Source organism: Cupriavidus oxalaticus, assembly GCF_004768545.1.
GTDB classification, from domain to species: domain Bacteria; phylum Pseudomonadota; class Gammaproteobacteria; order Burkholderiales; family Burkholderiaceae; genus Cupriavidus; species Cupriavidus oxalaticus_A.
The window spans coordinates 1358049-1473391 of sequence record NZ_CP038635.1 but is presented as its reverse complement, the minus strand read 5'-3'; the positions used below and the strand labels follow the sequence as shown (position 1 = coordinate 1473391).

Below are 115343 nucleotides of genomic sequence, written 5' to 3'. Positions count from 1 at the left end.
GGATGCCGGCGGCGCGGGCCTTCTGGGCCAAACGCGCGATCAGTTCTTCGATCTTCTTGCCCGCGACCATCATCAGGTCGGCCAGCTCGTCGATCACCACCACGATCATCGGCAGCCGCGACAGCGGCTCGGGCGCGTCCGGCGTCAGCGAGAACGGGTTGGGCACCTTGCGCTCCGCCGCCTCGGCGGCGCGGATCTTCTGGTTGTAGCCGGCCAGGTTGCGCACGCCCAGCGCCGACATCAGCTTGTAGCGCTTTTCCATCTCGCCGACGCACCAGTTGAGCGCGTGCGCGGCCTGCTTCATGTCGGTGACCACCGGCGACAGCAGGTGCGGGATGCCCTCGTAGACCGAGAGCTCGAGCATCTTGGGGTCGATCATGATCAGGCGCACATCTTCCGGCGTGGCCTTGTACAGCATCGACAGGATCATGGCGTTGACCGCGACCGACTTGCCCGAACCCGTGGTGCCCGCCACCAGCAGGTGCGGCGCGCGCGCCAGGTCGGTGACCACCGGATTGCCGGTGATGTCCTTGCCCATCGCCAGCACCAGGCGCGAATGGTGTGCCTGGAACGAGGCCGCCTGGACGATCTCGGACAGCCGGATCATCTGCCGGCGCGCATTGGGCAGCTCCAGGCCCATGCAGGTCTTGCCGGGGATGGTCTCGACCACGCGGATCGAGGTCACGCCGAGCGCGCGGGCAAGATCCTTCATCAGACCCACGACTTGCGCGCCGCGCACGCCCATGGCGGGCTCTACCTCGAAGCGCGTGATGACCGGGCCGGCATCGGCGCCGACCACGGCGACGGGTACCTTGAACTCGGCCAGGCGCTGCGCGATCAGTTCACCGGTGTCGCGAAGGCGCTCTTCCGACACCTGCTCGCCGCTGTCGAGCTGGTTTTCCAGCAGGTCGGCGGGCGGCAGGCGGTAGTCGACCGGCGGGCGGGGCGCGGGCGGTTCGGGAACCGGTGCGGGTGCGGGAGCGGGCTGGCTCGAGCCCAGCGGCACCGTGCGGCCGACCACGGCCGGCAGGACGATGCGGGGCTTGGCCAGGGGCGCGGCGATCGGGGGCGGTGCCGGCTCGGGTGCGACGGTCGCTTCCGCAGGTTCCGCTGCCGCCTCGATCGCGGCAGCCGCTAGCTCTTGTTCCGGCTGGATAGCTTCGGTTGACTCGACTGCTTCAACAGTCTCAACTGCTTCAGCTGCCTCAACGACCTCAGCCGACTCAACGACCTCAGCCGACTCAACGACCTCAGCCGACTCAACGACCTCGGCCGATTCAGCAACCTCAACGGCCTCAGCGACCTCCGCCTCCGCATGAGGTTCGCCTGCCCCCCTATCAGCAACCGCTTCGCCGACCAGACCGTTACCGTCCATCAGCGTTTCCGTGTCCCGCTCGGCGGCAGGGTCGGCCGAGGCCGGTGCAGCCCCACTCTCCTCCTCCATCGCCGAGGTAGCGACGGCCTGTGCCACGGCACCGAGATCGTCAGTGTCGTCAGCCGGCACGGCGCCCACAGGCTGGCTTTCGACCTCAGTTTCGCCTGCCGGGACCAGGCCGTCTGCTTCATCCTTCGGCGCAGCATCGATTTCGTCCGCAGCATCCGTCGCGTCGGCAATGTCGGCCAGCGCCGCCGTGATTGCGGGACTTTCAGGAACTGCGGCGACTTCCGTTACGGACGCAGGCTGCCTGGCCTTGCCCGCCAGCGCCTGCAACTCGGCCAGCAGGTCCAGCGCTTCCTGCCGGATTGCTGCCAGCGTGACGGCGTCGATGTCGCCGGCAATGTCCTTGTCGATAGCCGGCTGCGCAGCCGGCTCTGCCGGCTCTGCCGGCTCTGCCGATTCTGCCGCCCCTGCCGGCGTGACCGGCGCCGCGTCGTCGGGCTCGATCACAACTGTGTCAGCGGCGACAGCCGTGTCGGCCTCGGCCACCGGCGTTTCCGGCACCGCCGGCTTGGCGATGGCAATCGCCGGCTCGACTGCTGCCTGGACAACGCCGGCCGCCGCGGCAGGCACAACCTCTGCGGCAGGCGAGAGCGCAGCCAATGGCACCGTTGCCGCCGCCTTCGCCTGCGCCTCCGGCAAAGTCGTGATCGACGAGCGCACCAATGGCTGCGGCTGTCGGAACGGGCTGCTGACGACGGTTGCGCGCGGGGGTTGCGCAGGACGTGCGGCCGCTGCTGCCTGTGCCGGCGCTGCAGCCACTGCGGCCGCTGCGGCCGCTGCGGGCTTGCGTGGCGCCGGCGCCGGCGCAGGCCGTGCTGCCGGCGCCGCCTGCGCAACGGCCTGGGCCGCGCCTGCCGCAGCGGAGGGTCCCGCGGCGCGCACGGTCTTGCCCGCGGCCGGCGCATCGGCAGCATGCAGCCAGATCTCGCCCGGCTGCGGCGGCGATTCACGGGTACGCCGCGGCGGCTGCCACGCGGGCTGGCGCCGCGCCGAAACCGCTTCGAAACTGCGGTGGCGCTGGGGCGGCGCGCTCCAGTTGCCCTGGGCGCCGGTGGCGGCCTCGCGGCGCTCGGCTTCGCGCGGCGCCTGCGGCGTGAAAGTATTGGCGAACGGGTTGGTGAAGGCCGGCGCCGGCTCGTCTGTCGGGGCATCAGGGTCCGCCGCGCGGCGCGGCTTGCGCGCGAACAGGCTGCGCCAGGTTTCGCCGAACACCATCGGTGCCGCCAGCGCCAGCACGCCCAGCATCAGCAGCAAGGCACCGGTCCAGCCGAACAGGTTGCCGAACATGCCGGCAAGCGCGCGTCCCGCGGAACCGCCCGCGCTGGACTCCGGGTCGGACCCGCCGGTGAGCGCCTCCAGGCTGGCGCTGGCACACAGCACCGCCAGCGTACCGAGCCAGGTACGCAGCGAGCCCGGCCCGGCCAGACGGCGATCGCCGGCAAGCCAGCGCCCGGCCATCCGCCAGACCAGCGGCAGCACCCAGAAAGTCGAGAATCCGAACCAGCCCAAACCCATTATCGACATGCCATGTTCAAAACTACGGGCAGCGATTGTAGCGGGTATGGCAGCGGGTCATTGAACCGGAAAGCGCAAATATTCGTAACGCAGCGCGTTTCACCGGCTATATCGCCAATTTCGCTGCGCCATGGCGACAGCCCCACTGCTGGCCGGCGCGCCGATGCCGCGCTACCATGCCCGGATGCGCTCGCCGCGCCCCCCTCCCATGCCGATCCGTTACGCTACCCTGCGCATCCTCGTTGTCGAAGACCACCCGTTCCAGCGGCTCGCGGCCGAGGGACTGCTGCGGCAATTGGGGGTGCAGACGGTGGTGTCGGCGCAGAGCGGCATGCAGGCCGCCGAGTTGCTTGGCCGCCAGCCGTTCGACGCCGTGCTGTGCGACATCGAGATGCCTGGCGGCAATGGCCCGGAACTGATCGCCGAACTGCATCGCCGCGGCGCGCAGGCGTTTGCCGCGGCACCGCCGGTCTGGGTCTGGGTTACCGCGCTGGCGGATGACATCCTGGAATCGAATCGCAGCCTGGCGCACGCCGCGGGCATTGCGCGCGTGCATGCCTTGCGCAAACCCCTCTCGCGCGATGCCGTAGAGGAAGTCCTGGCCGCCGTGCTGGCGCCCGGCCCGGAACACGACGCACAGATGCCCGCCTGCTTGCCCGACGATGCCGAGCTGACCGCCGCGGCGCGCTCGGGCAACGGCCTGCTGGTGATGCTGCAGCCGCAGCACGACCTTGCCAGCGGCCGGCTGGCCGGCGCCGAAGCGCTGGTGCGCTGGCGCCATCCGCGGCACGGACTACTGCGGCCCGATGCCTTTGTCCCGCGCCTGGAAGCGCTGGACGCCGCCCACCTGGTGTTTGAATTCGTCGTGCGCCAGTGCCTGGCGGCACAGCAGCGACTGCAGGCCGCAGGCATCGACATCACGCTGGGCATCAACGCGTCGGCGCAAACCCTGTGCCGGCCGGGCGTGCTGGAACAGCTCGATACGCTGGTGGCGGCCAGCGGCGTGTCGCCGCGCGCATTGACGGTGGAACTGACCGAAGGCTATCCCGTGCCCGACACGGTGGCGCTGTCGGTCGCGCTGAACCGGCTGCGGCTGATGGGCTACGGCGTGGCGATCGACGATTTCGGCATCGGCATCGCCACGCTCAAGCTGCTGGCGGACCTGCCCTTCACCCAGCTCAAGCTGGACCGCTATTTCGTCGCGCAGATCGACGGCCACGGCCAGCGCGAAGCCATTTGCCGCCACATGATCGCAATGGCGCGCGACCTGGGGCTGGAGTGCGTGGCCGAAGGGGTGGAAACGGAATCGCAGCGCGCAGCACTGCGCGCGCTGCGCTGCCCGCTTGGCCAGGGCTACCTGTGGTCGGCGCCCAAGCCCGTCGATGCCTTTATCGCCGAGGCGATCGAGCGCGCGCCGCGGCCCGGCTAGTGCAGGCTAGTGCGAGCTATTGCCCCGCGCGGAACGGGTACTTCGCAAAGATCTGCCCCACGACCTTGTCGATGCGCTGCTGCGCATCGGCCTTGTCGCCGGTATCGACGCTGCCCACCGCCACGCCTTCCCACACCAGCTTCTTCTGGCGGGCATCGACCAGGTCGATATTGAGCGTGCCTTCGGTGTAGGTATAGACGTCGTTGTAGAAGCCGTAGCCGGGCCACGGCGCATAGAGGCCGCCGCGATAGCCGTAATAGCCCATCATCGGCGCCGGCGCCGGGCTGACCTGGACCTTTTCCTGCAACCGCGTGTTGAAGTTGACCAGCAGGTCCGGGGACTGCTGCGCGTAGCGGTAGCCGCGCGCGGTCATCTCGCGCTGTACCGCGCCCTTCAGGTACTGGGTGGTCAGGCTCTCGTATCCCTGTCGGTCGGTGCCCGGATGCTCGACGAAGCCGAAGCTGCGGTAGGCGCTGAAGTCGGCCGAGCGATTGTAGTCGGTCTTGATGTCGGGCGCGCTGGCGCAGCCCGCCACGGTCAGCGCCACCGCCACCAGCGGAAAGGACAACCGGAAGGATTTCACGATACGTCTCCAGAGGCCACGGTCACGCGTTCACCCGGCACCCCTGCCCATCCGCGCGGCGCCGGAACGCCACGGTGCCGCGCGGCGCCAGACCCGCGGAAGCTAGTTGAGCTTCCCGTTGATGCCGCCCACGCTGAACCTGCCGGCGCCCAGCAACGCCACCGCCAGCGCCGCCCCCAGGAACATGCCCTGCAGCTCCAGCGCCCAGCCGCCGGTCTTGGATAGCGCGCCGAATTCGGCGCTGTGCACCAGGAACAGCGCAAACAGCATGTTGATGGCGACGATGATCGCCGCCAGCCGGCTCCACAACCCGATGATCAGCAGGATCGGCGCCACCAGCTCGCCGATATAGACACCATAGGCAACCCAGGCCGGCAACCCCGCATCCGCGACCACCTTCGACACGAAACCGATGCCGGATGCGCCGGTCACCTTGGCGATGCCGTGCATCAGGATCAGCACGCCAAGCACGATGCGCAACAGCGCCTTGCCCAAATCCTGAGAGCCACCCATGGCCATTCTCCTTGCCGAGTTTTTTGGGAACGGTCCGGCTTCCATGCGCCTTTACCCTCACGCGCAGGTGCCGCCCCTGTACCTTAGTGCGAGCCGGCGTGAAGGTAAAGCCGCAATTGCCAGACTTGCCCGTGGCGCGCCGATGACCCGCGCGGCCGAGATCCGTGCGACGTCCGCCCTCTCGCCGATCACACCACACGCTCCCGGACGGGGCGCGCGCTAGACCACCCTGTGCATGGCCGGCTGCCTCGGTTCGACCATGCCGACCTTGCGCGCGCACTCGGGCAGGATCTCGCCCAGGAAATCGAGAAAGCGCCGGGTCGCCGGCGTGACGCCCTTGCGCGACGGGAACACCGCGTGCAGCGTGCCGACCGGCATCTCATACTGGGGCAGCAGCAGTTCAAGCTGGCCGCTGTCGATGGCATCGCGGCAGTACATGCGCGGCAGCATGGCCACGCCCACGCCGGCGATCGCGGCCTCGCGCAGCAGCGCGAATTCATCGGTGACCAGGCGCGGGTCGTAGGCGATCTGGATGGTCTCGCCGGGCTGGCAGCGCAGCATCCAGACATGCTTGCCGTCATGCGGGTGCTGGCCCACGCCGGGCATGCCGTCGAGCGCCTGCGGCGTGCGCGGCCGGCCGATGCTGTCGAGCAGCGCGGGGCTGGCCACCAGCATCAGCTGGCTCTCGCCGAAGGTGCGCACGGCCAGGCTCGAGTCTTCCATCACCTCGCGCACACGCAGCGCCAGGTCGAAGCCCTCGGCGATCACGTCGACACGCCGGTTGGTCGCCTCCAGCTCGATCCGCACCGCCGGGTTGGCCCGCATGAAATGCCCGATGGCCGGCGCCAGCAGGATCTGCGCTATCGCCACCGGGCAGCTGACGCGCAGCGTGCCGCCAGGCTGCTCGCGCGCCTGCTCGATCACTTCGCGCGCGGCCTGGGCTTCGTTGAGCATGGCCCGGCAGCGTTCGTAGAACGACTCGCCAAGCGGCGTCACGCGCACCTGCCGTGTGGTCCGGCGCAGCAGCTGCACGCCCAGGTCGCGCTCCAGCTGGGCGATGCGCCGGCTCAGGCGCGACTTGGGGACGCCGGTGGCGCGGCTGGCCGCCGAAAAGCTGCCGTGTTCCACCACCTGCGCGAACAGGGACAGGTCGTTGAGGTCTTGCATGACGGTTTGGCTTGGCGTTGCATCGATAGAACAATCATTTGCATTTTGCCTCACTACCGATACCAATGGCCAGCCAGTATCTTTCCTCCATCGCAACCGCCCCTTCGTGGAGAAAGACATGAACATCCTGCAGATCGATTCCAGCGTCCTCGGCGACAACTCCGTTTCCCGCAACCTGACCGCCAGCGTGGTGGCCGACCTGGTCGCGGCCAACCCTGAAGCCAAGGTCACCGTGCGCGACCTGGACCGGGATGGCCCGGCGCACCTGTCGGGCAACCTGCTGCCGGTTCTGGGCGGTCCCAAGGATGGCCTGAACGCCGTGCAGCAAGCCGAGCTGGAGCGCACCGAGCAGTTCCTGGCCGAATTCCTCGCCGCCGACGTGCTGGTGCTGGGCGTGCCGCAGTACAACTTCGGCATCCCGAGCCAGCTCAAGGCCTGGATCGACCGCATCGCACAGGCTGGCCGCACCTTCAAGTACACCGAAAACGGCCCGGTCGGCCTGGCCGGCGGCAAGCGCGTGATCGTGGTGTCGTCGCGCGGCGGCGTGCGCCAGGATGCAAATTCGCTGGACCTGCACGAAGTCACCGTCGACGTGGTGCTGCGCTTCCTCGGCATCACCGACATTACCTACGTGCGCGCCCACGGCCTGGCCATGGGTCCGGAGTTCCGCGAAGCCGGCCTGGCCAACGCCCGCACCGAAGTCGCGGCGCTGAACGACGCCACCCGGCTGGCCGCCTGAACGGCTTGCTGGAATGGCTGACTGAAGCCAGCGGGCAGCCGCGCGCCGTGTAGGACGGCGCCTGCTCGCCCCGGCAACGGATCGGGTCTATGATGGATCGGGGCGCTACGGCGCCCCGCGTGCCATTGGCGGCACGCTGGCGCAGCCAGCAAGGACGCGCCCGCCGGCCGCCTGCAGTCATCGATCGATCCATTCCGGGAGCCCGCATGACTTCAGCCCTGTTGCCCGCCGCCGCCCTCCATCCTCCGCACGAACCCGCCCTGCTTTCGCAGTATCGCCACGTCCGCGCCAGCACCGAGACGCTGGTGGCCGACCTGTCCGATGCCGATGCCACCGTGCAGTCGATGGACGACGCCAGTCCGGCGAAATGGCACCTGGCGCACACCACCTGGTTCTTCGAGGAATTCGTGCTGGCCGCGCGCATCCCCGACTATGAGCCGGTGGACCCGGACTACCGCTACCTGTTCAACTCCTATTACGAGGCAGTCGGCCCGCGCTATCCGCGCCCGCAGCGCGGCCTGCTGACGCGCCCGTCGCTGGACGAGGTGCTGGCCTACCGCGAGGCCGTGGACGAGTCGATGATGGCGCTGCTCGGCAGCGCCCAGACCGACGCCGAGGCCGCGCTGATCATGCTCGGCCTGCAGCATGAGCAGCAGCACCAGGAACTGCTGCTGACCGACATCCTGCACCTGTTCGCGCAGAATCCGCTGCGGCCGGCCTTTGCGCCGGAACTGCCCGAGCCGGTGATTGCCGACCCGCGCCCGGCGCCCGACTGGATCGGCTTCGACGGCGGCGTGGTCGAGATCGGCCATGGCGGCGAGAGCTTTGCCTTTGACTGCGAGGCGCCGCGCCACAAGGTCTACCTGCAGCCGTTCACGCTGTGCTCGCACCCGGTCAGCAACCGCCAGTGGTTCGAGTTCATCGACGACGGCGGCTACCAGACCGCCGGCCTGTGGCTGTCCGACGGCTGGCGCTGGGTCGGCGAGCAAGGCATCCAGGCGCCGCTGTACTGGGAAGCGCGCGAAGGCACATGGTGGCAGATGACGCTGCGCGGCATGCATCCGGTCGATCCGGACAGCCCGGTCACCCATATCAGCTTCTACGAGGCCGACGCATTCGCGCGCTGGGCCGAGCGCCGGCTGCCGACCGAGGCGGAATGGGAGCACGCCGCGCGCAGCCTGCCGGCCACGGGGAATTTCGTCGAAGGCCGCGCGCTGCGGCCGCTGCCGGACCGGCAGAACACCTCGGGCGTGCTGCGCCAGATGTTCGGCGATGTGTGGGAATGGACCGGCAGCGCCTTCCTGCCCTACCCCGGCTTCCGCCCGAACGCCGGCGCGGTCGGCGAGTACAACGGCAAATTCATGAGCAGCCAGATGGTGTTGCGCGGCGGGTCGTGCGTCACGCCCGAATCGCATATCCGGGCAACCTACCGCAACTTCTTCTACCCGCACCAGCGCTGGCAGTTCACGGGCGTGCGGCTGGCGGACGACGTCTAGAGGCTGTGCCCGCTGTCAGCGCGCTGTCAGCGCGGCGCCAGCCAGCGCCAGGCCAGCCACGCCAGCACGCCCCACAGCAGCACGATCACCACGGCGGCCGCGCGAATGCGCGGCCGTTGCGCATGGGTGGCCTGCCAGGCCTCGGCGCGGCCGCGGCATTCCTCGGTGACCGCGGGCGGAATCATCCGCAAGGCGAGCCAGATGCCCACCGGCACCAGCACGACATCGTCGAGGTAGCCCAGCACCGGGATGAAATCGGGAATCAGGTCGATCGGGCTGAAGGCATAGCCGACCACCAGCACCGCCAGCAGCCGCGCGCCCAGCGGCGTGCCGGAGTGGCGGCTGCAGAACCACAGTGTCAGCAGGCTGGCCTTGAGCCGCCGTGCCCACTGGCGCAGCCGGCCCGGTGCGGTCGGGGCGGGGGTTGCATCCATGCCGGGGCGCGCCTTACCAGCCCTTGGTCTGCGGCGCAGCCGGCGCGGTGGCGGGACGCTGGCCGCCCGGCGTCCCGGTGGGCGCCTTCAGCGGCGGCGCCGGCACGATCGGCGTCTGCGGATACATCTTCTGCCAGCGCGACTTCAGCCCGTTGGCGATCTCGGCCTGGTTGTAGCGCTCGGCAAAGTCGATCACGGTCATGCCCTGCTGGTTCTTCAGGCGCATGTCGGCGCCTTCGTCCAGCAGCAGCTTGACGGTCTCGATATGGCCCGCGCGCGCGGCCATCATCAGTGGCGTGGTGCCGTTGGGCGACTCGGCGTCGATATACGCGGCATGGTCGACCAGGTACTTGACCACGTTGTTGTGGCCATTGGTGGCGGCGTAGTGCAGCGGGGTCCAGCCGGTCTTGTTGATCTCGGCCTCCATCTCGTCGACCATCAGCTTGACCATGTCGAGCTGGCCCTGCAGCGCCGCCATCATCAGCGGGGTCTCCCCGGCGGGGTTGGCCTTGTCGAAATCGATGTCCTTGGCGCGGATCAGCACCGTTGCCACCTTGAGCGACTTCTCGCGCAGCGCCAGCACCAGCGCCGGGTTGCCGCGGCTGTCGACGATATTGGGATCGACGCCCTTGGCCAGCAGCTTCCTGACGGTATTGGCATCGTCGAACTCGACCGCCTTGCGCATGTCGTCGGCCGGCGTGGCCTGCGCCAGCGTGGCCGCCGCCAGCACCACGGCGCCGGCGGCACGGCGGACAGACTTCAGGTCAAACATGAGCATTCCTGTCGATGTGCTTGAATAGGTTAAAGAAATTTTCCGTGGTCTGCTCAGCCACCTGCGCCACCGGCACCCCCCTCAGCTGCGCAATGAACTCGCCTACGTGGCGCACCCAGGCCGGCTCGTTGGTCTTGCCGCGGTATGGCACGGGTGCCAGGTAGGGTGAATCGGTCTCGATCAGCATGCGGTCGAGCGGCACCTTGCGCGCGGTCTCCTGCAGGTCGGCGGCGCTTTTGAAGGTGACGATGCCGGAAAACGAGATATGGAAGCCCTGGTCCAGCGCCTGCCGGGCGACGTCCCAGGTCTCGGTAAAGCAGTGCATCACGCCCCCCGCTTCGCCCGCGTTCTCTTCGCGCATCAGCCGCAGCGTGTCGTCGGCGGACGAACGGGTATGGATGATCAGCGGCTTGCCGGTCTGGCGCGCGGCACGGATATGGTTGCGGAAGCGTTCGCGCTGCCACTCCATGTCGGCGATGCTGCGCCCGTTGAGGCGGTAGTAGTCCAGCCCGGTCTCGCCGGTGCCGATCACGCGCGGATGCGCCGACAGCTCGACCAGGCGCTCGACGGACGGGTCCTCCCCCTCTTCATAATCGGGATGCACGCCGACCGAGGCATACAGGTTGGGATGCTGCTCGGCCAGCGCCAGCACGCGCGGGAAGTCCTCCAGCGTCACCGAGATGCACAGCGCATGCGTGACCTGGTTGGCGCGCATGTTTTCCAGCAGTTCGGGCAGGCGCGCGGCCAGCTCGGGGAAATCGATATGGCAATGGGAATCGACAAACATGGGAATTCTCTTGTCTTCGGCCGCTCAGGCCGGCTGCCCGCCATCCACGCGGAGGCCGAGGATGATCAGGTCGCGCTCGACGCCGTCGAGCACGGCCACGCGCGGCAGGTCGCCCCAGCGGGTAAAGCCCATCGCGGCGAACAGGCCCAGGCTGGGGGCATTGTGCCCAAAGATGAAGCCGAGCAGCGTATTCACGCCGACCGCGGGCGCATGGTCGATGGCCTGCTGCAGCAAGTACCGGCCCAGCCCCTGGCCCCGGCGCTCGGCGTCCAGGTAGATCGAGACCTCGGCGGTGCCGCCATAGGCCGGGCGGCCATAGAAATCCGAGAAGCTCATCCAGCCGGCCATGCGGCCGTCGGCATCCTCGCACACCCATAGCGGGCGGCGTCCGGGCTGGTGGGCGTCGAACCAGGCCTGGCGCGAGTCCACGGTGACCGGCTCGGTGTCGGCGGTGACCATGCGCGACGGCACGGTGCTGTTATAGATCGCCACGATGCCCGGCAGGTCGCGGGGCTCGGCAATGCGCAGGGAAAAACGGGAAGAATTCATTAACTATCAATGGATTGCGAAGCAATCTTCGCAATCTTCATATGGTTTGCGTGGGGCGCCCGGATTCCAGCATCTTGCCCAGGATCTCCTCCACTGCGCGGCGCAGGTTGCGCCCGTTGTCGTCGTCGGGGAAGTGTACGCCGACGCCGGGGGTCTTCATCGGCGTGCCCGCCGGGGTGATCCAGGCCACCTGGCCCGCGATCTGGTACTTCTGCGGCCGGTCCAGCAGGGACAGCACCAGAAACACCTGCTCGCCCAGCCGGAACGGGCGGTTCGACGGCACGAAAATGCCGCCGCGCGCCAGGAATGGCATATAGGCCGCGTACAGCCCGGCCTGATCCTTGATCGACAACGACAGCACGTTGGGACGCGATGCCGCACCGCTGCCGGTCGGCGCGCCCAGCGGGGCGCCCGGCGGTGCCCCGGTGACTGCAGTGTTCATGGTTGACCCCCTGAATGACGATGCTGCTTGTTACTGCTTGTTGTTATGGTGTTGCCCCGAAACGGCACTGCGTAGCGGCACTGCGTAGGGGCGCTGCCTTATCGGAACAGCTGCCGGTACTCCAGGAATACTGCCTCCATCACCAGCCTTGCCGCTAGCGGATGGTTCTCGCTGCGGCGATGCGCGGTCAGCCGCGTCGCGTAGGCCTGCAGCCGGTGCGCGTCGGTGGCCCCGGCGCAGCGCGCCAGCGCGGCGCGCTCCTTGGGGAAGTAGCGCGGCGCGGTGCCGCCGGCGCCATCCAGCCGCAGCTTCAGCAGATCGTACGTCCAGCGCTGCAGGATGCCAAGCACGGCGGGCACCGGCAGCTTCTGCAGTTGTTCGGCGGCTGCAGAGGCGTCGAACGCGGCGCCCGCGCCCAGCTGGCTGACCAGCAGGCGTTGCAGCGGCTGCTCCTCGGCCTCGGCCGCGTGCAGCGCGGTCAGCGGCGAACCGCCGGCCTGCGCCAGCTGGGCCTCGGCATCGGCAACCCCCTGGCCCTGCAGCCACGCGAGCGCGGCCTCCGGCGTCGGGCGTTGGGCCGAGAACTGGCGGCAGCGCGACAGGATGGTCGGCAGGATACGGTCGAGCCGGTCGGTCACCAGCAGGAATACGGTCGACGGGGGCGGTTCCTCCAGCGTCTTCAGCAGCGCGTTGGCGCCCTCGGTCTGCAACGCATCGAGCGGATACACGACCACCACGCGCAGGCCTGCACGGTGCGTGCCGACGCCCACCGCCTCGATCAGCGCGCGCACCTGCTCCATGCGGATGATCTTGCTCGGCGCCTTTTTCTTGCCGCCTTCGTCGGTATCAGGCTCGGCCGAGGCATCCAGCGCCTCGGGGCGCACCACGGTGAAATCAGGGTGATTGCCCTGGCTGAACCAGTGGCACGCGGAACACTGGCCGCAGGGCTGGCCGTCGGGCCGCGGCGCTTCGCAAAGCAGGCCTTGCGCGAAATGCAGCGCCAGGTCGCGCTTGCCGATGCCTTGCTGGCCATGGATCAGCAAGGCATGCGGGAGCCGTTCGCGCAGGATGCCGAGCCGTTGCCAGTCTTCCTTCTGCCAGGGATAGAGCATGTGAATCAGGGAGTATAGTGCCGTCAGATCAAAGGGTTGCGATAATCTGATCGAGTTCTTCTCGAATTGCGTCGATGCTGCGCGTGGCGTCGATCACGCGGAAGCGCCCCGGTGCCGCCGCGGCCCGGCGCAGGTATTCGTCGCGGGTGCGCTGGAAGAACGCACGCGATTCCGCCTCGAACTTGTCCGGCGCCCGGGCTCCGGCCAGCCGCTCGCTGGCGGTTTCCAGCGGCACGTCGAATAGCAGCGTCAGGTCCGGCTGCAGGCCGTCCTGCACCCAGTCTTCCAGCACTTCGAGCCGCTGCGTCGGCAGGCCCCTGCCCCCGCCCTGGTAGGCAAAGGTGGCATCCGTGAAGCGGTCGGAGATCACCCATTCGCCACGTGCCAGCGCGGGGTCGATGACCTCGGCGATATGCTCGCGGCGCGCCGCGAACATCAGCAGCGCCTCGGTCTCGAGGTGCATTTTCCGGTGCAGCAGCAGCTGGCGCAGGTCTTCGCCCAGCGGCGTGCCGCCCGGCTCGCGGGTGGTGACCACGGCGGGAATGCCGGCGCGCGCCCGCAGCCGGGCCGCCACCCAGTCGATATGGGTGCTCTTGCCGGCGCCGTCGATGCCTTCGAAAGTGATGAATTTTCCGCGCATGGAATGCCTATTTGCCGCGCTGGTACTTGTCGACCGCGCGGTTGTGTTCGGGTAGCGAGTTGGAGAAATGGCTGCTGCCGTCGCCGCGGGCGACGAAGTACAGCGCATCGGACGGCGCCGGTGCGGTGGCCGCCGCCAGCGAGGCCAGGCCCGGCAGCGCGATCGGCGTGGGCGGCAGGCCGGTGCGGGTGTACGTATTGTACGGGGTGTCGGCCTGCAGGTCGCGCTTGCGCAGGTCTCCGTCGAAGGCCTGGCCCAGGCCGTAGATCACGGTCGGGTCGGTCTGCAGCATCATGTTCTTGCGCAGCCGGTTGATGAACACCGCGGCGATCATCGGGCGCTCCGACGCCTGCCCGGTCTCCTTCTCCACGATCGACGCCATCACCAGCGCCTCGTACGGGGACTTGTACGGCAGGTCGGGCGCGCGTGCGTTCCAGGCTTCATTGAGCCGGCGCTGCATGGCGCGATAGGCGTGCTTGTACAGGTCGATATCGCTGCTGCCGCGCGCGAACAGGTAGGTGTCCGGGAAGAACAGCCCCTCGGGCGAGGCCTCGGCGGCGCCGATTGCCTTCATCAGCTGCGCGTCGGACATGTCGCGCGTATCGTGGCTCAGCGCCGGGCTGGCATCGACCGCCGCGCGCATCTTGCGGAACTCCCAGCCCTCGATCACGGTAACCACGTAGTGCGTGACTTCGCCGCGCACCAGCTTGCCCATCACCGACAGCGGCGTGGCGCCGGTCTCGAATTCATAGCCGCCGGCCTTCAGGTCGGGCCCGTGGCCGGTCAGGCGCACCAGCAGCGTGAACAGCCGCGGGTCCATGCCGACGCCGCCGCGCTGGATCTGGCGGCCGACGCTGGCTACGCCCGAATTGGGCTTGATCACCACTTCGACCGGCGAACGGTTCAGCGCCAGCGGGTGATTGGCCCACCACGCAAAGCCGCCGGCTGCCGCCAGCGCGAGTAGCAGGAACGCCAGGCCCAGGCGAAGGAAAAAACGTTTCATGTATCAGGATCGGGGTGAGACTGCGGCGCATCGGCCGAAAATCTCGTAGCCCCATATAATAACCGGCAGCCTCGCACCGACCATGCGCGGCGGCTCCGGCGCCTCTTGCGCACCTGGCCGCGCGCGCCGCCACCGGTGCCTTTCCAACCCGATCTGTCTCGGACGATCGCCACGATTTCGCAATGCCAGTGATGAATGCCAAAGCCCCGGAACTCGCCGCCAGCCTCGAATCCTTGCAGGCAAGCGGAATCGTCTGTGCCCCCGCCGGGCTCGGACTGATCCGCGTGGCCGGCGACGATGCCGCCAGCTTCCTGCACACCCAGCTCACCAATGCGGTCGAGGACCTGACGCCGGGCTCCGCGCGCCTGGCCGGCTACTGTTCGCCCAAGGGTCGCCTGCTCGCCACCTTTCTGATGTGGCGCGATGCTGAAGGCATCGTGCTGCAGCTGTCCGCCGATATCCAGGCCGCGGTGCAGAAGCGGCTGTCGATGTTCGTGCTGCGCTCCAAGGCAAAACTGGCCGATATCACGCCCGCCAGCGCCATCGTCGGCGTCGCCGGTGCCGGTGCCGCCGATGCGTTGGCGGCCGCGAACCTGCCGGCGCCGGAAGCGGCCTTTGCCGTTGCCGAGGCCGACGGCGTTGCCGTGATCCGCCTGCCGGACGCCGCCGGGCAGCCGCGCTGGCAACTGTTGCTGCCCGCCGGGCGCGCCGAGGCCGTGCGCGCGGCGCTGGCCGGCAAGCTGCAGGACGCGCCGCCGGCGCTGTGGGACTGGCAGGAAGTGCAGTCCGGCCTGCCCCGCATCGTCGCCGCGACGCAGGAACAGTTCGTGCCGCAGATGATCAATTTCGAGCTGGTCGGCGGCGTGAATTTCCGCAAGGGCTGCTACCCGGGCCAGGAAATCGTCGCGCGCAGCCAGTACCGCGGCACGCTCAAGCGCCGCATGTGGCTGGTGCAGGGCGATGGCGAGGTGCCGGCGCCCGCGGCGGAGATCTACCGGCCGGAAGACCCCGGCCAGCCGTGCGGCATGATCGTCAACGCCGCGCCCGCGCCGCAGGGCGGCTGGGCCGGGCTGGCCGAGCTGAAGATCGACGCCGCCGGCAGCGCGCTGCGGCTGGGCAGCGCCGAAGGCCCTGCGCTGGCGACCGCCACCCTGCCCTACGACGTGCCGCTGGGCGAAGCGGCCCAGGCGGCGGGCTGACATTTCGGAACCGGGACCCTGCCATGAGCGACCACCTGTTCGTCTATTTCCGCGTGCCCGAGGCCGTTGCCGCCGAAGCGCTGCCGCTCTGGCACCGCTGGATGGAGACGGTTGCCGAGGCGACCGGAATTGGTGGTACGCTGATGCGCAGGCCCGAGACCCGAGCCGGCGTGCAGACCTGGATGGAATGCTACGCCGACGTGCCGCCCGCCTTCGATGTCACGCTGGCCGGCCTGTGGCGCCAGAGCGGGCTGGACCAGTGGGTGGACGGCGAGCGGCAGGCCGAACACTTTATCGACCTGGACGTGCTGTAGCGTCCCGGAACTGCAGAAACGCGAAGTACGCCGGAACGCCCGCGCGCCCAGCGTCCCCGGCGGCAAAGGAAGCCGAACGATGTGCCTGATCCTGGTTGCCTGGCAATCCCACCCGGACTATGCCCTGGTCGTTGCCGGCAACCGCGATGAATTCTATGTCCGCCCCGCGGCGGCCGTGCACTGGTGGCAGGATGCGCCTCAGGTGCTGGCCGGACGCGACCTGGCGGAAGTGATCGGCGAGCCCGGCACCTGGATGGGCGTCAACGCCGACGGGCGTTTTGCCGCGCTGACCAATTACCGCGCCCCTTCCGAGAAACGCACCGACGCGCGCTCGCGCGGCGAGCTGGTGGCCGGCTTCCTGCGCGGCCATGATGCGCCGTTCGATTATCTCGACGGGCTGGCCGGCGAGGATGGCTGCTACAACGGCTTCAACCTGCTTGCCTGCGACCTGCGCGAACTCTGGTGGTACAGCAACCGCTCGGCCACGCGCCAGCCGCAGAAGCTGCGCCCGGGACTGTACGGGTTGTCCAATGCACTGCTCGACACCCCCTGGCCCAAGGTGCGCAGCCGCGTGGGCGCGCTTGCCGAGGTGCTGGCGGCCGACAGCGGGCGAGCCGATGCCAGCGCCGAGCCCTACCTGCAGATGCTGGCCGACGAGCGCCAGGCGGCGGATTTCGAGCTGCCCTCGACCGGCGTCGCGCCGGAGTGGGAGAAGCTGCTGTCATCGGCATTTATCCGCTCGGCGTCATACGGCACCCGCGCCAGCACGGTGCTGCGCGTGCGGCACGATGGCCGCTTCGACCTGAGCGAACGCAGCTTCGACGCCAGTGGCCGCATCGGCGAGGTGTCCTACCACGGCAAGCTGAACCTGCCGCGCGATACGGGCATCGTGCAGGCGCCGCGGTAATGGCGGCAGCGGGCGCTTAGCCCGCCAGCCGCTTGCGCATCTCGATATGCGGGATGCCGGCCTCTTCGAACTCCTCCCCCGACTGGGCAAACCCCGCGCGCAGGTAAAACGGCGCGGCATGGGTCTGGGCATTGAGCACCAGTTCCGGGTAGCCGAGTTGCGCGGCCTTCTCCATCAGCGCCCGCAGCACCTGCGCGCCGACGCCGGTGCCGCGCGCCGCCTTCAGCACGGCCATGCGGCCGATATGGCCGTCGGGCAGCAGCCGGCCCGTGGCCACCGGGGTGCCATCCCCGGCCAGCGCCAGCGCGTGCCAGCTGGGCTCGTCCCATTCGTCCCATTCCAGTTCCACCGGCACGTTTTGCTCTTCGACAAACACGGTGTAGCGGATGGCGCGGGCACGTTCGCGCGCTTCGGACCAGGGGCAGATCAGGACGGTGACTGGCATGGCGGTTGGGTCTGGCGTGGGTAGCAATAGGTGTCCCGGCCTTCCAGGCTCGGGCGGGCGCCCATGATACGCCAGCCCGGGGCAGGCGGCGAAGCACCAAAGTGGAGCATTGGTAACTACCAACGCACCATCCTAGGGTTTTCCCGGGATCGCATGGTCCTAGCAAATTTGTATGATGACCTGATTACCGAATAACCCGGCGAATCCGCATGTTCCAGAAAGTCCCTGCCCGAGCGCTGACCGACAACGTCGCCGAACAGCTGCTGGACAAGATCCAGAGCGGCGCCTTTGCCCGCGGCGACAAGCTGCCCACCGAGGCGGTGCTGTCCGAAGAGTTCGGCGTCAGCCGCACCGTGGTGCGCGAGGCGATTTCCCGGCTGAAGTACGAAGGCGTCGTCGAATCGCGCCAGGGCAGCGGCGTGTTCGTGACGCTGCAGGCCGGCATCCGGCCGCTGCGCATCGACTACACCGACACCGGCACGCTGGAATCGGTGCTGCAGATCGTCGAGCTGCGCCGCGCGATCGAAGCCGAGGTGGCCGCGCAGGCCGCGCGCCGCCGCACCGACGCATCGATGGCCGCCATCGATGCCGCGCTGGCCCGCATCGACGAGGAAGTCGGGCAAGGCGGCGACGGCGTGGCCGCGGACGTGGCCTTCCATCGCGCCATCGCCGGCGCCACCGGCAACCCCTACTTCCTGAAGACACTGGAATTCCTCAGCCAGTACCTCGAAGCGGCCACCCGCGTGACCCGGACCAACGAGGCACGCCGCGCCGACTTCTCGCGCCAGGTGCGCGAGGAACACCAGGCCATCGTCGCGGCGATCCGCGCCGGCGACCCGCTGGCCGCGCGCAATGCCGCGCAGAACCACATGTACAACGCCGCCCGCCGGCTGGCCCAGCTGGGCGCCGACGAGAACGGCGCCGGTGACGATGAAGCCGCCGCCACGCGGGGCGCGTCGAACTGACGCCAGCCGCACCTTTCAAGCTTTCCCCGTATCAGATTCAGGAGTCCTCTATGTCCAGGAATATCGGCGTCATCGGCCTTGGTGCCATGGGCTTTGGTGTCGCGCAGTCGCTGCTGCGTGCCGGTTTCAAGGTGCACGCCTGCGACCTGCGTCCCGAAGTACTGCAGCGCTTTGCCGATGAAGGCGGCGTGCCGTGCGCGTCGCCCGCCGAGCTGGGCAGCCGCTGCGACGTGGTGCTGACGCTGGTCGTCAACGCGCAGCAGACCGAGGCCGTGCTGTTCGGCGCCAACGGCGCCGTGGCCGAGATGCAGCCGGGCAAGCTGGTGATCGCCAGCGCCACGGTGCCGCCGGGCTTTGCCGAGACGCTGGGACAGCGCCTCGCCGAAAAGGGCCTGCTGATGCTTGACGCGCCGGTCTCCGGCGGTGCCGCGCGCGCCGCCAGCGGCGAGATGACCATGATGACCTCGGGCCCCGCCGAAGCCTACGCGCTGGCAGAGGACGTGCTGGCCGCCATCGCCGGCAAGGTATACCGCCTGGGCGCCGCCCACGGCGCGGGCTCCAAGGTCAAGATCATCAACCAGTTGCTGGCCGGCGTGCATATCGCCGCCGCGGCCGAGGCGATGGCGCTTGGCATGCGCGAAGGCGTGGACCCGGACGCGCTCTATGACGTGATCACGCACAGCGCCGGCAATTCGTGGATGTTCGAGAACCGCGTGCCGCATATCCTGAAGGGCGACTACACGCCGCTGTCGGCGGTCGACATCTTCGTCAAGGACCTTGGCATGGTGCTCGACACCGCGCGCACCAGCAAATTCCCGCTGCCGCTGTCGGCCGCCGCGCACCAGATGTTCATGATGGCCTCCACCGCCGGCCACGGCGGCGAAGACGATTCGGCCGTGATCAAGATCTTCCCGGGCATCGAACTGCCGGGCACGGCCGAATAAGGAGCACCAACGATGACCGCGCTCCTTGGCTGTATCGCCGACGACTTTACCGGCGCCACCGACCTCGCCAACACTCTGGTGCGCAATGGCATGCGCACCGTGCAGACCATCGGCGTGCCTGAATCCGTGGCCGATACCGGCGCGGCCGATGCGCTGGTGGTCGCGCTGAAATCGCGCACCATCCCCGCCGCCGAGGCCGTGGCGCAGTCGCTGGCCGCGCTGGAATGGCTGCGCGCGCAGGGCTGCCGCCAGTTCGTGTTCAAGTACTGCTCGACCTTCGATTCGACCGATGCCGGCAATATCGGCCCGGTCGCCGAAGCGCTGCTGAACGCGCTGGACAGCGATTTCACCATCGCCTGCCCCGCCTTCCCCGAGAACGGCCGCACCATCTTCCGCGGCCACCTGTTCGTGGGCGATGCGCTGCTCAACGAATCGGGCATGGAGCACCACCCGCTGACGCCGATGACCGATGCCAGCCTGGTGCGCGTGCTGCAGCGCCAAAGCCAGAGCAAGGTCGGCCTGCTGCGCTATGACGCGGTCGCGCGCGGCGCGCAGGCCACGGCCGACCGCATCGCGTCGCTGCGCCACGACGGCGTGCGGCTGGCGGTCGCCGATGCGGTGTCTGACGCCGACCTGCTCACGCTGGGCGAAGCCTGCGCCGGCCTGCCGCTGATCACCGGCGGCTCCGGCATCGCGCTGGGCCTGCCCGGGAATTTCCGCCGCGCCGGCCTGCTGCCGCAGCGTGGCGATGCCGACGCGGTCCCGGCCGTCGACGGCCCGGGCGTGGTGCTGGCCGGCAGCGCCTCGCGCGCGACCAACGGGCAAGTGGCCCGCTGGCTGGAGCAAGGTCGCCCGGCGCTGCGCATCGACCCGCTCGCGCTGGCGCGCGGCGAAGCCGTGGCCGACGCCGCGCTGGACTTCGCCGCCTCGCACGACGAGCCGGTGCTGGTCTACGCCACTTCCAGCCCCGACGAGGTCAAGGCCGTGCAGGCCGAACTGGGCGTCGAGCGCGCCGGCCACCTGGTCGAGCAATGCCTGGCCACCGTCGCGGCCGGCCTGCTCGCACGCGGCACGCGCCGCTTTGTCGTCGCCGGCGGCGAGACCTCCGGCGCCGTGGTGCAGGCGCTGAACGTCCGCGCGCTGCGCATTGGCACGCAGATCGCACCCGGCGTGCCGGCCACGGTCACGCTCGGCGCCACGCCGCTGGCCCTGGCGCTCAAGTCGGGCAATTTCGGCGGCCCGGACTTCTTTGACGAAGCGCTGCGCCAGCTCGGAGGCCAATGATGAGCACCGAAAGCAAGCTGCGCGAAGAGATCTGCCGCATCGGCGCCAGCCTCTACCAGCGCGGCTATACCGTCGGCTCGGCCGGCAACATCAGCGCGCGGCTGGACGATGGCTGGCTGATCACCCCGACCGACGCCTGCCTGGGCATGATGGATCCGGCCGCGGTAGCCAAGGTCGCCGCCGACGGCACCTGGGTGTCGGGCGACAAGCCGTCCAAGACGCTCACGCTGCATCGCGCGATCTACGACAATAACCCCGGGGCGCACGCCGTGGTGCACACGCACTCGACGCACCTCGTGGCCCTGACGCTGGCCGGTGCCTGGCAACCGGACGACGTACTGCCGCCGCTCACGCCGTATTACGTGATGAAGGTCGGCCATATCCCGCTGATTCCCTATCACCGGCCCGGTGATCCCGCGGTCGCCGCGCGCGTGGCCACGCTGGCCGCGCAGGTGCGCGGCGTGCTGCTGGAGCGCCTCGGTCCGGTGGTGTGGGAGTCCAGCGTCTCGCGCGCCGCGTTCGCGCTGGAAGAACTGGAGGAGACCGCCAAGCTATGGATGATGATGAAAGACACGCCGGGCTTCGCCGCCCGCGCGGCGCTGCCTGACGGCGCACTGGCTGAATTGCGTGACGCCTTCCGGGCGCGCTGGTAGCACGGCCACCCGTTTTTCCGACTGACACGGCCATACGAATCTGACCGGCGCGGTTGCCTTGTGGCCACCGTGCGGGACACGCGCATGCCTGCAATTCGCGCGGCCGCCACCCATTACTAGACCAGACTGACTCTACCCGGAGACCACCAATGCCATCCAACCAACCGGCGGCCAGCGTGCCAGCCTTCGACAGCCTGGGCGGCAACGCCCGGCTCGACACCGACACCCAGATCGAGAAACGCGCCTACAACAAGGTGTTCTGGCGCATCATGCCGTTCCTGATGCTGTGCTACGTGGTCGCCTACCTCGACCGCGTCAACGTCGGCTTTGCCAAGCTGCAGATGGGCCAGGACCTGGCCTTTTCCGAGACCGTGTTCGGCTTGGGCGCCGGCCTGTTCTTCATCGGCTATTTCCTGTTCGAAGTGCCCAGCAACCTGCTGATGCACAAGATCGGCGCGCGCATCTGGATCGCGCGCATCATGATCACGTGGGGCATCATCTCGGCGCTGTTCCTGTTCGTGAAGACGCCGACACAGTTCTACGTGATGCGCTTCCTGCTCGGCCTGGCCGAGGCGGGCTTCTACCCCGGCGTGATCCTGTACCTGACCTACTGGTACCCGGCCAACCGCCGCGCCAAGATGATCGCGCTGTTCATGTCGGGCATCCCGGTCGCCGGCATGTTCGGCAACCCGCTGTCGGGCTGGATCATGGACGCCTTCAACGGCACGCATGGCATGAGCGGCTGGCAGTGGATGTTCCTGCTGGAAGCCCTGCCCGCGCTGGTCATCGGCGTGGTGACGATCTTCGTGCTGCGCGACGGCATCGACAAGGCACCGTGGCTCAGCGCCGATGAAAAGCGCGTGCTCAAGCGCAATGTCGAGGAAGACCAGAAGAAGGCCGGCGCCGCCGCCGGCCAGGCCCACGGCCATTCGCTGGGCGCCGTGTTCAGCGACCGCCGCGTGTGGTGGATGTGCCTGATCTACTTCTGCTTCGTCACCGGCCAGTATGCGCTGACGTTCTGGATGCCCACGCTGGTCAAGGCCAGCGGCGTCACCGGCAACCTGAAGATCGGCCTGCTGTCGGCGATCCCGTTCATCTGCGCCATCATCGTCATGAACATCCTCGGCCACAGCGCCGATGCGCGCCAGGAACGCCGCTGGCACCTGATCGTGCCGGCGCTGATGGGTGCGGTGGGCTTCGCCATTGCCGCCTCGTTCACCAACAATACGACCGTGTCCATCGCCGCGCTGTCGCTGGCCGCCGCCGGGGTGCTGACCTGCGCGCCGCTGTTCTGGTCGCTGCCCACCGCGTTCCTGTCCGGCATTGCCGCCGCCTCCGGCATCGCCGTGGTGAACTCGGTCGGCAACCTGGCCGGTTTCGTGTCGCCATACATGGTTGGCGCGCTGAAGGACCTGACGCACAGCACGCAGCTGCCGATGTACGTGCTGTCCGCGATCCTGGTGGTGGGCGCCGTGCTGGTGTGGCTGACGCCGGCTAAACTGGTCAACCGCTGAAATCCGGCCGGGCCGGTCGCGCTGGCCGCGACCGGCCCGGCTTCGTCCTACGCTCTGGAGTTCCCATGCCGCGCTTCGCCGCAAATCTCTCGATGATGTACAACGAGCACGCTTTCCTGGATCGCTTCGCCGCTGCGGCGGCGGACGGCTTCCAGGCGGTGGAGTACCTGTTCCCGTACGAGCACCCCGCCGCCGAGCTGCGCGCACGCCTCGACGCGAACGGCCTCACCCAGGCGCTGTTCAACGCCCCGCCGGGTGACTGGGCAGCGGGCGAGCGTGGACTGGCCTCGCTGCCGGGGCGCGAGGCGGAATTCCGCGACGCCGTCGGCCGCGCGCTGGAATACGCCGGCGTGATCGGCAATGACCGCGTGCACGTGATGGCGGGCCTGGTGCCGGCCGATGCCGACCGCGCGCGCTACCGCGCCACCTACCTGGAAAACGTCGCTTTTGCCGCGAAGGCGGCTGCCGCGCAGGGTGTGACCATCGTGCTGGAGCCGATCAACACGCGCGACATGCCGGGCTATTTCCTGAACCGCCAGGACGACGCGCAGGCGATCTGCAAGGAAGTCGGCGCGGCCAACCTGAAGGTGCAGTTCGACTGCTACCACTGCCAGATCGTCGAGGGCGATATCGCGATGAAGCTCAGGCGCGACATGGCCGGCATCGGCCATATCCAGATCGCCGGCGTGCCCGAGCGCCATGAGCCGGACCTGGGCGAGCTGAACTACCCGTACCTGTTCGACCTGATCGACTCGCTCGGCTACAAGGGCTGGATCGGTTGCGAATACCGTCCGCGTGCCGGCACGTCCGAAGGACTGGGCTGGCTCAAGCCCTACCTCGGCCGCTGATTACAGAACAACCACAGATCTCTTGCCATGAACGTACTGATTACCGGCGGCGCCGGCTTCCTCGGCCTGCAACTCGCCCGCCTGCTGCTGCAACGCGGCACCCTGAACCTGGACGGCCAGGCCGTCGCCTTCGACCGCCTGACGCTGCTCGACGTGGTCGCGCCGCAAGGTCTTGACGATGCGCGCGTGCGCGTGGTGACCGGCGACCTGTCCGACCCGGCGGTGCTGCGCCAGGCCATCGACCAGGACACCGGCGCGGTGTTCCACCTGGCGGCCGTGGTCAGCGGCCAGGCCGAGGCGGATTTCGAACTGGGCATGCGCGTCAACCTCGACGCCTCGCGCGCGCTGCTCGAAACCTGCCGCGAGCTGGGCCACAAGCCGCGCGTGCTGTTCACCAGCTCCGTCGCGGTCTATGGCGGCGAGCTGCCGGCGGTGGTGCAGGACGACACCGCACTGAACCCGCAATCGTCGTACGGCGTGCAAAAGGCGATCGGCGAACTGCTGCTGTCCGACTACAGCCGCCGCGGCTTCGTCGACGGCCGCGTGCTGCGCCTGCCGACCATCAGCGTGCGCCCGGGCAAGCCCAATGCGGCGGCCTCGTCGTTTGCCAGCGGCATCATCCGCGAGCCGCTGTCCGGCGTGGCAGCGAACTGCCCGGTGGCGCCGGAGACCAAACTGTGGCTGCTGTCGCCGCGCGCGGCGGTGGCCGCGCTGATCAATGGCATCGAACTGGCCGGCGAACGGCTGGGCAACCGCCGCGTGATCAACCTGCCGGGGCTGTCGGTGACGGCCGCGGGCATGGTCGATGCGCTGCGCCGCGTGGCCGGCGATGCGGTGGCGGATCGGGTGACCTGGGAACGCGAAGAGCGCGTCGAGAAGATCGTCGGCACCTGGCCGGCGGCATGGAATGCGGAACGGGCCTTGTCGCTGGGATTCGAGAGCGATGCCAGCTTTGATGCGGTGATCCGGGCTTATATGGAAGATGCGGGTGTGGGCAAGTAAAAATTTGCCGCCTTCGCTATGACGACGGCCTCCTCAGCTACTGAGAGCCTGTTCCCTCTCCCGCTAGCGGGAGAGGGGAGCAAACATGCGGGATTCAAGGCTCAGTGGCACGCCATCACCCCGCCGGCTTCACCACTTCATACCCCTCGATAATCTCCCGCACCACCCCCGGGATCGCCGCCGACTTCTGCGTCGCCGGATCCGCGCACACATAGACGATTTCACCGGTGATCAGGTGCTCGTCGCCCCGGTACATCTCCACCCGGAACAACATGCTGGATCGCCCCAGCCGCGCCATGCGCCCGCGCAGTTCCAGCTCGTCGTCAAAGCGCGCCGATGCGTGATACTCCAGCGTGGACTTGACCACAAAGATATCGACGCCATGCGCATGCAATACGTCCTCGGGATAGCGGATCCCCAGCGCGCGCCAGTACTCCGTCACGCAGATATCGCAATAGGTCAGGTAATGCGCATTGAAGACGATCGATTGCGGATCGACTTCGGACCAGCGCACGCGCAGCGGGATGGTGTGGCGGAACTCCTCTTTGGCCATTGACGTGGCCTCCCTGTTTGTTTGTCGGAGCAATGCAAAGCATCAGGCCGCCGCCCCGCCGGCACGGGTCCGGCAGGCGCGGCGGCCTGGTTGAACGCAACTGGTGCTGGCTTACTGCGGCTTGGCCAGGCCCAGCTTCTCGATGATCGCCTTTTCCTTCTTGACGGTTTCGGCGGCGAACTGCGCGTACTGCTGGCTGTTCATGTAGAACGGCTCCATGTCGAACTTGGCCAGCGATTCGCGGTAGTTGGGCATTTCCATCGCCTTCTTGAAGGCGTCATGCAGCTTCTGCACGATCTTCGGATCCGTGCCCTTGGGCGCGACCAGGCCGAACGGCGAGGTCTGCACGATGCCCATGCCCAGTTCCTTCAGCGTCGGCACGTTGGGGAAGCGCGCCGAGCGCTTCTCGCCCCAGGTCGACAGCAGGCGCAGCTTGCCCTGCTCCACGTACGGAGCCCACGCCGGCGTGTCGGCCACCGACATCACATGGCCGCCCAGCAGCGCCTGCATCGATTCCGCATTGCCCTTGTATGGGATATGCGAGAACTGCACGCCCTGCTTCAGCGCCAGTTCTTCCATGGTCAGGTGCAGCGTGGTCATGCTGCCCGGCGACCCATAGGTGAGCTTGCCCGGATTGGCCTTGGCGTAGGCGACGTAATCCTGCATGGTCTTGATCGGCGAATCGGCCGGCACCACCAGGCCGAACGAATAGCCGGCCAGGTTGATGATGTAGCTCAGGTCCTTGACCGGGTCCCAGTTGATCTTGGTGGTGTACGGCAGGCGGTAGACCGGCATGGCGACCTGCGCCAGCGTGTAGCCGTCGGGCGCGGTGGTCTGCATCAGCTGCGCGGGCAGCACGCCGCCAGCGCCGGGCTTGTTCTCGACGATCACCGGCTGGCCCAGGATCTTGGAGGCGTTGTCAGCCAGGACGCGGAACGGGATGTCGGTGGAGCCGCCGGCGGTATAGCCGATCACCAGGCGGATCGGGCGCTGCGGGAACTTGTCGGCCTGTGCCTGGGCAGGCATGGCGGACAGGCCGATGGCTGCGGTAGCGGCGGCGAGGCCCGCGCGGGCGATAAATTGGCGGCGTTGCATTTGACTAGGTCTCCTTGTGCTGCAAGTCACTGCTGAAAAATGTCGGTGCTGCTTTTTTTTGTTCAGGGCTGGGCGAAGGCGGTCCGCAGCGCGGCGACGGCATCGGCATGCGCCTGCGCCACCGCCGGCACGAACCGGCCCAGCTTGAAGAAATCATGGATCATGCCGGGGTAGTTCGCCAGCGTGGCCGGCACGCCGGCGGCGCGCAGCTTGGCCGCGTAGGCGACGCCTTCGTCATGCAGCGGGTCGTAGCCCGCCACGGCGACCCAGGCGGGGCACACGTTGCGCACGTCGGCACCGTTGCCGCCACCGTCCAGCGGGGCGAAGCGCCAGTCGTCGCGGCTGGCTTCCTGGTCCAGGTACTGCGCGAAGAACCAGCGGATCATTTCAGCGGTCAGCAGGTACCCCTCGGCCAGTGCACGGTGCGACGGCGTGTCCTGGCGCGCGCAGGTGCCGGGGTACAACAGCATCTGCAGCACGGGCGCGAACCCGGCGTTGCGCGCCTCTACCGCGCTGGCCGCGGCCAGCGTGCCGCCGGCGCTGTCGCCGCCCAGCGCGATGCGGGCGGGGTCGGCGCCCAGCCGCCCGGCCTCGGCAAAGATCCAGTGCAGCGCGTCGAACGCGTCGTTGACCGCGGCTGGAAAGCGCCATTCTGGCCCGAGGCGGTAATCCACCGACAGCACCATGCAATCGGCCTCGCCGCACAGCAGCCGGCACAGCGCATCATGCGAATTGACGCTGCCGACCGTAAAGCCGCCGCCGTGGTAGTACACCAGCAGTGGCAGCGGCTCGGCCCAGCTGGCCTCGCGCGGCGTGTACAGCCGCGCCGGGATGGCATGGCCGTCACGCGCGGGCACGTGCAGGTCTTCGGTTGCGTGCACGGCGGGCGGGCTGATGTCGAGGATCGGCGCGCTCTTCTCGTAGGCGATCTTGGCGTCCTCCGGGTCCAGTGCGTTGATCGGCGGCCGCTTGGCGCGGGCGATCAGTTCCAGCAGCTGTGCCACCTGCGGGTCGAGCTGCGCCGACGGCAAGCCGGGCATTTGGTTGACGGAGGATGGTACGGCGGACATGAGAAATCAGTTAAATCCGAGCTTCCGCTGCGACGGCCAGCGTGTCGTGCACGCCGCCCGGGTGGAAGTTCGAATAGTGAACGATCGTTCGATTTTAGTATGATGCCAGATGTTTCTGAAACGAGGCAGTACGAGATAACCCCGAAAGCTCTCGCCAGCCCCTGCCACGCGGCCACTTTTTGCGCGATGATCGGCTGACGCGCGGCGCGGGTCACAACAACTCATTGAAACCGAAGGCAGCGCGCCTGGCCAGTGCCTTACCCTGACCCCGGTTCGCGGCAGATCCCTGCAGGAGGCAAGCAAATATGGCGTTTATCTACTATCTGACCCACATCCACCTGGATTTCGGCGCGGTAAGCCTGCTCAAGTCGGAATGCGAGCGCATCGGCATCCGCCGCCCGCTGCTGGTCACCGACAAGGGCGTGGTTGCGGCCGGCGTGGCGCAGCGCGCCATCGACGCCATGCAGGGCCTGCCGGTCGCGGTATTTGATGAAACCCCGTCGAACCCGACCGAGGCGATGGTGCGCAAGGCAGCCGCGCAATACCGCGAAGCCAACTGCGACGGGCTGGTGGCGGTGGGCGGCGGATCGTCGATCGACCTGGCCAAGGGCATCGCCATCCTCGCCACGCACCCGGGCGAGCTGACCACCTATGCCACCATCGAAGGCGGCAGCGCCAGGATCACCGATCAGGCCGCGCCGCTGATCGCCGTGCCGACCACCTCGGGCACCGGCAGCGAAGTGGCGCGCGGCGCCATCATCATTCTCGACGATGGGCGCAAGCTGGGCTTCCACTCGTGGCACCTGCTGCCCAAGTCGGCCATCTGCGATCCGGAGCTGACGCTGGGCCTGCCGGCCGGGTTGACCGCGGCCACCGGCATGGACGCGATCGCGCACTGCATCGAGACCTACCTCGCCCCCGCCTTCAACCCGCCCGCCGACGGTATCGCGCTCGACGGGCTGGAGCGCGGCTGGACCCATATCGAGCGCGCCACCCGCGACGGCCAGGACCGCGATGCGCGGCTGAACATGATGAGCGCATCGATGCAGGGCGCGATGGCCTTCCAGAAAGGGCTGGGCTGCGTGCATTCGCTATCGCACCCGCTGGGCGGCCTGAAGATCGACGGCCGCACCGGCCTGCATCACGGCACGCTTAACGCGGTGGTGATGCCGGCGGTGCTGCGCTTCAACGCCGACGCGCCCACGGTGGTGCGCGACAACCGCTACGCGCGCCTGCGCCGCGCCATGCATCTGCCCGACGGCGCCGATCTCGCGCAGGCCGTGCACGACATGACCGCACGCCTTGGCCTGCCCACCGGACTGCGCCAGATGGGCGTCACCGAGGACATGTTCGACAAGGTGATTGCCGGCGCGCTGGCCGACCATTGCCACAAGACCAACCCGAAAGAAGCCAGCGCGGCGGATTATCGGCGTATGCTTGAGCAATCCATGTAGTGCATAGCAGCAAGGTGGCCCGCCGGCACCGCGGCGGGCGCGCTCTCAAACCAGGAGACGACATGACCGGCGAGCACCTGCAGGTAGTCCATGGCGACATCACCCGGATGGAAGTCGATGCCATCGTCAACGCGGCCAACAGCGGGCTGCTGGGCGGCGGCGGCGTCGACGGCGCCATCCACGGGGCCGGCGGCCCCGCCATCATGGAGGCCTGCCGCGCGATCCGCGACGCGCAGGGCGGCTGCCCCACCGGCGAGGCGGTCATCACCACGGGCGGGCGCCTGCCCGCGCCGTACGTGATCCACGCGGTCGGCCCGGTCTGGCATGGCGGCGGCCAGGGCGAGGACGAACAGCTCGCCGACGCCTACCGCAACAGCATCCGCGTGGCCACGCAGCACCACCTGCGCACGCTCGCCTTCCCCAACATCAGCACCGGCATCTACGGCTTTCCGCGCGAGCGCGCGGCGGATATCGCCATCGCCGCGGTGCGCGAAGCGCTGGCGGCAGCGCCCGAGATCGAGCAGGTGACCTTCGTCTGCTTCGACGACGAGAACTACCGCCTGTACCGCGAGCGCCTGACCTGACGCTGGCCGCCGGGCCTGCGTCAGAACCTGTAGCGCAGGCCTTCCGGATGCCGCAGGGCGCAGCTAAACCGCAGGCAATGCGCTGCGGATCAGCAGGTTGACGTGCTCCGGCTGCTCGTGCACGACCCAGTGGGTGCCGTCCGGGATGCGCTCCAGGCGCAGGTCCGTGACAAAGTCCTCCAGGCCATTGAGCAGGGATTTCGGCAAGGCGCGGTCGCGTTCGCCCCAGATCACCAGCGTCGGCACGCGGATGACGAACCTGGCCGGATCGAGCTTTGACAGATCCGGCCCCGCGTCGCCGTCGGCCGGCGGCCGCATCGGCGACGCGCGGTAGAAATTGACGCCGCCGGTCAGCGGATGCACGCCCCCTTCACCCTCTCCACCCTCTTCGCCAGGCTGCGACCACGCGGCGTGGTAGCGCTCGCGTGTCTGCGGCGTGTACCACGCGGCCGGCTTGCCGTCGGCATCGGCAAGCATGCGGTCCAGCAGCGCAAAGTCGTTGGCGGCCAGTGCCTTCTCCGAACCCGACTTGCGCAGCCAGTTCATGTAGGCGGAGGCGGCCTGCTGCTCCGGATCGGTGGCCAGCGCGCGCGCGAACAGGTACGGGTGCGGCGAGTTGATGATGACGAGCTGGCGCACGAGCTGCGGGAACTGGATCGCCAGGTTCCAGCAGATCGCGCCGCCCCAGTCGTGCGCGACAACGATGGCCTGGTCATAGCCCAGCGCACCGATGAACTGCACCAGGTCTTCGACGATATGGCGCGGCCGGTAGGACTCTACGTCGCCCGGCTTGCTCGACAGGTTGAAGCCGCGCAAGTCCGGCGCGACGGCGAAATGCGTGTGCCCGAACTCGGCCAGCTGGGCTTCCCACTCGTACCAGAACTCGGGGAATCCGTGCACGAACAGCATCAGCGGCTTGCCGCGCTCGCCTGCGCTGGCGTAGTGCAGCCGGGTGCCGTTGGGCAGGCTGGCGTACTGCAGGTGCCGGATGACGGCGGGGGCGGCCATGGTGGTCTCCATGTGCGTGGTTCCTCGTTGGTGGCGTTGGCGCGTCAGCCGCGCAGCGCGGCCACGAGGCCCGCACGGACTTCGGGCTTGTCGGCAAAGGGATCGCCGGGGTTGCGCGGCCCGACGATGTCCTCGAAGCGCTGGCGCACCGGCGCCAGTGCCTGCGGATGCGAATAAATATAGAAGCTATCGGCGCGGATGGCATCGAAGGTTTTCTGCGCCACCTCGGCCGCGGTCACCTTGCCCGAGCCGACGGCCTTGTCCGACAGCGCCTGCGACACCAGCTGCGAACGCGTGGGCGGCGCCTGGTTGGCCAGCTCCGCCGGCCGGTTGCGCTGCGACTGGTTGATGCCGGTCGGCACGAAATACGGGCACAGTACCGAGCAGCGCACCTGCTCGCTGACCAGACCGAGGTCCTGGTACAGCGTTTCCGACAGCGACACCACGGCGTGCTTGGACACGTTGTACACGCCCATCGCCGGCGGGTTGAGCAAGCCCGCCATCGACGCGGTGTTGACGATATGGCCCTGGTACGACGGGTCCTTCTCCGCGGCGGCCAGCATCAGCGGGGTGAAGATGCGCACGCCGTGGATCACGCCGTAGAGATTGACGCCCAGCACCCACTCCCAGTCCTGCAGCGAGTTTTCCCAGACCAGTCCGCCGGCGCCCACGCCGGCATTGTTGAACAGCAGGTTGACCTGCCCGAACGCCTCCATCGCCGCGTCGGCCAGCGCCTGCACCTGCTCGGCGCGCGACACGTCGGTGCGCAGCCCGATCACCGGGACGTTGCGCGCCTTGAATTCGGCCACGGTCGCGTCCAGCGCGTCTTCCTGCACGTCGGCCAGCACCAGCTTCATGCCGAGATCGGCGCCGATGCGGGCGAATTCCTTGCCAAACCCCGAAGCACCACCGGTGATGACGGCTACCTTGTTGGAAAAATCCTTCATGTCGTCTGTCCTGTCGCGTGAAATCAATAGGAGAAGGGCCGCGCGCAGCGGCGCAGCGCAGCACCGGTTCAGGCGGCGCGCTGTACCTGGTAGCCCTGCCGCGGGAAGTGCACGTTGAGCGCGCCCGCGCGCGGGTCCTGCCGGCGCAGCGTGACGCGGTGCGGGCCCAGTGCCAGCAGCACGCCGGCCACGGGGTCGCGCGCGTAGTCGGTGGGCGTGACCGTGACCGGGTCGCCCGGCTGCAGGCCTTCGCCCTCGCGCACGCCTTCGTCGAGCGCCACCGGATCTGCGCTACGCGCCATGCCGATGGCCTGCTCGCCATCGATCACGCGCGGACGCCCGTGGCCGAAGGTATTCATGCGCGCATACCAGGCCTGCAGCCTGGGATAGGCCTCCAGCATCTGGGCCAGAGCGCCGGCGCGGCGGATAAACCAGAGGTTGTGGTACAGCGAGAAGTCCGCCACGGACAGCAATGGCCCGGCCACATACTCAACGCCCGCGGCGAACTGCGTTTCGACCCTGCCAAAGGTCTCGTGCAACTGCGCGGTGGCCTCGGGCAGCGGCATGCGCAGCGCGTTGGTGTCGCCGCGCATGGCCTTGCGGTCGGCGACAAACGCCTGGATCTGCGCGGGCGACAGATGGCCCAGCATGCTGGCGACGCCGGCCGGCTGGAACACGTAGGTCGCGGCAGCGGTGAACAGCGCACTGTCGAACCACGCCGCCATCATGCGTGCCGCCGCGGCCTGCGTGGGCGGATACAGCGGCGTGGCCGGGGCCAGCTGGTCGATGACTTCGCAGATCAGTGCCGTGTCGCAATAAATGTCGGCGCCGACCTGCATCACCGGCGTGCGACGGTAGCCGCCGGTCAGCGCCAGCAGGTCGGGCTTGGGCAGGATGGCCGGGATTTCCACCGCCTGCCACGCCAGGCCCTTGGCGCCCAGCAGCAGCCGTACCTTTTCCGAGAACGGCGAGGTTGCGTACTGGTGAAGGATGATGTCTGCCATGCGTGCCACCTCACGGTTGTTGATCGACTGCAGGGATGGCCGCCATGCGGCGGCCGCATTGCAATGCCTTCCGCAGGCCGCTCAGTCCAGCAGGTCGGGCTGTTCCTTGACGATGCGCGCGTACAGCGGCTGGAACTGGAACCAGCCCGCCTGCGCCGTGCCGACGATCGAATACGCCTGCCGTGCGGCAGCGTCGGCAATCACCTTCAGCGGCGCCTGCGTGCGCGCCGCGGCCGCTTCGGCCAGCAGCTGCACCTGGCAGGAGCGTTCCATGGTGATGAACCACCACGCCGCTTCGTCCACGGTCTTGCCGACCGTCAGCAGGCCGTGGTTCTGCAGGATCGCCGCCTTGTTCTGGCCGAGCGCGTTGGCGATGCGCTGGCCTTCGTCCAGCTCGACCACCACGCCGCCAAAGTCGTCATAGACCGCGTGGTCGTTGTAGAACGCGCACACGTCCTGCGTCAGCGCATCGAGCGGGCGGCCGAGCGTCGACCAGGCGCGGCCATAGGTGCTGTGCGAGTGCGCGGCGGCGACCGCGTCGGGGCGGGTCTGGTGCACGCGCGAATGGATCGCAAAAGCCGCGGCATTGACCGGGTAATCGCCCTCCACCACGTCGCCATGGTGGTCGCAGCGGATCAGGTTGGACACCTTGACCTGGCTGAAATGCACGCCGAAGGGATTGACCCAGAAGGTGTCGGGAAACTCGGGATCGCGCGCGGTGATATGGCCGGCCACGCCCTCATCGAAGCCGAATTTCGAGAACAGCCGGAAGGCGGCGGCCAGGCGCTGCTTGCGGTGCAGGCGCTCCTCGCCCACGGTGGCGAACTGCGGCGGCCGCGGCAGGTTGCGGTAGCGGGCCTTGACCTCTTCAGGCAGGCCGGCGCCGATATCGTCGCTAGTGTCTTGCTGGACTTGCGGAACTTGCGGGGCATTCATGGGTGTCTCCTCCTCTTTCTTGCCTGCGCTGTCTTGCCTGCACTGTCTTGCCTGCGTTCGCTGCGCGGCACGCCCGTGGGGACGCGGCGTGCCGGTGCTGCATTCAGACCAGCTTGACCAGCTGCTTGCCGAAGTTCTTGCCCTTGAGCAGCCCCATGAAGGCTTCCGGCGCGCTGGCCAGGCCTTCGGCAATGCTCTCGCGGAACTTCAGCTTGCCCTGCGCGACCGCGGTGCCCAGCTCCTTCAGCGCCTGCGGCCAGACTTCCATGTGCTCGGATACGATAAAGCCCTCGATGGTCAGGCGCGAGACCAGGATCAGCTGCGGGTTCTTCAGCGGCAGCGGCTGACCGTCATAGCCGGCGATCATGCCGCACATGGCGATGCGGCCGAAGGCGTTCATGCGCGACAGCACTGCGTCGAAGATCTCGCCGCCGACGTTCTCGAAATAGCCGTCGATACCGTCTGGCGTGGCTTCCTTGAGCATGGTGTAGAGCTCTTTCGGGTCTTTTGCCGCCTTGTAGTCGATACAGGCGTCGAAGCCCAGCTCATTGACCACGTAGTCGCACTTGTCCTTGCCGCCGGCAAAGCCCACCGCGCGGCAGCCCGCCAGCTTGGCCAGCTGGCCCACCACGCTGCCGACCGCGCCCGACGCGGCGCTGACCGCGATGGTCTTGCCCGCCTTGGGCTGGATGATCTTGTTCAGGCCATACCACGCGGTCACGCCCGGCATGCCGACCGAACCAAGGTAGGCCGACAGCGGGATATGCGTGGTATCGACCGGCTGCAGGCCGGTGCCGTCGCTGACGCCCATTTCCTGCCAGCCGAACATGCCGACCACCTTGTCGCCCGGCTTGAACTTGCTGTTTTTGCTTTCCACCACTTCGCCGACGGTGCCACCGATCATCACTTCATTAAGCGGCTGCGGCGCGGCATACGACTTGCTGTCGTTCATGCGGCCGCGCATGTACGGGTCGAGCGACAGGTAGTGGTTGCGCACCAGCACCTGGCCGTCGGCGATCTGCGGCACGGGCACCTCTTCCAGCCGGAAATTGGCCGGCGTCACCGCGCCCTCGGGACGCGAGGCCAGGACGATGCGCTTGAATGTGTTGGACATGGTCGGGTTCCTTCCAATGGGAGATGGAAACTGCATGGAAACTGCTAATGCGGGGCACGAACCGCCCCACATGTCCTGGCGCCGGCGCTCAGCCGTCGGCGCCGGTATCGGTTTCGCCCGGGCGCTGCGGCGGCATGCGCCGGATGTACTTGAACGTGCCCGAGCCGCGCGCCACGGTCTTGCCGTCGGCATCGACAATCTCCGCCTCGCAGAACACCATGGTGGTGGTGCGGTGCACGGTGGTGCCGCGCGCGGTCAGCTGGCCGCGGCCCGGCGCCATGAAGCTGCTCTTCATCTCGATGGTCACCACGCCACGGCCATCGGCATCGCTGCTGCGGCCGGCCACCGCCATGGCCACGTCGAGCAGCGTCATGATCACGCCGCCGTGGGCCATGTCCCAGCTGTTCTGGTGGCGTTTTTCAACCGGCAGCGAGATCTCGCTGCGCCCGCTCTCTGCAACGCTACAGGTCACGCCGAGGTCGGCAAGGAAGGGGATATGGCTCAGGGAGCCGGTGTACTGGTTCATGGCAATGCGAGTCGAAGTGGGGGCTGGAGAGGCGCCGGCGGCAGCTTGCCCGCCGGCGCCTCTCCCGCATTATTGCCGCAAACGCCGGCAGTCGTTCAGACCGCGCTCAAACCGCGCTGACGCCGCCGTCGACCGCCAGGATCTGCCCGGTGATGTGCTTGCCGGCATCGCTGGCGAACAGCAGCGCCGCGCCCTTGAGGTCTTCGTCGTCGCCCAGGCGGTGCAGCGGCACGCCGGCACACATCGCTTCGACGCCCATGCGCTCCAGCGAGCCCTTGGTCATCTTGGACGGGAAGAAGCCCGGCGCCAGCGCGTTGACAGTGATGTTGTGCTCGCCCCACTCGCCCGCGAGCGTGCGGGTGAAGTTGACCACCGCTCCCTTGGACGTGTTGTAGGCGATGGTCTCCATCGATCCCGGCGGATTGCCGGCCAGGCCCGCGATCGACGCCACGTTGATGATGCGGCCGTAGCGGCGCGGAATCATCGACAGCTTGCCGATGCGCTGGCTCAGCAGGAACAGGCCGCGGATATTCAGGTTCATCACCTTGTCCCAGGCCTCCACCGGATGGTCTTCCGCCGGGGCGCCCCAGGTGGCGCCGGCGTTGTTGACCAGGATGTCGACGTGGCCAAGCCTGGCGATGGCTTCGTCGGCCAGGCGGGCAATCTCGGACTCCTGCGAGCCATCGGCGGCGATCCAGTCGGCCTCGATGCCGAGGCCCTTCAGGTGTTCCTGCGCCGCGCGCAGCTCGTCGGCCTTGCGTGCCGACAGCACGATACGCGCGCCCTGCTCGCCCAGTGCCTCGGCGATCTGCAGGCCAAGGCCGCGCGAGCCGCCGGTGATCAGCGCGGTCTTGCCCTTCAGGTCAAACAGTTGCTGGATGGTGCGCATGTGTCTCTTCCTCGGTTGTCTTTGAATGATGTAGTCAGCGGTCAGAACCAGGCGTCCTGCATGTCCAGCGTGGTTCGGTCGAGCGATGCCAGCAAATCGAGCTGAGGGCCGACCCTGGGCAGCTCGAAGCGGAAGAAGTACGCCGCCGCGGCCAGCTTGCCGCGATAGAAGTCCTGGTCTTCCTTGCCGCCCGCCTGCGCCAGCGCGGCCTGTGCCAGCAGTGCCTGCTCCAGCCAGATCCACGCGACCACCACGTGGCCGAAGGCTTCGAGGTAGACCGAGGCGTTGGCCAGCGTCACATTGGAGTCGCCGGCGCTCCACAGCGTCTGCGTCACTTCGGCCAGGCGCCGGGTTGCGGCGCCGAGCGCGCGCGCCTGCCGCGCCAGCTCGGCATCGTCCGCGGCGAGCGCGCGGCCGATGGTGGCCTGCACGCGCTCGCCCAGCAGCTTGAACGCGGCGCCATCCTTCATCACCACCTTGCGGCCCAGCAGGTCCAGGCCCTGGATGCCATGCGTGCCCTCGTGGATCGGGTTCAGGCGGTTGTCGCGGTAGAACTGCTCGACGTTGTATTCGCGGGTGTAGCCATAGCCGCCATGCACCTGGATCGCAAGGTTGTTGGCCTCCAGGCACCATTGCGATGGCCAGCTCTTGGCGATCGGGGTCAGGATGTCGAGCAGCAGCGCCAGGCGCGCATGCGCTTCCTGGTCGCCCGCGGCGGCCGCGGCTTCTTCCTCGTCCACCAGCCGCGCGCAATACAGGTTCAGCGCCAGGCCGCCCTCGACATAGCTCTTCTGCGCCAGCAGCATGCGGCGGATATCGGCGTGCTCGACCAGCTTCACCTGCGGGCTGGCGGCATCCTTGCCGCCGGGGCCGACGGGGCGGCCTTGCGGACGGTTGCGCGCATAGTCCAGCGCGTGCAGGTAGCCGGTATAGCCCAGCATCACCGCGCCCAGGCCCACGCCGATGCGCGCCTCATTCATCATGTGGAACATGCAGGCCAGGCCCTTGTGCGGCTCGCCCACCAGATAGCCGATGGCACCGGCCTTGCCGCCCGGCTTGTACTTCATGCCTTCGCCGAAATTCAGCAGGCAGTTGGTGGTGCCGCGATAGCCCATCTTGTGGTTCAGGCCGGCCAGCACCACGTCGTTGTGCTCGCCCAGCGAGCCGTCTTGGTTGACCAGGTACTTGGGCACGATGAACAGCGAGATGCCCTTCACGCCCGGGATCAGCTTGCCGTCCCGGCCGGGGATCTTGGCCAGCACCAGGTGGACGATGTTGTCCGACAGCTCGTGCTCGCCCGCGGAAATCCACATCTTGTTGCCGCGCAGGCGGTATTGCGCGCCCAGCGGCGATTCGCCCTCATACTCGGCGCGCGTCGTGATATCCGACAGCGACGAGCCGGCCTGCGGCTCCGACAGGCACATGGTGCCGAAGAAGCGCCCTTCCATCTCCGGCTTGACGAAGGTCTCGACCTGCGCCGGCGTGCCGTGCGTCAGCAGCAGGTTGGCGTTGCCGATGGTCAGGAACGGGTAGGAGCTGGTACCGACGTTGGCGCCCTTGAAGTAGGCGAAGCCGGCCTTTTCCACTACCACCGGCAGCTGCATGCCGCCCAGTTCGTAGTCCTGCCCGGCGGCCATCAGGCCGGCCTCGCAGAAGGCCTTCAGCGCGGTGCCGACCTCGGGAATGATGGTGACGGTCTCGCCGTCGAATTCGGGTTCCTGCTGGTCGTTCTTCTTGTTGTGCGGCGCGAACAGGTCGGTGGCGATCTTCTCGCAGGTGTCCAGCGCGGCGTCGAAGGTCTCGCGCGAGTGGTCGGCGTAGCGCGGGATGCGGGTCAGCTCGTCGACCTTGAGCCATTCATACAGAATGAAGTTCAGGTCGCGACGGGAAAGGATCATCGACATGGTGTCTCCATGCGGCGCACTGCTTGGTGCGCCGTGAATTCTTGTTGCCTTCTTGTGCGAACCGCCCCCGCATTGAATCGCACCGCATGTGTGCTCCCTCTCCCGCTTGCGGGAGAGGGTTGGGGTGAGGGCCGGCGGGACGACGAAGTAGAGGCCGGTGGTATGCCACCGCCTGCCCTCACCCCCTGCCCCTCTCCCGCAAGCGGGAGAGGGGAGCAAACCGGCAGCGTGCCGGTTTTGTCGGCAGTTACAGGACTTCGAACAGACCAGCAGCACCCTGCCCGCCGCCGATGCACATGGTCACCACCACATACTTCACCCCACGGCGCTTGCCTTCGATCAGCGCATGGCCGACCAGGCGCGCACCCGACACGCCGTACGGGTGGCCCACCGCGATGGCGCCGCCGTTGACGTTGAGGCGATCCATCGGGATGCCGAGCTTGTCGGCGCAGTACAGTACCTGCACCGCGAAGGCTTCGTTCAGCTCCCACAGGCCGATGTCCTCGACCTTCAGGCCAGCCTTCTTCAGCAGCTTGGGCACCGCAAACACGGGGCCGATGCCCATCTCGTCCGGCTCGCAACCGGCCACGGCAAAGCCGCGGAACACGCCCAGCGGCTGCAGGCCCTTGGCCTCGGCCACGCGCGCGTTCATCACCACGGCCGCCGAGGCACCGTCCGAGAACTGCGAGGCATTGCCGGCGGTGATCACGCCACCCGGCACCGCGCTGCGGATCTTGGCCACGCCTTCCAGCGTGGTGTCGGCGCGGATGCCTTCGTCGCGGTCGATGGTCACTTCCTTCGTCACCAGCTGTCCGGTGGACTTGTCGGCGACGCCGGCGAGCACCGTCATCGGCACGATCTCGTCCTTGAACTTGCCGGCTTCCTGCGCGGCGGCGGCGCGTTGCTGGCTGCGCACGCCATATTCGTCCTGGCGCTCCTTCGAGATGCTGTAGCGCTTGGCCACGTTCTCGGCGGTCTGCAGCATGTTCCAGTAGATTTCCGGCTTGTTCTTCACCAGCCAGCTTTCCTGGATCATGTGGCGGTTCATTTCCTGCTGCACGCAGGAGATGCTTTCCACGCCGCCGGCGACGAAGATGTCGCCTTCATTGGCGATTACGCGCTGCGCGGCCATGGCGATGGTCTGCAGGCCCGACGAGCAGAAGCGGTTGACGGTGGCGCCGGGGACGGTGACCGGGCAGCCGGCGCGCAGTGCGATCTGGCGCGCGATGTTGGCGCCGGTGGCACCTTCCGGGTTGGCGCAGCCCATCAGCACGTCTTCCACTTCGGCGGCGTCGATCTTGGCGCGGGCGATCGCATGCTGGACCGCATGGCCGCCCAGGGTGGCGCCGTGGGTCATATTGAAGCCGCCCTTCCAGCTCTTGGCCAGGCCGGTCCGTGCGGTAGATACGATGACTGCTTCGTTCATGTGTTGCTCCTCGGAATCTTGTGTCGTTCAGTTCGGTGGTTTGGTTCAGCCCTGGCCCTTGAGCACATCCGCGGACATCACGCGCGCGACGCCGGCGGCGCCGAGGTCCTGCCATGCTTTCGCCAGCGACCCTTGCAGGTCGATGGCCCGGCACGCATCCTCGATCACCGCGGCCTCGAAGCCGGCGGCGCGCGCATCGAGCGCGCTCCATGCCACGCAGTAGTCCGTCGCCAGCCCGGCGCAGAACACGCGCTTCACGCCATGCTCGCGCAGGTAGCCGGCCAGCCCGGTACGCGTGGTGCGGTCCGCCTCAAGGAAAGCGGAGTAGCTGTCCACGTCGGCATGGTGGCCCTTGCGGATCACCAGCCGCGCGTGCGGCACGTGCAGGCCCGCATGCAGCGCGGCGCCGGGCGTGTCCTGCACGCAGTGCACCGGCCACAGCACCTGCTCGCCATACGGCAGCGTGAGCATCTGGAACGGCTGCGTGCCGGCATGGTTGGCCGCAAACGAGACGTGCGCGGCCGGATGCCAGTCCTGCGTCACCACCACATGCCCGAACGCGCGCGCCAGCCGATTGATGACGGGCACCACCTCATCGCCGTTGGGCACGGCAAGCGCGCCGCCCGGCATGAAGTCGTTCTGCACGTCGATCACCAGCAGGCAATCGTCCGGTCCGATGGTGGTGTTCATGGCCGCTCCTTGCTGAACCCTCTTGGCAAATTAACCGTTGAAACCCTTGCCTTCGTCCGCCAGCTTCTGCAGCAGCGGCGCGACCTGCCAGGCTTCGCCGTGGTAGCCCTTGGCGTAGCGCTTCATTGCCAGCGCCACGTTGTACAGGCCGACCTGGTCCGCATACAGCATCGGGCCGCCGCGGAACAGCGGGAAGCCGTAGCCGGTCAGGTACACCATGTCGATATCCGAGGCCTTGGAAGCAATACCCTCTTCCAGGATCTTGGCGCCTTCGTTGACCAGCGCGAACACCAGGCGCTCGACGATCTCTTCGTCCGAGATCTTGCGGCGCGTCAGCCCCAAGTCCTTGGAGTGCTGCACGATCATGTCGTTGACCTGCTGGTTCGGGTACGGCTTGCGGTCGCCCGCCTTGTAGTCGTACCAGCCCGCGCCGGTCTTCTGGCCGTAACGGCCCATCTCGCACAGCAGGTCGGCGGTCTTCGAGTACTGGATCTCGGGCTTGTCGACGGCGCGGCGCTTGCGGATGGCCCAGCCGATGTCGTTGCCGGCCAGGTCGCCCATGCGGAACGGGCCCATGGCGAAACCGAACTTCTCGATGGCCTTGTCGACCTGCTCGGGCAGCGCGCCCTCGTCCAACAGGTAGCCGGCCTGGCGGCTGTACTGCTCGATCATGCGGTTGCCGATAAAGCCGTCGCACACGCCCGACACCACCGCGGTCTTCTTGATCTTCTTGCCGATCTGCATAACCGTGGCCAGCACGTCCTTGCCGGTCTTCTCGCCGCGCACCACTTCCAGCAGCTTCATCACGTTGGCCGGGCTGAAGAAGTGCATGCCGACCACGTCCTGCGGACGCTTGGTGAACGAGGCGATCTTGTTCACGTCCAGCGTGGAGGTGTTCGAAGCCAGGATCGCGCCCTGCTTCATCACTTCGTCCAGCTTCTTGAAGACGATTTCCTTGACGCCCATTTCCTCGAACACGGCCTCGATGACCATGTCGGCGTCCTTGATGTCGTCATAGGACAGCGTGGTGCTCAGCAGGCCCATGCGCTGCTCTACCTTCTCCTGCGTGAGCTTGCCCTTCTTGGCGCTGTTTTCGTAGTTCTTGCGGATGATGCCGACGCCGCGGTCCAGCGCTTCCTGCTTGGTTTCCAGGATCGTGACCGGGATGCCGGCGTTGAGGAAGTTCATGCTGATGCCGCCGCCCATGGTGCCGGCGCCGATCACGGCAACCTTCTCGATCTTGCGCACGGGGGTGCCTTCGGGCACGTCGGGGATCTTGCTGGCGGCACGCTCGCCAAAGAAGGCGTGGCGCAGCGCGCGCGATTCCGGCGTGGTCACCAGGAACAGGAAGCCCTCGCGCTCTTCCTTCAGGCCTTGCTCGAACGGCTTGAGCGAGCCGGCCACCGCTTCCAGGCACTTCAGCGGAGCCGGGAAATTCTTGGCCATCGCGGCCACGGTGTTGCGGGCGAAGCCGAGGTAGCCTTCGGGGTTCTCGTGGCGCACCTTCAGGTCGCGCACCTTCGGATGCGGGCCGCTGGCGGCGCCGACGTTCTGCGCGAACTTGACCGCCGCGGGCAGCACGTCACCCTCGACGATTTCATCGAACAGCTTGGTGCCGGCGAACTTCTCGGACAGCACCGGGGTGCCCGACACGATCATGTTGGCGGCGGCCTCCAGGCCGATCACGCGCGGCAGGCGCTGCGTGCCGCCGGCGCCGGGCAGCAGGCCCAGCTTCACTTCCGGCAGCGCGATCTGCGCGCCCTTGGACGCCACGCGGTAGTTACAGCCCAGCGCCAGTTCCAGCCCGCCACCCATGGCGACCGAGTGCACGGCCGCGACCACGGGCTTGGACGACGCTTCCAGTACGCGGATCACCGAGTGCAGCGTCGGCTCCTGCATGGCCTTGGGGGTATTGAATTCACGGATGTCGGCGCCGCCCGAGAATGCCTTGCCGGCGCCGGTAATGACGATGGCCTTGACGGCGGCATCGTCCAGCGCACGGGTCATGCCTTCGACGATGCCAAGACGGGTGCTGTGACCCAGGCCGTTGACAGGGGGGTTGTCGAGCGTGATGACGGCTACGCCGTCCTGAACCTGATACTGCGCTGTCATGCTGGTTCCTTTTACAAAAGTTTGTCTCGGGATTCGAATTCTCGAATTATTGTTTTGCTGCTGGGTGCAGGGGTGATTGGCACAGGGTTAACCCGCCGCGGTTACCGCTTGCCACAAGCCTTCCGGGGCTTGGGCGAAACAAGCATACACAAAATAGCACGGTCGTTCAATTTCAATTTCACGGGTTTTTGTGGGGCATGCGTGGGGCGAATTTCGGCCTGTAGCGTGGTGCATGGAGGCGGGAGCTTGGGCGTGCGGGAGACCGTTTGCTGATGGCGCATCAGGCACATTGGTGAATGTAGCGAGCGCTGGCTCTAGATTAGTATGGGATTTGGAAATGGGGATTTGGGGTTGGGCGCTGGGGTGGCTGCTGGCGGCGGCGGGTGGCGGCTGGCGGCGGCGGGGGCTGCTGGTGACATGCTGTTGGCCGTTGAACCGCCTGGTTCCGCCCTCCTGGGCGGGTCACTTTTTGGCCGAGCGCCAAAAAGTAACCAAAAAACGCGTCGCCTGAGCGGCTGGCTATCAAGTTGGCGGCGTGGGTGGTTCGGGCGGTGGTGATTTCCGCTTGGGCTTGGTGGCCGTTCGACCCTGCTAACGCCAGGTGATTCAGGGCCTGTGCCTGACGTTAACCGGTTATTGAACGATCTCCATGCCGGGCGTAGGCCGCCTGCTAGAAGCCTCATCGGTGGGACGCCTTCGGCTGCGCTACGCGCGGGCCCAAGGTGGCAGAGCGGCCGAAAGCGCTCTGGTCATTGCCGTCGCCGCCCAGCGAGCGAAGCAATGCGGGTTCGGGCCAGGACACCTCACCCGCGAAACTGAGCCGCGCGCAGCGCAGCCGTAGGCGATGACGCGATACCGCAGGCAGCAGGCGGCCTACACCCGTCCTGGGGATGGTTCAAAAGTCGGGAATCGTCAGGCACCCACACTCACTCACCTGGCGTAGCAGGCTGGCACCGCGACCACCTCTCACTGAGACCAATAACGCCCATACATCAAGAAGCGCCAAATTGGCCCAGCCAGCCGCTAGGCGACGCGCTTTTTGGTTACTTTTTGTCGCTCGGACAAAAAGTGACCCGCCCAGGAGGGCGGAACCAGGCGGTTCAAAAGCCGACAGCATGTCACCAACAGCGACAGCGCGGCGCCTCAAAACCCGACAGCATGTCACCAACCGCGACATAGTAGGCACAGAGCACTGGCACCAGCGAAAACAGCCCGCCTCCCATAAATCACAGGAAACGGGCCGCATTGAATTATCAAAAAATTAGAACTTGAAGTTAGCCGTCAACATCCCAAACCGCCCAGCACCCAGCGCACCGTAGTGGTTATGCGCCTTGGTGTAATAGGTCTTGTCAAACAAGTTCTGCACATTCAACTGCAACGACAGATTCTTGTTGACGCGATAAGCCGCCATCAGGTCAAACCGCCAGTACGACGGCACATACAGCGAGTTGGCCGGATTGGCATACACCTTGTCGACATAGTACGCACCACCGCCAACCGTCAGCGCCGGCAGCACCTGATAGGTCGTCCACAGGCTGAAGCTGTTCTTGGGCGTATTGGGGAACTGGTTCCCGTTGTTGGCCGCGTTCGCAGCCTGCGGGCCGTTATCGATCAGTTCGCTGTTCAGGTACGTATAGCCGCCGAACAGGCCCCACTTGTCCGTCAGGTTGCCGGCAAAGCCCAGCTCGAAGCCCTTCACACGCTGCTTGCCGGCATTGACGGTCGTGTTGGCATCAACCGCCACGCGCGCATTGTTCTTCTCGATCTGGAAGATCGCACCAGTCAGCGACAGCCGCTTGGCCAGCAGATCCCACTTGGTGCCGATTTCCACCGAGCGCGCCGTTTCCGGCTCCAGGTTGCGCTGCGCCGCCGTGATGTTGTCGGCGCCGTCACCGTTGGTCGAACCCGGCGGCGTCGACGAGGTGCCATATGACACATAGATGCTGCCGTACTCGACCGGCTTGTAGACCACGCCCGCCTGGTAGTTGAAGAAATTCGACTTGTTGCGGATGTCCACCTGCGCCACGGCCGCGCCCGTGTTCGGGTTGGTATAGGCGTTGGTGAAAGCGTGCGTGTCGTAGCTGTCGTAGCGAACGCCACCGTTGATCATCCACTGCTTGGTGATCTCGACCGTATCGAACAGGTAGACCGAGCGGGTATTGGTCGTAGTGGCCGTGGTGAAGGGCATCTTGGTGATGGTGCCGCGCCACGGGTCGTTCGGGTTCGGGTTGGCCAGCGACGTGCAGTCGAAGCTTGCCAGCAGCGACGCGTTGCAGATGCCCGGGACAGTCGGCAAACTCCGCGTAGGATTGCTCGCAGGATTGGCCGAAAGGACGTTGTACGGCGTGTTGTCGGTATCGTCGCGGCTGAACTCGAAGCCGAACAGCACGCTGTGCTTCACGCTGCCGGTCTCGAACTTGGCGGTCAGGTCGGTCTGGTTGGTCAGCGTCTCGGTGGCGGAGTCGCGGTTCTTGGTGTTGCGCCAGACAAAGCCGCGCGGCACGTTGCCGCGGCTGTCGTCAGGGTTGGTGACGATGTAGTCGTTGGTGGCGCGGCCCCAGCGCGTGGTGTTGCTGAAGACCAGGCCGTTGCGGAAATCATGCTGGACCGTGGCCGTGGCGATATTGCTCTGTGTCTTCTGGAAATCGCGGTCGGTCAGGCCGTAGAAGTTGTTGCGGTCAACGTTTGCGGGCTGCGACGGGTTGGCCTTGGACGACTGGCTGGCCGGGCGCGAGTACGGAATGCTGTAGTCCGGCATGCCGTTGCCCTGCAGATGGTAGTACGACAGCGTGACCTTTGTATCGGACTTCATGCCGAACGTCACCGACGGCGCAAAGCCCCATGAGTTCTGGTCGACCTCGTCGCGGCCCGGCACGTTGGCGGTATAGCCCAGCGCGTTCAGGCGCACGGCGGTGTTGTCGTTGATCACGTAGTTGCCGTCGGCCGTGGCGCGGAAGTACGAGTCCGTGCCCACGCCGATCGAGCCCTGCGCGAAGTTCTCGGCCTGGGGCAGCTTCGACACGATATTGATCATGCCGCCGGCCGAGCCCTTGCCGCCGTAGGCCGAGCTGGGGCCCTTGATGACTTCGATGCTTTCGATGTTGAAGGTGTCGCGGGTCTGCGAAGCGGTATCGCGCACGCCGTCGACATAGATGCTCGACATCGAGTCGAAACCGCGGATGAAAGGACGGTCGCCGATCGGGTTGCCGCCTTCGCCGGCGCCGAAGGTAATGCCGGGCGTGGTGCGCAGCGCGTCCTGCAGCGAGTTCGAGCCCGACTGCCGGATCACCTCGGTCGGCACGACGGTCACGGACTTGGGCGTGTCGAGCAGCGGCGCGGTGAACTTGGGCGACTGCGCCTCTTCCACCTTGTAGCCATCGTCGCGCTTGCCGGTCACGGTGACCCGTTCCAGCGTCACCGGCGCAGCCTGGCCGGTGGCGGCGACGACAGGCTGGCTCCCCTGCGCCGATGCACCCTGCATGGCAAACGCTGCGACGGCGCCTGCCAGTGCAGCGGCGAGCGGGGTCAATTCAAACGACTTCTGGTTTCCTTTCACGGCCTTGCCTTCCCTGTGTTGTCTTGTAGTTCTTGACGCGAACAAGCGTGGTCAATGAAGACAAGCTCAAGGAAGCGCACCACCGTCGCCCGTGAATCAAGTCGTCCATCCCCGGCGGGCGATTATAGGGAGGTAGGAATCGAAGTACAAATGCGAATCATTCCGATTTTTGTGTTAAGACAAATTTACAACAGTGTTGCAAAGTGGCTTGTCCTCGACTGGAAATTTGAGTAGTCAACGACCTGAGAAGCACTAGTGACGCTCGGAGTTGAAGGAGCGCCTTTCCCGCGGCTGTCGTGAAACATGAAGTGACGCCGACGCTACGGGTGGCACCCGCAGCGCCGGCGGAAACGCTTAAACCTCCAGCCACTCCTTCCGGATCTGCGAGTTCGCCTTGAGTTCGCCGGGCGTGCCCTCGAACACGATATGCCCGTGCCCCATGACGTAGACCCGCTGCGAGATATCCAGCGCAATCGCCAGCTTCTGCTCGATCAGCAGCACCGAGACGCCCCGCTCCTTCAGCGTCTTCAGGTAGTCACCCACCAGCGCCACGATCATCGGCGCCAGCCCTTCGGTGGGCTCGTCGATCAGCACCAGGTCGGGATCGCCCATCAACGTCCGGCACAGCGTCAGCATCTGCTGTTCGCCGCCTGACAACACGCCCGCGGAGGTGTTCTCGCGTTCCCTGAGCCGGGGGAACATGTTGAACATGTCTTCCACCGACCAGCGCGGTTTGGGCTGCCGCGGGTTGCGCTTCTCGCCAAGCAGCAGGTTCTGCCGCACCGTCAGCGTCGGGAAGATGTCCCGGTTCTCCGGCACATAGCCGATGCCCAGGTGCGCGATCTCGAACGTGCGCCGCCCCAGGATCTCCTCGCCGCGGAACTTCACCGAGCCCTCGGCCTTGACCATGCCGAGGATGGCCTTGGCCATGGTCGAGCGCCCCACCCCGTTGCGCCCCAGCAGCGCCACGATCTCGCCTTCGTCGATATGCGCATCGACGCCATGCAGGATATGGCTCTTGCCGTAGTAGGCATGCAGGCCCGTGACTTCCAGCATCCGCTTGCCCATCAGTGCGCTCCTTCGGTGGTGTCTTCGTCCAGCGTGGTCCCCAGGTAGGCTTCCTTGACCTTGCGGTTGTTGCGGATCGCCTGCGGGGTATCGGTGGCGATCACTTCGCCGTAGACCAGCACCGAAATGCGGTCGGCCAGCCCGAACACCACGCTCATGTCGTGCTCCACCATCACCAGTGTCTTGCCGACGGTGACCTTGCGGATCAGTTCGACTGCATGGTCGGACTCGGAGCGGCTCATGCCCGCGGTAGGCTCATCCAGCAGGATCACCTCGGCACCACCGGCGATGGTGATGCCGATTTCCAGCGCGCGCTGCTCAGCGTAGGTCAGAAGGCCCGCCTGTGTATTGCGCCGGTGCTGCATGCCGATCAGTTCCAGCACCTCGTCGGCCCGCTCGCGCGCATCGCGCAAACCCGTCAGCCGGTGCCAGAACGAGTACTTGTAGCCAAGCGACCACAGCACCGCGCAGCGCAGGTTCTCGAACACCGACAGCCGATGGAAGATATTGGTGATCTGGAAGCTGCGCGACAGCCCCATGCGGTTGATCACGAACGGCTGCAGCCCTCCGATCTCATGCCCGTTCAGGCGCACCGTGCCGCTGGTGGGCGCAAAGCGGCCCGAGATCAGGTTGAAGGTGGTGGACTTGCCCGCCCCGTTGGGCCCGATCAGCGCGTGGCGCTCACCCTTCGGGATGCTCAGGTTCACGCCGCGGATAATCTCCGTCTGGCCGAACTTCTTGCGTACCTCGGTCAGTTCCAGTGCCGCCGTCATGCCGTGCCTCCCGCGATCTCCGCCTGCACCTTGTCCCATTCGGCGCGCGACGCGCGCACCGTCAGCCGCCATGCGGCCAGCCCCCCGGCCCACAGCACCGCCGCCACCGCCCATGGCGTCCACGTCGCCGCATCGAAGCCGACGCCGAACAGCTTCATGGCCGTGCCATTGGCGCTGTCGACCTGCACCTTGTAGACGAGTTCGACCGTCACGATCATCGCCACCAGCAGCACCACGCCGGCCGCGCCCGCCTTTGCATAAGAGGGCAGCATGCGGCGCAACCTGCCCTTCGCCGCCAGCGGCAGCTGCATCAGCAGCAGGCTGGCCAGGCCGCCCGGCACGAACATCACCATCAGCACGAAGAACAGGCCCAGGTACAGCAGCCACGCCTTGGTCAGGTCCGACAGCGCCACCGCGAACAGCACGAACACCACCGCCCCGATGATCGGCCCGAAGAACACGCCCGCGCCGCCGATGAACACCGCCAGCAGCACGCCGCCTGATCGCACCGCGCTGACGTTCTCGGCCGAGACGATCTCGAAGTTGATCGCCGCGAGCGCCCCGGAGATCCCGGCGAAGAACGCCGACAGCACCAGCACCAGGTAGCGCACGCGCTGGGTGTTGTAGCCGATGAACTCGACCCGCTCGGGGTTGTCGCGCACGGCGTTGGCGATACGGCCCAGCGGCGTCTGCGTCCAGGCGTACATGGCCACCATCGACACCAGGCACCACACCGCGATCAGGTAGTAGACCTGGCGCCCGGGCCCGAAGGTGAGCCCCAAAAACGGGTCGCCGACCACGCGGTTGGTGGAGATGCCGCCCTCGCCGCCGAAGAACTCGGGGAACATCAGCGAGCTGGCGAACACCATCTCGCCGATGCCCATGGTGATCATGGCAAAGGTGGTGCCGGCCTTCTTGGTGGTGACATAGCCGAAGATCACGCCGAAGAACGCGCCGGCCAGCCCGCCCACCAGCGGCAGCATCGACACCGGCAGCCAGACCGTGCCGGCGCCGACCATGTTCAGCACGTGCACGGCAATGAAGGCGCCCAGCCCGGAATACACCGCATGGCCGAACGACAGCATGCCGGTCTGCCCGAGCAGCATGTTGTACGAGAGCGCAAAAATGATCATGATGCCCATCTGCGACATCAGCGTGATGGCGAAGCCCCCGGTAAACACCAGCGGCAGCACCAGCATGATGACGATGGTCAGGCTCCAGATTACCCAGCGCGCCAGGTTCAGCGGGCGGTAGCGCAGGGTGCGGCCGGTCGACACCGGCTCGCGCGGTTGTTGCATCGCTTGCTCCATGGCCTCAGCTCTCCCGGGTTCCCATCAGTCCACGCGGGCGGAAGATCAGCATCACCACCAGCAACAGGTACGGCAGCACCGGCGCCACCTGGGCCACCGTGAGCTTCCACAAGGCGTAGAACGGCGTGGCTTCGCTGACTGCCATGCCAAGGCTGCGCAACAGCCCCGCAAGCGAAGCGTCGATCGTGACCGCAAAGGTCTGCAGCACGCCAATCAATATTGACGCAATGAAGGCCCCCACCAGCGACCCCATGCCGCCGACCACCGCCACCACGAATACGATCGACCCGACCGCCGCCGCCATCGACGGCTCGGTGACGAAGGCATTGCCGCCGATCACGCCGGCCAGCCCCGCCAGCGCGGCGCCGCCGCCGAACACCATCATGAACACGCGCGGCACGTTGTGGCCCAGCGCCTCGACCATCTCCGGATGGGTCAGCGCGGCCTGGATCACCAGGCCGATGCGGGTGCGCGTCAGCACCAGGTAGATCGCCACCAGCATGCCCAGCGACACCAGCATCATGAAGGCGCGGTATTTGGGGAAAGTCGAGGTGAACACCTGGAACAGCGGGCCTTCCAGTTCGGCCGGGATGCGGTAAGGCACCGCGGCCAGTCCCCACACCAGCTTGACGCCCTCTTCGATCAGGTAGGCCAGGCCGAAGGTGAACAGCAGCTCTGCCACGTGGCCGTACTTGTGCACCGTGCGCAGGCCGAAGCGCTCCACCAGCGCGCCCGCGCCAGCGACCAGCAGCGGCGCGAAGATCAGCGCCGGCCAGAAGCCGACCTTGCTGGCGATGGTGTAGGCGAAATATGCGCCCAGCATATAGAAGCTTGCGTGCGCGAAATTGAGCACGCCCATCATGCTGAAGATCAGGGTCAGGCCTGATGACAGCATGAACAGCAGCAGCCCGTAGCTGATGCCGTTGAGCAGGGAGATGACAAAGAATTCCACAGCGTGTCCTTCAAGCTGGTGCCGCCGCAGTGGGGTGCGTTGGCATCCGTCCGGTTGGATTTGGGGTGAGCGTCCCCCTCCGCAGGGCGCATGGCGCCCCGGACGCTACCGCTATCGATCCAGAAAGACCGAGAGTATGCAGGATCGGGCCGCCACGCTGTCACGCTGCATCACCTGCGCGTGTCATCGTGGCCGGCCCGACATGGACAGGATCAGCCCGGCCGCTTCATCTGGCAGGACGTCGGCTGCGCGGACACGTACTGGTCCATCTGCGCGTTGGTCTTCCAGCCGTACCCGGTGTTCTCCTGGTCGTACTTGATTTCCTTGCCGTCGATCTTGGTCCAGGTGGCCACCACCAGCGGCTGCTGGGCCTGGTGGTCGGTATTGCGCATCTCGACCAGGCCGTTCATGCTCTCGACCTTGATGCCTTCCAGCGCCTTGGCCACCTTGACCGGGTCGGTCGAGTTGGTGTCCTTGAACGCCTTGGACAGCATGGCGATGCCGGTGTAGGACGCCATCACGTAGAAGTCATCGTTGTACTTCTTCTTGAAGCCCTCGATGACGTCGGAGCCCTTGAACCCCTTGTTGTTGGGGTTGTAGTAGCCCACGTACTTGACGTGCTCGGCACCGGCCGCGCCCATGGCGGTCGGCACGCCGGTGGTGCCGGCGTAGTAAGTGTAGTAGTTGGTGGTCAGGCCGGCGTCCTTGCCCGCCTTGATCAGCAGTGCCAGGTCGCTGCCCCAGTTGCCGGTGATCACGGTATCGGCGCCCGAGGCCTTGATCTTGGCCGCATACGGCGCAAAGTCCTTCACCTGCGCCAGCGGGTGCAGGTCTTCACCCACGATCTGGATATCCGGGCGCTTGCGCTTCAGGTAGTCCTTGGCCGCCTTGGCCACCTGGTGCCCGAACGAGTAGTTCTGGTTGATCAGGTAAACCTTCTTGACGCCGGGATCCTTGGCCAGGAAGGTGGTCAGCGCCTCCATCTTCATGTCCGAGTTGGCGTCGAGCCGGAAATGCCAGTAGTTGCACTTGGCATTGGTCATGTCCGGGTCCACCGCGGCGTAGTTCAGGTAGATGATTTCCTTGCCCGGGTTGCGCTCGTTGTGCTTGGCCACCGCATCCTGCAGCGCCAGCCCGACCGACGAGCCGTTGCCCTGCACGATATAGCGGATGTTCTGGTCGATCGCCTGCTTCAGGATGGTCAGGCTCTCCTGCGGCGAGAGCTTGTTGTCAAAGCCCACCACCTCGAACTTGTGCGCGCCGGCCCAGCCCTTCTGGTTGGCCACGTCGGCCACGAACTGCCAGCTCTTGAGCTGGTTCTGTCCAACGGGGGCCATTAGCCCCGAAAGCGGATCGATGAAGGCGATCTTCACCGTATCCGCGAGTGCCGAACCCGAAACCAGCGCAGAACCCATTGCGGCGAACATGGCCACACCAGCCACCAGCGGACGCATCTTGGTCATACTGTCTCCTTCACTCTTGTCGTTGGCTTGTCGTTGATTGCAGTCGTTGATTGCAGTCGTTGATTGCGGCCGGCGGCGTGGCGCCCTCCTGTCCGCGCCATGCAGCCGGGCCCCGGGCGGCGCCATGCCGCAAGCAGGCGCGGCGCACCGGATGCTGCCCTGTGCCGGCTTCAGGCCGCCGGCAGCTTGTAGTCCTTGAACTGTTCGCGCAGCTTGAGCTTCTGCATCTTGCCGGTGGCGGTCAGCGGAATCTCGGTGACAAAGGCGACATCGTCCGGGATCCACCACTTGGCGACCTTGCCCTCGAAGAACTGCAGCAGTTCCTCGCGCGTGACTTCGGCGCCGGGCTTCTTCACCACCACCAGCAGCGGGCGCTCGTCCCACTTGGGGTGGTAGGCCGAGATGCAGGCCGCCATATGCACCGCGGGGTGCGCGGCGGCGACGTTCTCGATGTCGATCGACGAAATCCATTCGCCGCCGGACTTGATCACGTCTTTGCTGCGGTCCGTGATCTGCATGAAGCCGTCTTCATCGATGGTGGCGACGTCGCCGGTCGGGAACCAGCCGTCGACCAGCGGGTTGCTGCCGTTGCGGTAGTACTGGTCGATGATCCATGGCCCGCGCACCATCAGGTCGCCGAAGGCCTTGCCGTCCCACGGCAGTTCCTTGCCTTCGCCGTCGACGATCTTCATGTCGACGCCGAAGATCACGCGGCCCTGCTTCTCCTGGATCTTGTGGCGGTCGGCATCGGACAGTTCCTCATGCTTGGCCAGCAGCTTGCACGAGGTGCCCAGCGGCGACATCTCGGTCATGCCCCAGGCGTGGATGACGTCCACGTCCAGCGCCTCGAGCGCGCGGATCATCGCTGGCGGCGCAGCGGAGCCGCCGATCACGGTGCGGCGGAAGGTGGAGAACTTCAGGTTGTTCGACTGCACGTATTGCAGCAGGCCAAGCCAGACCGTCGGCACGCCGGCGGAGAAAGTCACCTTCTCCTGCTCGAACAACTCATAGAGCGAGGCACCGTCCAGCTTGGCGCCCGGGAACACCAGCTTGGCGCCGACCAGCGGCACCGAGTACGGCAGGCCCCAGGCGTTGACGTGGAACATCGGCACCACGGGCAGGATCACGTCGCGCGCCGAGCAGCCGAGCGCGTCGGGCAGCGCCGAGGCGTACGAGTGCAGCACGGTGGAGCGGTGCGAATACAGCGCGCCCTTGGGATTGCCGGTGGTGCCTGAGGTGTAGCACAGGCTCGACGCGAGGTGCTCGTCGAACTGCGGCCATTCGTAGTTGCCATCCTGCGCGTCGACCAGTTCCTCGTAGCAGAGCAGCGGCACCTTGGACTCGGCCGGCATGTGGGCGCGATCGGTCATCGCAACCCAGCCTTTCACGTTTGGGCAATGCGGCGCGACGCCCTCTACCAGCGGCAGGAAGGTCAGGTCGAAGAAGACGTAGCTGTCTTCGGCATGGTTGACGATATAGGCAATCTGCTCGGGGAACAGGCGCGGGTTGATGGTATGGCAGACGGCGCCCATGCCCGACACGCCATAGTAAACCTCCAGGTGGCGATAACCGTTCCACGCCAGCGTGCCGACGCGCTCGCCCTGCTGCACGCCCAGCGCGCCGAGCGCCTGCGCCACCTTGCGGGCGCGCAGTTCGCAATCGCGGTAGGTATAGCGGTGCAGGTCGCCCTCGGTGCGGCGCGAAACGATTTCCGTCGACCCGTAGTAACGGGCGGCGTGCTTGATGATGGAGGAAATGAGCAGCGGCGCGCTCATCATTTGACCCATCAATGCCATGAAACTGCCTCCTGAAGTCTGGTGGATTCGTCAAAAAACGAACAACCGTACTATTTTTGGGCGGTTGTCCGCGTGCCTCGAAACAGCGTCACTGCGATTCTGTTGTGCACTGCCGTACTGCTGTGGTTAAGCCGTGTGGTGAAGCGTGGTAATCGGGGCCGCAATTCTGCGAAATCCATGCACCGGATTCATGTGCGCATTGAAGGAGGGAAATAACTGCGCGGTGCGTGGCGGTCTCACCGGATGTGAGCCGTTGAGGACGTACAATACTGCGTGGCATGTTGCACCTCAACATGTCGTTTTCCCTAGCCATCTACGCATTCCCGTGCCCTAGTCATGCGGCGCCCGCACCGCCCCGGAAGCGGCTTTGCGCGCCGCACCCGAACCCGCGGATTGCGCTTGCCGCGCGCCCCTATCGCGATGCCAGACACGCCCCAGTCCAACGCCTTGCACGACTTCGATACCTACGGTGCCAACGGTGCCTCGGCGCTCGCCGTACCGTTCGACACCACGCCCGGCTTCTCCGTGCTCGGCGAGAAATTCTTCACGCGCCTGCAGCCAACGCCGCTGCCCTCGCCGTACCTGGTAGGCGTGGCGCCGGCCGCCGCGGCGCTGCTTGGCTGGGATGGCGGCGTGGGCGCCGAGCCCGGCTTTGTCGAGACCTTTGTCGGCAACCAGGTGCCCCGCTGGGCCGATCCCATTGCTACGGTCTATTCCGGACACCAGTTCGGCATCTGGGCCGGGCAACTCGGCGACGGCCGCGCGATCCGGCTGGCACAGGCCGACACGGCCACGGGCCCCTGGGAAATCCAGCTCAAGGGCGCCGGACTGACGCCCTACTCGCGCATGGCCGATGGCCGCGCGGTGCTGCGCTCGTCGATCCGCGAGTACTTGTGCTCGGAAGCAATGGCCGCGCTCGGCGTGCCGACCACGCGCGCGCTCAGCATCGTCGGCTCGGATGCACCGGTGCGGCGCGAAACCATCGAGACCTCGGCGGTGGTCACGCGCCTGGCGCCGACCTTTATCCGCTTCGGGCATTTCGAGCATTTCGCCGCGCATGACGACGTGGCCTCGCTGCGCCAGCTGGCAGACTTCGTCATCGACAACTTCATGCCGGCGTTGCGCGACGAGGCACAGCCATACCAGGCGCTGCTGCGCGAAGTCTCGCTGCGCACTGCCGACCTGGTCGCGCACTGGCAGGCCATCGGCTTCTGTCACGGGGTGATGAACACCGACAATATGTCGATCCTGGGACTGACCATCGACTACGGCCCGTTCGGCTTCCTCGATGCATTCGACGCCAACCATATCTGCAACCACTCCGATACGCAGGGCCGCTACGCCTACAGCCAGCAGCCGCAGGTGGCATTCTGGAATTTGCACTGCCTGGCACAGGCGCTGCTGCCGCTGTGGCTGCCGGCGGTGGACGCCGACAAGGAAGGCGCCCGCGATGCCGCCATCGAATCGGCGCGCACGGCGCTCGATCCGTTCCGCGACCGCTATGCTGCCGCCTTCTTCCGCCACTACCGTGCCAAGCTTGGCCTGCGCCCGCCGGCCGGCGGCGATGACAAGGTTGACGAGCCCCTGCTGACCAGCCTGTTCCAGCTGCTGCACGGTCAGCGCGTCGACTACACGCTGTTCTGGCGCAAGCTGTGCGGCATCTCGTCGCACGATGCCTCGCGCGATGCGCCGGTGCGCGACCTGTTCCTGGACCGCGCGGCCTTCGACGCCTGGGCCGTCGACTACCGCGCGCGGCTGCGTGCGGAGCAATCGGACGACGCCGCGCGCGAGCTGGAAATGCTGGCGGTGAACCCCAAATACGTGCTGCGCAATCACCTGGCCGAGACCGCGATCCGGCACGCACGAGAAAAGGATTTCAGCGAAACCGGGCGCCTGCTGGCGGTGCTGTCGCGCCCCTTCGACGAGCAGCCCGAGGCCGACCACTATGCCGCGCTGCCGCCCGACTGGGCCGCCGGGCTGGAAGTCAGCTGCTCGTCGTGACCGGATTGCTCATGTGCCCGAGCCTGCACGCCGGCGCCATCCGGTGTAAGGTTCGCGCCAGTGCGCCGACCAACGAAGGTTCCGGGGCCAGGAGTTCCGAGGCCAGAAGTTCCGAGGCCAATATCCCGGGCAAGACCGTGAGGAAACGACAATGACCACCACCAAGACCGACGCCGAGTGGCGCGACCAGCTCTCCGACATCGAATACCGTGTGACGCGCGAAGCCGCGACCGAGCGCCCCTTCACCGGCCGCTACTGGGATCACTGGGAACGCGGCATCTACAACTGCGTCGGCTGCGGCACGCCGCTGTTCGAGTCCGCCACCAAGTTCGATGCCGGCTGCGGCTGGCCCAGCTATTTCCGCCCCATCAACGGCGAGGTCATTGCCGAACATGCCGACCACACCCACGGCATGGTGCGGGTGGAAGTCCGCTGCAAGGAATGCGGCAGCCACCTGGGCCATGTGTTCGAGGACGGGCCGGCCCCGACCGGCCTGCGCTATTGCATCAACTCGGCTGCGTTAAAATTCGACGATCGCGACCCGGCGCAGCGTGAGGCGGATCATGCCCACGATGCCGGCAGCGGCAACGAACCCCGGCGCGACCCGCAGCGCTGACAAGCGCCGGCCATCGGGCCGGCAACAACCTGGTACCGCATGAAATTCCTGTTCGACCTGTTCCCGGTCATCCTGTTTTTCGCCGCCTTCAAGCTGGCCGACATTTACACCGCCACTGCCGTGGCCATTGCCGCCACGGTGGTGCAGATCGGCTGGGTCTGGTTTCGCCACCGCAAGGTCGAGCCGATGCAGTGGGTCAGCCTGCTGATCATCGCCGTATTCGGCGGCGCCACGCTGGTGCTGCACAACGAAACCTTCATCAAGTGGAAGCCGACGGTGCTCTACTGGATGTTCGCCGTGGCACTACTGGGCTCGGCGATGGTCTGGCGCAAGAACCTGATCCGCGCCATGATGGAAAAGCAGGTCACCCTGCCCGATCCGGTGTGGGCGCGCCTGAATGCCGCCTGGGCCGGGTTCTTCGCGGCCATGGGTGTGCTGAACCTCTACGTGGCCTATCAGTTTTCCACCGACGTCTGGGTCAACTTCAAGCTGTTCGGCAGCATGGGGCTGATGCTGGTGTTCATCGTCGCGCAGAGCGTCTGGCTGTCGCGGCACATGCCCGAGAACAGCCAGGACTGACGCTTCTGCCGTTTTATCCCCGATAAGGAAACTACCGATGGCAGCCAATCCCGCCACGATCGAGGCACTGCTGCGCGAAGCGCTCGCCCCCAGCTACCTGGCCGTGCGCGACGACAGCGCACTGCACGCCGGACATGCCGGCGCCGCATCCGGAGGCGGACATTACGACGTGACAATCGTCAGCGAGCGCTTTGCAGGTCACAGCCGGGTTGCGCGACACCGCATGGTGTATGATGCGCTGCGCAGTCTGTTCCCCGCGCAGATCCACGCCTTGGCCGTGACTGCGTACACCGACCAAGAGTACCAATCGCGCGCATGAGCGCGCTTCTTTCAGCAACTCTCAGACCAGATTCCATGAAGACCACCGTCCTCTCGTTCAGCCTGGCGGCTGTGCTTGCAGCTGGCAGCTTGCCGGCCATCGCCCAGAATGCCGCCGTCGTGAATGGCAAGGCCATTCCGTCGACAAAGCTGGACAAGTTGATCGCCGGCACCGGCCAGCCCGACAATCCGGAGCTGCGCAAGCGTGGCCGCGACATGCTGATCGACCGCGAACTACTCGTGCAGGAAGCCAACAAGCGCGGCCTGACCCAGCGCGACGACGTGCAGGAGCAACTGGAACAGGCACGCCTGAACGTGCTGGCCGGCGCGGTATTTGAGGACTACGTCAAGACCCACGGCGCCAGCGACGCCGAGCTGCGCAAGCAGTACGACAAGATCAAGTCGCAATTCGGAAATGGCAAGGAATACCATGCCCGCCATATCCTGGTGGAGAAGGAAGCCGACGCCAAGGCGATCATCGCCAAGATCAAGGGCGGCGCCAAGTTCGAAGACCAAGCCAAGGCCGCCTCGAAGGACCCGGGCTCGGCTGCCAACGGTGGCGACCTGGACTGGGCCAACAGCGGCAGCTACGTGCCGGAGTTCTCGGCGGCCATGACCGGCCTGAAGAAGGGCCAGATGACCGATACGCCGGTCAAGACGCAGTTCGGCTGGCACATCATCGAGCTGGTCGACGTGCGTGAAGCGAAGATCCCGTCATTCGAAGAGGTCAAGCCGCAGCTGATGCAGATGCTGATGGGTGACCAGAACTGGCAGCGCGAGCAGTTCCAGGCCATGATGAAGTCGCTGAAGGACAAGGCGAAAATCCAGTAATCACGGACCGGTCGCCCCCACCGGTCCTGCAAGGTTGAACGATGCAGCGTGTGGAGACGACCGCCCCCTACTGGCAACTGTGGCATCTCACGTCCCGGGGCATGTGCTATTGCGCGCTGGCCTGGACGACTCTGGACGGCGCCGCCCCTGGCTGGCGCCAGCTCCACCCCTACCTTCCCCTGCGTGACCGTTATGCGCCCGAGAAGATCCTGCATGCCGTGGTGGCGTACAAGGAGGCTCGGGGTGAAATCAAGCCTGCACCTGGATTTGAATCGGGGCGGATGTTGACTTATGCGTATGCGTCTTGGAGTTCTAGGTTGATGGCGTAGGTTTTGGGGTGAATCGGCTTTAGTAGATTATCGACGGTCCTCGCAGCTGGTGACATGCTGTCGGCCGTTGATGCGTCGCTGTCGCTGATGGTGACATGTTATCGGCCGTTGCTGCGTCGCTGTCGCTGTTGGTGACATGCTGTCGGCCGTTGAAGCGCCTGGTTCCGCCCTGCTGGGCGGGTCACTTTTTGTCCGAGCGACAAAAAGTAACCAAAAAGCGCGTCGCCTGCGGCTGGCTGAGCCAATTTGGCGCTTCTGGCTATATGGGCGGCGTTGGTCTCAGTGGGCGTGGTCGCGATGCCAGCCTGCTACGCCAGGTGAGTGAGTGTGGGTGCCTGGCGAATCCCCACTTTTGAACCATCCCCAGGACGGGCGTAGGCCGCCTGCTACCAGGGGGATCGCGTCATCGCCTACGGCTGCGCTGCGCGCGGCTCAGTCTCGCCGGTGAAATTCTCGGGCACGGACCTGCGTCGCTACGCTCGCAGGGCGCTGTTGGTGACCAAGTCGAAATCAGCCGCCCAGCCACCTTAGGGCCCGCGCGTAGCGCAGCCGAAGGCGTCCCACCGATACGGCATGCAGCAGGCGGCCTACGCCCGGCATGGGGATCGTTCAATAGTCGATTAACGCCAGGCACTATCCCTAACTCACCTGGCGTTAGCAGGCTCGAACGGCCACCCAAGCCAAAACGGAAATCACCGCCGCCCGAACCACCCACGCCGCCAACTTGATAGCCAGCCGCTCAGGCGACGCGTTTTTTGGTTACTTTTTGGCGCTCGGCCAAAAAGTGACCCGCCCAGGAGGGCGGAACTAGGCGCTTCAACGGCCAACAGCATGCCACCAACTGCGACAAAGCGCTTCAAAAGCCCGACAGCATGTCACCAACCGCGAGGTCCCTAGGCGCAAGACAGATCCCAAGCCTTACCCCACCCACTTCCTGGCATTCCTGAACATCCGCATCCACGGGCTACCACCATCGCCAACCTGCTTCCAAGCATCCGGCGCCCAGCTCATCGTGGCAGCACGGAACACACGCTCAGGATGCGGCATCAGCACGGTAAAGCGCCCATCGACAGTAGTCACCGAGGTGATGCCCTCAGGCGAACCATTCGGATTCAACGGATAGCTCTGCGTCACCGCGCCGTAGTTGTCGACGAAACGCAGCGCAACGTTGGCCTCGCCGATATTCCCCTGCTGCGAAAAGTCCGCATACCCTTCACCGTGCGCAACCACGATAGGAATGCGGCTACCTTCCATGCCAGCAAAGAAGATCGACGGCGACGACTGCACCTCCACCGTGACATAACGCGCCTCGTACTGCTCCGACTGGTTACGCGTGAACTGCGGCCACGCCCCCGCCCCCGGAATGATCGGCGCCAGGTTGCTCATCATCTGGCAACCATTGCAGACGCCCAGCGCAAACGTGTCCTCGCGATTGAAGAACGCCGCGAACTGCTCGGCCATCTGCGCATTGAACAGGATGGTCTTGGCCCAGCCCTCGCCCGCGCCCAGCACGTCGCCGTAGCTGAAGCCGCCGCAGGCAACAAAGCCCGTGAAATCCGCCAGGTTGGCACGCCCGGCGATCAGGTCGCTCATATGCACATCATGCGTATCGAAGCCCGCACGATCCATGCTGTAGGCCATCTCGATCTGCGAGTTGACGCCCTGCTCCCGCAGGATCGCCACGCGCGGACGCGCGCCGGTAGCGATGAACGGCGCGGCGATGTCCTCCGCCGGATCGAACGTCAGCACCGGGCTGATGCCCGGATCGGCGGCGTCCAGCAGGCGGTCATACTCGCTGTCGGCGCAGGCCGGGTTGTCGCGCAGGCGCGCGATGCGCCAGCTGACCTCGCTCCAGTTGCGCTGCAGGTCCGTGCGCGACGCGCCGAACACCTTCTTGGCATCGCGGTAGATCTCGACCTGGTCGGTGGTGTTGGGCTTGCCGACCACGTGACTGCATGCGGACAGGCCAGCCTCGCGCAGCACCGCGAAGACCGCGTCGCGGTCCTGCAGGCGCACCTGCACCACCGCGCCCAGTTCTTCCGAGAACAGTGCGCGCAGGGTCTGGTCGTTGCGGCGCTCGGCGATCTGCTGGGCCCAGTTCTTGGCGTCGCCGTAGTCCTGTTCCTGCTGCGGATCGAGCGCCAGCATGTCGACGTTCAGCGACACGCCGCAGTGGCCGGCAAAGGCCATCTCGGCCAGCGTGGCGATGAAGCCGCCATCGGAACGGTCATGGTAGGCCAGCAGCTTGCCCTCGCGGTTCAGGCGCTGGATGACGTTGAAGAAGTTCTTCAGGTCTTCAGCGCTGTCGACGTCCGGCGCGCTGTCGCCCACCTGCTGCGTGACCTGCGCCAGGATGCTGCCGCCCATGCGGTTCTTGCCGCGGCTCAGGTCGACGGCGATCAGCACGGTGTCGCCGGCGTCGGTGCGCAGTTGCGGCGTCAGCGTGCGGTTGACGTCGTCCACCGCGGCAAAGGCCGAGATGATCAGCGATACCGGGGCCACCACTTCCTTGTCGACGCCCTCGTCCTGCCACTTGGTGCGCATCGACAGCGAATCCTTGCCCACCGGGATGCTGATGCCCAGCGCCGGGCACAGCTCCATGCCGACGGCATGCACGGTGTCGTACAGCTTTGCATCTTCACCTTCGACGCCGCAGGCAGCCATCCAGTTGGCCGACAGCTTGACCTTGCCCAGCTCCTTGACCGGTGCGGCCGCCAGGTTGGTCAGCGCCTCGCCGATCGCCATGCGGCCCGAGGCCGGTGCATCGATCACGGCCAGCGGCGTGCGCTCGCCCATGGTCATCGCCTCGCCGGCATTGCCCTTGTAGTCCAGCGTGGTCACGGCCACGTCGGCCACCGGCACCTGCCACGGACCGACCATCTGGTCGCGTGCGTTCATGCCGCCCACGGTGCGGTCGCCGATCGAGATCAGGAACGACTTGCTGGCCACGGTCGGATGACGCAGCACGTCGCGCACGGCCTGCTCCAGGCTAATGCTGGTCACGTCCACCGCCGGCAACGGCTGCTCGACGCGCTTGACGTCGCGGTGCATGCGCGGCGGCTTGCCCAGCAGCACGTCCATCGGCATGTTGACGGCGTAGTGCTCCTTGAGCGCAGCGTCGACGCTGGCATCGACCAGTTGCAGCTGCTTTTCCTCGGTGGCGATGCCGACCACGGCGAATGGCGAACGTTCGCGCTCGCACATGGCCTGGAACTGCGGGAAGCTGTCCGGCGCGATCGCCAGCACATAGCGCTCCTGCGACTCGTTGCACCAGATTTCCGCCGGCGACAGGCCGGACTCTTCCAGGTGCACCTGGCGCAGGTCGAAGCGCGCGCCACGGTCGGCGCCGTCCACCAGTTCAGGGAAGGCGTTGGAGATGCCGCCAGCACCGACGTCGTGGATCGAGAGGATCGGGTTGGCGTCGCCAAGCTGCCAGCACGCGTTGATCACTTCCTGCGCGCGGCGCTCCATCTCTGGGTTGCCGCGCTGGACCGAGTCGAAGTCCAGGTCGGCGGTGTTGGTGCCGGTTGCCATCGAGCTGGCGGCGCCGCCGCCCATGCCGATGCGCATGCCCGGGCCGCCCAGCTGGATCAGCAGCGTGCCGGCCGGCAGCGGGTTCTTGTGCGTGTGCGAGGCATCGATATTGCCAATGCCGCCGGCGATCATGATCGGCTTGTGGTAGCCGCGCACGGTGCCGCCGACGTTCTGCTCGTAGACGCGGAAGTAGCCACCCAGGTTGGCGCGGCCGAATTCATTGTTGAACGCGGCGCCGCCGAGCGGGCCGTCGATCATGATCTGCAGCGGCGAGGCGATGCGGTCCGGCTTGCCGGTCACGCCAGGCTTGTCGTCGGGGTTGCGGTGCGCCACCGGCTGGGCGGCGTCGCGGTCGTTTTCCCAGGACTCCACCGCCTCGGGCAGCATCAGGTTGGACACCGTGAAGCCGGTCAGGCCGGCCTTGGGCTTGGCGCCGCGGCCAGTCGCGCCTTCGTCGCGGATTTCACCGCCGGCGCCGGTCGAGGCACCCGGGAACGGCGAGATCGCGGTCGGGTGGTTGTGCGTCTCCACCTTCATCAGCGTGTGCGTCAGCGCCTCGTGGCGGCCGTACTTGTGGCTGTCGCCGCGCGGGAACCAGCGCTCGGCCACGTCGCCTTCCATCACCGCCGAGTTGTCCGAATAGGCCACGATCGAGCCCTGCGGATTGAGCTCGTGCGTATTGCGGATCATCGCGAACAGCGACTTGTCCTGCTGCACGCCGTCGATGGTCCAGGTGGCGTTGAAAATCTTGTGGCGGCAGTGTTCGCTGTTGGCCTGCGCGAACATCATCAGCTCGACGTCGGTCGGGTTGCGCTCCAGCTTGCCGTAGGCGTCGACCAGGTAGTCGATCTCGTCCTCGGACAGCGCCAGGCCCATCTCGACGTTGGCCGCGGCCAGCGCGCTGCGGCCGGCGGAGATGTCGATGAAGCGCAGCGGCTTGGCCGGCAGTTCCTGGAACAGGCCGGCGGCATCGTCGCGCGAGGCCACCACGGTCTCGGTCATGCGGTCGAACAGGTGCGCGGCGACGGCGGCGCGGGTGTCCGCGTCCAGCGACTTGCGGCCGCGCAGCAGGCCCTTCTTGCAGATCACGGTGATCTCGATGCCGCGCTCGATGCGGTGGATATGCGTCAGGCCGCAGTTATGGGCGATGTCGGTGGCCTTGCTGGCCCACGGCGAGATCGTGCCGAAGCGCGGGATCACGACGAAGCGGTCGCCCTCGGGCTGCTCGGCGAACGGTGCGCCATAGGTCAGCAGCGCCGCCACGCGCGACTGGTCGTCGGCCGACAGCGGCGTCTGCGCGTCAACAAAATGCAGGAACTGGCCGTGCACCGATTCGATATCGGCATCGATTTGCCGCAGGGCGGTAAGCAGGCGTTGCTGACGGAAGGCGGAAAGCGCCAAAGCGCCGGGGAAGCACGAGAAATGCGCCATGATCGTAGCGGTCGGGAGGCGTGTAGTAAGGCCGGGAAGGCCTGGGTAATGGCTGGGTATGGCTGCTGCTTGGCCGGCACCGCTGCATGGGGTGTCCGGCTGGCGGGAAACCGCTATTGTACCTTGCCGAGGGCGGGATTTTGCACTGCGCCATCACGACGGCTCCGTGCTACACGGATTCGTGATAATGCTTATGCATCACTTTACGCAATTTATCGCCCATGCGGCATGTGCGACCGCCGGGCCGACACCGGGCCGAATCTCGCCTGCCATGCACGGCAGGCGGCGCTTATGCGCGCCATTCGGCATTTTTAGCTTGACACTTGATTCCCGAATTATGAGCATGGTCACCACCCCCGGTACCGCAACCCCGCGCCCATGCCATCCATGCTTACCGATCTCGATACCCTGAACACCCGCCTGCGCGAGGGCGCCACCAGCCGCGCGGCGATCCTCGAGCAGGCCGCCGCCGCGGCAGCCGGGCCCGCCGCCGAGGCGGTGTTCCTGCACAGCACGTTCGAGGCTGCCGCCCAGGTTGCCCGCGCCGCCGATGCCGCCAGCGGTGCCGGCAAGACGCTGCACCCGCTGGCCGGCCTGCCGGTCTCGGTGAAAGACCTCTATGACATCGCCGGAGAAGTCACGCGCGCAGCCTCGGTCGTGCGCCGCGATGCCGCCCCGGCGACGGCGGACGCGACCGTGGTGGCGCGCCTGCGCCAGGCGGGCGCCGCCCTCGTCGGCCGCACCAATATGACGGAGTTCGCCTTCTCCGGCGTCGGCATCAATCCCCACTACGGCACGCCGGCCAACCCGGCCAGCGAGCCCGGCACGCCGCGCATTCCCGGCGGGTCGTCGTCGGGCGCGGCAGTGTCGGTGGCGCTCGGGCTGGCGGTCGCCGCGCTCGGCAGCGATACCGGCGGCTCGATCCGCATCCCGGCCGCGCTGTGCGGCATCACCGGTTTCAAGCCGACTGCCCGGCGCGTGCCGCTGACCGGCGCCTTCCCGTTGTCGTATACGCTCGACACCGCGTGCGCCATGGCGCGCACGGTCGGCGACTGCGTCGCGGTCGATGCCGTGATCGCCGACCAGGCGGTGCTGCCGCGCGTCACCAGCCCGACGGCGACGCGGCTGGCAATTCCGCGCCAGTACCTGCTGGACGACCTCGACCCCGTCGTGGCCCGCGCCTTCGACCGCGCACTCGGCCGGCTGTCGGCCGCCGGCGTGCAGCTGGAACACGTCGACCTGCCCGAGCTTGGCGAGCTCGCCGCCCTGAACGCACAGGGCGGCTTCAGCGCGCCCGAGGCCTATGCCATCCACCGCCATGTACTGGCCGGCAAGCGCGAGCTGTACGACCCGCGCGTGGCGTCGCGCATCGACCGCGGCGCAACGGTCAGCGCCGCCGACTATATCGACCTGGGCCGCGCCCGCCTCGACTGGATCGCCCGCATGGAAGCGCGCCTGGCCCGCTTCGACGCCGTGGTGTGCCCGACCGTGCCGATGGTTGCGCCCGAGATCGCCCCGCTGCGCACCGATGACGCGCAGTTCTTCCGCGTCAATGCCCTGCTGTTGCGCAATACCTCGGCCTTCAACTTCTTCGACGGCTGCTCGATCTCGATGCCCTGCCATGCGCCGGACGAACTGCCGGTCGGGCTGATGCTGTCGCACGGCCCGATGCGCGATGCCGGACTGCTGGGCACGGCGCTTGCATTGGAACGGATCGTGCAACCGTCTTCGCGCGACGACTGAGACCGCCGCCGCGCTGTTGATCTTGCGCCGACCGCGGCCCGCCGCGCAAGGCACCAGGTAGTACGCAGACAAGCTGTACAACCGCGCCCCCGAGCGCACACCAGGAGAGATCGAGATGCGAGTCAAGGCAATCGTTGCGGCTGGCCTGGCGCTGGCCGCCATGACGGTACAGGCGGATACCAAGTGGGACCTGCCCACCGGCTACCCGGCGAGCAACCTGCATACGGAAAACCTGCAGCAGATGGCCAACGACGTCGACAAGGCGACCGGCGGCAAGCTCAAGATCGTGCTGCATCCCAATGGCTCGCTGCTCAAGGCCAACGAGATCAAGCGCGGCGTGCAGACCGGCCAGGTGCAGATGGGCGAGATCCTGATGTCGCTGCTGGCCAACGAGAATCCGGTGTTCGGCGTGGATTCGGTGCCATTCCTGGCCACCAGTTATGGCGATGCCTACAGGCTGTGGCAGGCCTCGCGCCCGGTCACAGAGAAGGTGCTCGACAAGCAGGGCATCAAGCTGCTCTATGCGGTGGCATGGCCGCCCCAGGGCATCTACGCCAACAAGCCGATCAACTCGGCCGCCGACATGAAGGGACTGAAGTGGCGGGCCTACAACCCGGCCACCTCGCGCATCGCCGAACTGGTCAGCGCGCAGCCGGTGACGATCCAGGCGGCCGACCTGGCGCAGGCGCTGGCCACCGGCACGGTCAATTCGTTCATGTCGTCGGGGGCGACAGGGGTCGACACCAAGGTGTGGGAAAGCGTGAAGTACTTCTACACCGTGGATGCGTGGCTGCCCAAGAACATGCTGGTGGTCAGCAAGAAGGCCTTCGCGGCGCTGGACAAGCCCACGCAGGACGCGCTGCTCAAGGCCGTCGCCGACGCCGAGAAGCGCGGCTGGCAGGTCTCGGAGCAGAAGACCAGGGAGTACCTGGCCACCTTGTCGAAGAACGGCATGACGGTGCAGGCGCCCTCGCCGCAGCTCAAGGCCGACATGCAGAAGGTCGGCCAGACCATGGTGGACGACTGGGCCAAGACCGCGGGCGATGACGGGAAGGCCATCCTCAACGCTTATCGCAAGTAAGCAAGCAAGCCCGTACCGCAGCCTTCCCGCCAGGCCGCGCAGGCTGGCATGGCGGGAATTCCTTCCTTCCTGACGCTGCCATCATGCCGACTACCCCACTCCCCAAGCGCTGGCTCGACCGTCTGCTCGACCTGTTCGCCGCGCTCGGCGCGCTCTGCATTTTCGCCGTCTGCGTGATCATGATCCTGATGTCGCTGTCGCGCGAGACCGCGGTGATCTTCAAGGGCGGCGACGATATCGTCGCGTGGCTGTGCGCGGCCTCGGCCTTTCTCGTCCTGGGCCAGACTTTCCAGCACGGCGGCATCGTGCGCGTGGAAATGCTGCTCGAAGCCGTCGGCCCACGCCTGCGCTGGGTGCTGGAGGTGGTCTCGCTGACCGTCTGCCTGGCGTTTGCCGCCTACGCGGCATGGGCACTCGGCACCTTCGCCTGGCAAAGCTGGGACATCGGCGATGTCTCGCAGGGACAGATCGTGATCCCGCTGTGGATTCCGCAGAGCTTCGCGGTGGTGGGCATCATCGGCTTCCTGCTGGCGGTGGCCGACGAATGGCTGCGCGTGCTGCGCCGGCAGAAGCCGCGCTACCGGCTCGCGCAGGAAGCCAGGCTCGCCGCCGGCGATTTCGGGGAGACGGTCTGATGAGCACAGTCCTGGTTGCATTGGTCCTGCTGCTGGTGCTGATCGTCTTCCTGGCGATCGGCGCGTGGATCCCGGTGGCCATCGCGGTCACGTCGTGGATCGGGCTGGTGGTCTTCTCCGACCGCGAGGCGCTGGTGAGCCTGGCCAACGCGTGGTGGTCGTCGAGTGCGTCGTACACGCTGGCCTCGCTGCCGCTCTTTGTCTGGATGGGCGAGATCCTGTTCCGCACCAAGCTGTCGGAGCAGATGTTCACCGGGCTTTCGCCGTGGTTGAACTGGCTGCCAGGGCGGCTGATGCACGTTAACATCCTGGGTTGCGGCATCTTCGGCTCGGTGTCGGGATCGTCTGCGGCGACGTGCGCCACCATCGCCAAGTCCGCGTTGCCGGAGCTGACGCGGCGCGGCTATGACGAGCGCACCACGCTCGGCTCGCTGTCTTGCGCGGGCACGCTGGGCATCCTGATCCCGCCGTCGATCACGATGGTGGTGTATGCGGTGTCGGCGGACGTGTCGATCATCCGCGTGTTCCTGGCCGGCTTTATCCCCGGGCTGATGCTGATGCTGCTGTTCTCCGGCTATATCGTTGTCTGGGCGCTGGCCAACCCGGACAAGACCCCGGCGCCAGACCGCTTCGACTGGCACGCGCGGCTGGCGTCGATCCGTCAGCTGCTGCCGTGCATCGTGCTGATCGCCTTTATCGCGTGGGTGATGGTCACCGGTTATGCCACCGCGACCGAAGCGGCGGCTTACGGCGTGGTGGCGTCGCTGGGGCTGGCGTGGGCGGGCGGCTCGCTGACGCGCGCGGCGTTCTGGGACAGCCTGATGTCGGCGACGCGGCTGACCGCGATGATCATGTTCGTGCTCGGCGCCACCTCGTTCCTGTCGGTGACGATGAGCTTTACCGGCATCCCGCGCGCACTGGCCGAGTGGGTGGCGGCGCTGCAACTGTCGCCGTGGGCGCTGATCGCGGTGCTGACGGTGATCTACATCGTGCTCGGCACCGCGCTGGACGGCATCTCGATGATCGCGCTGACGACTGCCACGGTGCTGCCGATGGTGCAGGCGGCCGGGTTCGACCTGGTCTGGTTCGGCATCTTCATCGTGCTGCTGGTGGAGATCGCCGAGGTGACGCCGCCGGTGGGGTTCAACCTGTTCGTGCTGCAGAGCATGACCGGCAAGGACAGCAACTATATCGCCCGGGTCTCGCTGCCGTTCTTCATGATGATGGTGGTCGCCATCGGCATCATCACGATCTGGCCGCAGGTGGTGACGTGGCTGCCTGACCTGGTCATGCAGCAGGAGGTCAAATAGCATGGGCCCGGCGCCGCTCGTGCGCCGCTGCGCTGGGCGGAGGCCGCTGACCGCATGCATGTGATTGTCATCGGCGCCGGCGTAATCGGCGTCTGTTCCGCGTGGTACCTGCGCCAGGCCGGTTTCGACGTGACCGTGCTGGAGCGGCGCGCCGCGCCCGCGCAGGAAACCAGCTTCGGCAATGCCGGCATGATCGCGCCGGGCTATGTCACGCCGTGGGCGGCGCCGGGCATGCCGGGCAAGGTGCTGCGCACGCTGTTCGCGCGCGAGGCGCCGGTGGTGTTCCGCCCGTCGGCGGACCCGGCGATGTGGCGCTGGATCGCGCGCTGGCTGCGCGAATGCGATCTGGAACGCTACCGTGCCAACAAGCTGCGCATGCAGCGGCTGGCGTTCTACAGCCGCGCCTGCCTGCACCGGCTGCGCAGTGAACTGGAGATCGACTACGAGCAGTCGCAAGGCTACCTGCAGCTGTTCCGCACCGCGCGCGACCTGGACGTGGCAGGCCCCGCGGTGGCGCTGCTGCGCGAGAACAATGTGCCGCACCGGCTGGTCAGCGCGCAGGAATGCCGGCGCATCGAACCCGGCCTGGCGGCCGATACGCCGCTGGCCGGCGGCCTGCACCTGCCCGAGGATGAGTCCGGCAACTGCCCGATGTTCGTGCGCGCGCTGCACCGGCATGCCGAGGCGGCGGGGGTCGCATTTCGCTTCGAAGCTCAGGTAGCGCGCATCCGGCCAGACCAGCGTGGCAAGCTGCAGGTCGAACTCGCGCACGGCAAGAGCGAGAGCGCGCTGGTGCTGGCCGCCGACCGCGTGCTGGTCGCCGCCGGGGTCGACAGTGTCCCGCTGCTGCGGCCGCTGGGCCTGCGCGTGCCGCTGTATCCGGTCAAGGGATACTCGATCACGCTGCTGGTGCGCGACGAACTGCAGGCGCCGCTGGGCGCGCTGATGGACGAGTCGTACAAGATCGCGATCACGCGGCTGGGCAACCGCATGCGCGTCGCCGGCACGGCCGAGCTGGGTTCGCGCCGGCTCGACCTGCGCCCCGCCGCGCTGCGCACACTGGTCAAGGTAGCGCGCGACTGGTTCCCGGTGGCGGGCAACTACCAGGAAGCCACGCAATGGGCCGGTGCGCGCCCGATGCTGCCGGACGGACCGCCGCTGATCGGCCCCACCGCCGTGCCCGGCCTGTTCCTTAACCTCGGCCACGGCTCGACGGGCTGGGCGATGAGCTGCGGATCAGGCAAGATTGCGGCTGACCAGATCGCCGCCAGCGCCGGCGCGGCACGCGGGCCCGACATCGACATGGAGGGGCTGCTGCCGGACCGCTATGGCCTTGGCCCCGCCGGATAGCCACCATGAGCCACCCTGCCACTTCCACCGCCGCGCCGCAAGACCAGGGCGACGGCTGGTTCGAGCTCGACGCCGCCTCGCCCTTGGCTGTGCCGCTGTACGACGTCGCCGCCATCCGCCGCATCGAGAATGCCGCATTCGCACGACTGCCTTCGTTCACGCTGATGTCGCGCGCCGGCGCTGCCGCCGCGGACTGGCTGGCGCGGCATGCGCCGGCGGGTCCATTGTTATTTCTTGCCGGGCCGGGCAACAACGGTGGCGACGCACTGGTGGCCGCGACGCTGCTGCACGGCGCGGGCCGCACGGTGCAGGTATGGATCGCGGCGAACCCGGCCCGGCTGCCGGCCGATGCGGCGATCGCGTGGCAGCAGGCGCAGGCGGCCGGCGTGCCGATCCGAGAAGCCGGGGAGATGCCGGCATCCGCATCGGATCCCGCACCGGAGTGGCCGCCACAGGCCGCCGCCATCGTCGACGGCCTGCTCGGCATCGGGCTGAACCGCGCGGCCAGCGGCGCCATGGCGTGGTGGATCGAGCAGGTTAACCGCAGCGGGCTGCCGGTATTCGCGCTCGACATTCCCAGCGGGCTGTTCGCCGATACCGGTGCGGGCGCACCGGCGATCCGCGCCCGCCGCACGCTGACCTTCATTGCCGCCAAGCCCGGCCTGCTGACGCTGGATGGCCGCGATTGTGCCGGCGCCGTCGACATCGCGCCGATCGGCCTCGACTATCCTCCCGCGGAACCGCCGCATGCAATGGCCAACGGCACGGCGCTGTTCGGCGCAGCGCTGCCGCGACGGCACCATGCCGGCAACAAGGGCACGCATGGCTCGCTGGCGGTGATCGGCGGCAACCACGGCATGACGGGCGCGCCCTTGCTCGGTGCCCGTGCCGCGCAGTTCCTGGGCGCGGGCAAGGTCCATATCGGCTTTCTGGCGCAGCCGGCGCCGCTGCTCGACCCGGTGCATCCGGAACTGATGCTGCATGCGCTGGACGGCCTGGCGCCGGGCGCAATGTCGGCACTAGTGATCGGCCCCGGGCTTGGCACCGACGCCACGGCGCAGCGACACTTCGCGCGGCTGCTGCAGGCACTAGCCACGACGCCGGTGCCGACGGTGCTCGACGCGGATGCGCTCAACCTGCTCGCTGCCGATCCCGCCCATGCCGGCGCGCTGGCCGCCGCCCGCGCACCCTGCGTGATGACGCCGCACCCGCTTGAAGCGGCGCGCCTGATGGGCACCTCGGTGACGGACGTGCAGCGCGACCGCATCGCGGCGGCCACCGCGCTGGCCAGGCAATGGCAGGCGGTGGTCGTGCTGAAGGGCTCGGGATCGGTGATCGCAGCGCCGGACGGCAGTCCCGCCACACTGAACCCGACCGGCAACGCGGCGCTGGCCAGCGCCGGCACCGGCGACGTGCTGGCCGGCATGATCGGCGCATTGCTGGCGCAGGGCATGCCGCCGCTGCCGGCCGCGCAGGCGGCGGTATGGATCCACGGCCAGGCGGCGGACGACCTCGTCACGCAAGGCACCGGACCGGCCGGCGTGACCGCCAGCGAACTGTACCTGCCCGCACGCACCGTATTCAACCGGTTGCTCACGGAGAGCGGCGCGTGACGTCCGGTGCGCCGGTCACGACGCGGCCGTCAGACAACGTCCGATAGCTGGCTGGCACGCCGGATGCTATGTTGCAAGTGGTAACGATATGGCGTGGCGACCTGCACGGATGGTCACATTGCTGACGCTATACTTCCTGTCTGCGACTCGGCTCGCGCCCCTGCAACCTGAATTGTCCTGCATGCCCACTGACCTTCACGCCTGGAACGCCCTGCTTCGGCACCATGACACGATTCGCGATGCACAGATGCGCGAGTGGTTCGATGCCGATGGCAAGCAGCGCGTCGCGCAGTTTTCGCTGGAAGCCGCCGGCCTCTATCTCGACTATTCGAAGAACCGCATCACGCCCGAGACCATGCGGCTGCTGGTGCAACTGGCAGCCGAATCCGGTGTGCCGCAGCGGCGCGACGCGATGTTTGCCGGCGAGCATATCAACACCACCGAGGACCGCGCGGCGCTGCATGTGGCGCTGCGCGCCACGGCCGGTGATGGCTACAAGGTCGACGGCGAGCGCGTCATGCCGGCCATCCAGCAGGTGTTGGTGCGCATGCGCGACTTCTCCGAGCGCGTGCGCAGCGGCGCATGGAAAGGCGCCACGGGCGAACGCATCACCGACGTGATCAACATCGGCATCGGCGGCTCCGACCTCGGGCCGCGCATGGTATGCCGCGCGCTGTCGCACCTGTCCGACGCTGATGGCCACGACGGCCCGCGCATGCACTTCGTCTCCAATGTCGACGGCACCGACCTCGCCGAAACGCTGGTGCGCCTCGACCCGCAACGTACGCTGGTGATCGTCTGTTCCAAGACCTTCACCACGCTGGAAACCATGGCCAATGCGCGCAGCGCGCGTGCCTGGTTCATCGCCAGCGGGGTGGCCGAGAACGACCTGGCCAAGCATTTCGTCGCGGTCTCGACCAATACCGACGCGGTGCGCGAGTTCGGCATCGATCCCGCCAACATGTTCGAGTTCTGGGACTGGATCGGCGGGCGCTTCTCGCTGTGGTCGTCGGTCGGCCTGTCGATCACGCTGGCGGTGGGCTTCAACGCCTTTGCCGACCTGCTCGCCGGCGGCCACGCCATGGACGAGCACTTCCGCACCGCGCCGCTGGAGCGCAACATGCCGGTGATCCTCGGCATGCTGGGCATCTGGTACCGCAATTTCTGGCACCTGCCGACCAGCTGCATGGCGCCCTACTCGACTTCGCTCGAACTGTTCCCCGCATTCCTGCAGCAGCTGGAGATGGAGAGCAACGGCAAGTCGGTGCAGCTCGACGGGCAGCGCGTGCGCACGCATACCTCGCCGGTGGTGTGGGGCACGGCCGGCACCAACGGCCAGCATGCCTACTTCCAGCAGATTCACCAGGGCTCGCAAGTGGTGCCGGTGGATTTCGTCGCGCCGCTGGTGCCGCCGCGCCGGCTGCCGGGCCATCACGCCAAGCTGCTCGCCAACTGCTTTGCGCAGGCCGAGGCGCTGATGCGCGGCCGCAGCGCCGACGAGCTGCGCGCCGCGGGGCTGAACGACGAAGTTCGCATCGCCCATATGGTGTTCGATGGCAACCGGCCCAGCAATACCTTGCTGATGGAGGACCTGACGCCGCACGTGCTGGGCGCGCTGATCGCGCTCTATGAGCATCGCACCTTCGTGCAGGGCGTGGTGTGGAAGATCAATTCGTTCGACCAGTGGGGCGTGGAACTGGGCAAGATCCTCGCGCGGCCGATCGAAGCCGAGCTCACCGGCGCCGGCACCGGCCAGCACGACGCCTCGACCGCGGCGCTGATCGAGCGCGCCCGCGCGGTCCTGAAGGCAGGCGCCGCCAGCTAGCGCGTCAGACCTCAGCGCCCATCCATTCGTCGCTGGCCACACGGCCGGCGTCGATGGTCAGGATGCGCCCACAGCGTGCCGCCACCGAGCGGTCATGCGTGACCAGCACCAGCGTCGAGCCGGCGTCGCGGTTGAGCGCGAACATCAGCGCGATCACCGCCTCGCCGGTGGCCGTGTCGAGGCTGCCGGTGGGTTCGTCGGCAAACAGGATGTCGGGACGCGCGACGAACGCGCGTGCCAGCGCCACGCGCTGCTGCTCGCCGCCCGACAACGTGCGCGGATAGTGGCTCAGGCGCGCTCCCAGGCCGACGCGTTGCAGCATGTCCACCGCGCGCTCGCGCACCTGCGACGTTTCACCGCGCAATTCCAGCGGCAGCATCACGTTTTCCAGCGCGGTCAGGTGCCCCACCAGCTGGAACGACTGGAACACAAAGCCGACATGCCGGCCGCGCAGCGCTGCGCGCTGGTCCTCGTCCAGTGCATACAGGTCCTGCCCATGCAGGCGCACCGTGCCCGCGCTGGGCAGGTCCAGCCCGGCCAGCAGTCCCAGCAGCGTCGACTTGCCCGAGCCGGACGCGCCCACGATGGCCAGCGTTTCACCCGGCGTGACGGAAAACGACACCTCGTGCAAAATCGTCAGCGAACCTGTCGTGTCGGCTACGGTCTTTCCAAGGGACTCGACGGCAAGAATGGAAGAGGACATGGATAAAGTGATCCGAGTGATCGGAGAAATCCGGCACAAAAGGCGCAGGCTGCTGCTGGCAGCCGCGGCGACGCTGACGATGTTGGGCGGGATGCAGCCCGCACAGGCCGCAGCGCCTGCGTTGCTGGTGCTGGGCGACAGCCTGTCCGCCGAATACGGCATCACGCGCGGCACCGGCTGGGTCACGCTGCTGCAAGACCGGCTCAGGCAAGAGCGCTTCGATTATAACGTCGTCAATGCCAGCATCAGCGGCGAGACCACCATCGGCGGCAAGACTCGCTTGCCGGACCTGTTGTCGCGGCACAAGCCGGCCATCGTGGTGGTGGAGCTGGGTGCCAACGACGCCCTGCGCGGCCTGCCGCTGCAGACCACGGAGTCCAACCTGCGCCAGATCGTCAGCAGCGCGCAGAAGGCCGGCGCCGGGGTGCTGCTGGTCGGCATGCGCATCCCCCCCAACTATGGCCAGGACTACACCGAAAAGTTCTTCTCGCTGTATCCGAAGCTGGCCGGCGAATACAAGGTGCGGCTGGTGCCGTTCTTCCTCGACAAGGTGATGGCCAGGCAGGATTGGTTCCAGCCGGACCGCATCCACCCCACCGCCGAGGCGCAGCCGGCACTGCTGGAGACGGTGTGGCCGCAGCTCAAGCCGATGCTCAAGCGTAACGCTGACAGGTAGACGATTAAGAGATAAGAGACGATCACGGCGAAGCTTCCAGCAACAAAAAACCCCTGCCTCCATGGCAGGGGTTTTTTGCTTGCGGCGCGCGGCGTGGCGCGTGCCAGCCTTACCGGCCTTACTCGGCGTTCTGCGCCTGCTTGTCCGCCGGCGTCAACAGCTTGACCTTGGAGCGCGCCTTCAGGCTTTCATAGAAGGCCTGCAGGTCAGCCTGGCCGGCGAGTTGCGACAGTTGCTGCGCTTCGGCCTGGCGTTGCGCCGGGTTGGCTTGCGCCGGCTGGCTGACCTTGGAGATGCGATAGACGGCATAGCCATCGGCGCCCAGGTCAACGCCAACTACCGCGGGCAGCTTGGTGGCATCGGCCCGCATCACTGCCTCGACCGCCTTCGGCGGCACGCCATCGGCCTTGGCGCGCGACACGGTCTGCACCGCGCCGAAGCCGTCGGCGCTGTCGGCCTTCTTCAGCGCCTCGAGGCGCGCCTCGCCATCCTTGCGGGCCAGTTCCGCAGCCTGCTGGGCGATATAGCCTTCGCGCACCTTGGCTTCCACTTCCTCGAACTTGCGCACGGTGGCCGGACGATAGTCGACGATGCGGGCCGCGACCAGCGTATTCGGCGCGACCTGGACGGCTTCGGTATTGCGCTTCTTCTGGACCGACTCTTCGCTGAACAGTGCCTTCAGCACCTTTTCGTTGTTGAGCGGGTTCTGCGCGCCCTGGGCCGGGTTCGGCTTGCGCGTCACGTTGTCGGCGGTCTGGATCGTCAGCTTGAATTTGTCGGCGGCCGGCTTCAGGCTGTCAGCCTGTTCGTACACCATGTTGCCGAAGGCGTCGGCCTGCTCGGCGAACTTCTTGTCGGCCAGCTGTTTGCGCAGCTCGGCTTCCAGTTCGGTGCGCACGGCTTCAAGCGGCCTGGTTTCCGACGCCTTGATGCCGGTCAGCTTGATGATGTGGAAACCGTAGTCGGTCTCGACCACGTCGCTGATCTGGCCATCCTTGAGCGCGTACATCGCCTCCTCGAACGGCTTGACCAGCGCGCCCCGGCCCATGAAGCCGAGGTCGCCGCCCTTCTCGGCCGAGCCCGGATCCTGCGACCGCTTCTTCGCCACATCGGCAAAGGTCTCGGGATGCTTGCGCAGCTCTTCCAGCAGCTTGGTCGCCTTGTCCTTGGCGGCCTGGCGTTCGCCAGCCGGTGCATCCTTCGGCGCGACGATCAGGATATGGCTGGCACGGCGCTGCTCATCGGTACGGAAGCGCGCGATATTGCTTTCGTAGTAGGACTTCAGCTCTTCCGGCGTGACCGCCTGCGCGGCAGCAAGGGCTTCGCCCGACAGCACCAGATATTCGACCTTGGCCTGCTCCGGCACCGAGAACGCCGACTGGTGGCTGTCATAGTAAGCCTTCAGCGCGGCGGCATCGGGCTGCACCTTGGCGGTGTAGCTGGCCGGCTTGAACACCAGTGCCTGCACATCGCGCTGCTGGTCGCGCACGGCGATCAGGCGCTCGAGCAGCGACTTGGGCATGAATGCCGTGGCGGCCACCGAGGCGCCCAGTTGCTGCGTCGCCAACTCGAAGCGCATGCGGTCATCGAACTGCTCGGGCGTCATGCCCTGCGACTGCAGCAGCTGCAGATAGGCCTTGTCGTCGATCTTGCCGTCCGCCTTGCGCGGCAGCTGCGCGATCGCCGGCAGGTTGCTGATTTCCTCGAGCAGCTTGGCATCCGACACGGTCAGGTGCTCGCGCGCCACGGTATTGGCCATGACGCGCTGCAGGATCAGCTGGTCCAGTACCGCCTTGCGCGCCTCCGGGCCTTCGAACTGGCGCGGATCGTAGTTGTTGCCGAGGATCTGGCGCGCACGCTCGCTCTGGTCACGCACGACGTTGTCGACTTCCTGCACGCTGATGGCCCGGCCCTCGACCTTGGCCGCATCGTGCGAGCTGTCCATGAAGCGCGAGTAGCTCTCCACGCCGAAGAACACGAACGACGGGAAAACAAGCACCAGCAGCAGCAAGAGCATCAGGCGCCGGTTGTTGCGTACGAAATCAAGCATGCGGATTCGGGTAGTGGATTGGCACGAAAGACAAACTTCGCGATTCTAGCAGGAGCCGGTGGGGGCGGACCTTTTGTGGAGGGCGCGAAACATGGCGCAGAAAGGAAAAACGCCCGCAAAAGCGGGCGCTTCATAAAACTGGCGGAGTGGACGGGACTCGCCCACGTCCCGCGGGCCGCGGCTGCGCTTGCAAGCGCAGCCCTTCGACTCCCGCCGGAAGCCGCGCAGGCGGCTTCCTCTACTCCGCAAAAATGAAAAACGCCCGCTAAAGCGGGCGTTTCATAAAACTGGCGGAGTGGACGGGACTCGAACCCGCGACCCCCGGCGTGACAGGCCGGTATTCTAACCGACTGAACTACCACTCCTTTGTCGGTTGCTTCCTGCCGCATATGTACCGCACTTGCGATGGGGAACGTGGTGGGTGCTGAGGGGCTCGAACCCCCGACCTACGCCTTGTAAGGGCGCCGCTCTACCAGCTGAGCTAAGCACCCGTTCGACCATCGCAGGCAAGCTGCCTGCAGGTTGCTTTCGCTTCGCACCTCGCGGCAGCTGCCGTGGTTTGCGTTGCGAGGGCGCAAGTGTAATACAGGAGATTTCAGTTTGCCAAGGCCGTGCGCATAAAAAAACGCCGCCGGGCATCGCTGCCCCGCGGCGTTCATTTCACGCAGCCAATCAGTGGTGCAGACGCTCCACCTTGGCCGTGGCCTTGTCCGCCACGTCAGCGGGCTTGGCATCTTCTTCCGGCAACGGCTCGGGCTTGCGCTCGAGCGCCAGTTCCAGCACCTTGTCGATCCAGCGCACAGGCACGATCTCGATGGCGTTCTTCACGTTGTCGGGGATCTCGGCCAGATCCTTGACGTTTTCCTCCGGGATCAGAACCAGCTTGATGCCGCCACGGTGGGCCGCCAGCAGCTTCTCCTTGAGGCCACCGATCGGCAGCACCTCGCCGCGCAGCGTGATCTCGCCGGTCATGGCGACATCCGCGCGCACCGGGATGCCGGTCAGCACCGACACCAGCGCCGTGGTCATGGCACCGCCTGCCGACGGGCCGTCCTTGGGCGTGGCGCCTTCGGGTACGTGGATGTGGATGTCGCGCTTCTCGAACATCTCATCCGTGATACCCAGGCGGCGTGCCCGCGAACGCACCACCGAACGCGCGGCCTCGACCGATTCCTTCATGACGTCGCCCAGCGAACCGGTGCGGGTGATGTTGCCCTTGCCCGGCATGATCGCGGCTTCGATGGTCAGCAGGTCGCCACCCACTTCCGTCCACGCCAGACCGGTCACCTGGCCGACCTGGTTTTCCTTGCCGGCCAGGCCGAAGTCGTACTTGCGCACGCCGAGGAACTTGTCGAGGTTCTCCGAATCGACCTTGATCGTGCCGGACTCCTTCTTCAGCAGCAGGAGCTTGACCGCCTTGCGGGCGATCTTGGACACCTCGCGCTCAAGCGAACGGACACCAGCTTCGCGCGTGTAGTAGCGGATGATGTCGCGGATCGCAGCATCGGTCACCTCGATCTCGCCAACCTTCAGACCATTGTTCTTGATCTGCTTCGGCAGCAGGTAACGTGTGGCGATGTTGAGCTTTTCTTCCTCCGTGTAACCCGACAGGCGGATCACTTCCATCCGGTCGAGCAGCGGCGGCGGGATGTTCAGCGAGTTCGACGTCGCCACGAACATCACGTCGGACAGGTCGAAGTCCACCTCGATGTAGTGGTCCTGGAACGTGTGGTTCTGTTCCGGGTCCAGCACCTCGAGCAGCGCCGACGACGGATCGCCGCGGAAGTCCATGCCCATCTTGTCGATTTCATCGAGCAGGAAGAGCGGATTGCGCACGCCGACCTTGGACAGGCTCTGCAGGATCTTGCCCGGCATCGAACCGATGTAGGTACGGCGGTGGCCGCGGATCTCGGCCTCGTCACGCACGCCACCCAGTGCCATGCGCACGAACTTGCGGTTCGTCGCGCGCGCCACCGACTGGCCGAGCGAGGTCTTGCCCACGCCGGGAGGCCCGACCAGGCACAGGATCGGCGCCTTCACCTTGTCCACGCGCTGTTGCACCGCGAGGTACTCGAGAATGCGTTCCTTGACCTTCTCCAGGCCGTAGTGGTCTTCATCCAGCACGCGCTCGGCGTTGGCCAGGTCGTTGTTGACCTTGCTCTTCTTGCGCCACGGCAGGTTCACCAGCGTGTCGATGTAGTTGCGCACGACGGTGGCTTCGGCCGACATCGGCGACATCAGCTTGAGCTTCTTGAATTCGGCGTCGGCCTTCTTCTTGGCTTCCTTCGGCATGCGCGCAGCCTTGATGCGCTTGTCGAGCTCTTCCAGGTCGGCGCCTTCTTCGCCCTCGCCCAGTTCCTTCTGGATGGCCTTGACCTGCTCGTTCAGGTAGTACTCGCGCTGGCTCTTCTCCATCTGGCGCTTGACGCGGCCACGGATGCGCTTTTCAACCTGCAGGATGTCGATCTCGCCCTCGAGCTGCGACAGCAGGCTTTCCAGGCGCTCGGTCACATTGACCATCTCCAGGATCTTCTGCTTCTGCTCGAGCTTGATCGGCAGGTGCGCGGCGATGGTGTCAGCCAGGCGCCCTGCCTCGTCGATGCCCGACAGCGAGGTCAGGATCTCCGGCGGAATCTTCTTGTTGAGCTTCACGTACTGGTCGAACTGCGACACGATCGCGCGGCGCAGGGCCTCGGTCTCGGCGCTTTCGCCAGGTGCGGGCGGCACGGGCACGGCTTCGCACATGAAGTGCGATTCGTCCTCGCTCACCTCGCGGATATTGGCACGCTGCGTGCCTTCGACCAGCACCTTCACGGTACCGTCGGGCAGCTTCAGCATTTGCAGGATATTCGCGATGCAGCCGACCTCATACAGGTCGTCGGCGGTCGGCTCGTCCTTGGCCGCCGTCTTCTGGGCTACGAGCATGATGCTCTTGCCCGCCTCCATCGCAGTCTCAAGCGCCTTGATGGACTTCGGGCGTCCCACGAACAGCGGGATCACCATGTGCGGAAACACCACCACGTCGCGCAGCGGCAACAACGGGAGGCGAATCGGCTCGGCCGGGAGGAGTTGTGTTCCGGACATCATTTTCCCCAAGTCAGTCATTTAAGGCGTAAATTGGGCCGCCTGATTCGATTACAAGATACATGCCAATCGATTCACCAAGGCAGGGAGATGCCGCTCCCTGCACTTGCAGGCCCCTCTGAAACAGCATACCCGCGTTTCCTCCTTCTCGTCGGTGGAAATAAACAAAAAAAGCCGCTCGCTTCTACGCGAACGGCTTTCTCGCCTGGCTGCCGGTGTGGTTCCAAACACTTACCACCGTTGGCAGCCCTCGCGTCAGTTGGAGCCTGCCACTTTCGGCTGCTGCTCTTCGTACATCAGCAGCGGCGGCGCATCCCCGGTAATCGTATTTTCATCGATCACCACCTTTTGCACGCCCTTGTAATTCGGCAGGTCATACATGACGTCCATCAGCGATTGCTCCAGGATCGAACGCAGGCCGCGGGCGCCGGTCTTGCGGCGGATCGCCTTGCGCGCGATCGCGGTCAGCGCGCCCGGGCGGATTTCCAGCTCGACGCCTTCCATCGCCAGCAGCTTCTGGTATTGCTTGACCAGCGCGTTCTTGGGCTCGACCAGGATCTGCACCAGCGCGGCCTCGTCCAGCTTGGACAGCGTGGCGACCACCGGCAGGCGGCCGATCAGCTCGGGGATCAGGCCGAACTTGATCAGGTCTTCCGGCTCGGTCTGCGGCAGGACTTCGCTGACGTCGCGCTCTTCCTTGCTCTTGACCTGCGCGGCAAAGCCGATCCCGGTCTTGTCCGAGCGCTGCATGATGACCTTTTCCAGGCCGTCGAACGCGCCGCCGCAGATAAACAGGATGTTGGTCGTGTCGACCTGCAGGAAGTCCTGGTTCGGATGCTTGCGGCCACCCTGCGGCGGCACCGAGGCCATCGTGCCCTCGATCAGCTTCAGCAGCGCCTGCTGCACGCCCTCGCCCGACACGTCGCGCGTGATCGACGGGTTGTCGGACTTGCGCGAGATCTTGTCGATCTCATCGATGTAGACGATGCCGCGCTGCGCCTTCTCGACTTCGTAGTTGCAGTTCTGCAGCAGCTTCTGGATGATGTTCTCGACGTCCTCGCCCACGTAGCCGGCTTCGGTCAGCGTGGTCGCGTCAGCGATCACGAACGGCACGTTGAGCAGGCGCGCCAGCGTCTGCGCGAGCAGCGTCTTGCCGGAGCCGGTCGGCCCGATCAGCAGGATGTTGCTCTTGGACAGCTCGACGTCGTCCTTCTTGCCGAGGTGCTTCAGGCGCTTGTAGTGGTTGTAGACCGCGACCGCCAGGATCTTCTTGGCCTGTTCCTGGCCGATCACATACTGGTCCAGGCTTTCGCGGATTTCGTGGGGCGTGGGCAGGTCCGAGCGCGCGGCCGCGGCGGCGTCTTTCTCGGTTGCGGTGGCTTCGTCACGAATGATCTCGTTGCACAGGTCGATGCATTCGTCGCAAATGAACACCGAGGGGCCCGCGATCAGCTTCTTGACCTCATGCTGGCTCTTGCCGCAGAAGGAGCAGTAGAGAAGCTTTTCGCTGGATGAACCTTTTTTGTCCGCCATAGGAATCAGTCACTTTTGCATTGCGCACATCGCGGGGCGAAAGGCTCCCCGGCAATACGCTTTAAACGCATCATACGCCAAAACAATTGGCCTCACCGGCGCTCTCCCCCAGCTGTGGGGCAAAAGCAAAAAACGAGGCACAAGGCCTCGTTCCGGTGTAGCCTTCGCCATTTGGGCAATGCTGCCGCGCCAGGACGTTCCGCGCAATGCGGGTTTCCCGGCAGGCTGGCATAGCCGCCGTTGCGGATTGCGCCGCCGGCGGCCCGTGGCATCAGCCGCGGCGGGCGATGACCTTGTCCACCAGGCCGTAGTCCACCGCCTGGTCGCCGCTCATGAAGTTGTCGCGATCGGTATCGCGTGCAATCTTCTCGACCGGCTGGCCGGTCACTTCCGACAGGATGCTGTTCAGCCGCTCGCGCAGGTACAGGATCTCGCGCGCCTGGATCTCGATATCCGAGGCCTGGCCGCGCGCGCCGCCCAGCGGCTGGTGGATCATGATGCGCGAGTTGGGCAGCGCGAAACGCTTGCCCTTGGCGCCGGCCGCCAGCAGGAAGGCGCCCATGCTCGCCGCCATGCCCATGCACAGCGTGGACACGTCCGGCTTGATGAACTGCATGGTGTCGTAGATCGCCAGCCCCGCCGAGACGGAACCGCCCGGCGAGTTGATGTAGAGCGACACGTCCTTGTCGGGGTTCTCGCTCTCCAGGAACAGCAGCTGTGCCACCACCAGGTTGGCGGTCTGGTCGTTGACCTCGCCCACCATGAACACCACACGCTCCTTCAGCAGGCGCGAATAGATGTCATAGGCGCGCTCGCCCCGGCCGGACTGCTCGACGACCATCGGCACCAGCCCCAGGCCCTGGGTTTCCAGTGCCGAAGCCTGCGTGGTGGCGAGACGGTCAAGCAAATCATTGCGGGTCATGCAGGTTCTCCATGGATTCATCGGATCGCAAGGCGATCAGTCACTCGGGACACTGGCCCGCTTTCGCTTGCCTCCGCGCCGGGGCGCGGAAGAAAGCGGGCTTGCGGGTTATCCCCGACCTCAGGCAGCTTGCTGCTGGTTGCCTTCGGCGGTGAGTTCCTCGAAGGACACCTTCTTGTCGGTGACCTTGGCCTTGTCGCACACGAAATTTACCACGTTGTTTTCGAGCACGTAGGCTTCCATTTCAGCCAGGCGTTGCTGGTCGCCGTAGTACCAGCGCATCACTTCCTTCGGGTCTTCGTAGCTCTTGGCGAAGTCCTCGATCTCGGCCTTGATCTGGTCGGCCTTGGCTTCCAGGCCGTTGGCCTTGACGATCTCGGCCAGGATCAGGCCCAGCTTGACGCGGCGCTCTGCCTGCTGCGCGAACATCTCGGCCGGGATCGGCATGTCCTTGGCATTGGGCATGCCACGCTGTTCCAGGTCGCGGCGGGCCATCTCGACCAGGCGCTCCTGGTCCTGCTCGATCAGGGCCTTGGGCACGTCCAGCTCGCTCGCCTTCAGCAGCGCTTCCATGACCTGGTCCTTCAGCATCGAATGCGTACGGCGCTTGACTTCACGCTCCAGGTTCTCGCGGATGTCGGCGCGCATCTTCTCGACGCTGCCGTCGGCGATGCCCAGCGACTTGGCGAAGGCTTCGTTGACTTCCGGCAAGTGGGCCCACTCGATCTTCTTCAGCGTCACGGTGAACTCGGCGGTCTTGCCGGCCACTTCCTTGCCGTGGTAGTCCTCCGGGAACGCCAGCGGGAAGGTCTTGCTCTCGCCGACCTTCAGGCCCAGCGTGGCCTGCTCGAACTCGGGCAGCATGCGGCCTTCGCCCAGCACGAACGGGAAGTCCTCGGCCTTGCCGCCGGCGAACTCTTCACCGTCGATCTTGCCGACGAAGTCCAGCGTCACGCGGTCGCCGTTCTGGGCGGTGACGTCGGCACCGCCGTCGCCATGCTCGCCGGCTTCGCCGCGGGTGTGGTAGTGCACGCGCTGCTTGCGCAGGATGTCGACGGTCTTGTCGACTTCGGCGTCGGTGATCTCGGTGCCGGTGCGGGTGACTTCGGCGGCCGACAGGTCGCCGATCTTCACTTCCGGGTACACCTCGAAGGTGGCATCGAACGCGACTTCGTCAGCGCCCACGCCTTCGGTCTTGACCTCGAACTTGGGCTGGCCGGCAACCTTGACGTCCTGTTCCTTGGTGATGTCGAAGAACTTGCGCGCGGCCTTGTCGAAGCGCACTTCGAACTCGACTTGCTGGCCGTACTGCTTCTCGACCATCTTCATCGGCACCTTGCCCGGACGGAAGCCCGACATCTTCACGGTCTTCGACAGGCGAACCAGGCGCTCCTGCTTTTCCTTCTCCACTTCGGCCTTGGGGATGGCCAGGGTCACCTTGCGGTCCAGCTTGCCGAGGTTCTCAATCACGTTCGACATGGTCGTAGATCCAATCCAGAAATGTAGTTGTGTTCGTTGGCGCTACCGTTTGCGCTGCGCCATATGCAGCACTGCCTGGGGCCGCCGCGGCGCGACGGCGCACGGAGGGCTCCGCGCAAACGGAAAACGGGGATTATCGCACGGTTTTGATTCGCTTCCGGCGTTTTTGCCCTGAAGCGGGCCGGGAACCGCTTTCCGGCACCCTCGCCCCTAGCTCACCTGGCCGTGGCGCAGCGCGCGCAGCAGCAGGCGTGCCGGATCGATGGCATCGGCCAGGTCGGCCTCGAGCGGCAGCGGCTCGCCTTCGATCTGGCTGGCCAGCAGCTCGGCCCCCAGTGCGGACCATGTGAGGCCGCGCGACGCATAGGCAAGGGCCGCGTACAGGCCGGGGATTCGCGGCAGGTCGCGCAGGTGCGCGCCGCGCAAGGCACCCGCGTGCGCACGTGCCGCCGCTTCGTCGGCGACCTGCCCGATCAGCGGCAGCCGGTTGTGCGTGACCGTGCGCACGCCGACATAGCCGGTGAGCGCGGCGGGGTCGATGCCGGCCACCGCGCCGGCCTGCCGCGGCAACAGGCCCGCCAGGCGCACGAGGTTGGCGGCATGCACGTCCGGATGATCGACCAGTGGCCCTTCGTCGGGGTCGTAGCTGGAGCCGACGCGGCCCGTGCCGTCGGCGGCACGCGGCAGCAGGTAGCCCGCGCCCGTGACCACGCAGTCCGGCCAGCCGCCGATCGCATCGACTTGCGCGGCCGGCAGCGTGGAGAGCTGGCCGCGCACGCGCCGCATGGTCCAGTGCTGCTGCGGCAGCAGGTGCTGCGCCTCGTGCGCATTGGCCAGCACCAGCACCGGCGCCGACGCCAGCACGGCGCCGTCGGCAGCCAGCGCGTGCCACCGGTCGTCGTCGCGCGCGATGCGCGCCACGCGGCAACCGAAGCGCGCGGCGACGGCATCGCCCGCACGCGCCAGCTGCGCCTTGCAGACATCGGGCGGCGCAACCCAGCCGCCGGCCGGGAACCACAGCCCCCCTCGCGGCACGCCGGCCCGGTGGGCGGACGCCGCCTCTTCGGCACTCATCCAGCGCACGAACGATTCCGGCAGTCCCATGGCCGCGAGCGCGGCGCGCTGGGCCTCGCCCTCGGCTTCGTCCTCGCCGATCTGCAGCACGCCGCAGCCGTGCCAGTCGACCGCGTAACCGGCTTCGCCCAGCGCCGCCCAGGCTCGCAGCGCGTACTGGTTGCCGGCGCGCGAAAGGCGCGACAGCAGGCTGTCGTCGGCAGACACGTGGGCATGCATGGCCGCCGCGCGATGCGCCGAGGTCTGCCGCGCCGGGCCGTCATGGGCATCGAACAGCGTAATGCGCCAGCCGCGCGCGGCCAGGCGCTCGGTCACGGCGCAGCCGGCCAGGCCGGCACCGATCACGATGGCATGCCGGTCGGGCCATTGCGCCGCCAGCGGAGGCGCATGGCGGCGCGACTTCCACAGCGGGCGGAAGCGCGCGACCGTCATGTCGCGCTTGCCACCGAAGCCTGGCGCCTTGCTGGCCTCGAACCCGACCTCCTTCAGCCCGCGCCGGACAAACCCGGCGGCGGTGTAGGTGGCCAGCGTCGCGCCCGGCCGGGCCAGCCGCGCCAGCCCGCGGAACACCGGCGGCGACCACATGTCCGCATTGCGCGCCGGGGAAAAGCCGTCGAGGTAGAAGGCGTCGGCGCCCACCGACAGCCTGGGCAGCAACTGCCCGGCGTCGCCAAGCGCAATCGTCAGCACCACCTGCCCGCCGTCGAAGGCAAGCCGGTGCAGGCCCGGCAAGGCGTCGGGCCATTGCGCCTGCAGCGCCTGCGCCAGCGGTTCCAGCCTTTGCAGGCCGGCATGCAGCCGGGACAGGCCCTCGCGCGTGAAGGGATGCTTCTCGATCGAGACGAAATGCAGCGTGCCGCAGCGCCGGGGATCGTCGCGCCACGCCTGCCAGGTCGCCAGGAAATTCAGCCCCTGGCCGAAGCCGGTCTCGACGATGACGAACTGGCGCTGCCCGGCCCACGCCTGCGGCAGGCCGTTGCCGCCCAGGAAGACATGGGCGGCCTGCGCCAGCCCGCCTTCGGTGCTGTGGTAGACGTCGTCGTAGCGGGGTGAATACGGGGTGCCCTCGGCAGACAGGATGGGCTCGGCGGGCTCGAGTGCGCGCGGCATGGGATACGGATACTTGGGGCCCGGGCGGAGGTGCCGGACATGGGGAGGGGGCGACTCGCCGCGGATGGTAGCATAGCGGCCTTCCCCGCAGTGGCCACGCCGCCCTGCTCCCGATCTTGCGCCTCAGCGGCGCCCGCTTCGCCATGCTCAGCTATCGTCACGCCTTCCATGCCGGCAACCATGCCGATGTCCTCAAACATGCCATCGTCGTGCAGTTGCTCGAGCATCTGACGCAGAAGGACAAGGCGTTCTGGTACATCGACACCCACGCCGGCGCCGGTCTTTATGCGCTCGAGCACGAGTGGGCGCAGAAGAAGGCCGAGTTCGAGACCGGCATTGCGCCCCTGTGGCAGGCCGCCGCCAGCGGCACCGCGCTGCCGCCGCTGCTGGACGAGTACCTGGACCAGGTACGGGCGCTGAACCAGGACGGCACACTGCGCCACTATCCCGGTTCGCCATGGCTCGCCTGGCAGATGCTGCGCGAGCAGGACCGGCTGCGCCTGTTCGAACTGCACAGCACCGAGATCCAGGTGCTGCGCGATAACTTCCGCGGCGCCGGCCGCCGCGTGATGCTGTACGACGGCGACGGCTTCGGCGGCATCAAGGCGATCCTGCCCCCGCCGCCGCGGCGCGCGCTGGTGCTGGTGGACCCGTCCTACGAAGACAAGCAGGACTATGCCCGCACCGTGCAGACCGTGCGCGACGGCCTGGAGCGCTTCGCCACGGGCGTCTACGCGGTCTGGTACCCGCAGGTGCAGCGGCGCGAATCGCTGCAGCTGCCGGTGCAACTGAAGGCGCTGCCGCTGAAGAGCTGGCTGCACGTGACGCTGACCGTCAGGAACCCGGTCGAAGGCGGCCTCGGCTTGCACGGCAGCGGCATGTTCATCGTCAACCCGCCGTGGCGGCTGAAGGAGATGCTGCAGGAGGCGATGCCGCTGCTGGTCGACCTGCTCGGCCAGGACGGCGGGGCGAAGTTCACGCTGGAAGCCGAAGAGCGGTAGAGCGGCAGACCGACAGGCGCCGCCGCGCGAACTAGCGCGGCCAGCGCCGGCCACGGCCGCGCCACAGCCAGTCAAGCGCCAGGCCCGCCAGCACCCCACAGGCGTCCGCCACCAGGTCGAGCCAGTCGGCCTCGCGGTAGGCGGTCATGCCCTGCAGCAGCTCGATGACGCCGCCATAGACGACCAGCACCAGCAGCAAGGACAGCCCGTGGCCGGCAAACGCGCGGCGCCCCAGCAGCGCCAGCACACCGAAGGCCAGCAGGTGATTGCTCTTGTCCCAGCCCGTTGTCGGCAGCGGCTGGGACGGCGGCATCAGCGACAGCGCCAGCACGGCGGCGGCGCAAGCCCAGAACAGCAGGCGCCATGGCGGCGCCTTGAGGGAGGAAGTCTGACCAGGGAGCATGGGACGAGGAGCGCGCCGCCCCATGCGGCACGCGTTGGCAATGCCGACAATATATATCGCTGGCCGGCAGGGCTGGATTCCCCCCGCGCCTTGCGCTACAATCCGCAGCCTCGTTGCGCTGCGGGCGCATAACTGCCGCGGCAGGCGCCGGCAGCAGCGGACCGATGAAAGGCGGGCAGTTCCAGCCGCCTTTTTTGCTTTCGAGTCTGCGCAGGCAACGAGCATCGCGGCCGCCCGTCCGGGCTGGGCCGCAAGGACCGCGAGGGTGGCGAAATTGGTAGACGCACCAGGTTTAGGTCCTGACGCCAGCAATGGTGTAGGGGTTCGAGTCCCCTCCCTCGCACCATCCGCCCTTCCTGTGGCGGCGCCAGCACATCCCCAATCGTCACGGAACCCTCTCAGGCAACGCGGATCGCCGCGCCGGCATTCACTCGTGCCATTCGACGGCCGCTGACACCGCCACAACTGGCAGCGCTGACCGGCATGACCAGCAGTTCGGCTCAGCGGACAGTCCATACGCTCGAGGCGCGCGGCTACGTCGACAGGTATCAGCAAGCGCAGGGGTACGCCTGCAGTGAGGCGGAATTTTTCCTCGTCGACATGGGTGGTCTCGTCGCGCCGATCGTGTCGGTATTGCCGATGCCAGGAAAAGACTGGCGAGGTGGTAGAACACCTGAGTGCCAACGGCTTTCGCAGCCCTTCCCCGCCATCTATGCTGAAGGTGTTGGAGCGCTGTTGCGCACTTCGCCTGCCGCTCCAGTCTTCACCTCAGCCCTATCGGAGGGCATATGAAAGTTTCTGCCTTGCTGTTGGCAGCGTCGATGGCCGCTGGCTGGTCATCGCTCGCCCAGGCTGCCGGATGCCAGTACGACATGCAGTGCAAAGGGGAGCGGATCTGCCAGCAAGGGCAGTGCGTGTTCCCTGATGCCGAGGAAACGGCCGAAGCCGGCGGGCCGAGCCCGGTTCCGGCGCCGACCCTCAAGCGCACACCGATGCCGCCACCGCCGCGCGGCTGCTGCACGGTAGCAGGCAAGCTCAAGCTGTCGCCGGCTTCGGCCTCCGACACCAGCCTGTCCACCGGCGACGCTTGCCAGGGCCTGACCAACTCCGGCAAGCCGGTTCCCGGCACGATCTGCAACTAGGCGCGCAGGCCTGAGGCGTGATGCCGGCGCGCCGCGGCCCGTCAGGCCGCCAGCGCCCCCACCCCTGCCTCGGGCCGCCTGATGCGGAACCACGCCGCATACAGCGCCGGCAGGAACAGCAGCGTCAGCACGGTGGCGATGATCAGCCCGCCCATGATCGCCACCGCCATCGGCCCCCAGAACATCGAGCGCGACAGCGGGATCATCGCCAGCACCGCCGCCGCGGCGGTCAGGATGATCGGGCGGAAGCGGCGCACCGCGGCCTCGACGATGGCGGTCCAGGGCGGCACGCCCGCGCTGATGTCCTGCTCGATCTGGTCGACCAGAATCACCGAGTTTCGGATGATCATGCCCAGCAGCGCGGTGATCCCCAGCTGCGCCACGAACCCCATCGGCGCGCGCAGCAGCAACAGCGTCGCGGCGGCGCCGATCAGGCCCAGCGGGCCGGTCAGGAACACCATCAGCGCGCGCGAGAAGCTGTGCAGCTGCAGCATCAGCAGCGTGAAGATCAGGAAGATGCACAGCGGCAGCTGCGCCGCGATCGAAGCGCCGGCCTTGCCGCTTTCCTCTTCCGCGCCGGCCACCGTGATGCGGTAGCCCGCCGGCAACTGCGCGCGCAGCTTGTCCAGCTGCGGGTTGATCTGCGCGGTCACGGTCGGGCCCTGGATGCCGTCGACCACGTCCGCCTGCACGGTCACGCCGAAGTCGCGGTTCTCGCGCCAGACCACGCCGGGCTCGGACTTCAGCGCCACGCGGGCCACTTGCGTCAGCGGTACGGTGCGGCCGGTGTTGGTCGGCACCAGCACGTTGTTCAGGTCGGACATGGCATCGCGCTCGTTGCGCGGCGTGCGCATCAAAATCTCGATCAGCTTGTCGCCGTCGCGGTACTGCCCGACCGGCACGCCGGTCAGCACGGTCTGCGTCACGCGCGCGATCGCGCTGGTGGTGACGCCCAGCGCGCGCGCCTTGTCCTGGTCGATCTCCAGGCGCAGCATCTTGACGTTCTCGTTCCAGTTGTCATTGACGCCGACCGTGTTCGGGTTCGCGCGCATCTCGGCCTTGACCTGGTCGGCCAGCTGGCGCACCGCGCCCGCCTCCGGGCCGATCACGCGGAACTGCACCGGATACGCTACCGGCGGCCCGTTCGGCAGCAGCTTGACGCGGCCGCGCAGGTACGGCAATTCGGTGTCGAGCAGCGCGATGATGCGACGGCGCAATGCATCGCGCACCTCGGTGCTGACCGGCATCACGATCACCTGCGCCACGTTGCTCTGCGGGAAGATCTGGTCGAGCGGCAGGTAGAAGCGCGGCGCGCCGGTGCCGACGAAGGTGGTCAGGCTTTCCACCTGCTTGTCCTTGCCCACCAGCCGCTCGAAGCGCTTGGCCTCGGCTTCCATCTGGGCAAAGCTGGTGCCTTCCGGCATCCACAGTTCCACCATCAGCTCGGGCCGGCTGGAGTCGGGGAAGAATTGCTTCTCGACGAACTTGAACGCATAGATGCCCAGCACGAACGTCACCAGCGTGATGGCGATCACGGTCTTGCGCCACGTCACGCACCAGTCCACCAGCCGGCGGAAGCGCGCGTAGAACGGCGTGTCGAACACCTCATGGTGCTCGCCGGCGCCCGGCCCGCGCGTCCTGAGCAGCAGGTAGCCGAGGTAAGGCGTGAAGTACACCGCCGCCAGCCACGACAGCACCAGCGCCAGCGCGGTCACGGCAAAGATGGCGAAGGTGTACTCGCCCACCGTCGAGCGCGCCAACCCCACCGGCAGGAAACCCGCCGCCGTGATCAGCGTGCCGGTCAGCATCGGCATCGCCGTCGAGGTATAGGCAAAGGTGGCTGCCTCCATCTTGGAGAAGCCCTCTTCCAGCTTGCGCACCATCATCTCGACCGCAATGATGGCGTCGTCGACCAGCAGCCCCAGCGCCACGATCAGCGCGCCCAGCGAGATCTTGTGCAGGCCGATGCCGAAGATGTGCATGAACAGGAAGGTCACCGCCAGCACCAGCGGAATCGTCAGCGCCACCACCAGCCCGGGCCGCACGTCCAGCCGCAGCGGCCGCGTATGCAAGCCCAGCGCGACAAAGCTGACCGCCAGCACGATCACCACGGCCTCGATCAGCACGCGCACGAACTCGCCCACCGATTGCCTGACCGCCTTGGGCTGGTCCTGCACCTGGTCCATCTCGATGCCGACCGGCAGCTGGCCGCGCAGCTTCTCGAAGGCCGCGCGCAGGTCCTTGCCGAGCTGGATGATGTCGCCGCCCTTCTGCATCGAGATGCCCAGCCCGATCACATCCTTGCCGTTGAAGCGCATGCGTGTCTGCGTGGGGTCGACATAGCCGCGGTACACATGCGCGATGTCGCCGAGACGGATATTGGCGATGCCGTTGGGCCCGCGCAGCACCAGGTTCTCCAGGTCGCCGACGCTGGCGAACTGGCCGGACAGGCGCACCTGCAGGTTGTCGCTCGGCGTGACCAGCACGCCGCTGCCGGTCAGGTTGTTCTGCTGCGAGATCTGGTCGGCGATGGCATTGATGTCCAGCCCGAGCTGGGCAAAGCGCGCCTGGTTGAACTCGATATAGACCTTCTCGTCCTGCAGCCCGATCAGCGACACCTTGGCCACCGACGGCACGCGCAGCAATTCCTGCCGCACCAGGTCGGCGTACTCGCGCAGCTCCTTGTAGTTGAAGCCGTCGGCGGACAACGCATAGATTGTGCCGTAGACGTCGCCGAACTCGTCGTTGAAGAACGGCCCGCGCACGCCCGCGGGCAGCGTCTGCTGGATGTCGCCGATCTTCTTGCGCACGGTGTACCAGATCTGCGCGGTTTCCTTCGCCGGCGAGGTGTCCTTGAGCTGGAAGATCACCGTGGTCTCGCCGGGCTTGGAGAAGCTGCGGATCTTGTCGGCGTAAGGCACTTCCTGCAGCTGGCGTTCGATCTTGTCGGTCACCTGCACCGCGATTTGCTCGGCGGTGGCGCCCGGCCAGAACGCCTGCACCACCATCACGCGGAAGGTAAAGGGCGGGTCCTCGTCCTGGCCCAGCTGGAAGAACGCCAGCAGGCCGCCCAGCAACAGCACCACCAGCAGGTAACGGGTCAGCGGCTGGTGCTCGAGCGCCCAGCGCGACAGGTTGAAGCGGGAATGATCCATGCCGGCTTCAGCCCTCCCTGGGGGTCGGCGCGGAAGCGGGCGCGACGGTCTGCAGCGGCCGCACCTTCTGCCCCGGGCGCAGCAGGTGTACGCCTGCGGTGACGATGGCCTGGCCCGGCGCCAGCCCCTGGCGCACTTCCACCTCGTTGCCGACGGCCTCGCCCAGCGTCACCGTGACCGGCTTGACCGTGCCGGCGGCGGCGTCGTAGATCCACACCTGGTTGCGGCCCTGCTCCTGCAGCAGCGCGGTCAGCGGCACGCGGATCGCGGGAGTGGCCCCGGTCCGCACGAAGGTCACCACAGCGGTCATGCCGAGCTTGAGGTCGGCGGGCGGATCGGGAATGGTGACGCGGGTCGCATAGGTGCGCGTGACCGGGTCGGCTGCCGCGGCAATCTCGCGCACGCGGGCGGGCAGCGCGCGCTTCGGCTCGGCCCAGGTATGGATACTGACATCGGTAATGCCGCGCAGCAGGTCTACCTGGTCTTCCGGCAGGCCGATCGCCACTTCCTTCTCCGCGGTCTGGGCCACGCGCACCACCGGCTGGCCCGCGGTGACGACCTGGCCCACCTCGGCGTCGATGGCCGTGACCACGCCGTCGGCGTCGGCGTGCAGCACGGCATAGCCGGTCTGGTTGGCCTGGCTGCGCAGGCCGGCCTGGGCCTGGCGCAGGCGCGAGTCGGCCGCCTCGAAACTGGCCTGGCGGCGGTGCTGCTCGGCGGCGCTGATAAAGCCCTTGGCAAACAGGTCGTTGTAGCGCTTCAGGTCGGACGCGGCAAGGTCGCGGTCGGTCTTCGCCGCCTCGAACTGGGCGCGCGAGCCTGCTTCGGCCAGCGAAAGATCGGTCGGGTCGAGCCGGGCCAGCGGCTGGCCCTTGGTGACGACGGCACCCACATCCACCAGGCGGGCCGCGATCTTGCCGCCCACACGGAACCCCAGCCGCGATTCGACGCGCGGTCGCACGTCGCCGGAAAATTCGAAGGCGGTCTTGCCGCTGTGCTGGCTCAGTTGCATCAGGCGCACCGGACGGACTTCCTGCACCGGTTCGGCCTTCTTGCCGCAGCCCGCGACCATGACAGCGGCGACGGTCACCAGCGCGGCAGCCGCGAAGCGCCCGAAGCGCGCGCGGCGTAACGATTTTGTGTCAAAAAGAGTCGCTGCGGCCGCAACTTCCGGCACTGGGCAAAGCACTGGCATCGGTAAGCTAGGATTCGGATGGAACAGCTGGCAAGGCAGGCCGTCGGCCGTGGAGGCCAGTGCGGGGCAATAAATAACTGGCCGGTCAGTAATATAGCGATCCCCGCGGGGGTGCGTCAAACGACAGGCGACGAAACGTCTGGAATGCCTCCTCGGGTGCCGTTCCCGGCGGACGAGCTGTGGTTAAATGGCCGCCGCCGGGTCGTCAGCCGGCGTCCGGCTGTCCGGATCGGCGATGCTACAATCGGCGCCCCGCGCTTCTGCCATCCTTCCCCCACCCCATCTTCAGACCGAGACCGGCGTGACGCCCGATCAGTATTGCCAAGAGAAAGTCGCCCAGAGCGGCTCCAGCTTCTATTACAGCTTCCTGTTCCTGCCGGCCGAGCGCCGGCGCGCCATCACCGCGCTGTACGCCTGGTGCCGCGAAGTCGACGACATGGTCGACGATACGCATGATACTGGCCTGGCGCACCAGCAACTGGACTGGTGGCGCGCGGAACTGCGGCGGCTGTTCGACGGCGCGCCCACGCACCCGACGACCCAGGCGCTGCAGCCGCATGTTGCCGGCGCCGGCCTGCCGCAGGGCGAAATGGCCGAAGTGCTCGACGGCATGGAGATGGACCTGACGCAGACACGCTACCTTGATGAGGCCGGCCTGAACCGCTACTGCCATTGCGTGGCCGGCGTGGTCGGCACGCTCAGCGCGCGGCTGTTCGGCTATACCGACCCCAAGACGCTGGAGTTTGCCGAGAAGCTCGGCCTGTCGCTGCAGCTGGTCAATATCCTGCGCGACGTTGGCGAGGATGCCCGGCGCGGCCGCATCTACCTGCCCGTCAATACGCTGCAGCAGTTCCAGGTGCCGGCTTCGGAAATCCTCAAGGGCCAGCATTCCGAGCGCTTCGTCGCGCTGATGCAATACCACGCCGAACGCGCCCGCAAGCTGTACCGCGAGGCGCTGGCAGCCCTGCCCCGCCAGGACCGCCGCGCCCAGCGCGCCGGCCTGCTGATGGGGGCGATCTACCATGCGCTGCTCGATGAGCTGGAAGCCAGCCAGTTCCAGGTCCTCAGCCAGCGCATCGCGCTGACGCCGCTGCGCAAGCTGTGGATCGCATGGAAGACCTGGATCCGCAATAGCTGACACATAGCAAACAGGCCGCAAGCCACGATACCCGCCATGACCCAGACCACCGCTTCCCTCGGCCAGGCCATCCTCGACCACGCCGACCAGCTCGCCCGCTTCTCCGACATGGAAGGCGGCCTCACCTGCGCCTACCTGACGCCGGCGCACCGCGCCGCGCAGGACCGGCTGGCGCAATGGATGGAAGCCGCGGGCATGCAGGTGCGCATCGACGCCATCGGCAATGTCATCGGCCGCTACGCCGCCGACCCCGCCGTCACCGATGCGCGCGTGCTGATGACCGGCTCGCACTTCGATACGGTGCGCAATGGCGGCCGCTATGACGGGCGCCTCGGCATCCTGCTGCCGATCGCCGTGGTGGATGCGCTGAACCGGGCCGGGATACGGCTGCCGTACCACTTCGAGGTGGTGGGGTTCGCCGAGGAGGAAGGGCTGCGCTTCAAGACCAGCTTCCTGGCCAGCAGCGTGCTGGCGGGCCGCTTCGACCCCGCGCTGCTCGCCCGCGCCGACGCTGACGGCGTCACGCTGGCCGAGGCGCTGGCCGCCTCCGGCCTGCCCGGCGCCGGCGGCCTGGATGCGCTGCGTGCCGCGGCGATCGATCCGGCGACACTGCTGGGCTTTGTCGAAGTGCATATCGAACAGGGGCCGGTGCTGCTGCACCACGGCCTGCCGCTGGGCGTGGTCACGCAGATTGCCGGAAGCAGCCGCTTCCAGGTCCGGGTGGAAGGCCAGGCCAGCCATGCCGGCACCACCCCGATGGGCATGCGCAAGGACGCCGCCGCGGGTGCGGCCGAGATGATCCTGCTGGTGGAAGAGCGCTGCGCCGCCGCGCCCACGCTGGTCGGCACCGTCGGCCAGCTGCAGGTGCCGAATGGCTCGAGCAATGTGATCCCGGCCGCCTGCACCTTCTCGATGGACATCCGCGCCGGCGCCGACGACATCCGCGAGGCGGCCATTGCCGACATCGTCGCCGGCATCGAACGGATCGCCGCACGGCGCGGGCTGTTGGCGCAGGTCGAGCGCGTGCCGCCGGTCAACAACGCGCCCTGCGCCCGCTGGCTGATGGACCAGTTCGGCGCGGTATTGAAGAAGCGGGGGATGGAGGCGTTCGAGCTGCCTTCCGGCGCCGGCCACGACGCCATGATGATGCACCGCATCACCGACGTGGCGATGCTGTTCGTGCGCTGCGGCAATGGCGGGATCAGCCACAACCCGCTGGAGACCATCACCGCCGAAGATGCGCAGCTGGCGGCCGAAGTCTTCGTCGACTTCCTGCGCCACTTCCAGCCGCGCGGCTGACAGCACACGGCAGCGCTCAGCTGCCGTCGTACATCTCCCGCCCGAAATCGTAGAGGCTCTTGCGCAGGCGGCGCCGCTCGTCCGGCGACAGCCGCGAACCGCCGCGCTCGCGTTCGTCCGCGCGGCGGCGGTCGGTCTCGCGTTGCTCGGCGCGATGGCGCTCGGCACGGGCACGCGCCTCGCGCTGGCCGTTGCCCGGATCGCTCGCCTGCGTCGACGGATGGCGCTTGAGCAGGTTGGCCATGCCGGCCGACTGGGCCCGCGCCGGCCCGGCCGGCCCCAGCAGCCATGCGGCAGCCGCAAGCGCAATACATGCGCCGGCTATACCATGCTGCGGAGGCCCGTGCCGGGTTCGGTTCACTTTCATTGATAATGGCGGTCTTGGCTTCGGGAAACGCGGTCGTTGAAACCATCTGAAGCCGGGAAATTTCGTTACCCCGTCCGATCCCCGCCTGGCGCTGCTGGCCTCTGCAAGCATCGGGCCAGGGCCCGCGAGCCAGGGAAGCCGATGCCGCGGATCATGCAGTGCAAATGCGCGGAAAATCAGTCCGCAAGGAGCGCAAATAGACGGGATGGCGCAGTGTAGTCGCACGATTGATGCACGCTGCCATACCACGGGGTAAAGTATGTAACGTTTTGTTAAGCCATTTTGAGCGAAAGCGATAGTCGCTAAGATACCGCCATGGAAAATACCAGCCACAAGATTCTTGTCGTCGACGATGACCCGCGTCTGCGCGATCTGCTGCGCCGCTATCTGGGCGAACAGGGTTTCACCGTGCTGGTGGCGGAAAACGCCACCGCGATGAACAAGCTCTGGCTGCGCGAGCGTTTCGACCTGCTGGTGCTGGACCTGATGATGCCGGGCGAAGACGGCCTGTCGATCTGCCGCCGGCTGCGCGGTGCCAACGACCAGACTCCGATCATCATGCTCACCGCCAAGGGCGAGGACGTGGACCGCATCGTCGGCCTGGAAATGGGCGCCGACGATTACCTGCCCAAGCCGTTCAATCCGCGCGAGCTGATCGCGCGCATCCACGCGGTGCTGCGCCGCAAGGGCCCGGCCGAAGTGCCCGGCGCCCCGTCGGAAACTCCCGAGACCTTTGCCTTCGGCGACTTCGTGCTGAACCTGGCCACGCGCACGCTGACCAAGAACGACGAGGAAATCACGCTCACCACCGGCGAATTCTCGGTGCTCAAGGTATTCGCCCGCCATCCGCGCCAGCCGCTGTCGCGCGAAAAGCTGATGGAAATGGCGCGCGGCCGCGAATATGAAGTGTTCGATCGCAGCCTGGACGTGCAGATCTCGCGCCTGCGCAAGCTGATCGAGCCGGACCCCAGCAACCCGCGTTTTATCCAGACGGTCTGGGGCCTGGGCTACGTCTTCATTCCCGATGGCGTGAAATAACCGATAACGGCCGCTGTTCCTATCGTGGCGACCGTTATCGGCAGAACCGCGACGCGGTTCTTTGGTTCGCTGTTCTGGCGAACCTTCATGCTTATCGCCCTGCTGCTGGCGATCTCGCTGGGCATCTGGTTCCAGAGCTACCGGCTGTTCGAACGCGCCCCGCGCGCGCAGCAGATCGCCATGCAGGTGGTCAGCGTGGTCAAGCTCACGCGCGCCGCGCTGCTCTACTCCGACCCCGCGCGGCGCCGCTTCCTGCTGCTCGACCTGGTGCAGAACGAAGGCATCAAGGTCTATCCGCGCGAGAAGGACGACGACTTCGCCGCGCCTACCGCCAATCCCTTCCTGACCTCGCTGGTCCAGCAGGAAATCCGCAGCCGCCTGGGCGAGGACACCGTGCTGGCCACCACCGTCAACGATATCCCTGGTGTCTGGGTCAGCTTCGAGATCGAGGGCGACGACTATTGGGTCGCGATCAGCCCCGAGCGCTTCGAACGCGTGCCCGGCATCCAGTGGCTGTGGTGGAGCATTGCCGCGCTGCTGCTGTCGATCATCGGCGCGGCCTTTATCACCGCGCGCGTCAACTATCCGCTCAAGCGCCTGGCCAATGCCGCGCGCGCGATCGGCGCCGGCGGCGACCCGCCGCCGCTGCCCGAGCGCGGCGCCAGCGAGGTGGCGCTGGCCAACCACAGCTTCAACCAGATGGTGCAAGACCTGCGCCAGCTTGACGACGACCGCGTGGTGATGCTGGCCGGCATCTCGCACGACCTGCGCACGCCGCTGACGCGGCTGCGGCTGGAGACCGAGATGTCGCCGATGGACACGCCCACGCGCGACGCCATGATCGCCGACATCGAGCAGATGGACGCGATCATCGGCCAGTTTCTCAACTACGCGCGGCCGCCGCTGGAGACCGTCGAACCGGTCGACCTGTCGGCACTGGTGCACGATGCCGTGGGCGTCTATGCCGCGCACGACGACGTGCGCGTGCATGTGCGCGCCAACGCGCCGGTGATGGCCGTGGCCAACCGCATGGAAGTCCAGCGCATCCTCGACAACCTGGTCGAGAACGCGCGCCGCTATGCCAAGGACGAGCAGAGCGGCATGGCGGTGGTCGAGATCTCCACCCGCGTCGATGACAAGGAAGCCGTGCTGACCGTAGCCGACCGCGGCAATGGCGTGCCCGAAGGCCAGCTGTCGCTGTTGACGCGGCCGTTCTACCGGCTCGACAGCGCGCGCAGCGAGGCCAAGGGCGCGGGACTGGGCATGTCCATCGTCAACCGCATCATGCAGCGCAACGGCGGACGGCTGCTGCTGGCCAACCGCCCCGCGCCGGATTCGGGCCTGGTGGTCAGCGCCTGCTTCCGCCGCGCCTGAGCGCGGCTGCCTTCCGCGCGCGTCGCAGTGGTGCCGTGCTGCAGCCGGCTTGAATCCCGGCGGATCGTCACCAACTTGCCCTTTGTGTGCCTGCCTTGCATGGCATACTTGCCGCTTCGCAGCGTCGACCCTGCCCGGCGCTGAACCACTGCATGCCGTGCCTATCGGGCTCTTTGAGAATATCAATTAGCCCCCCGCGGGATGTTCACGCATAATCACGTTTTGTCGCGGTGCGCCGCAGCAAAGTGCCTGGCAAGCTTCACGCCGGGCCAGCGGCGGACACTGTACTTATCGCAACCGTATCTGGAGATAGTCTTATGAAGACCGTTGGTGAAAAGCTCGAAGCCTTCCACGTCGTCGGTGTCAAGCCGGGTTTCAACAATCACGAAGAGAACGGCCAGTCGGCTTTCGAAGACATCACCGAAAAGTCGTTCGAAGGCAAGTGGAAGGTCATCTACTTCTACCCGAAGGACTTCACCTTCGTGTGCCCGACCGAAATCGTTGCCTTCGCCAAGCTGAACGGCGACTTCGCTGACCGCGACGCGATCGTGCTGGGCGGTTCGACCGACAACGAGTTCGTCAAGCTGGCATGGCGCCGCGAGCACAAGGACCTGAACAAGCTGAACCAGTGGCAGTTCGCCGACGTGACCGGCTCGCTGATCGACCAGCTGGGCGTGCGTGACCAGGCCGCCGGCGTTGCCCTGCGCGCGACCTTCATCGTCGACCCGGACAACGTGATCCAGCACGTTTCGGTGAACAACCTGAACGTCGGCCGCAACCCGGACGAAGTCCTGCGTATCCTCGACGGCCTGCAAACGGACGAGCTGTGCCCGTGCAACCGTGCCGTTGGTGGCGCAACGCTGTAATTTGCGCTGTCACCTGCAATTCTTCGCCAGACACCGTGGCGAGCCGCGGAGGGCCCTGCCCTCCGCTCCGAAACCCGCTTGCGCGGGTTTTTTGGGCCCCGATCGATAGGAGAAATAAATGGAATTCCTCAGCACAATTAAAAATCTCATCCCCGATTACGCCAAGGATATCCGCCTGAATGTGGACGGCACCATCGCCCGTTCCTCGCTGGAAGGCAACGATGCGGTCGGCGTGGCGCTGGCGGCGGCATTCGCGGCGCAGAGCAAGGTGCTGGTGGATGCCATCCGCAATGCCGGCGTGCTATCGCCCGAGGAAACCAACGGCGCACTGACCGCCGCGGCGCTGATGGGCATGAACAACACTTGGTACCCGTACGTCGAAATGGCGGACGATACCGACCTGTCGACCCAGCCGGCCGGCCTGCGGATGAACGCCTACGCCACCCATGGCGGCGTGGACAAGCGCCGTTTCGAGATGTACGCTCTGGCCGCGTCGATCGTGGGCAAGTGCCACTTCTGCGTGAAGTCGCACTACCAGCTGCTGAAGAACGAACAGGGCATGACCGCGCAGCAGCTGCGCGACGTGGGCCGCATCGCCGCGGTGATCGTGGCCGCGGCCAACGTGATCGCCGCCGAGTAAGCAGGCAGCGAGCACGTAACGAGCACGCAACAAGCACACAGCGCGCCCCCGCGCCCTCCGACGGGGCCGTCCCACGGCCCCTGTAGCACAGCAGCCGGCAGCTTCCCAGCGGGAACTGCCGGCTGTTCCCATCTTGCAACCGCCCCCCGCATCGGGACTGCACTGGCGCGGCGATCGGCCTACAATCCAGGCAGCATATGCACTTTCAGCCTGCCATGACCCTGCCTTCGCCGACTTCCCCCCGTTTCCACTACCGCCTTGCCGCGGTGCAAGACTGGGGCGACATCGCTGCCGTCACGCAGCAAGCCTATGGCCAGTATGAGCTGGAAATCATGGAAGACTGCCGGGCCTCGTTCCAGCGCGGCATGCAGGCGGTACTGGCGACCAGCAATCCCGACATGGAATGGTGGGTGGCGGAAACCGATCACGGCATCATGGGTGCCGTGCTGTTCTGCCATCCCGGGGCTACGCTGCCCGCGCTCGACGGCAGCACCATCACGCTGACGCAGCCGGAGGCGCGGCTGCTGTCGGTCAGCCCGCAGGCGCGCGGCCTGGGGCTGGGGCGCACCCTGATGCAGATCTGCATCCAGCGCGCGCGCGATATCGGCTCCCCTACGCTGCTGGTGCGAACCATGCCGGAGATGGACTCGGCCAACCGGCTGGTGCAGCAGATGGGCTTCACCAAGCGCACCGAGGCCGGTGCGCGCTCGGGCGCGATGGCGCGGCTGATCGACTACACCTACACCATCCCGCCGGACAACGCCCCGGCGGCGGACGCGCCGCGCAGCTAGCAAAGCTCGTCCGCGCCACCCACTGCGCCCGCCACAGGTCGCTCAGTCCTGCGCGCCCGTCACCGAGGCGCGCCAGACCAGCACCGCGGCCTGCGCCACGATGCCTTCCTGCCGTCCTTCGAAGCCCAGCTTTTCGTTGGTCTTTGCCTTGACGTTGCAGCGCCCCGGCGCCAGCCCGAGGTCTTCCGCCAGGTTAGCCACCATCGCGCCGATATGCGGTGCCAGCCTGGGCGCCTGCGCAATCACGGTGGCATCGACATTGCCGATTTCATAGCCCGCCTCGCGCACGCGGCGCGCTGCCTCGCGCAGCAGCACGCGGCTGTCGGCGCCGGCAAATCGCGCGTCGGTATCGGGGAAATGGCGGCCGATATCGCCCAGCGCGGCTGCGCCGAACAGCGCGTCAGTCACCGCGTGCAGCAGCGCGTCGGCATCGGAATGGCCCAGCAGGCCGCGGTCGTGCGGGATCTCCACGCCGCCCAGTATCAGCTTGCGGCCCGGCACCAGCGCGTGGACGTCATAGCCCTGACCCACGCGGATATCGAAAGGCATCATTGCGGTTACGCTCCTTATGCTCCTTATGCTCCTGTTGCTCCTGGTGCGCCTGTACCCAGCAGCACTTCGGCGAGCGCGAAGTCTTCCGGGTATGTCACCTTGAAATTGCGCAGCGAGCCGTTGACCAGCCGCGGATGCAGCCCCAGCCGTTCGATCGCGCTGGCTTCGTCGGTCACCACCGCGCCGGCCGCCAAGGCATCCTGCAGCGCCTGGCGCAGCACGCCCAGCCGGAACATCTGCGGCGTCTGCGCCTGCCACAGCCCTTCGCGCGGCACGGTGCCGCCAATGCGGGCATCGTCCTGCGCGCGCTTGAGGGTGTCGGGCACCGGCACCGCCAGGATGCCACCGATGGCCGCATCCGGATCGTCGTCGCCGTCGCTTTCGACCGCGCGCACCAGCGCGTGGATCATCGCCGGGGTCAGGCCCGGGCGCGCCGCGTCGTGCACCAGCACCCAGTCGGTATCGGTGGCGCCGAGCTGGGCCAGGTGATGCAGCCCCGCCAGCACCGACGCATGCCGCGTGTCGCCGCCAACGAAGGCGGTGTCGAAGCGCAGCCCGGCGAACGCAGCGGCGCCGAAGCGCGATTCCAGCGGCATGTCGTCGGGCGCCAGCACCAGCGCGGTGGCGTTGATCGCGTCGCACGCCGAGAACGCCGCCAGCGCGTACCAGATCATCGGCCGGCCGGCCACGGTCTGGTATTGCTTGGGAACGGCGCCGCCGGCGCGGCTGCCGGTACCGGCACAGGGAATCAGGGCAAAGCGGCGAGCGGACACGGCTGGGGCAGGAAGTGGATGGCGAAGTGAAGCTGCAAGGGACTGGGCTAGCGCAGGCGCCGTGGCGCCAGCGGGACAACCGGGTCGCATTCTATAATACGGCCCTTGCCCGTCGCCATGGCGCATGCGTGCCCGGCGGCGTGGGCGGGTGCCGCCACGTGCCCGCAGCATTCTGTCCGACCCCCGCCCGCGCTGCCGGCGGGGTGTCGTCGTTTTGAACGCCCCGTTGCCGACATGCCTGACGCTACGCCCTCCCTGCCCTTCGTCAACCTGCCGCTGGTCAAGCCCGGCCTGCGCCACACCGTCGCCGGCCTGCGTGGCTCGGCCGATGCCCTGGCCCTTGCCGCCTACGCGCGGCAGCACCGCGCGCGCGCGCCGATGCTGGCAGTGGTGTGCGCCAATGCCGTCGACGCCCAGCGCCTGGCCGAGGAAATCCCCTGGTTCGCGCCCGAGCTGCGCGTGCGCCTGCTGCCCGACTGGGAAACGCTGCCCTACGACAGCTTCTCGCCGCACCAGGACCTGGTCTCCGAACGCCTGGCCACGCTGCACGACATCCAGGGCGGGCAATGCGACGTGATGCTGGTGCCGGCCAGCACCGCGCTGTACCGGCTCGCGCCACCGTCCTTCCTGGCCGCCTACACCTTCTTCTTCAAGCAGGGCGAGCGCCTGGACGAGGCCGCGCTGAAGGCGCAGTTCACGCTGGCCGGCTACGAGCACGTCAGCGCCGTGATGCGCCCGGGCGAATACAGCGTGCGCGGCGGCCTGATCGACCTGTACCCGATGGGATCTGCGCTGCCGTACCGGATCGACCTGTTCGGCGACGAGATCGAGACTATCCGCGCGTTTGACCCGGACACGCAGCGCAGCCTTTACCCGGTCAAGGAAGTGCGCCTGCTGCCGGGCCGCGAATTCCCCCTCGACGAAGCCGCGCGCACCGCGTTCCGCGGCCGCTGGCGCGAAGTCTTCGAGGGTGACCCGACCAAGTCGCCGATCTACAAGGACATCGGCAACGGCGTGCCGTCGGCGGGCATCGAGTACTACCTGCCGCTGTTTTTCGAAGAGAGCGCGACGCTGTTCGACTACCTGCCCGCGGATACCCAACTGGCCTTCGCGGGCAACATCGACGAAGCGATCCGCCGCTTCTGGGCCGACACCACGCAGCGCTACAACTTCATGCGGCACGACCGCGAGCGTCCGCTGCTGCCGCCGGCCGACCTGTTCCTGTCCGAGGAGCAGTTTTTCGTCGGCGCCAAGCCGATGGCGCGGCTGGTGCTGCAGACGGAGCCAGGCGCGGACCAGGTGCCGTTCTCGGCGATCCTGCCGGATGTCTCCGTCAACCGGCGCGCGGAAGATCCGCTGGTAAACCTGGAATCGCTGCTGCTCGACACGCAGACCCGCGTGCTGATGTGCGCCGATTCCGCCGGCCGGCGCGAGACGCTGCTGCAGCTGTTCGCCGAAAGCGGCCTGCGCCCGCATCCGGTGGACGACTTTGCCGCATTCCTCGCCGGCGAGGCGCATTTCTCGATCGCGGTGGCACCCTTGCAGAGCGGCTTCGCGTTGCCGCAAGGTCAGCTCGCCTTCGTCACCGAAGCCGAGCTATATGCCGGCACCGCGCGCCGCGCCGGCCGCCGCAAGCAGGAGCAGGCCACCGCCGTCGACTCGATGGTGCGCGACCTGGCCGAACTGAAGATCGGCGATCCGGTGGTGCACAGCGAGCACGGTATCGGCCGCTACCACGGCCTGGTGTCCCTCGACATGGGCCAGGGCGACGAGGAATTCCTGCACCTCGAATACGACAAAAGCAGCAAGCTGTATGTGCCGGTGCACCAGCTGCACGTGATCTCGCGCTACTCCGGCGCCGACCCGGACACCGCGCCGCTGCACCACCTGGGCTCGGGCCAGTGGGACAAGGCCAAGCGCCGCGCTGCGCAGCAGATCCGCGATACCGCTGCCGAATTGCTCAACCTCTACGCACGCCGCGCCGCTCGCGAGGGCTTCGCCTTCCCGCTGTCGCCGAAGGACTACGAGACCTTTGCCGAAAGCTTCGGCTTCGAGGAAACGCCGGACCAGGCCGCCGCCATCGCCGCAGTGATCGCCGACATGACCTCGGGCAAGCCGATGGACCGGCTGGTCTGCGGCGACGTCGGCTTCGGCAAGACCGAGGTCGCGCTGCGTGCGGCCTTTGTCGCGGTGCTGGGCGGCAAGCAGGTGGCGATGCTCGCGCCGACCACGCTGCTGGCGGAGCAGCACTTCCAGACGCTGTCCGACCGCTTCGCGGAATGGCCGGTGCGCATCGTCGAACTGTCGCGCTTCAAGACCAAGAAGGAGATCGACGCGGCCATCAGGCAAATCAACGAGGGCAGCGTCGATATCGTCATCGGCACGCACAAGATCCTGTCCGACCAGGTCAGGTTCCAGCGGCTGGGCCTGGTCATCATCGACGAGGAACACCGCTTCGGCGTGCGCCAGAAGGAAGCGCTGAAGACGCTGCGCGCCGAGGTCGACATCCTGACGCTGACCGCCACGCCGATTCCGCGCACGCTGGGCATGGCACTGGAAGGCCTGCGCGATTTTTCGGTAATCGCGACCGCGCCGCAGAAGCGGCTGGCGATCAAGACCTTCGTGCGCCGCGAGGAAGACGGCGTGATCCGCGAGGCCATCCTGCGCGAACTCAAGCGCGGCGGCCAGATCTACTTCCTGCACAACGAGGTCGAGACCATCGAGAACAAGCGCGCGAAGCTCGCCGAGCTGGTGCCCGAGGCGCGCATCGCGGTGGCGCACGGCCAGATGCACGAGCGCGAGCTGGAGCGCGTGATGCGCGACTTCGTCTCGCGCCGCGACAACATCCTGCTGTGCACCACCATCATCGAGACCGGCATCGACGTGCCGACCGCCAACACCATCCTGATCCACCGCGCCGACAAGTTCGGGCTGGCGCAGCTGCACCAGCTGCGCGGCCGCGTCGGGCGTTCGCACCACCAGGCCTATGCCTACCTGCTGGTGCATGATGTCGACGGCCTGACCAAGCAGGCGCAGCGCCGGCTCGAGGCGATCCAGCAGATGGAGGAACTGGGCTCGGGCTTCTACCTGGCCATGCACGATCTGGAAATCCGCGGCGCCGGCGAGGTGCTCGGCGACAAGCAGTCGGGCGAGATCCACGAGATCGGCTTCCAGCTCTACACCGACATGCTCAACCACGCGGTCAAGGCGCTGAAGGCCGGCAAGGAGCCGGACCTGATGGCACCGCTGGCGGCGACCACCGAGATCAACCTCGGCACGCCGGCGCTGCTGCCCAACGACTACTGCGGCGATGTGCATGAACGCCTGTCGCTGTACAAGCGCCTGGCCAATTGCGAAACCGCCGAGCGTGTCGACGATATCCAGGAAGAACTGATCGACCGCTTCGGCCGCCTGCCGGCGCAGGCGCAGGCGCTGGTGGAAACGCACCGGCTGCGCATCGCCGCGGCGCCGCTGGGCGTGCGCAAGATCGATGCGGGCGAGGCCACCTTCAGCGTGCAGTTCGTGCCCAACCCGCCGATCGATGCCATGCGCATCATCGACCTGGTGCAGAAGAACCGGCATATCAAGCTGGCCGGGCAGGACAAGCTGCGCATCGAGGCCAAGATGCCGGACGTGACGGTACGCGCGCAGACGATCAAGCACACGCTGCGGCAACTGTCGTAAACCTGCGGGGCGGCGTCATGCGCCGATTGCATGGACTCGGTACACGACCGGGTGTAGCATCGGACTCCTGATCGGTTAGTGATAGCGCCCCATGCCAGCCCAAGCCGCCGCCCCCAGCCAGACCGTCAATGACCACGCCGCGCGAGGCAGCGCGCTCGAATGGACCCAGCGGCTGGTCGCCTATGACACCACCAGCCGCCACTCCAACCTCGGCCTGATCGAGACCGTGCGCGACCACTTCCTGGCCAAGGGCCTGAAGCCGCATCTGAGCTACAACCCGCAACAGGACAAGGCCAATCTCTTTGTCACGGTGCCCGCGGCCGATGGCGGCACCAACGGCGGCATCGTGCTGTCGGGCCACACCGACGTGGTGCCGGTGGACGGCCAGGACTGGACCACCGATCCGTTCAGGCCGGTGATCCGCGACGGCAAGCTCTATGGCCGCGGCACCTGCGACATGAAGGGCTTCATCGGCACCAGCCTGTCGCTGCTGCCAGCCATCCTCGGCGCGAAGCTGCGCGAGCCGGTGCACTACGCCCTCTCCTTCGATGAAGAAATCGGCTGCATGGGCGCGCCCTACCTGCTGGCCGAACTGCGCGACCGCGGCGTGACGCCCGGCGGCTGCATCGTGGGCGAGCCGACCAGCATGCGCGTGATCGTCGCGCACAAGGGCATCAATGCCTACCGCTGCTGCGTGCGGGGCCAGGCCGCGCACTCGTCGCTGACGCCGCGCGGCGTCAATGCGATCGAATACGCGGCGCGGCTGATCTGCTTCATCCGCGATATCGCCGATGAATTCAAGGCCAACGGCCCTTACGACCAGGCCTTCGACGTGCCTTATACCACCGCGCAGACCGGCACTATCCAGGGCGGGATCGCGCTCAACACCATCCCGGCGCTGTGCGAGTTCGTATTCGAGTTCCGCAATTTGCCCGGGGTGGATCCGGAAGCGATCTACGCGCGGATCCATGCCTACGCCAACGACGTGCTGCTGCCGAAGATGCGCGCCGAGCATGCCGATGCCGACCTGACGCTCAGCAAGATTGCCGCCGCGCCGTCGCTGGATGTTGCCGAGCAGGCCGCGATCACGCAGCTGGTGCGCGCGCTGACGGCCGATCGCGAGACCAACAAGGTTGCCTATGGCACCGAGGCCGGGCTGTTCCAGCGCGCGGGCATTCCGGCGGTGGTGTGCGGGCCTGGCGATATCCAGCAGGCGCACAAGCCGGATGAGTTTGTCGCGCTGGAGCAGCTGGCGGCGTGCGAAGCGTTCCTGCATAAGGTGGTGGATAGCCTGCGCATGGCCTGACCAACTATGTCTGGCGTGACACCAGGCTCAGGATGTGACCAGGGCGCCCTTCAACCACTCGCCCGAGTTCTATGTGGACGAGCCGGCGCTGATCAACGGCGTGCGCGCGCTGTCCAACCTGACGGTGGACTACATGCTGATGGCGCGGCGCTGAGCATCCGGGCAGTGCTCAGCCAGCCGGCCAGGGCGGCTACAATAGCGGTTTTTCCGCGTTGCCGCCCTGCCTGCCCGCCATGCTGCGCGCGCCCGATCCTCACCTGCCATGCCCCTGATCCTCCAGAGCACCGCCCCGCTTTCCGCCGCCGACCTCGACACCGCCCGCACCCTCGCCCGCGCCTCCGCGCTGGTGCCGCGCAGCGACACCGTGGCTGCCGCCGAGGACTGCGCGCCGCTGACGCCGGCGCTGCGCGATGCGCTGGATGATTTCTGCGGTCCGCGCGCGATCGACTGGGCCGTGGTCCCGGCCGGACGCAGGCTGTCGGATTTCCGGCTGGTGGCGATGGACATGGACTCGACGCTGATCACGATCGAGTGCATCGACGAGATCGCCGACTTCTGCGGCCTCAAGGCCGAGGTCTCCGCCATCACCGAAGCCGCGATGCGTGGCGAGATCACCGACTTCAACGAAAGCCTGCGGCGCCGCGTGGCGCTGCTAAAGGGCCTGGACGCCAGCGTGCTCGACCGCGTCTACGCGGAGCGCCTGCGCCTGTCGCCGGGTGCCGAGCGCATGCTGCAGGCCGTGCAGGCGCTGGGCATCAAGACGCTGCTGGTGTCCGGAGGCTTCGTCCACTTCACCGACCAGCTCAAGCCGCGCCTGAAGCTGGACTTCACCCGCGCCAACACGCTGGAAATCGTCGACGGCAAGCTGACCGGCAGCGTGGTCGGCGAGATCGTCAATGCCGACGTCAAGGCCCGTACCGTGCGGGAAGTCTGCGCACAGATCGGCGCCACGCCGGACCAGGCCATCGTCATGGGCGACGGTTCCAATGACCTCAAGATGATGGCCGTAGCCGGGCTCTCGGTGGCCTTCCGCGCCAAGCCGGTGGTGCGCGCGCAGGCCAGCGTGGCGTTCAACCATGTCGGGCTGGACGGGCTGCTGGCACTGTTCCCCCACTGAAGTCACGCAAGGGGGCGGCAGCGCCGCTTCCGTGGCGTCGATTCCGTGGCGTGGATTCCATGGCGTCGGGTCCGTTGCGCCGCTGGGTGGCGGTTGTGCCACCTTTCGACGCCCCTTCTCCAACACTCCGGGCATCCCGGTCAGCGGAATCTACTGCGGCACTGGCCGCGCTGGCCGTGCCGCTGTCCAACGCCATCCTGACCGGCGACCACCTGCTGCGCAGCATCCCCAGCGGGCACTGGATCATCGCCGGCTTCGATATCGGCGCCATCGCGCTGGCGGCAGGCTTCGTCGCCCTCGCCCGCGCCACCCGGCGGCGTGCGCGCAGCGGACCGGCCGAGTCGGTGTGGGCGCTGCCGCGTGCCGCCGCCGCGGCCACGGACACGGCCGCCGCCGGCGCCAAGCCGATGTCCGGCGCCGACGCCCGCTGAGCGCCGGCGGTTGAACGGGGCTCGGCTACACTACATGAGCCCCCAACCAACAGACCCGACCGCCATGGAACCGACCTTCCACCAGTTTTCCGAACTGTTCGCGCAACTCGGCCTGGCTTCCGATGAGGCCAGCATCCGCAGCTTCATCGGCCAGCACGCGCCGCTGCCAGACGATGTGGAGCTGGCAGAGGCGCCGTTCTGGACGCCGGCGCAGTCAGCGCTGCTGCACGACGAGCTTCTCGACGACGCCGACTGGGCCGAGGTGGTCGACCAGCTCAACCTGGCTCTGCGCAAGCCTGCCTGAAGCGGGCGCGGGGCGCCTGCGCGCCCCGCCTAAGCCTTACATCCCTTACGCCGCGCCCAACTGCGCCTCCATCGCCTGGCGCAGGTCGGCGATCAGGTCGCGCGTGTCCTCCAGGCCGATATAGAGCCGCACCAGTTCACCGGTGTCCTGCCAGCCGGCCGGCGGCCAGGTGCCTGCCGGACGCATGTTCTGGACGTGGTAAGGCACTGCCAGGCTGTGCGCGCCGCCCCACGACCAGCCGATCGCGAACAACTGCAGCGCCTCGACAAAGGCATCGACCTGCTGGCGCGAGTAGCGCGCGCGCAGGATGATGGCGAACAGGCCGGTAGCGCCGGTGAAGTCGCGCCGCCAGTTGGCGTGGCCCGGGCAGTCAGGCAGCGCGGGATGCAGCACACGCGCGACCTCGGGCCGCTGGCGCAGCCATTCGGCGACTTCGCGCGCGCCGCGGTCGTGCGCCGCCAGCCGCACCGGCAGGCTCGGCAGCCCGCGCAGCACCAGGTGGCAGTCATCGGCGGACACGCCCCAGCCCATCAGCATGCGGGTGCGCCGCAGGCGGTCGTGCAGCGCATCGTCACAGGTCATGACCGCGCCCATCAGCACATCGCTGCCGCCGGACTGGTATTTGGTCAGCGCCTGCACCGAGATATCGATGCCTTTCTCGAACGGGCGGAAGTAGACGCCGCCCGACCAGGTGTTGTCGATCGCGGTCAGCACGCCATGCGCCCGCGCGGCGGCGACGATGGCATCGGTGTCCGCCACTTCCATCGTCACCGAACCCGGCGACTCCATCCAGATCAGGCGCGTCTCGGGCCGGATCATCGCGGCCATGCCGGCAGCGTCCATCGGATCGTAGTAGCGCACCGACACGCCATAGTCGCGCGCCAGCCATTCGCCATGGTCGCGGTTGGGGCCGTAGACGTTGTGCGGCATCAGCACGTCGTCGCCGCTCTTGAGCAGCGCGAAGTAGACCAGCGAAATCGCCGCCAGCCCGGAAGGCAGCAGCAAGGTATGGCGCGCCCCTTCGATCAGTGCCAGGTGCTGGCACAGCGCCTCGCTGGTCGGGGTGGCGTGCAGGCCGTAACGCCAGTAGGTGGTGGCACCGTCACCTTGCGCACGCAGTTCGGCCAGGTTGCGGAACACCACGGTCGAGCCACGGTGGGTGGCGGGCGAGAATGAGGCAAAGCCGGAGGCGATGTCCAGCTCGGGCTGGACCGCGACGGTCTGCAGGTAATGGGGGCGGGATGCGGGCTTGTCGGACGGCGAATCGGACACGGCGGATTCCTTGCTGGCTGCTGGCCGGCGCTGGCACGATGCCAAGCAGGCATCACGCTGTCCGGCCAGGAATGAGACTCGGTGAGCCTTCGAGCTTACCAGCAAATGCCGGCCGCGCCACCGGGAACGACGGCGGTTCGCATTTCAGGGGAAGATGCGTGCGCTTACCAGCCCGAGATCGACGACTTGGGCGGCGGCGGGGCGTAGGTGACGCCGCTGTTGGGCGTCATGTCGAAAGGCGGGATGACCAGCACGCCCAGCGGGCGGATAAAGAACGGCAGCACGATGGCGGGATTGAAGGCATCGGTCCAGGTGCCGCGCACGGCGCCGCTGGCGTCGATGTTGCCCTCCCAGTTGCCGGTTACGCGCGTACCATCGTCCGACTCTTCCATCAGGAAAGCGCCGTTTTCCCATTCGCCGGCAAGCAGGCGCACACCGGCGCCGCGGCCGCTGTATTCGCCGCGCACGCTGTCGCGCTCGTCGGGCTTGGGGCCGAGCCGCAGTCGCACGGGCTGGTCGCCGACCTTGCCGACATAGACCGGCAGCGAGGAATACTCGGGGCGCGGCGCCAGCGGCCTGGGCGCGCCGGTCGACAGTGCCGTGCCACGTTTGGCCTCGCCATCGCGGATGGCCTGGTTGATGCCCAGGCTTTCACCGCCAACCGATGCCGCCCCAACCGGGCCGGTCGACAACTCGGTCGCCGGTGCCGCCTGCGCCGTGCCCGCCAGGACGAGCACGGCAGCCAGCGCCGGGACAGACAATTTCAGCAGCACACGGCGCAAGTCGAACCTCAGACGCGTTCGAAGATCGCGGCAATGCCCTGCCCGCCGCCGATGCACATCGTCACCAGCGCGTAGCGGCCTTGCACCCGTTGCAGCTCGTACAGCGCCTTGACCGTGATCAGCGCGCCGGTGGCGCCGATCGGGTGGCCCAGCGAGATGCCCGAGCCATTCGGGTTGACCTTGGCCGGGTCCAGGCCCAGCGCCTTGGTCACGGCGCAGGCCTGCGCGGCGAAGGCCTCGTTGGCTTCGATCACGTCCAGGTCCGCCACCTGCAGGCCGGCGCGTTCCAGCGCGATCTTCGTCGCCGGCACCGGGCCGATGCCCATGGTCTTCGGATCGACGCCGGCATGGCCGTACGAGACCAGGCGCGCCAGCGGCTTCAGGCCGCGGCGCTCGGCCTCGGCGCGCTCCATCATCACCACTGCGGCGGCGGCATCGTTCAGGCCCGAGGCATTGCCGGCCGTGACGGTGCCGTTTTCCTTGGCGAACACCGGCTTGAGCTTGGTCATGTCGTCCATGGTCGCGTCATGGCGCACGTGCTCGTCGGTGTCGAACGTCACATCGCCCTTGCGGCCCTTGCTCACCACCGGGACGATCTGGTCCCTGAAATAGCCGGCCTTGATCGCGGCGGACGCGCGGCGGTGCGATTCCAGCGCGGCTTCGTCCTGCTGCGCACGCGAAATGTCGTATTCCCTGGCCACGTTCTCGGCCGTGACACCCATGTGGATGCGGTGGAACGGGTCGTGCAGCGCGCCCAGCATCATGTCGACCAGGCCGGCGTCGCCCATGCGGGCGCCCCAGCGGGCCGCGGGCGCCAGGTACGGGGCGCGGCTCATGCTTTCGGCACCGCCGCCGATGGCGACGTTGGCATCGCCCAGCAGGATGGTCTGCGCGGCGCTGACGATGGCCTGCAGGCCCGAGCCGCACAGGCGGTTCACGGTCAGCGCGGGCGCGTTGATCGAAACCCCGCCGTTGACCGCGGCAACGCGGCCCAGGTACATGTCGCGCGGCTCGGTCTGGATCACGTTGCCGAACACCACGTGGCCGACGTCGTCGCCGGATACCTGCGCGCGGGCCAGCGCCTCGCGCACCACCAGCGCGCCCAGTTCGGCCGGCGCCACGTCCTTCAGGCTGCCGCCAAAGGTCCCGATCGCGGTACGGACACCGCTCACCACTACGACTTCACGCGTCATGACTTGTCTCCCAGGAGGTTTGTTGCGCTGCACAGTATAGCGGCGCCCGCGCAGAAACGAACGACCGTACTTTTACCTAATCGCGCCGCGCCCCGCCTCGTCCGGCAGGACTAGCTCAGACCTCGCCCCACAGGTCGTGACCATCGGCGCCCGTGATCTTCACGTCGACGAACTCGCCTGCGCGATAGCGCTGCGAGGTACGCTCCGGCGGCGCGATATAGACCAGGCCGTCGATTTCCGGCGCATCCGCCGACGAACGGCCGATGCCGCCGTCCTGGTTGACCTCGTCGACCAGCACGCGCAGGGTCTGGCCGACCTTGCGCTGCAGCCGGCGCGCGGACACTTCCTCGGCCACTTCCATGAAGCGGGCGCGGCGCTCCTCGCGCACCTCGTCGGGCAGCGCGCCCGGCAGGTCGTTGGCCGTGGCGCCTTCCACCGGCGAGTATGCAAAGCAGCCGACGCGGTCCAGCTCGGCCTCGGCGATAAAGTCCAGCAGCGTCTGGAACTCGGCCTCGGTCTCGCCCGGGAAGCCGGCGATAAAGGTGCTGCGGATGGTCAGCTCGGGGCAGATCTCGCGCCAGGCACGGATGCGGTCCATGGTCTTTTCGGCGTTGGCCGGGCGCTTCATGCGCTTGAGCACGTCCGGGTGGGCGTGCTGCAGCGGCACGTCCAGGTACGGCAGCACGTGGCCGTTGTTCATCAGCGGGATGATCTCGTCGACGTGCGGGTACGGATAGACGTAGTGCAGGCGCACCCAGGCGCCGTACTGCGCGGCCAGTTCGCCCAGCGCCGCCACCAGTTCGGTCATGCGGGTCTTGAGCGGACGGCCGTTCCAGAAGCCGGTGCGGTACTTGACGTCGACGCCATAGGCACTGGTGTCCTGCGAGATCACCAGCAGTTCCTTGACGCCGGCCTTGAACAGATTCTCGGCCTCCAGCATGACCTCGGCCACCGGGCGCGACACCAGGTCGCCACGCATCGACGGGATGATGCAGAACGAGCAGCGATGGTTGCAGCCTTCCGAAATCTTCAGGTAGGCGTAGTGCTTGGGCGTCAGCTTGATGCCGGCGGCCGGCACCAGGTCGGTAAACGGGTCGTGCGGCTTCGGCAGGTGCGTGTGCACGGCCTGCATCACTTCGCCCAGCGCATGCGGGCCGGTCACGGCCAGCACCTTGGGGTGCACCGACGACACGATGTCGTGCCCCGCCGCATCCTTCTTGGCACCGAGGCAGCCGGTCACGATGACCTTGCCGTTCTCGGTCAGCGCCTCGCCGATGGCGTCCAGGCTTTCCTGCACAGCCTCGTCGATAAAGCCGCAGGTATTGACCACCACCAGGTCGGCGCCGTCATAGGTGCCGCTGATGGCATAGCCCTCGGCGCGCAGCTGGGTGATGATCTGCTCGGAGTCGACCAGGGCCTTGGGACAGCCGAGCGAAACGAAACCCACGCGCGGACTACTGTCTTTCTGGGTCGTTGATTCTGAAGGGTTTTTCACGGTGCGATACGAATGTGGGGCAGGCGCGGCGGAGTATATCCGGTTATCGCGCGGGCGATCGGGCGCCAGGCGATGCAGGCCAATCGCGTATTTTACCCGTTTGCCAGTCTTTGCCGGCGCCTGACGCCACACTTGATGGCTGGTTCAGCCAGGAATCGGAGAGGCGCCGGGAACACTCAGCAGCAGACGCGCGATCTCGGCCGAGTCCTGCATGCGCCGGATTGCGTCATGCAGTTCGGTGGCCTGCGGCCAGGTCCGCTTCAGGTAGCTGAGCCAGAGCTTGACCCGGCCGTGCTCATGGCAGGACGAGATCCGTTCGTGCAGCTTCTTCAGGTACAGCGAGATCTGGCGCAGCACCAGCGGCCATTCGGCGGCGGACGGCGTGCGCTCCATCTGGCCGCGGATGCGCCGGACCAGGAAAGGGTCGGAGACCGCGCCGCGCCCGATCATCACATCGTCGCAACCGGTCACTGCGCAACAGCGCTCCCAGTCGGCGACGGTCCAGACGTCGCCGTTGGCAATGACCGGAATGTCGATGGCCTCGGCGATCCGCGCGATCCACTCCCAATGCGCGGGCGGCCGGTAGCCGTCGTCGCGCGTGCGCGCATGCACCACCAGCGACGCCGCCCCGCCCTCCGCCAGCGCGGCGGCGCAGTCCAGCGCGAGAGCGGTATCGGAAATGCCCAGCCGCATCTTGGCGGTCACGGAGATATGCGCCGGCACCGCGGCGCGTACTGCGGCCACGATGCGGTTCAGCAAGTCAGGTTGCCCGAGCAGCATGGCGCCGCCGCCATGCCGGTTGACGACCTTCGCCGGACAGCCGAAATTCAGGTCGATGCCGTGGGGCGACAAGGTCGCGGCATACGCGGCATTGCGCGCCAGCCATTCTGGGTCGCTGCCTAGCAGCTGGATCACCATCGGCGTACCGCTGTTGGTGTAGCCGCCCTGCAGGGTTTCGGGCGTATCGCGCTCATAGACACGGGCGGGAAGCAGCGAGCCCGTCACCCGCACGAACTCCGACACGCAGCCGTCGTAGCCGCCAAGGCCAGTCAGCACGTCGCGCAGGACGTAGTCCGCAAGCCCCTCCATCGGAGCGAGGATCAGCCGGCTCATGATCAGGAGTGCGCCAGGCGGCGTGCGCCGGCTTCGCGGGCGCATAAATGGCAAGGACGGTGGATTCTGGAAGGCATCGGGATTCGCGCTATGCAGGCGAGTCCGCAAATGAGCCGCCAGTTCAGGAGGTCGGCATTTTAACCGCTTTGGCCGCTGCGCTGCACGACGGGGCTGTTTATCGACAGCGCACAGGAAAAGCGGCAGGCCGAACGGCCCGCCGCCACGTCGATTACTTCTTGTCCGGCTGGTTGAACGGGAACGTCCCGAACATATTCTTGGCCTGGTTCTGCATCTGTTCCTGCATCTGCACGAACAGGTTCTTGCTCTGCTCGATGTAGTTGCTCATCATGCCCTGCATCATCGGGCCCTGCATGTTCATGAACTGCGACCACATGTCGGGGCTGAAGGCCTCGCCCGAATACAGGCCCTTGGAATTCTCGGCCAGCTTGTTCTGGATATCGATAAAGGCCTGGATGTTCTTTTCCAGGTAGGTGCCCATCATGCCCTGCATGGCATGGCCGTAGAACCGGATGATCTGCGACAGCATGGCACTGGAGAACATCGGCACGCCGCCGGTCTCTTCTTCAAGGATGATCTGCAGCAAGATGCTGCGGGTCAGTTCATCCCCCGACTTGGCGTCAACGACCTTGAATTCTTCGGAATCCATGACCAGCTGCTTGACGTCAGCCAGGGTGATATAGGTGCTGGTCTGGGTGTCGTAGAGCCTGCGGTTCGGATACTTCTTGATCAGTCGCTCTGCGCCTTTTTTGGTCGTGGCCATCGGTGCTCTGTCCTTGTGTCGTCGCTGATTGCGCGCTGCTGCACCGCATGGGGTGCACTGCGCAAATCGGTACCGCCTGCGCCATCTGTGTTTGTCGTGTCGGCTTGCCGCGGCGTGTTCGCGCATGGCTGCGCGTTGCGGCTTCGCCACCTCGCCCCCGCGAGGGCCGCACTGCACGACTATGGTGCTGGCTGCGCCGCTGCCCTGATTCTATGCCCAACACAGCACTAAGAAAAGCGACCCAGCTTAAGGAAAACCCGGTAAACCCACGCCAAATCGGCAGACAAACCGCTGCGCGGAAATGATTCGCGGGCCCTTGCGGCCCGCGAAAGAGACAGCGAAACCAAACCTCCGCCGCCTTGTGCGCCGCGCTGGCTGCACCGCAAAATGCGGCCGCCGGCGCGGTTGCCGATCACGCCGGCAGGTCAGCCCATGTGCAGGCCGCCGTTCAGCGAGAAGTCGGCGCCGGTCGAGAAACCGGACTCATCGGACGACAGCCAGGCGCAGATCGAAGCGATCTCGTCCGGCTCGCCCAGGCGCTTCACCGGGATCGTGGCGACGATCTTGTCGAGCACGTCCTGGCGGATCGCCTTGACCATGTCGGTGGCGATATAGCCCGGCGAAACGGTGTTGACCGTCACACCCTTGGTCGCCACTTCCTGCGCCAGCGCCATGGTGAAGCCGTGCAGGCCGGCCTTGGCGGTGGAGTAGTTGGTCTGGCCGAACTGGCCCTTCTGGCCGTTCACCGACGAGATATTGACGATCCGGCCCCAGCCACGGTCGACCATGCCGTCGATCACCTGCTTGGTGACGTTGAACAGCGAGGTCAGGTTGGTGTCGATCACCGCATCCCAGTCGGCGCGCGTCATCTTGCGGAACACCACGTCGCGCGTGATGCCGGCGTTGTTGATCAGCACATCGACCTCGCCAACCTCGGCCTTGACTTTGTCGAAAGCGGCCTTGGTCGAATCCCAGTCGGCAACGTTGCCTTCCGAGGCAACGAAATCGAAACCGAGCGCCTTCTGCTGCTCGATCCACTTTTCACGGCGCGGCGAGTTGGGGCCGCAGCCGGCCACCACACGAAAGCCATCCTTGGCCAGGCGCTGGCAAATGGCGGTCCCGATGCCGCCCATGCCGCCGGTCACATACGCAATGCGCTGAGTCATGTCCACTCCTTGATTGGCTCTTCGTTATCGTTGCCGGGCCCGCGAGGACCGCTGGCCCGGCCTACTGCTGATTCGTTGCCGCTTGATACCGAACTGGTTGCGGATCAGTTGCGCTCAACCGCCAGCGCCACGCCCATGCCGCCGCCGATGCACAGCGAGGCCAGGCCCTTCTTGGCGTCGCGGCGCTTCATCTCGTGCAGCAGCGTCACCA

98 protein-coding genes, 3 tRNA genes and 1 pseudogene (2 of these 102 cut by a window edge) are annotated in these 115343 nt (G+C 66.9%); 44 read left to right on the top strand and 58 right to left on the bottom strand.

All coding sequences use genetic code 11. From position 1 onward, the window contains the following. Positions 1-2956 carry the 5' portion of an FtsK/SpoIIIE family DNA translocase gene (locus E0W60_RS17650; protein ID WP_135706251.1) on the bottom strand. The gene continues 551 nt to the left of window position 1, outside the view, so 2956 of the gene's 3507 nt are visible here — the first part of the coding sequence; it begins with the start codon at positions 2954-2956; its stop codon lies off the left edge, out of view. 208 nt (positions 2957-3164) lie between these two features. Here E0W60_RS17650 and E0W60_RS17645 point away from each other — a divergent pair, with 208 nt between their 5' ends. After that, complete coding sequence (locus tag E0W60_RS17645; protein WP_135706250.1) at positions 3165-4385, top strand: EAL domain-containing response regulator; 1221 nt, start codon at positions 3165-3167, stop codon at positions 4383-4385. A 16-nt stretch (positions 4386-4401) separates the two neighbouring features. Here the strand turns inward: E0W60_RS17645 and E0W60_RS17640 are convergent, their stop codons facing one another. From E0W60_RS17640 to E0W60_RS17630, 3 genes are all read right to left on the bottom strand, one after another. Then, positions 4402-4968, bottom strand: coding sequence for a DUF4136 domain-containing protein (locus E0W60_RS17640; protein ID WP_135705077.1), 567 nt, complete (start codon positions 4966-4968; stop codon positions 4402-4404). 102 nt (positions 4969-5070) lie between these two features. Next, positions 5071-5481, bottom strand: coding sequence for a DoxX family protein (locus tag E0W60_RS17635; protein ID WP_133096916.1), 411 nt, complete (start codon positions 5479-5481; stop codon positions 5071-5073). Between the two features lie 219 nt (positions 5482-5700). Further along, a complete protein-coding gene (locus E0W60_RS17630; RefSeq protein WP_133096915.1) occupies positions 5701-6648 on the bottom strand; it encodes a LysR family transcriptional regulator in 948 nt (315 codons plus the stop codon). Between the two features lie 118 nt (positions 6649-6766). Here E0W60_RS17630 and E0W60_RS17625 point away from each other — a divergent pair, with 118 nt between their 5' ends. Then, entirely contained in the window at positions 6767-7387 is a 621-nt protein-coding gene (locus E0W60_RS17625) for an FMN-dependent NADH-azoreductase (protein WP_133096914.1), read from the top strand. Between the two features lie 206 nt (positions 7388-7593). Further along, on the top strand, positions 7594-8883 hold the full coding sequence (gene egtB / locus E0W60_RS17620) for an ergothioneine biosynthesis protein EgtB (protein WP_133096913.1): 1290 nt from the start codon (positions 7594-7596) through the stop codon (positions 8881-8883). Between the two features lie 26 nt (positions 8884-8909). On the opposite strand, the gene E0W60_RS17615 is transcribed toward egtB, so the two are convergent. From E0W60_RS17615 to mltG, 8 genes are all read right to left on the bottom strand, one after another. Continuing rightward, complete coding sequence (locus E0W60_RS17615) at positions 8910-9317, bottom strand: YkvA family protein (RefSeq protein ID WP_135705076.1); 408 nt, start codon at positions 9315-9317, stop codon at positions 8910-8912. 13 nt (positions 9318-9330) lie between these two features. Beyond that, positions 9331-10089, bottom strand: a complete 759-nt coding sequence (locus tag E0W60_RS17610) for an ankyrin repeat domain-containing protein (protein WP_135705075.1) — start codon at positions 10087-10089, stop codon at positions 9331-9333. Further along, on the bottom strand, positions 10082-10876 hold the full coding sequence (locus E0W60_RS17605) for a TatD family hydrolase (protein ID WP_135705074.1): 795 nt from the start codon (positions 10874-10876) through the stop codon (positions 10082-10084). The genes E0W60_RS17610 and E0W60_RS17605 overlap by 8 nt, the downstream gene beginning before the upstream one ends. Positions 10877-10900: 24 nt before the next feature. Continuing rightward, on the bottom strand, positions 10901-11425 hold the full coding sequence (locus E0W60_RS17600) for a GNAT family N-acetyltransferase (protein WP_135705073.1): 525 nt from the start codon (positions 11423-11425) through the stop codon (positions 10901-10903). A gap of 37 nt (positions 11426-11462) precedes the next feature. Then, a complete protein-coding gene (locus E0W60_RS17595; protein WP_135705072.1) occupies positions 11463-11867 on the bottom strand; it encodes a PilZ domain-containing protein in 405 nt (134 codons plus the stop codon). 98 nt (positions 11868-11965) lie between these two features. Then, the gene (locus E0W60_RS17590; protein WP_135705071.1) at positions 11966-12979 is read right to left on the bottom strand and encodes a DNA polymerase III subunit delta'; all 1014 of its coding nucleotides are present in this window, start codon (positions 12977-12979) and stop codon (positions 11966-11968) included. Positions 12980-13007: 28 nt separating this feature from the next. After that, the gene (tmk, locus tag E0W60_RS17585) at positions 13008-13619 is read right to left on the bottom strand and encodes a dTMP kinase (RefSeq protein ID WP_133096906.1); all 612 of its coding nucleotides are present in this window, start codon (positions 13617-13619) and stop codon (positions 13008-13010) included. A 7-nt stretch (positions 13620-13626) separates the two neighbouring features. Beyond that, positions 13627-14622, bottom strand: coding sequence for an endolytic transglycosylase MltG (gene mltG / locus E0W60_RS17580; RefSeq protein WP_135705070.1), 996 nt, complete (start codon positions 14620-14622; stop codon positions 13627-13629). Positions 14623-14804: 182 nt separating this feature from the next. On the opposite strand from mltG, the gene E0W60_RS17575 reads away from it, so the two are divergent. The 3 genes from E0W60_RS17575 to E0W60_RS17565 all read left to right on the top strand — a co-directional run bounded on the left by E0W60_RS17575 (position 14805) and on the right by E0W60_RS17565 (position 17042). Next, entirely contained in the window at positions 14805-15821 is a 1017-nt protein-coding gene (locus E0W60_RS17575; RefSeq protein ID WP_135705069.1) for a YgfZ/GcvT domain-containing protein, read from the top strand. A gap of 23 nt (positions 15822-15844) precedes the next feature. Then, positions 15845-16135 carry a DUF4936 family protein gene (locus E0W60_RS17570; protein WP_029048215.1) on the top strand — a complete coding sequence of 97 codons (291 nt, stop codon included), beginning with the start codon at positions 15845-15847 and terminating at the stop codon, positions 16133-16135. Positions 16136-16214: 79 nt separating this feature from the next. Beyond that, positions 16215-17042 (top strand): NRDE family protein, encoded by an 828-nt coding sequence (locus tag E0W60_RS17565; protein WP_133096903.1) that lies wholly within the window; start codon positions 16215-16217, stop codon positions 17040-17042. A 16-nt stretch (positions 17043-17058) separates the two neighbouring features. Here the strand turns inward: E0W60_RS17565 and E0W60_RS17560 are convergent, their stop codons facing one another. After that, positions 17059-17487, bottom strand: a complete 429-nt coding sequence (locus E0W60_RS17560) for a GNAT family N-acetyltransferase (RefSeq protein ID WP_133096902.1) — start codon at positions 17485-17487, stop codon at positions 17059-17061. 209 nt (positions 17488-17696) lie between these two features. Between E0W60_RS17560 and E0W60_RS17555 the strand changes: the two genes are divergently transcribed. The 7 genes from E0W60_RS17555 (at position 17697) to denD (ending at position 24697) form a co-directional block, all read left to right on the top strand. Next, positions 17697-18452, top strand: coding sequence for a FadR/GntR family transcriptional regulator (locus E0W60_RS17555; RefSeq protein WP_135705068.1), 756 nt, complete (start codon positions 17697-17699; stop codon positions 18450-18452). A 50-nt stretch (positions 18453-18502) separates the two neighbouring features. Beyond that, on the top strand, positions 18503-19396 hold the full coding sequence (gene ltnD, locus E0W60_RS17550; protein WP_133096900.1) for an L-threonate dehydrogenase: 894 nt from the start codon (positions 18503-18505) through the stop codon (positions 19394-19396). Between the two features lie 12 nt (positions 19397-19408). Beyond that, entirely contained in the window at positions 19409-20680 is a 1272-nt protein-coding gene (otnK, locus tag E0W60_RS17545; RefSeq protein ID WP_133096899.1) for a 3-oxo-tetronate kinase, read from the top strand. Further along, the gene (locus E0W60_RS17540; protein WP_135706249.1) at positions 20680-21333 is read left to right on the top strand and encodes an aldolase; all 654 of its coding nucleotides are present in this window, start codon (positions 20680-20682) and stop codon (positions 21331-21333) included. Before otnK ends, E0W60_RS17540 begins: the two co-directional genes overlap by 1 nt. A 149-nt stretch (positions 21334-21482) precedes the next feature. Beyond that, positions 21483-22847 (top strand): MFS transporter, encoded by a 1365-nt coding sequence (locus E0W60_RS17535; RefSeq protein WP_135705067.1) that lies wholly within the window; start codon positions 21483-21485, stop codon positions 22845-22847. Positions 22848-22912: 65 nt separating this feature from the next. Further along, positions 22913-23695 carry a 2-oxo-tetronate isomerase gene (otnI, locus tag E0W60_RS17530; protein WP_135705066.1) on the top strand — a complete coding sequence of 261 codons (783 nt, stop codon included), beginning with the start codon at positions 22913-22915 and terminating at the stop codon, positions 23693-23695. Positions 23696-23722: 27 nt separating this feature from the next. Further along, positions 23723-24697 (top strand): D-erythronate dehydrogenase, encoded by a 975-nt coding sequence (denD, locus tag E0W60_RS17525; protein WP_135705065.1) that lies wholly within the window; start codon positions 23723-23725, stop codon positions 24695-24697. A 115-nt stretch (positions 24698-24812) separates the two neighbouring features. On the opposite strand, the gene E0W60_RS17520 is transcribed toward denD, so the two are convergent. The 3 genes from E0W60_RS17520 to E0W60_RS17510 all read right to left on the bottom strand — a co-directional run bounded on the left by E0W60_RS17520 (position 24813) and on the right by E0W60_RS17510 (position 27415). Next, positions 24813-25250, bottom strand: a complete 438-nt coding sequence (locus tag E0W60_RS17520) for a YbgC/FadM family acyl-CoA thioesterase (RefSeq protein ID WP_063241858.1) — start codon at positions 25248-25250, stop codon at positions 24813-24815. A gap of 111 nt (positions 25251-25361) precedes the next feature. Beyond that, the gene (locus E0W60_RS17515; protein ID WP_133096895.1) at positions 25362-26345 is read right to left on the bottom strand and encodes a tripartite tricarboxylate transporter substrate binding protein; all 984 of its coding nucleotides are present in this window, start codon (positions 26343-26345) and stop codon (positions 25362-25364) included. 62 nt (positions 26346-26407) lie between these two features. Continuing rightward, positions 26408-27415: an alpha/beta hydrolase gene (locus E0W60_RS17510; protein WP_135705064.1), complete on the bottom strand. Its 1008-nt coding sequence runs from the start codon at positions 27413-27415 to the stop codon at positions 26408-26410. 305 nt (positions 27416-27720) lie between these two features. Between E0W60_RS17510 and E0W60_RS17505 the strand changes: the two genes are divergently transcribed. After that, a complete protein-coding gene (locus tag E0W60_RS17505; RefSeq protein ID WP_135705063.1) occupies positions 27721-28869 on the top strand; it encodes an iron-containing alcohol dehydrogenase in 1149 nt (382 codons plus the stop codon). Between the two features lie 62 nt (positions 28870-28931). Continuing rightward, positions 28932-29453 (top strand): O-acetyl-ADP-ribose deacetylase, encoded by a 522-nt coding sequence (locus E0W60_RS17500; protein WP_133096892.1) that lies wholly within the window; start codon positions 28932-28934, stop codon positions 29451-29453. Between the two features lie 63 nt (positions 29454-29516). On the opposite strand, the gene E0W60_RS17495 is transcribed toward E0W60_RS17500, so the two are convergent. The 18 genes from E0W60_RS17495 to E0W60_RS17405 form a co-directional block, all read right to left on the bottom strand. After that, complete coding sequence (locus tag E0W60_RS17495) at positions 29517-30473, bottom strand: alpha/beta fold hydrolase (RefSeq protein ID WP_135705062.1); 957 nt, start codon at positions 30471-30473, stop codon at positions 29517-29519. Positions 30474-30505: 32 nt separating this feature from the next. Further along, positions 30506-31408: an SDR family oxidoreductase gene (locus E0W60_RS17490; RefSeq protein ID WP_133096890.1), complete on the bottom strand. Its 903-nt coding sequence runs from the start codon at positions 31406-31408 to the stop codon at positions 30506-30508. A 68-nt stretch (positions 31409-31476) separates the two neighbouring features. After that, positions 31477-32412 carry a glutathione S-transferase family protein gene (locus tag E0W60_RS17485; protein WP_133096889.1) on the bottom strand — a complete coding sequence of 312 codons (936 nt, stop codon included), beginning with the start codon at positions 32410-32412 and terminating at the stop codon, positions 31477-31479. An 81-nt stretch (positions 32413-32493) separates the two neighbouring features. Further along, the gene (locus tag E0W60_RS17480) at positions 32494-33348 is read right to left on the bottom strand and encodes a class II aldolase/adducin family protein (protein ID WP_135705061.1); all 855 of its coding nucleotides are present in this window, start codon (positions 33346-33348) and stop codon (positions 32494-32496) included. Positions 33349-33451: 103 nt separating this feature from the next. Beyond that, complete coding sequence (locus tag E0W60_RS17475) at positions 33452-34462, bottom strand: NADP-dependent oxidoreductase (RefSeq protein ID WP_116378597.1); 1011 nt, start codon at positions 34460-34462, stop codon at positions 33452-33454. A gap of 88 nt (positions 34463-34550) precedes the next feature. After that, a complete protein-coding gene (locus E0W60_RS17470) occupies positions 34551-34988 on the bottom strand; it encodes a PaaI family thioesterase (protein ID WP_133096886.1) in 438 nt (145 codons plus the stop codon). 106 nt (positions 34989-35094) lie between these two features. Then, entirely contained in the window at positions 35095-35877 is a 783-nt protein-coding gene (locus tag E0W60_RS17465; RefSeq protein ID WP_133096885.1) for an SDR family oxidoreductase, read from the bottom strand. A 41-nt stretch (positions 35878-35918) separates the two neighbouring features. Further along, positions 35919-37781: an acyl-CoA dehydrogenase gene (locus E0W60_RS17460; RefSeq protein ID WP_135705060.1), complete on the bottom strand. Its 1863-nt coding sequence runs from the start codon at positions 37779-37781 to the stop codon at positions 35919-35921. A gap of 247 nt (positions 37782-38028) precedes the next feature. Next, a complete protein-coding gene (locus E0W60_RS17450; protein ID WP_135705059.1) occupies positions 38029-39207 on the bottom strand; it encodes an acetyl-CoA C-acyltransferase in 1179 nt (392 codons plus the stop codon). A 45-nt stretch (positions 39208-39252) separates the two neighbouring features. After that, a complete protein-coding gene (pncA, locus tag E0W60_RS17445) occupies positions 39253-39897 on the bottom strand; it encodes a bifunctional nicotinamidase/pyrazinamidase (RefSeq protein ID WP_133096881.1) in 645 nt (214 codons plus the stop codon). A gap of 30 nt (positions 39898-39927) precedes the next feature. Then, on the bottom strand, positions 39928-42009 hold the full coding sequence (locus tag E0W60_RS17440; RefSeq protein WP_133096880.1) for a 3-hydroxyacyl-CoA dehydrogenase NAD-binding domain-containing protein: 2082 nt from the start codon (positions 42007-42009) through the stop codon (positions 39928-39930). Between the two features lie 1261 nt (positions 42010-43270). Continuing rightward, a complete protein-coding gene (locus E0W60_RS17435; protein ID WP_205751662.1) occupies positions 43271-45490 on the bottom strand; it encodes a TonB-dependent receptor in 2220 nt (739 codons plus the stop codon). Positions 45491-45919: 429 nt separating this feature from the next. Further along, the gene (locus tag E0W60_RS17430) at positions 45920-46633 is read right to left on the bottom strand and encodes an ABC transporter ATP-binding protein (RefSeq protein ID WP_133098361.1); all 714 of its coding nucleotides are present in this window, start codon (positions 46631-46633) and stop codon (positions 45920-45922) included. Further along, the gene (locus E0W60_RS17425; RefSeq protein ID WP_135705058.1) at positions 46633-47406 is read right to left on the bottom strand and encodes an ABC transporter ATP-binding protein; all 774 of its coding nucleotides are present in this window, start codon (positions 47404-47406) and stop codon (positions 46633-46635) included. The genes E0W60_RS17430 and E0W60_RS17425 overlap by 1 nt, the downstream gene beginning before the upstream one ends. Further along, positions 47403-48716 (bottom strand): branched-chain amino acid ABC transporter permease, encoded by a 1314-nt coding sequence (locus E0W60_RS17420; RefSeq protein ID WP_133098359.1) that lies wholly within the window; start codon positions 48714-48716, stop codon positions 47403-47405. The genes E0W60_RS17425 and E0W60_RS17420 overlap by 4 nt, the downstream gene beginning before the upstream one ends. 4 nt (positions 48717-48720) lie before the next feature. After that, positions 48721-49668 carry a branched-chain amino acid ABC transporter permease gene (locus E0W60_RS17415; protein WP_029048186.1) on the bottom strand — a complete coding sequence of 316 codons (948 nt, stop codon included), beginning with the start codon at positions 49666-49668 and terminating at the stop codon, positions 48721-48723. A 212-nt stretch (positions 49669-49880) separates the two neighbouring features. Continuing rightward, positions 49881-51131: a branched-chain amino acid ABC transporter substrate-binding protein gene (locus E0W60_RS17410; RefSeq protein WP_133098358.1), complete on the bottom strand. Its 1251-nt coding sequence runs from the start codon at positions 51129-51131 to the stop codon at positions 49881-49883. A gap of 170 nt (positions 51132-51301) precedes the next feature. After that, positions 51302-52927, bottom strand: a complete 1626-nt coding sequence (locus tag E0W60_RS17405) for a 3-(methylthio)propionyl-CoA ligase (RefSeq protein WP_135705057.1) — start codon at positions 52925-52927, stop codon at positions 51302-51304. A 420-nt stretch (positions 52928-53347) separates the two neighbouring features. On the opposite strand from E0W60_RS17405, the gene E0W60_RS17400 reads away from it, so the two are divergent. From E0W60_RS17400 to E0W60_RS17380, 5 genes are all read left to right on the top strand, one after another. Further along, positions 53348-54928: a protein adenylyltransferase SelO gene (locus tag E0W60_RS17400; protein WP_135706247.1), complete on the top strand. Its 1581-nt coding sequence runs from the start codon at positions 53348-53350 to the stop codon at positions 54926-54928. Positions 54929-55079: 151 nt separating this feature from the next. After that, positions 55080-55544: a peptide-methionine (R)-S-oxide reductase MsrB gene (msrB, locus tag E0W60_RS17395; RefSeq protein ID WP_063242135.1), complete on the top strand. Its 465-nt coding sequence runs from the start codon at positions 55080-55082 to the stop codon at positions 55542-55544. A gap of 39 nt (positions 55545-55583) precedes the next feature. Then, entirely contained in the window at positions 55584-56123 is a 540-nt protein-coding gene (locus E0W60_RS17390) for a septation protein A (protein WP_133098356.1), read from the top strand. Between the two features lie 37 nt (positions 56124-56160). Continuing rightward, a complete protein-coding gene (locus E0W60_RS17385) occupies positions 56161-56442 on the top strand; it encodes a BolA family protein (protein WP_135705056.1) in 282 nt (93 codons plus the stop codon). A gap of 35 nt (positions 56443-56477) precedes the next feature. Further along, positions 56478-57272, top strand: coding sequence for a peptidylprolyl isomerase (locus tag E0W60_RS17380; protein ID WP_133098354.1), 795 nt, complete (start codon positions 56478-56480; stop codon positions 57270-57272). 1247 nt (positions 57273-58519) lie between these two features. Here the strand turns inward: E0W60_RS17380 and purL are convergent. Further along, positions 58520-62566, bottom strand: a complete 4047-nt coding sequence (gene purL, locus E0W60_RS17370) for a phosphoribosylformylglycinamidine synthase (RefSeq protein ID WP_135705055.1) — start codon at positions 62564-62566, stop codon at positions 58520-58522. A gap of 378 nt (positions 62567-62944) precedes the next feature. Between purL and E0W60_RS17365 the strand changes: the two genes are divergently transcribed. The 7 genes from E0W60_RS17365 (at position 62945) to pgi (ending at position 72123) form a co-directional block, all read left to right on the top strand. Continuing rightward, positions 62945-64309: an amidase gene (locus tag E0W60_RS17365; RefSeq protein ID WP_135705054.1), complete on the top strand. Its 1365-nt coding sequence runs from the start codon at positions 62945-62947 to the stop codon at positions 64307-64309. Positions 64310-64424: 115 nt separating this feature from the next. Then, on the top strand, positions 64425-65390 hold the full coding sequence (locus E0W60_RS17360) for a TRAP transporter substrate-binding protein (RefSeq protein ID WP_135705053.1): 966 nt from the start codon (positions 64425-64427) through the stop codon (positions 65388-65390). 83 nt (positions 65391-65473) lie between these two features. Continuing rightward, positions 65474-66025, top strand: a complete 552-nt coding sequence (locus E0W60_RS17355; RefSeq protein ID WP_135705052.1) for a TRAP transporter small permease subunit — start codon at positions 65474-65476, stop codon at positions 66023-66025. Then, positions 66025-67335 carry a TRAP transporter large permease gene (locus E0W60_RS17350; protein WP_133096875.1) on the top strand — a complete coding sequence of 437 codons (1311 nt, stop codon included), beginning with the start codon at positions 66025-66027 and terminating at the stop codon, positions 67333-67335. The genes E0W60_RS17355 and E0W60_RS17350 overlap by 1 nt, the downstream gene beginning before the upstream one ends. A gap of 54 nt (positions 67336-67389) precedes the next feature. Then, the gene (locus E0W60_RS17345; RefSeq protein ID WP_135705051.1) at positions 67390-68685 is read left to right on the top strand and encodes a D-amino acid dehydrogenase; all 1296 of its coding nucleotides are present in this window, start codon (positions 67390-67392) and stop codon (positions 68683-68685) included. Between the two features lie 5 nt (positions 68686-68690). Further along, entirely contained in the window at positions 68691-70298 is a 1608-nt protein-coding gene (locus E0W60_RS17340) for an NAD(P)H-hydrate dehydratase (RefSeq protein WP_135705050.1), read from the top strand. 181 nt (positions 70299-70479) lie between these two features. Further along, positions 70480-72123 carry a glucose-6-phosphate isomerase gene (pgi, locus tag E0W60_RS17335; protein ID WP_133096872.1) on the top strand — a complete coding sequence of 548 codons (1644 nt, stop codon included), beginning with the start codon at positions 70480-70482 and terminating at the stop codon, positions 72121-72123. 4 nt (positions 72124-72127) lie between these two features. Here pgi and E0W60_RS17330 read toward each other — a convergent pair whose 3' ends face one another. Beyond that, positions 72128-72826, bottom strand: coding sequence for an ABC transporter ATP-binding protein (locus tag E0W60_RS17330; RefSeq protein ID WP_133096871.1), 699 nt, complete (start codon positions 72824-72826; stop codon positions 72128-72130). On the opposite strand from E0W60_RS17330, the gene E0W60_RS17325 reads away from it, so the two are divergent. Next, the gene (locus tag E0W60_RS17325) at positions 72813-73502 is read left to right on the top strand and encodes an arylesterase (protein WP_135705049.1); all 690 of its coding nucleotides are present in this window, start codon (positions 72813-72815) and stop codon (positions 73500-73502) included. The genes E0W60_RS17330 and E0W60_RS17325 overlap by 14 nt on opposite strands. A gap of 118 nt (positions 73503-73620) precedes the next feature. Here the strand turns inward: E0W60_RS17325 and E0W60_RS17320 are convergent, their stop codons facing one another. From E0W60_RS17320 to mnmC, 8 genes are all read right to left on the bottom strand, one after another. Next, a complete protein-coding gene (locus tag E0W60_RS17320) occupies positions 73621-75552 on the bottom strand; it encodes a SurA N-terminal domain-containing protein (protein WP_135705048.1) in 1932 nt (643 codons plus the stop codon). 288 nt (positions 75553-75840) lie between these two features. After that, positions 75841-75917: transfer RNA gene (locus E0W60_RS17315), tRNA-Asp, on the bottom strand. Between the two features lie 50 nt (positions 75918-75967). Then, positions 75968-76043 (bottom strand) — tRNA-Val (locus tag E0W60_RS17310). Between the two features lie 181 nt (positions 76044-76224). Next, complete coding sequence (gene lon, locus E0W60_RS17305) at positions 76225-78636, bottom strand: endopeptidase La (RefSeq protein WP_133096923.1); 2412 nt, start codon at positions 78634-78636, stop codon at positions 76225-76227. Between the two features lie 255 nt (positions 78637-78891). After that, positions 78892-80169, bottom strand: a complete 1278-nt coding sequence (gene clpX, locus E0W60_RS17300; protein ID WP_133096868.1) for an ATP-dependent Clp protease ATP-binding subunit ClpX — start codon at positions 80167-80169, stop codon at positions 78892-78894. Between the two features lie 271 nt (positions 80170-80440). After that, positions 80441-81091 (bottom strand): ATP-dependent Clp endopeptidase proteolytic subunit ClpP, encoded by a 651-nt coding sequence (gene clpP, locus E0W60_RS17295; RefSeq protein ID WP_029049269.1) that lies wholly within the window; start codon positions 81089-81091, stop codon positions 80441-80443. Positions 81092-81211: 120 nt separating this feature from the next. Beyond that, complete coding sequence (gene tig, locus E0W60_RS17290; RefSeq protein WP_135705047.1) at positions 81212-82570, bottom strand: trigger factor; 1359 nt, start codon at positions 82568-82570, stop codon at positions 81212-81214. A gap of 210 nt (positions 82571-82780) precedes the next feature. Then, positions 82781-84754: a bifunctional tRNA (5-methylaminomethyl-2-thiouridine)(34)-methyltransferase MnmD/FAD-dependent 5-carboxymethylaminomethyl-2-thiouridine(34) oxidoreductase MnmC gene (gene mnmC / locus E0W60_RS17285; RefSeq protein WP_135705046.1), complete on the bottom strand. Its 1974-nt coding sequence runs from the start codon at positions 84752-84754 to the stop codon at positions 82781-82783. A gap of 143 nt (positions 84755-84897) precedes the next feature. On the opposite strand from mnmC, the gene E0W60_RS17280 reads away from it, so the two are divergent. Next, on the top strand, positions 84898-85755 hold the full coding sequence (locus E0W60_RS17280; protein WP_135705045.1) for a 23S rRNA (adenine(2030)-N(6))-methyltransferase RlmJ: 858 nt from the start codon (positions 84898-84900) through the stop codon (positions 85753-85755). Between the two features lie 31 nt (positions 85756-85786). On the opposite strand, the gene E0W60_RS17275 is transcribed toward E0W60_RS17280, so the two are convergent. Further along, positions 85787-86158: a VanZ family protein gene (locus E0W60_RS17275; RefSeq protein WP_135705044.1), complete on the bottom strand. Its 372-nt coding sequence runs from the start codon at positions 86156-86158 to the stop codon at positions 85787-85789. Positions 86159-86417: 259 nt separating this feature from the next. Here E0W60_RS17275 and E0W60_RS17270 point away from each other — a divergent pair. The 3 genes from E0W60_RS17270 (at position 86418) to E0W60_RS17260 (ending at position 87300) form a co-directional block, all read left to right on the top strand. Then, positions 86418-86504 (top strand) — tRNA-Leu (locus tag E0W60_RS17270). Next, positions 86504-86950 carry a MarR family transcriptional regulator gene (locus E0W60_RS38065; protein WP_346769561.1) on the top strand — a complete coding sequence of 149 codons (447 nt, stop codon included), beginning with the start codon at positions 86504-86506 and terminating at the stop codon, positions 86948-86950. The genes E0W60_RS17270 and E0W60_RS38065 overlap by 1 nt, the downstream gene beginning before the upstream one ends. After that, a complete protein-coding gene (locus E0W60_RS17260; protein ID WP_135705043.1) occupies positions 86947-87300 on the top strand; it encodes a hypothetical protein in 354 nt (117 codons plus the stop codon). The genes E0W60_RS38065 and E0W60_RS17260 overlap by 4 nt, the downstream gene beginning before the upstream one ends. Before the next feature lie 41 nt (positions 87301-87341). Here E0W60_RS17260 and E0W60_RS17255 read toward each other — a convergent pair whose 3' ends face one another. Both E0W60_RS17255 and E0W60_RS17250 read right to left on the bottom strand, forming a co-directional pair. Further along, the gene (locus E0W60_RS17255) at positions 87342-90455 is read right to left on the bottom strand and encodes an efflux RND transporter permease subunit (protein ID WP_135705042.1); all 3114 of its coding nucleotides are present in this window, start codon (positions 90453-90455) and stop codon (positions 87342-87344) included. Positions 90456-90462: 7 nt separating this feature from the next. Next, a complete protein-coding gene (locus E0W60_RS17250; RefSeq protein WP_133096861.1) occupies positions 90463-91650 on the bottom strand; it encodes an efflux RND transporter periplasmic adaptor subunit in 1188 nt (395 codons plus the stop codon). Positions 91651-91951: 301 nt separating this feature from the next. On the opposite strand from E0W60_RS17250, the gene hpnD reads away from it, so the two are divergent. Next, positions 91952-92788 (top strand): presqualene diphosphate synthase HpnD, encoded by an 837-nt coding sequence (hpnD, locus tag E0W60_RS17245; RefSeq protein WP_135705041.1) that lies wholly within the window; start codon positions 91952-91954, stop codon positions 92786-92788. Positions 92789-92824: 36 nt separating this feature from the next. Next, positions 92825-94087 (top strand): Zn-dependent hydrolase, encoded by a 1263-nt coding sequence (locus tag E0W60_RS17240; protein ID WP_135705040.1) that lies wholly within the window; start codon positions 92825-92827, stop codon positions 94085-94087. Between the two features lie 16 nt (positions 94088-94103). Here E0W60_RS17240 and E0W60_RS17235 read toward each other — a convergent pair whose 3' ends face one another. Beyond that, the gene (locus E0W60_RS17235) at positions 94104-94454 is read right to left on the bottom strand and encodes a hypothetical protein (protein WP_135705039.1); all 351 of its coding nucleotides are present in this window, start codon (positions 94452-94454) and stop codon (positions 94104-94106) included. Between the two features lie 315 nt (positions 94455-94769). Between E0W60_RS17235 and ompR the strand changes: the two genes are divergently transcribed. From ompR to E0W60_RS17210, 5 genes are all read left to right on the top strand, one after another. Further along, positions 94770-95492 (top strand): osmolarity response regulator transcription factor OmpR, encoded by a 723-nt coding sequence (gene ompR / locus E0W60_RS17230; RefSeq protein WP_010810107.1) that lies wholly within the window; start codon positions 94770-94772, stop codon positions 95490-95492. Positions 95493-95516: 24 nt separating this feature from the next. Continuing rightward, positions 95517-96866, top strand: a complete 1350-nt coding sequence (locus E0W60_RS17225; RefSeq protein ID WP_133096857.1) for an ATP-binding protein — start codon at positions 95517-95519, stop codon at positions 96864-96866. A gap of 317 nt (positions 96867-97183) precedes the next feature. Further along, on the top strand, positions 97184-97732 hold the full coding sequence (locus E0W60_RS17220; RefSeq protein WP_133096856.1) for a peroxiredoxin: 549 nt from the start codon (positions 97184-97186) through the stop codon (positions 97730-97732). 118 nt (positions 97733-97850) lie between these two features. After that, entirely contained in the window at positions 97851-98372 is a 522-nt protein-coding gene (locus E0W60_RS17215; protein WP_133096855.1) for a carboxymuconolactone decarboxylase family protein, read from the top strand. 215 nt (positions 98373-98587) lie between these two features. Then, entirely contained in the window at positions 98588-99163 is a 576-nt protein-coding gene (locus tag E0W60_RS17210; RefSeq protein ID WP_135705038.1) for a GNAT family N-acetyltransferase, read from the top strand. A 42-nt stretch (positions 99164-99205) separates the two neighbouring features. On the opposite strand, the gene ispF is transcribed toward E0W60_RS17210, so the two are convergent. Then, positions 99206-99715: a 2-C-methyl-D-erythritol 2,4-cyclodiphosphate synthase gene (gene ispF, locus E0W60_RS17205; RefSeq protein ID WP_133096853.1), complete on the bottom strand. Its 510-nt coding sequence runs from the start codon at positions 99713-99715 to the stop codon at positions 99206-99208. Positions 99716-99738: 23 nt separating this feature from the next. Continuing rightward, positions 99739-100488, bottom strand: coding sequence for a 2-C-methyl-D-erythritol 4-phosphate cytidylyltransferase (ispD, locus tag E0W60_RS17200; protein WP_133096852.1), 750 nt, complete (start codon positions 100486-100488; stop codon positions 99739-99741). 234 nt (positions 100489-100722) lie between these two features. On the opposite strand from ispD, the gene mfd reads away from it, so the two are divergent. The 5 genes and pseudogenes from mfd to E0W60_RS17170 all read left to right on the top strand — a co-directional run bounded on the left by mfd (position 100723) and on the right by E0W60_RS17170 (position 107330). After that, positions 100723-104172, top strand: a complete 3450-nt coding sequence (mfd, locus tag E0W60_RS17195) for a transcription-repair coupling factor (protein WP_135705037.1) — start codon at positions 100723-100725, stop codon at positions 104170-104172. Positions 104173-104263: 91 nt separating this feature from the next. Continuing rightward, positions 104264-105478: an acetylornithine deacetylase gene (gene argE, locus E0W60_RS17190; protein ID WP_135705036.1), complete on the top strand. Its 1215-nt coding sequence runs from the start codon at positions 104264-104266 to the stop codon at positions 105476-105478. A 262-nt stretch (positions 105479-105740) separates the two neighbouring features. Then, positions 105741-106595: a phosphoserine phosphatase SerB gene (serB, locus tag E0W60_RS17180; protein WP_135705035.1), complete on the top strand. Its 855-nt coding sequence runs from the start codon at positions 105741-105743 to the stop codon at positions 106593-106595. Between the two features lie 155 nt (positions 106596-106750). Next, positions 106751-107026: pseudogene (locus tag E0W60_RS17175) on the top strand (PepSY domain-containing protein); the annotation flags it as partial. A gap of 64 nt (positions 107027-107090) precedes the next feature. Then, positions 107091-107330, top strand: a complete 240-nt coding sequence (locus E0W60_RS17170) for a DUF2789 domain-containing protein (RefSeq protein WP_029049291.1) — start codon at positions 107091-107093, stop codon at positions 107328-107330. Positions 107331-107375: 45 nt separating this feature from the next. Here the strand turns inward: E0W60_RS17170 and E0W60_RS17165 are convergent, their stop codons facing one another. The 8 genes from E0W60_RS17165 to E0W60_RS17130 all read right to left on the bottom strand — a co-directional run. After that, positions 107376-108602, bottom strand: coding sequence for a cystathionine beta-lyase (locus E0W60_RS17165; RefSeq protein ID WP_135705034.1), 1227 nt, complete (start codon positions 108600-108602; stop codon positions 107376-107378). A gap of 164 nt (positions 108603-108766) precedes the next feature. Further along, positions 108767-109384, bottom strand: a complete 618-nt coding sequence (locus tag E0W60_RS17160; RefSeq protein WP_133096846.1) for a hypothetical protein — start codon at positions 109382-109384, stop codon at positions 108767-108769. 8 nt (positions 109385-109392) lie between these two features. Next, a complete protein-coding gene (gene bktB / locus E0W60_RS17155) occupies positions 109393-110577 on the bottom strand; it encodes a beta-ketothiolase BktB (protein WP_135705033.1) in 1185 nt (394 codons plus the stop codon). Between the two features lie 115 nt (positions 110578-110692). Beyond that, positions 110693-112072: a 30S ribosomal protein S12 methylthiotransferase RimO gene (gene rimO, locus E0W60_RS17150; protein ID WP_135705032.1), complete on the bottom strand. Its 1380-nt coding sequence runs from the start codon at positions 112070-112072 to the stop codon at positions 110693-110695. Positions 112073-112216: 144 nt separating this feature from the next. Then, positions 112217-113185 (bottom strand): tRNA dihydrouridine synthase, encoded by a 969-nt coding sequence (locus tag E0W60_RS17145; RefSeq protein ID WP_135705031.1) that lies wholly within the window; start codon positions 113183-113185, stop codon positions 112217-112219. Between the two features lie 229 nt (positions 113186-113414). Next, entirely contained in the window at positions 113415-113966 is a 552-nt protein-coding gene (gene phaR, locus E0W60_RS17140; RefSeq protein ID WP_018004481.1) for a polyhydroxyalkanoate synthesis repressor PhaR, read from the bottom strand. A 425-nt stretch (positions 113967-114391) separates the two neighbouring features. Continuing rightward, positions 114392-115132, bottom strand: coding sequence for a 3-ketoacyl-ACP reductase (locus tag E0W60_RS17135; RefSeq protein ID WP_135705030.1), 741 nt, complete (start codon positions 115130-115132; stop codon positions 114392-114394). 104 nt (positions 115133-115236) lie between these two features. Further along, a protein-coding gene (locus E0W60_RS17130) for an acetyl-CoA C-acetyltransferase (protein WP_133096841.1) crosses the window boundary here: on the bottom strand, positions 115237-115343 show its 3' portion. It continues 1075 nt past the right edge of the window; the window shows 107 of its 1182 coding nt (coding positions 1076-1182); its start codon lies beyond the right edge, outside the window; the stop codon is at positions 115237-115239.

Bases quoted from the DNA above. Each gene is read 5' to 3' on its own strand.
- E0W60_RS17645 (WP_135706250.1), top strand. From the start codon at position 3,165: ATGCCGATCCGTTACGCTACCCTGCGCATCCTCGTTGTCGAAGACCAC.
- E0W60_RS17635 (WP_133096916.1), bottom strand. From the start codon at position 5,481: ATGGGTGGCTCTCAGGATTTGGGCAAGGCGCTGTTGCGCATCGTGCTT.
- E0W60_RS17630 (WP_133096915.1), bottom strand. From the start codon at position 6,648: ATGCAAGACCTCAACGACCTGTCCCTGTTCGCGCAGGTGGTGGAACAC.
- E0W60_RS17625 (WP_133096914.1), top strand. From the start codon at position 6,767: ATGAACATCCTGCAGATCGATTCCAGCGTCCTCGGCGACAACTCCGTT.
- egtB (WP_133096913.1), top strand. From the start codon at position 7,594: ATGACTTCAGCCCTGTTGCCCGCCGCCGCCCTCCATCCTCCGCACGAA.
- E0W60_RS17615 (WP_135705076.1), bottom strand. From the start codon at position 9,317: ATGGATGCAACCCCCGCCCCGACCGCACCGGGCCGGCTGCGCCAGTGG.
- E0W60_RS17610 (WP_135705075.1), bottom strand. From the start codon at position 10,089: ATGTTTGACCTGAAGTCTGTCCGCCGTGCCGCCGGCGCCGTGGTGCTG.
- E0W60_RS17605 (WP_135705074.1), bottom strand. From the start codon at position 10,876: ATGTTTGTCGATTCCCATTGCCATATCGATTTCCCCGAGCTGGCCGCG.
- E0W60_RS17600 (WP_135705073.1), bottom strand. From the start codon at position 11,425: ATGAATTCTTCCCGTTTTTCCCTGCGCATTGCCGAGCCCCGCGACCTG.
- E0W60_RS17595 (WP_135705072.1), bottom strand. From the start codon at position 11,867: ATGAACACTGCAGTCACCGGGGCACCGCCGGGCGCCCCGCTGGGCGCG.
- E0W60_RS17590 (WP_135705071.1), bottom strand. From the start codon at position 12,979: ATGCTCTATCCCTGGCAGAAGGAAGACTGGCAACGGCTCGGCATCCTG.
- tmk (WP_133096906.1), bottom strand. From the start codon at position 13,619: ATGCGCGGAAAATTCATCACTTTCGAAGGCATCGACGGCGCCGGCAAG.
- mltG (WP_135705070.1), bottom strand. From the start codon at position 14,622: ATGAAACGTTTTTTCCTTCGCCTGGGCCTGGCGTTCCTGCTACTCGCG.
- E0W60_RS17575 (WP_135705069.1), top strand. From the start codon at position 14,805: ATGCCAGTGATGAATGCCAAAGCCCCGGAACTCGCCGCCAGCCTCGAA.
- E0W60_RS17570 (WP_029048215.1), top strand. From the start codon at position 15,845: ATGAGCGACCACCTGTTCGTCTATTTCCGCGTGCCCGAGGCCGTTGCC.
- E0W60_RS17565 (WP_133096903.1), top strand. From the start codon at position 16,215: ATGTGCCTGATCCTGGTTGCCTGGCAATCCCACCCGGACTATGCCCTG.
- E0W60_RS17560 (WP_133096902.1), bottom strand. From the start codon at position 17,487: ATGCCAGTCACCGTCCTGATCTGCCCCTGGTCCGAAGCGCGCGAACGT.
- E0W60_RS17555 (WP_135705068.1), top strand. From the start codon at position 17,697: ATGTTCCAGAAAGTCCCTGCCCGAGCGCTGACCGACAACGTCGCCGAA.
- ltnD (WP_133096900.1), top strand. From the start codon at position 18,503: ATGTCCAGGAATATCGGCGTCATCGGCCTTGGTGCCATGGGCTTTGGT.
- otnK (WP_133096899.1), top strand. From the start codon at position 19,409: ATGACCGCGCTCCTTGGCTGTATCGCCGACGACTTTACCGGCGCCACC.
- E0W60_RS17540 (WP_135706249.1), top strand. From the start codon at position 20,680: ATGAGCACCGAAAGCAAGCTGCGCGAAGAGATCTGCCGCATCGGCGCC.
- E0W60_RS17535 (WP_135705067.1), top strand. From the start codon at position 21,483: ATGCCATCCAACCAACCGGCGGCCAGCGTGCCAGCCTTCGACAGCCTG.
- otnI (WP_135705066.1), top strand. From the start codon at position 22,913: ATGCCGCGCTTCGCCGCAAATCTCTCGATGATGTACAACGAGCACGCT.
- denD (WP_135705065.1), top strand. From the start codon at position 23,723: ATGAACGTACTGATTACCGGCGGCGCCGGCTTCCTCGGCCTGCAACTC.
- E0W60_RS17520 (WP_063241858.1), bottom strand. From the start codon at position 25,250: ATGGCCAAAGAGGAGTTCCGCCACACCATCCCGCTGCGCGTGCGCTGG.
- E0W60_RS17515 (WP_133096895.1), bottom strand. From the start codon at position 26,345: ATGCAACGCCGCCAATTTATCGCCCGCGCGGGCCTCGCCGCCGCTACC.
- E0W60_RS17510 (WP_135705064.1), bottom strand. From the start codon at position 27,415: ATGTCCGCCGTACCATCCTCCGTCAACCAAATGCCCGGCTTGCCGTCG.
- E0W60_RS17505 (WP_135705063.1), top strand. From the start codon at position 27,721: ATGGCGTTTATCTACTATCTGACCCACATCCACCTGGATTTCGGCGCG.
- E0W60_RS17500 (WP_133096892.1), top strand. From the start codon at position 28,932: ATGACCGGCGAGCACCTGCAGGTAGTCCATGGCGACATCACCCGGATG.
- E0W60_RS17495 (WP_135705062.1), bottom strand. From the start codon at position 30,473: ATGGAGACCACCATGGCCGCCCCCGCCGTCATCCGGCACCTGCAGTAC.
- E0W60_RS17490 (WP_133096890.1), bottom strand. From the start codon at position 31,408: ATGAAGGATTTTTCCAACAAGGTAGCCGTCATCACCGGTGGTGCTTCG.
- E0W60_RS17485 (WP_133096889.1), bottom strand. From the start codon at position 32,412: ATGGCAGACATCATCCTTCACCAGTACGCAACCTCGCCGTTCTCGGAA.
- E0W60_RS17480 (WP_135705061.1), bottom strand. From the start codon at position 33,348: ATGAATGCCCCGCAAGTTCCGCAAGTCCAGCAAGACACTAGCGACGAT.
- E0W60_RS17475 (WP_116378597.1), bottom strand. From the start codon at position 34,462: ATGTCCAACACATTCAAGCGCATCGTCCTGGCCTCGCGTCCCGAGGGC.
- E0W60_RS17470 (WP_133096886.1), bottom strand. From the start codon at position 34,988: ATGAACCAGTACACCGGCTCCCTGAGCCATATCCCCTTCCTTGCCGAC.
- E0W60_RS17465 (WP_133096885.1), bottom strand. From the start codon at position 35,877: ATGCGCACCATCCAGCAACTGTTTGACCTGAAGGGCAAGACCGCGCTG.
- E0W60_RS17460 (WP_135705060.1), bottom strand. From the start codon at position 37,781: ATGTCGATGATCCTTTCCCGTCGCGACCTGAACTTCATTCTGTATGAA.
- E0W60_RS17450 (WP_135705059.1), bottom strand. From the start codon at position 39,207: ATGAACGAAGCAGTCATCGTATCTACCGCACGGACCGGCCTGGCCAAG.
- pncA (WP_133096881.1), bottom strand. From the start codon at position 39,897: ATGAACACCACCATCGGACCGGACGATTGCCTGCTGGTGATCGACGTG.
- E0W60_RS17440 (WP_133096880.1), bottom strand. From the start codon at position 42,009: ATGACAGCGCAGTATCAGGTTCAGGACGGCGTAGCCGTCATCACGCTC.
- E0W60_RS17435 (WP_205751662.1), bottom strand. From the start codon at position 45,490: ATGCAGGGTGCATCGGCGCAGGGGAGCCAGCCTGTCGTCGCCGCCACC.
- E0W60_RS17430 (WP_133098361.1), bottom strand. From the start codon at position 46,633: ATGGGCAAGCGGATGCTGGAAGTCACGGGCCTGCATGCCTACTACGGC.
- E0W60_RS17425 (WP_135705058.1), bottom strand. From the start codon at position 47,406: ATGACGGCGGCACTGGAACTGACCGAGGTACGCAAGAAGTTCGGCCAG.
- E0W60_RS17420 (WP_133098359.1), bottom strand. From the start codon at position 48,716: ATGGAGCAAGCGATGCAACAACCGCGCGAGCCGGTGTCGACCGGCCGC.
- E0W60_RS17410 (WP_133098358.1), bottom strand. From the start codon at position 51,131: ATGACCAAGATGCGTCCGCTGGTGGCTGGTGTGGCCATGTTCGCCGCA.
- E0W60_RS17405 (WP_135705057.1), bottom strand. From the start codon at position 52,927: ATGGCATTGATGGGTCAAATGATGAGCGCGCCGCTGCTCATTTCCTCC.
- E0W60_RS17400 (WP_135706247.1), top strand. From the start codon at position 53,348: ATGCCAGACACGCCCCAGTCCAACGCCTTGCACGACTTCGATACCTAC.
- msrB (WP_063242135.1), top strand. From the start codon at position 55,080: ATGACCACCACCAAGACCGACGCCGAGTGGCGCGACCAGCTCTCCGAC.
- E0W60_RS17390 (WP_133098356.1), top strand. From the start codon at position 55,584: ATGAAATTCCTGTTCGACCTGTTCCCGGTCATCCTGTTTTTCGCCGCC.
- E0W60_RS17385 (WP_135705056.1), top strand. From the start codon at position 56,161: ATGGCAGCCAATCCCGCCACGATCGAGGCACTGCTGCGCGAAGCGCTC.
- E0W60_RS17380 (WP_133098354.1), top strand. From the start codon at position 56,478: ATGAAGACCACCGTCCTCTCGTTCAGCCTGGCGGCTGTGCTTGCAGCT.
- purL (WP_135705055.1), bottom strand. From the start codon at position 62,566: ATGGCGCATTTCTCGTGCTTCCCCGGCGCTTTGGCGCTTTCCGCCTTC.
- E0W60_RS17365 (WP_135705054.1), top strand. From the start codon at position 62,945: ATGCCATCCATGCTTACCGATCTCGATACCCTGAACACCCGCCTGCGC.
- E0W60_RS17360 (WP_135705053.1), top strand. From the start codon at position 64,425: ATGCGAGTCAAGGCAATCGTTGCGGCTGGCCTGGCGCTGGCCGCCATG.
- E0W60_RS17355 (WP_135705052.1), top strand. From the start codon at position 65,474: ATGCCGACTACCCCACTCCCCAAGCGCTGGCTCGACCGTCTGCTCGAC.
- E0W60_RS17350 (WP_133096875.1), top strand. From the start codon at position 66,025: ATGAGCACAGTCCTGGTTGCATTGGTCCTGCTGCTGGTGCTGATCGTC.
- E0W60_RS17345 (WP_135705051.1), top strand. From the start codon at position 67,390: ATGCATGTGATTGTCATCGGCGCCGGCGTAATCGGCGTCTGTTCCGCG.
- E0W60_RS17340 (WP_135705050.1), top strand. From the start codon at position 68,691: ATGAGCCACCCTGCCACTTCCACCGCCGCGCCGCAAGACCAGGGCGAC.
- pgi (WP_133096872.1), top strand. From the start codon at position 70,480: ATGCCCACTGACCTTCACGCCTGGAACGCCCTGCTTCGGCACCATGAC.
- E0W60_RS17325 (WP_135705049.1), top strand. From the start codon at position 72,813: ATGGAAGAGGACATGGATAAAGTGATCCGAGTGATCGGAGAAATCCGG.
- E0W60_RS17330 (WP_133096871.1), bottom strand. From the start codon at position 72,826: ATGTCCTCTTCCATTCTTGCCGTCGAGTCCCTTGGAAAGACCGTAGCC.
- E0W60_RS17320 (WP_135705048.1), bottom strand. From the start codon at position 75,552: ATGCTTGATTTCGTACGCAACAACCGGCGCCTGATGCTCTTGCTGCTG.
- lon (WP_133096923.1), bottom strand. From the start codon at position 78,636: ATGTCCGGAACACAACTCCTCCCGGCCGAGCCGATTCGCCTCCCGTTG.
- clpX (WP_133096868.1), bottom strand. From the start codon at position 80,169: ATGGCGGACAAAAAAGGTTCATCCAGCGAAAAGCTTCTCTACTGCTCC.
- clpP (WP_029049269.1), bottom strand. From the start codon at position 81,091: ATGACCCGCAATGATTTGCTTGACCGTCTCGCCACCACGCAGGCTTCG.
- tig (WP_135705047.1), bottom strand. From the start codon at position 82,570: ATGTCGAACGTGATTGAGAACCTCGGCAAGCTGGACCGCAAGGTGACC.
- mnmC (WP_135705046.1), bottom strand. From the start codon at position 84,754: ATGCCGCGCGCACTCGAGCCCGCCGAGCCCATCCTGTCTGCCGAGGGC.
- E0W60_RS17280 (WP_135705045.1), top strand. From the start codon at position 84,898: ATGCTCAGCTATCGTCACGCCTTCCATGCCGGCAACCATGCCGATGTC.
- E0W60_RS17275 (WP_135705044.1), bottom strand. From the start codon at position 86,158: ATGCTCCCTGGTCAGACTTCCTCCCTCAAGGCGCCGCCATGGCGCCTG.
- E0W60_RS17260 (WP_135705043.1), top strand. From the start codon at position 86,947: ATGAAAGTTTCTGCCTTGCTGTTGGCAGCGTCGATGGCCGCTGGCTGG.
- E0W60_RS17255 (WP_135705042.1), bottom strand. From the start codon at position 90,455: ATGGATCATTCCCGCTTCAACCTGTCGCGCTGGGCGCTCGAGCACCAG.
- E0W60_RS17250 (WP_133096861.1), bottom strand. From the start codon at position 91,650: ATGCCAGTGCTTTGCCCAGTGCCGGAAGTTGCGGCCGCAGCGACTCTT.
- E0W60_RS17240 (WP_135705040.1), top strand. From the start codon at position 92,825: ATGACCCAGACCACCGCTTCCCTCGGCCAGGCCATCCTCGACCACGCC.
- E0W60_RS17235 (WP_135705039.1), bottom strand. From the start codon at position 94,454: ATGAAAGTGAACCGAACCCGGCACGGGCCTCCGCAGCATGGTATAGCC.
- ompR (WP_010810107.1), top strand. From the start codon at position 94,770: ATGGAAAATACCAGCCACAAGATTCTTGTCGTCGACGATGACCCGCGT.
- E0W60_RS17220 (WP_133096856.1), top strand. From the start codon at position 97,184: ATGAAGACCGTTGGTGAAAAGCTCGAAGCCTTCCACGTCGTCGGTGTC.
- E0W60_RS17215 (WP_133096855.1), top strand. From the start codon at position 97,851: ATGGAATTCCTCAGCACAATTAAAAATCTCATCCCCGATTACGCCAAG.
- E0W60_RS17210 (WP_135705038.1), top strand. From the start codon at position 98,588: ATGACCCTGCCTTCGCCGACTTCCCCCCGTTTCCACTACCGCCTTGCC.
- ispF (WP_133096853.1), bottom strand. From the start codon at position 99,715: ATGATGCCTTTCGATATCCGCGTGGGTCAGGGCTATGACGTCCACGCG.
- mfd (WP_135705037.1), top strand. From the start codon at position 100,723: ATGCCTGACGCTACGCCCTCCCTGCCCTTCGTCAACCTGCCGCTGGTC.
- argE (WP_135705036.1), top strand. From the start codon at position 104,264: ATGCCAGCCCAAGCCGCCGCCCCCAGCCAGACCGTCAATGACCACGCC.
- serB (WP_135705035.1), top strand. From the start codon at position 105,741: ATGCCCCTGATCCTCCAGAGCACCGCCCCGCTTTCCGCCGCCGACCTC.
- E0W60_RS17170 (WP_029049291.1), top strand. From the start codon at position 107,091: ATGGAACCGACCTTCCACCAGTTTTCCGAACTGTTCGCGCAACTCGGC.
- bktB (WP_135705033.1), bottom strand. From the start codon at position 110,577: ATGACGCGTGAAGTCGTAGTGGTGAGCGGTGTCCGTACCGCGATCGGG.
- E0W60_RS17145 (WP_135705031.1), bottom strand. From the start codon at position 113,185: ATGAGCCGGCTGATCCTCGCTCCGATGGAGGGGCTTGCGGACTACGTC.
- phaR (WP_018004481.1), bottom strand. From the start codon at position 113,966: ATGGCCACGACCAAAAAAGGCGCAGAGCGACTGATCAAGAAGTATCCG.
- E0W60_RS17135 (WP_135705030.1), bottom strand. From the start codon at position 115,132: ATGACTCAGCGCATTGCGTATGTGACCGGCGGCATGGGCGGCATCGGG.